The following is a 115,343-nucleotide window of genomic DNA, read 5'->3' as shown; positions in this document are numbered from 1 at the left end:
TATCCGGCTGCACATCGCAGGCGGCCCAGCGCTCCAGCTCGGCGATGCGCTCGACCGGCTGGCCGCGACCGCCGCCCTGATAGGCGTAGCTGGCATCGGTAAAGCGGTCGCACAGCACCCAGCGTCCTTGCGCCAGCGCCGGCTGGATGACTTCGCGCACCAACTGTGCGCGCGAGGCGAACATCAGCAACAATTCCGATTCGGCACACATGCCGCGCAACTCCGGCTTCAGCACCAACTCGCGCACGCCCTCGCCCAACGCCGTGCCACCGGGCTCACGCGTCAGCAGCGGCTCAATGCCCTGCTCGCCCAGGTACCGGCACAGACCGCTGACCAGCGTGCTCTTGCCGGCGCCTTCGCCGCCTTCCAGCGTGATCAGGCGCCCGCTCACCGCTTTTCTCCCGCGCAATGCTTGAGCTGATAACAGGCCACGGCGCGATTATGCTCGGCCAGCGTATCGGAAAACACATGGCTGCCATCGCCTCGCGCGACGAAGTACAGCGCCTTGCCCGCGGCCGGATGCAGCACCGCGTGGATGGCCGGCTTGCCGGGCATAGCGATCGGCGTCGGCGGCAGGCCCGGATGCGTGTAGGTGTTGTACGGCGAGTCGACCTTCAGGTCGCGCTTGTGGATATTGCCGTCGTAAGAGGTGCCCAGCGCATAGATGATGGTGGGATCGGTCTGCAGCGGCATGCCGATATCAAGACGCCGCTCGAACACACCGGCGATGCGCTCACGCTCGTCCGGTCGCGCGGTTTCCTTCTCCACGATGGAAGCCAGGATCAGCGCCTGATAGGGCGATTTGACCGGCAGATCATCGGCGCGCTGCGCCCATTGCTGGTTCAAGTAGCGCTGCATCGAGCCATAGGCGCGCTTGAGGATGGACACATCCGTATCGCCCTTGATGTAGGCGTAGGTCTCGGGCATGAACTGCCCTTCCGGCTTGCTCTGGCCGGCACCGATGCGCTGCATCAGCTGCGCATCGTCCAGTGACGGCAGCTCGTGCTTGATTTTGGGCGCCTTGGCCAGCGCCGCACGCAGCTCGAGGAAATTCCAGCCGTCGACGATGGTGAAGTCGTGCTGCACCACCTGCCCGCGCGCCATGTGCGTGAGCAGCACACGCGGGGTCAGCCCCGGATACAGCGCGTACTCGCCAGCGTGCAGGCGTGCGGTGACATGCATGCGCATGGCCAGCACCCGCCAGTACCAGTCCGGCGCCGAGCTCAAATGCCGCTGGCGCAGAGTATCGACAATGGCATGAAAGCTGGACCCGCGAGGGATATCCACGCTCTGTGCAGTCGGGCTCTGGCGCACAGCCAGCGGTGCCTCGGCAAAACGACTGATGTCGTACCAGAGCGTGCCGGCAGCGGCCAGCAACGCGAACAAAACCAGCCCGAGCAGTAAACGCAGCTTGGCGCCGCCGTGCATCGTTTGCCTCATGCCGCGTGCGCTCCACATGGATGCAGACCGGCCTGGCGCCAGCACTGCTGCCAGCGGCGCGCCACCGGTCCTGCCTCACGCGGCTGTCCGTCCAGCATGCGGATCGGCACGATGCCGCGCACGCTGGAACTGATGAACCACTCACTCGAACCCATCCACTCCTCCAAAGCGATGTCGCGCACCGCGACATCCCCTGCGGCGCGCGCCAGCAACTCGGCACGCGCCACGCCCTCGACCCCGCAGCGCTCAAGCGCCGGCGTGGTCAGCACGCCATCGATCACCGCAAACACATTGGCCGACGTGGCCGAAACCACACGTCCATGCATGTCGCACATCAGGCCTTCGGCCTGCGCCGGGTTGTTCCATTCGGCCCGCGCCAGCACCTGTTCCAAGCGGTTCAGATGCTTGAGCCCGGCCAGCGCCGGCTGTTCGGCAAGCCGGGTTCGGCACAAACCCACCTGTAGCCCTTCACTGTACCAGTCGGCCGGCCAATTGGGAGCCGGCGCCACCTGCACGATGATGCAAGGGGCGGCATGAACCGGCGGCGCATAACCGCGCTCGCCCAGGCCACGGGTCACGCTGATGCGGGCCACCGCCGCGTGGCTGTCGGCCGCCAGTCGCCGCACTTCGGCCAACAGCGCGGTCGCATCCGGGCAAGCTATCGCCAGACGCTGACAGCCGCGCCGCAAGCGCGCCATGTGCCGGGGCCACAACGGCGCATGACCATCGATGACGCGCACGGTTTCAAACAGGCCATCGCCATAGGCCAATCCGCGATCACGCGGCGATACCTGGGCGCCTTCAACGCCATCGACACTGATGCGCATGTTCATCCATCCAACCCCAGGGCGCGCAGCAGGCCGCGCGCCTTGTGCCGGGTTTCGGCCAGCTCCTTGTCGGCGTCGGAATCGACCACGATGCCGGCACCGGCACGCCAGCTGACCTCGCGCCCGTTCACCGCCAGCGTGCGGATCAGGATGTTCAGATCCATGTGCCCGCGCCGATCCAGATAACCCAGCGCACCGGTGTAAGCGCCGCGCCCTTCGCCCTCCAGTTCGGCGATGATCTGCATGCAGCGCACTTTCGGACAGCCGGTGATGGTGCCGCCCGGGAACGTGGCGCGGATGGCATCGATCGGGCTCATGCCCGGCGCCAAGCGGCCGCGCACGTTGGAGACGATGTGATGCACATGCGCGTAGCTTTCCACAATCATCAACTCGTTGACCTCGACGCTGCCCGGCACACAAACACGGCCCAGGTCGTTGCGTTCCAGGTCGATGAGCATGACATGCTCGGCGCGCTCCTTGGGATGGCCGACCAGTTCGCGCATGCGCGCGGCATCGTCATCGTCGGCGGTGCGCGCTCGGGTGCCGGCGATGGGCCGCGTCTGCACGCAATCATCGCGCACTTCCACCAGGCGCTCGGGCGAGGAACTGACCACCGCGCGACCGTCGTACTGCCAGAGCGCGGCAAACGGCGCTGGATTGGCCTGGCGCAGCGCGGCGTACAACGCGGCCGGCTCGGGCGCCTGCGCGTAATGCGCGCTCCAGCGACGCGAGATATTGGCCTGAAAGGTATCGCCACTGCGCAGGTAATCGTGCACGCGAGCCACCGCATCCAGGTAGCGCTGCGGCGCATCTTCATCAACCTGCTCGATCGCCGGCAGGACGACGGACGGCGTCGGCGCCTGGGCCAGATCCTCGGCCATGCGATCGAGCAGGGCTTCATAGCCGGCCTCGGCCACCAGCCAGGTGCAGCAGGTGTCGTGATCGAACAGCACGGCCGCCGGACAACGCAGCGCCACCGCCATCGGCAGACCATCGCGCGCCGCCGGCAAGCGCAGCGCCGGCTCTATCTGGCCGATGGTTTCGTAGCCTAGATAAAGCGCCCAGCCGCCAAGAAACGGCAGCGTCTTTTCGGCATCGGTGAGCGCCCCGGACATCGGCTCGGCGCGCCACCCGGCCTCCAACGTTCCAAGAAAATCGCCATCATCGGGCGAGCGCACCACACGGGCGTGCTGCGGCAACGCCAGCAGCACGTCCCAGCGCGAGGGTGCCGTGCCATGGGCGACGCTTTCAAGCAGGCACGGATAGCGCTGCGGATATGCAGCGGCCGCCGCGAGCAGATCGCGACGGCCGTCGAGGACTCGGCAATGAACGGTCAAACGATCAGACTTTCTTGAAGGCCAGCGTGCCGTTGGTACCACCGAAACCGAACGAGTTGGAAATCACCACCGACAGCTCGGCATCGCGCGCGGTGTTGGCGACGAAATCCAGATCGCAGCCTTCGCCCGGCTCGTCCAGATTGATGGTCGGCGGCAGCTTGCCGTCCTGAAGCGCCTTGATCGAGAAAATGGCCTCGACACCACCGGCCGCACCCAATAGATGACCAGTGCTGGACTTGGTCGAGCTCATCGCCAGCTTGTGCGCGTGATCGCCGAACACGCTCTTGGCGGCCTGCACTTCGGCCAAATCGCCCAGCGGCGTGGAGGTGCCGTGCGCATTGATGTAATCGACCTGCTCGGGATTGAGACGGGCATCATCCAGCGCGTGACGCATGCAGCGCGCCGCGCCCTCGCCACTCTCGCTGGGCGCGGTGATGTGGTAAGCATCGCCACTCATGCCGAAACCGACCACCTCGGCGTAGATGTGCGCTCCACGCGCCTTGGCATGCTCGTACTCTTCCAGCACCAGCACACCGGCACCGTCGGACAGCACGAAGCCATCACGACCGGCATCCCACGGACGGCTGGCCTTTTCCGGCGCATCGTTGCGCGTGGACATGGCGCGCGCCGAGCAGAAGCCGGCCATGGCCACGCCGGTGGTGGCGTATTCGGCACCGCCGGCCACCATCACGTCGGCATCGCCGTACTGGATCATGCGCATGGCCAGGCCAATGTTGTGCGTGGCCGTGGTGCAGGCGGTGACGCAGGCGATATTCGGACCCTTCAGGCCCTTCATGATCGACAGGTGCCCCGACACCATGTTGACGATGGCGCTGGGCACGAAGAATGGCGAGACGCGACGCGGACCACGCGCTTCCATGTCGATGGAGGTGCGCTCAATGGTGTGGATACCACCGATGCCGGCACCAACGGCGGCACCGACGCGATCGGCGTTGGCATCGGTGACTTCCAGTCCGGAATCATCCAGCGCCTGCATGCTGGCGGCGATGCCGTAATGGATGAACGGGTCCATCTTCTTCACTTCCTTGGCCGGGATATAAGCCGAAGGATCGAAGTCACGGATTTCACCCGCGATCTGCGTGGTGATGCCGCTGGCGTCGAAATGGGTGACCGGGCCAATGCCACTCTTGCCGGCGAGGATGTTGCCCCACGCCGTGGCCACATCGTTGCCCACTGGGCTGACGATGCCGAGGCCGGTAACTACCACGCGTCGCTTGCTCATGCTCATCTTCCGTCGTTGGTCCGCCGGCTACCATACGCCGGCGCAGGTTACACTGTGCAGAAACGAAAACTGCGCCATCAAGGCGCAGCTTTCGGTGTCGTGCAGACAGGTGCGGCAAGCCTTACAAACCAGCCGCCCCATCGCGACCGCATCAGGACTTGACGTGCGCCTTGATGTAGTCGACGGCCTGCTGGACCGTGGTGATCTTTTCCGCTTCCTCGTCGGGAATCTCGGTCTCGAACTCTTCTTCGAGAGCCATGACCAGCTCGACCGTGTCCAGCGAATCGGCGCCCAGATCGTCTACGAACGAAGCGTTGGTGGTGACTTCGTCTTCTTTGACGCCAAGCTGTTCGACGACAATCTTCTTGACGCGCTCTTCGATGGTGCTCATGTGTATGTGACCTCCCGAGGGGATAAAACCGGCGCATTGTAGTGGCATTGGCCACCATTCGCTAGCGTCCGGCCGTGGTGGACATCCATTCGGCACAATGCATGCCGAACGTTTCTGTATTGTCGCGCAAAACGACCATCGAGGCGACCTTTTTGCCCTACGCCGCCGTACGCGGCGGGCCGATCGCCCTCTGACGCCCTGCACCTTTGTACAAGTATAAGCCACCACCACCGCGGTGACGATGGCCCGATACCTGTGCAGCCGACGTGACGAAGGTGCCGCGCCGACCGAGGCCCATCAGGGCATGTACATGCCGCCGTTGACGTGCAGCGTCTCACCGGTGATGTAGGCCGCCGACGGCGAGGCCAGAAATGCCACCGCCTTGGCAATGTCGCCCGGCTCGCCCAGACGGCCCAGGGCGATCTGGCCTTCCAGCGCGGCACGCTGATCCTCGCCCAAGGCGCGGGTCATGTCGGTATCGATAAAGCCCGGCGCCACCGTGTTGACGGTGATGCCGCGCGAACCGATCTCGCGCGCCAACGATTTGCCGAAGGCGATCATGCCGGCCTTGGCCGCCGCGTAGTTGGCCTGGCCGGGGTTGCCGGTCACGCCGACCACCGAAGCGATATTGACGATGCGGCCCTTGCGCGCCTTCATCATTCCGCGCAGCACCGCCTTGGAGGTGCGGTACACCGACGACAGATTGGTATCGATAATGTCGTTCCACTCGTCATCGCGCATGCGCAGTAGCAGCTGGTCACGGGTGATGCCGGCGTTGTTGACCAGGATGCTGACAGGACCGAACTCCTTGGCAATGGCGCCAACCAGCGCCTCCACGGAGGCCGCGTCGGTGACGTTCAGCGCACGACCCGCGCCGCCATGGGCGGCCAGACGCTCGCCGATGGCGGCCGCACCCGATTCGCTGGTGGCGGTGCCGATGACGATGGCGCCCTGCGCGGCCAGTTCGTCGGCAATGGCGGCGCCGATGCCACGGCTGGCGCCGGTGACCAGGGCAATTTCGCCTTCAAGCGGCTTGCTCATGATGATGGATCCCGATGAAAGTGAAGATGAGGCCCCGACGCTGCCGCCGGGGCCGAAAACCTTGGGGCTTTAGGCCAACTCGTCAAACGCGGCGTCAAACGCGGCCGGCTCGCCGATGGCGCGGGCAGCCAGGCCACGGTCGATGCGCTTGGCCAGGCCGGTCAGCACCTTGCCCGGGCCGCATTCGACCAGTTCGCTGACACCGGCCGCCGCCAGCGCCTGCACGCATTCGGTCCAGCGCACCGGCATGTACAGCTGGCGCTGCAGCGCGCCGCGGATATCATCGAGCTGCTCGTAGCTGCGCGCCTCGGCATTCTGTATCACCGGCACCTTCGGCTGCGACCAGTCGATCTTCTCCATGCGCTGGGCCAGCGCATCGGCCGCCTCGCGCATCAATGCGCAATGCGAGGGTACCGAGACGGCCAGCTTGACCACCTTCTTGATGCCTTCTTCGGCCAGACGCGCCTGCGCGCGCTCGATGGCCTCGGCGTTGCCGGCGATCACCACCTGTCCCGGCGAATTGAAGTTGGCCGGCGCCAGCACCTGGCCCTGGGCCACCTCTTCGCAGACCTTGGCCACCAGTGCATCGTCGGCGCCCAGTACCGCGGCCATGGCGCCGGTACCCGCTGGCACCGCGGCCTGCATCAGGCGACCACGCTCGGCCACCAGCGCCGCGGCATCGTGCAGCGACAGCGCATCGGCGCAGACCAGCGCGCTGTATTCACCCAGGCTGTGCCCGGCCATGTGCGAGGGCATCGCGCCACCGCGTTCGCGCCAGGCGCGCCACACCGCCACGGAGGCGGCCAGCAGCGCCGGCTGCGTGTTCTCGGTGCGGTTCAGATCCTCGGCCGGACCATCCTGGGACAACGCCCACAGGTCGACGCCTGCGCCTGCGGAAGCTTCGTCGAAAGTGGCCTTGATGGCAGCATGCGAGGCGGCCAGGTCGGCCAGCATGCCCACCGACTGCGAGCCCTGGCCGGGAAACACAAAAGCAAGCGATGCACGAACATCGGTCATGGCAGGAAAACCTTGTGTTGCGTGAAACGGTACATGGTGCCAGCAAACGCGCCGACAGGCAGCAGTCAAGCGTTTGAATCGGCCACTCAACGCCCGTCAATGGCGCTGGCGGGCGCGCCAATGCAAAACGGGCCGACCAAGGGTCAGCCCGTTTCCAGCTTTCGATGGCGCGAATACCGCCGGCGCTTAGTAGCGCAGCAGCGCCGAGGCCCAGGTAAAGCCGCCGCCGAACGCTTCCAGCAGCAGGTTCTGGCCGCGCTCGACCTTGCCCGAGCGCACCGCCTCGTCCAGTGCCAGCGGCACCGAACCGGAGGAGGTATTGGCATGTTTGTCGACGGTAACGATGACCCGGTCCATCGACATGTTCAGGCGCTTGGCGGTGGCCTCGATGATGCGCAGGTTGGCCTGGTGCGGAATCAGCCAGTCGATCTGCGACTCATCCATGCCGGCGATCTTCAGCGTTTCGCCAACCAGCGAATCGAGCGTCTTCACCGCCACCTTGAACACTTCGCGCCCGCTCATGCGGATGCGCACGCCGTGGTTGGGTTCGTCGGAGAAACCAGCCGACACGCCCACCGGGTTGTACAGCAGCTCCTTGTAGCCGCCATCGGCGTGCATGCAGGTGGCCAGGATGCCCGGCTCGTCGGAGGCTTCCAGCACCACCGCGCCGGCGCCGTCGCCGAACAGCACGCAGGTTTCGCGCTCGTTCCAGTCGACCATGCGCGTCAGCGTTTCGGCACCGATCACCAGCGCCTTTTTGGTCTGGCCGGAACGAATGAACTTGTCGGCCACGCCCAGCGCATAGACAAAGCCAGAACAGGCGGCGTTGACGTCGAACGCGGCACAGCCATTGGCGCCCAGGCGATGCTGGATCAGGCAGGCGGTCGAGGGGAACACGATGTCCGGGGTGGTGGTGCCGACCACGATCAGATCCAGATCGCTGGCCTTGACGCCAGCCGCTTCCAGCGCCGCCAGCGCGGCCCGGTAGCCCAGATCACCCGTGGTCTCACCGGCCGCGGCGATGCGTCGCTCGCGAATGCCGGTACGCGTACGAATCCACTCGTCACTGGTATCGACGATCTTTTCCAGATCGGCGTTGGTGACAACCTTTTCCGGCAGGGCACTGCCGGTGGCGATGATGCGTGCGTAAGTCAGGGCCGTTCCCCTCAAATTTTCGTGTTGTTCCAAAAGCGCCAACGCGAAACGTCAATACATTCGGTTTCGGGCTGGCTGGGCACTTTACACCTCATGCGCCGGCATGGGTACGCATGTGCCCGCCCCAACGCAAAGCGGCGCGTCTTAAAAAAAACGCGCCGCCTTAGCTCTGCAAGTTGCGCCGCCACCAATGGACGGCCACTTCCAGCGCTTATCAGTCTTCGTCGGCCACCACGGCCTGGGTCTCGATGACCTTGCGGCCACGGTAGAAGCCATCCTTGGTGATGTGATGACGACGGTGCACTTCACCGCTGGTCGGATCGGTGGACAGCTGCACGGTCTTCAGCGCATCGTGCGAACGACGCATGCCGCGGGTGGACGGGGTCTTGCGGCTCTTCTGAACTGCCATGGGTGGTTCTCCGGAAAATCAGTGTTTCTTCAGTTCGCGCAGCACCGCGAACGGGTTGTCTTCAGGCGCTTCGGGAGGCACATCCTCCAGCCCCACGTCGTGCCCATCTTCGGGCCATTCACTCTGCGGCGACACCGGCACAAGCGGCACCACCAGCAACAATTCATCCTCGATCACCGCCGCCGGGTCGACGCGGTTGTCTTCCACCAACAAAGGCTCGTAGCCCGGCGGCAAGCCGGATTCCTCGCTTTCATCGCTGATAAGACCCAGGCGCGTATCCAGCTTTACCGGCATCTGGAACGGCTCCAGCGTGCGTTGGCAAAGCAGTGTCAGTGACGTCGTGGCGCGCAACGCAAAATACGCAGCACCCAGCTCATCGCGACCAAAATCGATCTCGTAATCGATCTGGCCGTCGGTGCCTTCCAGCACCTGGGCAAGCCGCTTCAAGCGTTCTACGGGCAGTTGGCCGACGAATGAGCGCCGCGCCGTCACCATGCGCCAAGCGTCCACGGACCTTGGCAGTGTCTCGGACATAGCTTTGGAATTGTAATTAGCCGCCATGGCGTGAGTCAAACCTTTTTGCGCCTGCCCTTGTCGCGTGCCCACCGGCTTTATCCGTCCCCGGCCGATCGGGCAGACTAGACCGGCCAGGCGCCAAAGGCGCCGCTCACCCTCCTACACATAAGGAAGTGCGCTTGAATGCGATTGAACTGACCGGCAGCGCCATGATGCTGGCCGCCCTGATCGGGCTGGGCTGGGCGGGTGTGCATTATTACCGGCGCATCCGTCGGCGTACACAGGCATTGATGCAATTGCTCGAACATGCCGACCATCTGGAGCGCGATCTGCGTGAATGCCGCGAGCGCCTGGAGCGCGCCCATTCGATGATGGCCGTGGCGCCGGGCGTGCCGGCCAGTGGCGAACCCGATGCCCGCGCGGCGGTCGATGCCGGCCTGCGTTCGCTGCTGGAGCACCGTCTGTGGATTCGCGACCACGCCGAGGATGCCACTCAGCTGGAGCTGGACCGCGCCGTGGATGCGCTGACCCAGGCCCGCAATCAACTGGAACCCCAATTGAAGGCGCTGGACCAGGCGCAACGCGAACTGGACCAGGCCGTGCTCGACCGACTCGACCGAGGCAACCCCGCATGAATTCCCCCCGCATTATCCTCGCCTCCACCTCGCGCTATCGCGCCGAACTGCTGGGCCGCATCCTGCCCGGCTTCGAGCAGCAAGGCTCGTCGGTGGACGAAACCCCGCTGGAGAACGAAGCACCCTCGCTGCGCGCGCTGCGCCTGTCCGAGGCCAAGGCGCGCGCGATTGCCGCCGAGGCGCCCGATGCGCTGATCATCGGCTCGGATCAGGTCGCCGAATGCGAAGGCGAAGCGCTGGGCAAGCCCGGCGACGCGGCCACGGCCAAACGCCAGCTGCAGCACTGCTCGGGCCGCACGGTGGTGTTCCACACCGGCCTGTGCCTGATCGATACCCGCTCCTCGGAAGCGCCGGCCAGCACCGCCACCGACGTCACCCGCGTGCACTTTCGTACCCTGGACGAGGCCAGCATCGAGCGCTACATCGAGCGCGAAAAGCCGTTCGACTGCGCTGGCAGCTTCAAATGTGAAGGGCTGGGCATCGCGCTGTTCGAACGCATCGAAAGCATCGATCCGACCGGTCTGATCGGGCTGCCGCTGATCACCCTGGCCCGGCTGCTGCGCGAGCGCGGCATCGCCGTGCCCTGATCAGCGCGCGTCGAGTTTTTTCACCGCTTTGAGGTACGCCTGATAGCCGCGCTGCCAGGCCACGCACTGCTCACGCCGCGCCGGTTGCGCCGGCAAGGGTGTCACCGGCACGCGACCGGCATAGAAGGAAAGCCGCGTGCGACCGTCAAACGCCATCACTCGCGCCACCGGGGCAAGGCCATCGATGCGGCTGCACAGCGAGCGCAGCCAATCGGGCTCCTCACGCTCACTCAGCGCCGTTTCGTCCACGGCCAGCCAAACCGGTGCGCCGGCATGCTCACGGCGCAAGGCGGCCTCATTGCGCTGCCAGGTGGCCAACTGCGGCGCGCGGCCGTGTTTGACGTTGAGCGGGTTGTCCAGCACGTAGACCGCATTGGGCCGATCCAGCGCAAAGGCCAGCTCCGCACCCAGCATGAAGTTGTCGGCCACCAGCATTCGCTTCGGATCGCGCGCCCGCAACTGACGCACTTGCGCCGCCGCCTGTCGCCAGCCGACGAAGTTTCCCGGAAATGCCTTGTAGTGCGCCAGCACCGCCGCACCACCATCACTGGCCGCCAGCGCCAGATAGGCCAGCGCCAGCAGTTCACCGAATACCGCCAAACTGAACGCGGCGACGACCCATACGCGCCCGACCCGTGAGCGCCACTCGGCCAGCAGCGCCGGCACCAACACCAGCAGAGGCAGATAGCCGGGCAACGGCCAATGCGCGCGAAAACGCGTGTCGTCGGCAAACAGGCCAAAACCGAAATAGGCGAAGATAAACACCGCCGATGTGACGGCCGCCAGATCCCATGGTCCGCCCTGCCCGCGGCGGCGCCAGCAACGCCATAGCGTCCACAACAGCAAGCCGTACAGCAGCGGCGTGCAGGCACCGGACTGCTCCAGCGGCTGCACCAGCGCGTCGGCGTGAAATTGCCACGGATTGCGCTGCACCAGCTGAAAGGCGATGCCCGCACCGGCATCGCGCAGATTGGATATCAGCAGCGGCACCAGGCCCAGCAGCGCCACGCCCATCGCCACCCAGAAACGCCGATTGCGCCACTGCGCGCGACCCCGCGGCACCAGCACGAAAAACACCAGTCCCGCCAGCACGATCATCGCAGCGCGGTAATGCGTGGCCCAGCAAAGCGCCAGCGCCATGCCCAGGCCCAGCCAGTGGCGCCACGCGTCGTCTTCCAGCGCCCGCCAAAGCGCATAGAAGGCGAGCATGAAACCCAGCGTCAGCGGCACATCGGGCAAGGCCAGCACGCCCAGGGTGCCGGCCAAGGGCAAGGCCATAATGGCAAGCCCGGCCTGCCAGCCGATGCGCGCGCCGAAGCATCGCCGTGCCATCGCCACGGCCAGCCACGGCAGCGCCGCGCCCATTACCAAGAATGGCCAGCGCATGCCGATCAAGCCGTGGCCGGCCAGCGCCTCGCCCAGGCCGATCAACCATGCGGTGAACGGCGGCAGATCGGAATAACCCCAGGCCGGATGGCGGCTTTCCCACCAGTAGAACGCTTCATCACCAAACGGCGAGAGCGTGCAGGCAATCATCACCTTGAACGCACTGAGCACGATGAAGGAACCGAGAAACGCCGCTCGCCAGCCGCGCGCCGGGCTCGTTACACTGGCCTCACCGCGCATCGGAAGCGCTCCGCGCCTTCCGCGCCTGGATATCGAAGGCACTCATGGCCGACTCGCAACACGCCCGCACCGTCCCCCACCTCGACGCCGCATTGGCGCAGGTCAACCACATCGTGCTGGGCAAGGCGCGCCAGGTGAAGCTGGCCTTCGCCTGCCTGATCGCCGGCGGCCATTTGCTGCTCGAGGATGTACCTGGCGTCGGCAAGACCACGCTGGCCCATGCCCTTGCCGCCACCTTCAACCTGTCGTTCAACCGCATCCAGTTCACCAGCGACCTGCTTCCGACCGACATTATCGGCGTGAGTGTGTACGAGCGCGAGGCCGGCAGCTTCCGCTTCCATCCCGGCCCGGTGTTCACGCAATTGCTGTTGGCCGACGAGATCAACCGCGCCACGCCGAAAACCCAAAGCGCCCTGCTCGAGGCCATGGCCGAGGGCCAGGCCACCGTCGACGGCCAGACCCATACCTTGCCGGCGCCTTTTTTCGTGGTCGCCACACAGAACCCGCTGGACCTTGCCGGCACCTATCCGCTGCCCGATTCGCAGCTGGATCGCTTCATGCTGCGCCTGAGCATGGACTACCCGGATGCCCGCGCCGAACGTGAGTTGCTGGCCGGACGCGATCGCCGTGAACTGCTGGAGCAGGCCACGCCGGTGCTCGACGCCGAAGCCATCACCGCGCTGCACCAGCAAGCGCAGGCGGTCACCGTCAGCTCGGCCTTGCTCGATTACGTGCAAGCACTGCTGACCGCCACGCGGCGACATGCCGACATTCGCGTTGGGCTATCGCCACGCGCCGGCCTGTCGCTGCTGGCCGCCGCACGTGCCTGGGCGCTGCTGAGCGGCCGCGGCCACGTGCTGCCGGAAGATGTGCAGGCGCTGTTTGTGCCGGTGGCGGCGCACCGGCTGATTCCTGCCGGCACGCATTCGCGCCAGGCGCTGGCCCGCGGCCTGCTGGCCGAGGTGGCGGTGGAATGAGCACGGCCGCGCGCGCGAGCGGTCGCCTGCGCCAGCTTGCCGAGCGCCGCCTGCCGGCGCTGACCCGCTATCGCCAACCCGAAGCGCTGCCGATCACCCTGCACCGCCGGCGTATTTACATTGTGCCGACCGCCTATGGCATCGGCTTCGCCGCCATTCTGGCGGTGATGCTGGTCGGCGCACTGAACTACACCAACAACGCCGCGCTGCTGCTGACCTGCCTGCTCGGCGGCACCGCCGTCAACAGCATGCTGGTGACCTTCCGCGTGCTTGATGGCGTGCACCTGGATGCCATCGATGTCGACCCGGTCACCGCCGGCGACGACGCCCGGCTGCGCCTGCACCTGGGCGCCGCCCAACGCGGCCGCTACGCCCTGCGCATCGATGGCATCGAGGCGGTCGAGCCGATCGACACGGCATTACCGGCCGACACCGCCCACGTGGTGGCGTTGGACCTTGCCACCACACAACGTGGCTGGCAGGCGATGCCGCGGTTGCGTGTTTCCAGCCGCTGGCCGTTCGGGTTGTTTCGGGCCTGGAGCTGGCTGCATCCCACGCAGCGCTTTCTGGTCTGGCCCATGCCCGAAGCCTACGGCCCCGCGCCGCACGGACACGGCGATGCGGATAACCGCTCACCACCGGAAAGCGGGGATGAGTTTGCCGCGCTGCGCGACTATCGCGTCGGCGACCCGCGCAAGCACATTGCCTGGAAAGCCAGTGCCCGACACCACGACCTGCTGGTGCGCGACATGGAGCAACCACGGGCGCTGCCCGGCTGGACGCTGGACTGGCACACCCTGCACGGCATGGAGCGCGAACAACGCATCGCGCGGCTGGCGCGCTGGGTACACCAGGCCCATCGCGAAGGCCGCGGCTGGAGCCTGCGCCTGCCCGATACGCAGATGCCGTTCGACAACGGCGCCGCGCACTTCCGGCGCTGCATGAATGCGCTGGCCGAACTGCCATGAAACTGCCCGGCCTGCTGCGCACACGCCCCTCGCGCGAGGCGCCGCTGGGGCGCGAAGCCTTCAACCTGCTCAGCCTGACGCTGTTGGCCGTACTGTTGGCGCATATGGGCCACCTGCCCTGGTGGCTGACGGCCTTGTCGGCGGCGACCCTGGCCGCACGCTGGTGGCAGCGCACCTATCGTGGCGGCCGCGTGCCGTTCTGGTTGAAGCTGCCATTGCTGGCGGCGCTGCCGGCCGCCTTGCTGGGTTACTACGGCACTATTTTCGGGCGCGGCCCCGGCAGTGCGCTGGCGGTCGGCCTGCTGATGCTCAAGCTGATGGAAAGCGAGCGCCCGCGCGATGCACGCATGGGCGTGGCCTTTGCCTGTTTCGTGCTGATGAGCGCCCTGCTGTTCAACCAGGGCCTGCTGGCCACCGCGCTGGTCGCGCTGGCACTGGTGCCGGCACTGGCCACGCTCAACGCGGTGCTGCCCACGCCGCAGCGCCCGGCCTGGCGTGCCAGCGCCTGGTCGGTGCTGCGCATCGTCGCGCTGTCGCTGCCGCTGGCGCTGGTGGCGTTTTTGTTCGTACCACGCCTGAGCTCACCGCTGTGGGGTGCGCCGAACGCCGACAAGGCCACCACCGGTATCAGCGACAGCATGTCGCCGGGCAACTTCACCGACTTGCTGATCGACGATAGCCCGGCCTTTCGCGTCACTTTCCAGGGCGCGCCTCCGCCGCCGCAACAGCGCTATTTCCGCGGCCCGGTGATGAGTTATTTCGATGGCCGCACCTGGCATGCCCGACCGCTGCGTGCGCTGCTGGGCGACCGGCGCACGCCCGAGCCGCTGCAGGCGCAAGGCCCGACGCTGAGCTACAACGTCACGCTGGAAGCGACCCACCAGCACTGGCTGTTTGCGCTGGATGTGCCGCAAAGCGCGCCTGCCGGCGCCAGGCTCACCCATGCACGCAGCCTGTTGCGACGCCAGCGCATCGACCAGAGCACACATTATGTGGCGCGCTCGGCCACCGACTATCGTCTGGCGCCGCAGGCCAGTGCCGCCGAGCGCCGTCGCAACCTGGAGCTGCCTGCTGGCTTCGATCCCGAGGCCCGCGCCCTGGCCGCGCAGTGGCGCCAGCGCTACGGCGCCAACGCGCCAGCCATCGCCCGTGCCGCGCTGGACCTGTTCCACGACCACGGCTTTCGCTACAACTTGGCCGCGCCCCCGCTGGGGCGCGACAGCGTGGATGATTTTCTGTTCGATACCCGCGAAGGCTTTTGCGAACACTACGCCTCGGCCTTCACCTTCCTGATGCGCGCGGCAGGCATTCCGGCCCGGGTGGTGACCGGCTATCAGGGCGGCTTCTGGAACACCATGGGCCAGTACCTGCTGGTGCGCCAGTCCGACGCGCATGCCTGGAGCGAAGTGTGGATCGACGGCCGTGGCTGGGTTCGCTACGACCCCACCGCCGCCGTGCGTCCGGACCGGGTCACACTGGGTGCCGGCGCCGCGGCGGGTGATCAGGCGCCCTGGTATCAGCGCGGCTGGCTGCAACACCTGCGCAATCGCTGGGACATCGTCAACCAATGGTGGGGGCAAGCCGTTATCGGTTTTGACAGCTTGCGCCAGCGCGGCCTGTTGACCCCGTTTGGTGTATCGCGCGCCGATACCGGCACGTTGGCGGCGGTGCTTGCCGCACTGACCTGCCTGCTGCTGGCCGCTGGCCTGGCCTTCACGCTGTGGCGCAGGCCCCGTGTTGACCGACTGCGGCAGGCCATGGCAAAGCTGGAACGCAAGCTGGCGCGAGCGGGTGTAGCGCGACGTTTGGGTGAGGGGCCGCATCACTACCTGAGCCGGGCCGCGCGTGCACTTCCACAGTCCCGGGTGCATCTGAAAGCCCTGGAGACTACGTATCTGCAATTGCGCTACGCCCAGGACAACCCGTCGGTATCGGCGATACATGCTTTTTCACGGCAGGTCGGGAATTTTCGACCTCGTGGTGTGGTCAAATAGGGCAATTGGTGTGCCTGGCGCACACCGTGTGAACGACTGGAGAGAGTCTCATGTCAATCTGGAAACCCGTGCTGGTCACCGCTGCCGCGCTCACCCTGGGCGCATGCGCCACGGTACCGCAGCCTCTGAAGGGCAATTTCAACCCGGTGTCGCCCTCGGCCGTGCAACACAGCGGTGCCAGCTCGGCGGCGCAGGTGCGCTGGGGTGGTCAGATCATCGATACCGAACCGGGCCAGAACGAAACCTGCTTCTACATGCTGTCGCGCCCGCTCGACTCGAGCGCGCGACCGTCGGAGAGCAGCAAGGATGACAGCGCCGGTCGCTTCGTCGCCTGCCATGCCGGTTTCTACGATCCGGAAGTATTCACCAAGGGGCGCGAGGTCACCTTCACCGGCACGCTGGACGGCACCGTCACGCGCAAGGTGGGCAGCTACGACTACGTTTATCCGCGCCTCGAGGCGAGCACGGTGTATCTGTGGCCCAAGCGTCAGCCGATCCGTTATCGCGACCCGTACTATGATCCGTTCTACAACCCTTATTTTGGCCCCTGGGGGCCGTGGGGCTGGGGTTATGATCCGTTCTGGGCACCGGCACCGCGCGTGATCTACGTCCGTCCGGTGTATCATCACCACAAGTGACAATCACGGGTGATGGCGTATCCATGCCATCACCCGCCTATGCAAGAAAAACGCCGGCTCTCATGCCGGCGTTTTTCTTGCATATCAGAATACTGATGTCATCAACCTGGTGGCCAGGTCATCTGTCGGCCGGCCAGCAAATGCACGTGCAGGTGATACACGGTCTGGCCACCGGCCTCGTTGCAGTTGATGACGGTGCGGTAACCGGGCTCGGCCAGGCCTTCGGCACGGGCGTATTCGGCCGTGGCCAGCAGCAACTTGCCCAGCAGTTCGGCGTGCTCGGTACCAGCCGCGTCCAGTGACGCAACCGCCTGCTTGGGGATAAACAGCACATGCACCGGTGCCTGCGGATTCAGGTCGCGAAAGGCCAGTACGTCATCGTTCTCGAAAACGATATCGGCCGGCACCTCACGGCGGATGATCTTGCCGAAGATGGTGTCACTCATCTGCGCTCTCCTTGTGAAGCATGAAAGCGCCGGAACATGCCGACCGAGGCCGGCGCGCTGGCGCGAAAACCAAACGATTCGTAAAGCCGCACGCCCGGCGGGTCGGCCAGCAGCGACACGAAGGCACTGTCCGGCGCGCGCGCGACAAGCGCATCAATCAGCCGCTGCATGATGGCGCGGCCCAGCCCCTGGCGCTGCATCGAGGGATGCACGGCAATATCGACGATCTGAAGGAAACAGCCACCATCGCCGACGATGCGACCCATGCCGATCAGGTCCCCATCTCGACGCACGCAGACAGCCGCCCAGCTGTCGGCCAGTCCGACTTCGGCAGCTGGCGGCGAAAACGCACTCAAGCCTGCCGCCGCGCGCAGAGCCAGGTATTCGTGCAACTGCGGCGCCTGATCGTGCCAGCTGAGCGCGTTCATCTACTCCGCTTCCTGACGTGTACCAAAAGCGTGCGCCAGGGTGCCGCGGTCGACATACTCCAGCTCACCGCCCAGCGGCACGCCGTGAGCCAGGCGCGTGGCGCGAATGCCGCCGGCGCGCGCCAGCTGTGAAAGGTAGTGCGCCGTGGCCTCACCTTCGACGGTGGGGTTGGTGGCGATCACCATCTCCTCGACCTCGCCCTCTTCCAGCCGCGCGACCAGCTTGTCCAGGCCCAGCTCCTGTGGTCCCAGCCCATCCAGCGGCGACAAACGTCCCATCAGCACGAAATAGAGCCCGCGATAGCCAGTAGCCTGCTCGATCGCCGCCAGATCCGACGGCGATTCGACCACGCACAGCAGCTGGTGCTCGCGGCTGGAGTTGGCGCAGATGCCGCAGACAGGTTCTTCGCTGAAATTGCGACAGCGCTCGCAGTGGCCGATGCGCTCCATGGCTTCGGCCAGCACCGCCGACAGGCGTCGCCCGCCGGCACGCTCGCGCTCCAGCAGATGCATGGCCATGCGCTGGGCGCTCTTGTTGCCCACGCCAGGCAGGCAGCGCAGCGCGTCGATCAGCTCACCGAGCAGTCGCGATCCGGTACTCAATGTGGTGTGTCCGCGCCGCTTAGAACGGGAACTTCATGCCGGCCGGCAGGTTCATGCCGGCGGTGGCGCCAGACATCATGTCCTTGCTGGCCTCGGCTACCTTGTTGACCGCATCATTGATGGCTGCAGCAACCAGATCCTCGGCCATTTCTGGATCATCGGCGAACAAGGCACGGTCGATGGCCACACGCGACACCTCGTGGTTGCCGCGCATGGTCACGTTGACCATGCCGCCACCGGCACTGCCGGTGACTTCCAGCTGCGCAATCTCTTCCTGCGCACGCTTCATCTTTTCCTGCATCTGCTGAGCCTGCTGCATCAGCTGACCGATCTGACCTCGCATGGGAATGCCCTCTTTGCAATCGTTGATGGATGGTGGCGGCGGCTTTAATGCTCGACCGGGCGCACCGACTGTGGCACGACACGCGCGTCGAAATCGCGCTCCAGCGTCTGTACCAGGGGATCATCCTTGATCGATTGTTCGGCCTCGGCCTGACGCTCGGCGCGCTGGCGCTCGGCGCGCGCCGCCGGGCTGTCGGCCGATGGCTCACTCATCTTGCGAAAGTGCAGGCGCACCTTGCGCCCTAGGGCGTTGGCAAGGCTTTCTTCCATCTGCCCGGTCATCGGCTCGACCGCCAGATTGATGTATTGCGGCTCCAGCGCCAGCGTCATCAGCTCGCCCTCGAACGAGACCAACGTGGCATGCATGGCCAGCATGCGAACCGGGCCACCGAAACCGGCACGCTCGATCAGCATGCCCCAGTCAGGAAGCTCGCCGTCGGCCAGCTTCATGGGCGCGGGAGCGGGCACCGGGGCCGTCGCCGGCTCGGCCACGCGCTGGCCACTCTCAGCGGGGGCTGCCGGCGACGCGGATGATGGCGCCGGGGCGGCCTGACGCGGCGCTGACGCTCGCGCGGCAGGTGCACCACCACCGGACGCGCTGCGCCCCGCGCTCGGCGCCGGGGCGGCACGCGGTGTCGGTGTCGATGGCACCGGCGCGCTTTCCTCGCCGTCGGCGGGGCGAAACGCCAACATGCGCAGCAGGCACATCTCGAAACCCGTGCGCGCATCCGGCGCCAGGGTAAGCTCGCGACGCCCGGCCAGCGCCAGCTGGTAGTAAAGCTGTACGTCCTCGGCCGGCATCGACTGTGCCAGCGCGGCCAGCTCCTGCTCGTCACCGGCTTCGCCGCGATAGCCGGGTACCAGCTGCAGCAGCTGCACGCGATGCAGTACGCCGGCAATTTCATCGAGCACGCCACCGAAATCCGGCGAGAACGAGGCGATCTGGTCGCACTCGGCCATCAGCGCCGCGCCATCACCCGCGGCCAGCGCCGACAGCAGGCCGATCACCTGGCTGCGCGCCACGCTGCCCAGCATCGAGCGCACATCCTCGGCACGCAGCGCGCCGCCGCCATAGGCGATGGCCTGGTCCAGCAGCGACAGGCCGTCACGCAACGAGCCGTCGGCCGCACGCGCCAGCTCGATGATGGCTTCCGGATCGTGTTCGATGCCTTCGGCTTTCAGAATGTGATCCATCTGCCCGCTGATCTGGTCGGGCAACAGGCGCTTCAAATTGAACTTCAGGCAGCGCGAAAGCACCGTCACCGGCAGCTTCTGCGGATCGGTGGTAGCGAGCAAGAACTTCACATGCGGCGGCGGCTCTTCCAGCGTCTTCAACAACGCGTTGAAGGCGTTCTTGGACAGCATGTGCACCTCGTCGACCAGGTACACCTTGAAGCGGCCGCGAGTGGGCGCGTATTGCGCGTTCTCGATCACCTCGCGCACATCGTCCACACCGGTGTTGGACGCGGCATCGATTTCCAGCAGGTCGACAAAGCGCCCGGCGTCGACCGCCGTGCACACCGCGCACTCACCGCACGGATCGGCCGACTGACCGCGCTCGCAGTTGAGCGACTTGGCGAAGATACGCGCGATGGTGGTCTTGCCCACGCCGCGCGTGCCGGTAAACAGATACGCATGATGCATGCGCCCGGTGTCGAGCGCGTTGGACAACGCACGCACGACATGTTCCTGGCCCACCAGCTCGGCAAAACGCCGGGGACGCCACTTTCGGGCAAGCACCTGATACGACATGAAGGATTACCTTGGGGGCGAAAGCAGATTGTGCCAAGTCGGCACCCCCAAGTCAGCTAAAGCATCATGCATCGACCCGGGATAGGCGGCGACGGGCGCGCCGAAAAGCCGCGCAGAACAAGGCGCAGCGCAACTTTCACAGGCTGGAAAGGGTGGCGGCCCTGCCAGCCACACCCCGGCGCCCGAGTCCTCCACTACCGTTGCTTCCTTCCGGACCTGGCGGGATTTGCGGATTATCGTCGCGGGGGGACCAACAGGGCCACCATAGACAGGATGCGGCCATCGGGCCGTGCACCCGGCGCGCCTGGCAGATCAGGCAGCGCGAATACTGGCGGAGAGAGAGGGATTCGAACCCTCGATACGGGTATAAGCCGTATACACACTTTCCAGGCGTGCTCCTTCAACCACTCGGACACCTCTCCGCACCTGGTAAACCTTGTATTTTTTCTCGCCGAAGGCGGTAAGGCCCTCGACAAAGGAGCGAAATGGTAGCTCGCATGGACGCATCGGGCAAGCCCTGTCGAACGCGATCCCGGCTTGAAAGCTCAGCCGGCCTGATGCGGCGCCCACGATGGCGACGCCAGTGCGATGCGCTGCCCGGCACGTGCCACGCGATAACCGGCCTGCTGCATGGCCTGCGCGTCAGATTCGTCACCGTAGTGATAAAGCAGCAGACGCTGGCGCAGGTCAGCCGGATACTCTCGCTCCAGATCATCCATGCCGGTATGCGAGGGATTGCCGACCCGACCACAGTCGTGCGCGATGCAGGCCACGCCCTCGCCCACCTCGGCCAGCGCCTCGGGCACCGGGCGCGTATCGCCGGTCCACACCAGCGCCCCCGGCAGCACCAACCCGAATGAGGTACCCGGCCGGTGATGGCGGGTGGCGAACAGGCCGTACCAGACGCCATCCAGCCAGAACCCCCGCGTGCACGGTACAAGCTGGAAGGCTTCCCAGAAATTGGCCCCGCCCTCGGCCAGCACGTTGGGATAGTCGGCCACGCGCCGCTGCAACATCGGCACCAGATCGGCATGTACAAATACCTTGCAGCGCCCGCGCAGGTCCGGATCGAACCACAGCCGGTAGAACAGCCCTTCCAGACCGCCGACGTGGTCCATGTGCAAGTGGGTGACATACAGCGCGCGCGGCGGCTCGTTGTAGGCCTCCTGGTAGCGATCGAGCGTATCCGGGCCGCAATCGATCAGCAGTTGCGGCGCGCCATCGCGCTCGATCACCGCCGCCGAGCTGCCCAGCCGTCCGGCGGCATGCGCGGCGCCGCTACCCAAAACGTGCAGCTGCCAGTTCATGCCGTCAGCGCCTTCAGATAGGCCTCGTTGAGCGGCGTCCAGATGCGGTCCTCGAAGGCCTCGCGGCCATCTTTCTGCGCACCCAGCTTGATCAGCGAGCGTTGCAGGCGCTGCAGGTTTTCATCCTGCCAGCTGCGTGCGGGCGCGCGGATGCGGCCACGATCGAAATCGATCAGGTAAAGCTGCTCGGGCGCCACCATCACATTGTGTGCATTGAGATCGGCGTGCCAGACGCCCAGCCGGTGAAAGCGCGCCAGCAGCAGGCCCACTTGCACCGCAAGATCGGTGTCCAGCGCGCCGTCGCCCAGGCGCTGCGCCAGCGTCAGCGCGCCCGGGATGCGCCGCGTCAACAGGTCCGCCCGGTAGTAAAGTCCACCGCGCACGTACCGCGCCGCCAACGGCTGCGGCACCGGCAAGCCCTGCCCCTTGAGCGCTGCGGTCAGGCGAAATTCGGCGAATGCGCGGGTGTTGTCGCGCCCCGTCCACAGGTAGCGATCGCCCAGGATCGGTCCGACCGCACCACCACGGTGGTAATGTCTGAGCACGCACTCACCCACCGGTGTATCGATGAAGCAGGCCGACGCCCGGCCGCCGCCGCGATGACTGAGCGAACCCTGTTCTTCCCAGTACTCGGGCGAAAACCACTCCGGCCCGGCTTGTGGCAAGGCACCGGCGTCGAACAGAATCGCGCCGTGTCGATCGGCCTGGATGCGTGCATCGATCATGGCTGCCGCCGCGTGCGGCCGTCCCCTTAATCTTCACCTTTGAGCGTTTTAGTCTAGCAACCGATGAGTGACCGCGACGACCTTCAATCGCTGTGCCTGCTGCGCACCTCCGCTATTGGTGACGTAACGCACGTGGTTCCGCTGGTGCGGACCCTGCAGGCCAAGCGCCCTCATGTGCGCCTGACCTGGATCATCGGCAAGCTGGAGCAGCGCCTGGTCGGCGATCTTGCCGACGTGGAGTTTGTCACCTTCGACAAGGGCAAGGGCCGCCGCGGCCGGCGCGACGTGCGTCATGCACTGGCCGGGCGCCGCTTTGACGCCCTGCTGCACATGCAGGTGGCCGGCCGCGCCAACCTGCTGAGCCTCTCGGTGAAGGCCAGGCGTCGCATCGGCTACGACAAGGCGCGCTCCAAAGACCTGCACGGCCTGTTCATCAACGAACGCATCGCCGCCCGCCACGGCCAACACGTGCTGGATGCACTGGCCAGTTTCCTGGAACCGCTGGGCCTGAAGCAGACCGAGGTGCGCTGGGATATTCCGGTTCCGGAAGTGGCGCAGCTGTGGGCCGAGAAACATATTTCCGACGACACCCCGACGCTGGTGGTCAGTCCCAGCTCCAGCCATACCTTGCGCAACTGGATGCCCGAGCGCTACGCCGCGGTGATGGATCACGCCGCCGCCCGCGGCATGCACGTGCTGCTGGTCGGCGGTCCTTCCGCAGCAGAACGGCAGATGGCCGACGCCGTGCTGGCCGCCTGCCGGCGCGAGCATGAAGACCTGACCGGCAAGGACACGCTCAAGCAGCTGCTGGCGCTGCTGGGCCGGGCCAGCATGCTGCTGACGCCTGACTCGGGACCCATGCACATGGCCAACGCCGCCGGCACCAAGGTGCTAGGCCTGCACGCGGCCAGCAATCCGCACCGCTCAGGCCCGTATTCGGACCGGCGCTGGTGCGTGGACAAGTACGACGCCGCGGCGCGCCAGTTCAAACACCAGCCAGCGGCGGAGCTGCCCTGGGGCAGCAAGATCGAGCAGCCCGGCGTGATGGAGTTGATCGGCGTGGACGACGTGATCGAGCGCTTCGAGGCGCTGGGCCAGCACCTGGGCGTGCTGGCCTGATGCTGCGATGACGGCCGCGCGCGGCCGTCGCTGGCGCGGACGGTCAGGCCGAGCCCGACCCGCTGCCGTAATCCTGGTAGGACTTTTCCTCGACCAGCTGCGAGCCGAGCTTCAGGTTGATCTCGCGCTTGACCTTGGCACGCTCGTCGTTACGGAAATATACCGATCGGGCCAGCTCGATGAACTTGGCATCGAAGGCCTGCGCCTTTTCCTTCAGGCGGATGTCGTCCTCGATCTCCCAAAGCGCCTCGTTGACCGCCTTCAGGCGCGCGCGCTCATCGCTGATATCGGTCTTGGACGCCACGTCATCAGCCCAAATGGCGTTGAGCAGATCCAGCTCCTTGCGCACGTTGGCCACCTTGGCCGCATCGGCGATGCGCTCGGCCTTGATTTCCAGAATGGTGATCTTGTCGATCAGTTCGCCATGCGACACCGGCACTTCAATCAGGCTCATCGGAAAGGCTCCTTCAACAGGCCGGCAAGGATAGCAAGCGCCCACCCCGCCTGACACGCGGACATGAAAAAGCCCGGCACGATGGCCGGGCTTCTTCACTTCATGGCGGGCCGAAGCCTAGGAAACCGAGCGCCACACCTACGCTATAACCCTCCGAAGTGATTGAAGCCCTTTCGTAATGCTGGACTCTTGTAAACGTGGAACGCTACATGGGCCACCGTGACGTAGGCGAAACTCGATTCGTCACACGCCCCGCTCACTCGCAGCATTTTGGGTGTGTAGTGATACCAGAGGTCTCGACCGCATCAAGAATAGTGTTAATTCAAAACCCTTTTCGCTGCTAAACCTATCAAGCCTGAGCCTTACCTTTGTCGCACCAACAATCATTTCAAAAGGTTCGCGCCGCGCGAGCTGCTCTCGAATGACGGCGAGATTTCCTTTCAATGCTTTTTTGCAAAGCTTCCAAGCAAGCCTGCTAAACTCGTCCAGTGCTTCACCGGTGATATAATCATCAACAAAATGCCCGCGAAACCTGAGCTGCTTTACAACGCCATCAACGCCCGAAAACGAGTAGTTACCAATGCTAGGAAGGATGCCTTCATCCAGACCGCGGGCTGCCACCCCTGACCACCACTCATCTCCGTCGCCGCCTGCATGATAGTCGTTTGTTCGAAGACCTTCATCTGCAAGAAATTCTCGCGCGGAAAAAGGACTCCAGCCTTCTAAGTCATCAACTTCGGGGGGATTCTCCTCCTGCCGCTTATAGTGAAGGATATCCTGGATAATTTTATCGACATCAGCAGTAACTCTGGCTGGCATAATGTGGAATTGCCGGGTGGCTCGTCTCAACAACCACGGTCGCGCCATAAATGTCAGAATGAAGCGTTTCTTGGCGTACGCCTTCAACTCATCGGATTGAAAAGTTTTCAGGTCTATCTGGATACGAACGCCCTCAATGTGAGAATAGCAATGAAGTGCATAGAAAAACGGGATGGAAAATATGGTTAGGTAGATTGGAAGGATAAAGCTTCGTGCTGTTTCTATCGTGAAGAACGTCTCCGGCTTTGCCCAGATTTGAGAGACAGAATGCCATAGAGTGGTAAAAGCAGCGATGGCCAGTATCCACGTAAGCAGTTTGTTGACCGCTGCGTGCTCCGGGTTGCGCTCCGAGACGACAGCAAGTAGCGCGATGAATGTAACAATAGGTGTCAGGATCAACTCGATAGACAGACTAAACGTCCTCGCGACATATATGAATTCGATCAAAGCTGTTCCGCTGAGAACGGCTAAGGCATATCCGCGAAAATGCTGCGTTCCCTCTTTGGCGTCAAATGCGCGAAACAGCAACGGCAAGCCGCCGAAAAAATACCAGACAACGGTTGGCACGCCCTGGTTGGACGTCCAAAGCCCGGTCAGGCTCGCAAGCCATGAGAGGAGGCTGATCCATCCAGCAAACGCTCCGAAGACGATCAACAACTTCCCGCCTGCTACCGCTCGGACGACGCCGAACATTGAACTGCGCACATCCTTCTTTATCGAAACAAGGCCAAGGATCAGAACAATCCAGGCGGCTGCCGCGATTTCGCGGTTGTTGAAGTTTTGAGTGACCCATAGCCAGATTTCGTTCATTCCGGCGTTCCAGGGGCTCTGTGATCAGGAAGATAACGGTCCAGCACGGCGAACACGCCTGCGGATTTCCAGAGCTGTCTGTTGCCAATCACATACAAGGAGGCCTTTGCGCGCGTAACGGCGACGTTGACAAGGTTAGGTCTTCCTCCGGCCCAAGCACGCGCACCGTTCTGAGATGACATCTGTGCACCCAGAACAAAGAACACGATCCCGGCTTCCCGCCCTTGTACCGTGTGTACTGTTCCAATGTGCTCCCACACCCAAGCGTTCGGGTTATCCACCCACCCATCCAGTACGCGGCTTCTCAGGATTTCCTGGCGTAGGTTGTCCTGAACGACCACGAATGGTGTTACCACGTATAGGTCTGCATCCACCCCGCCGCTTTTTAATGTGTGCAGCATGTCAATAAGGGCAGCGGCTTCATCGGCACACCATTTATCCGGCCCCGGTTTTCCTTGCACGTCGATCCAGGAGGACGGGCCAAGGATGGGGTTCGCCGGGGTGGGCTTCTTGGCCTGCACCATCAGGTTCGAATAGGCGATCTCGTTTGAAATATCGAACATCGGGCTGTCGCAGCGGCGATGCACAAGAAGGGGCGCGCCCACATCTCTGTGACCGCTACCGATGGGAAAGCGAGCGCAATACAGACTGGCCGCATCGGCGACCGTCTGGACGGAGGCTTCTGGTGCATTGTACTTGAGTGGATCAACCCCGAAAAAGCCGCATATCTCTTCGGTCAGGCTGTTCGGCAGTGTTACCACAGGTTCAATCTGGAGCGGATCACCAACAACAACCGCGCGTTTGGTGCGCAGCATTGCTCCCACGGCAGCCTGCGGGACAGCCTGGCCGGCTTCGTCCACCAGCAACCAGCCGAGAGATTCCGGAGCAAGGCGTGAAAACATTCTGTTGACGGATGCGAAGGTCGTGGAAACCACCGGCACCACCAGGAAGAAGGATGACCAAAGGTCGGCGATCAAGGCGTCTTTTTGCGGTGTGCCGAGCGAGCGCGTCCCGAATGACTCGATGAAGACAGACAGGTTTTGCCGCAGCGGATCAGCAGCGCCGTCAATAAAGGCACGGTGCAGGTGAATGGCCGCTTGGAACACATCATCGCGCAGGATGCTAGCGGCCCGATCGAACCAGACATGGGCCGTCTGCATATTCTCATGCGCGCTGGTGAAAAACGCTGCGTTGGGCACTGGCGCTTTTAACTCTCGGCATGCCTGGACCATCTTTGCTTCCAGTTGCTCTTTCTCAGCCGCCAGCGCCTTGATCTTTTGGGCCGATTTTTGAATCAGGTTTTGCTTTGCAACTAGATCTGTATGGAGCGCATCGAAGTTCCGTTTTGAGGCAGCATATGCCCCGGCAGTTTCTCTCGCCTGGTTCTCCAGGGTGCGGAACTCGGCCAGCCAGCCTTTAGACCGCCGTGTCTGGAACAGGCGCGCCAGAAGACCCGGTCGCAGGGCGAAATGGGCCTCCTTCCGCTGGCAGCTTGAGGCCGCAGCAGATTCCGCGCTCTGAAGGTCCTCTTGGGCTTTTGATAGTCTGAACTGAAACGCAGCCACTTCGTCCTGAAGTTTCGGTTGCCTTGATTGAAGGTCAGTGATTTCGCCAGTGACCGAGGCCAGGCGCACAAGCTGGACGTGAAGCGCTTGCAGCCTCTTCTGGCTCTCCCCGGATGTCTTCAGGGCCTGCAGAAAGTTTGTCCGGGCCTTGTCCCAACGCGCAGCAGCTTCCCTAGCATTCGCCGGGGGGTGTTCCCGATCAACGATTTCCCGGTTGCGTCTGACCGGCAGGCCGTCCTTCTGCGGTTCGGATACCACCTGCGGGATACCGCTGGCATGATTCAGATAGGTGGACAGGCCATTTTCATCGTCACGCCAGAAGTTTTGCGAGAATACATAGCGGTTGCTGGCATTCCCAAGAACCGCCGCAATAGCGCCCCAGGTTTCACGTTCCAGCACGTTATCTGAGATCGTCTTGAAGTAACGCAAATCTGGTGCATCATCGGCAATCGCTTCCAGTACTGGAAGTTCAGCACTGACATTCTCAACTGCTTTGTTGTTGGATGAGGTAACGACCATTTCAAAACCCTTCAGCTTGTCGTCAAGGTTGTGAAGGATGATTTTTGCGCCGCTTCTTTGAAGGCTTTGCGATGTAGGGGAAAACGCATCAGCAGGACGCTTGTATGTACACATGACTTCGGATCGCTCAACGATCCGGGCGGCCAGCACATCCCGCAAAAGGGTCGTTTTACCTGTGCCCGGCGGACCATTCACCGCTAGTATGCCGGTCTTCATTAAGGCGGGTGTCGTCGCGTTCACGGCGGCTTGCTGCAACAAAGCCAGAGGAAAGCGGCCATTGCCCGGCCATCTGCCAAGGGGCGTCAGGGCTGGCTGGAGCAAATGCTGCAAACCCGCATCATCCTGAAGAAGATCGGTTTTGTAAGGCGGCTTCTCGACCTCCAAGTAATGCTTCAGGGCGTGCGGCAGGCTCCCTTTGTGCGCGAGGGTGCGCGCCGCTGCCAGGTCTTCCAGGAAGAACGAGTTGAGCAAGCCGGGTTCGGGCGGGGTCTTGCTCGCAAAGAACTCATAGCGACGCAGCGCAAAGTATGGGGGCCTCACCTCAAGTGCGTCCAAGTTCATCAACTCGACAAGAAACGCGAAAAGCTCATCAATATGTTGCTTCGTCAGCGGGAGAACTTCATCCTGACGGTCGCGCCGGATTAGGATTTTTCGGAATGCCCCCTTGAGGCTCTTTTCATGGTAAGGCCATTCCGCCAGCTCCTCCAGATCGCCCTTCAGTGCAATCGGCACGCCCCAAGAGAAGCTGGAAATGGCGAAACTGTTTTCTTCTTCGAGCGGCTTGCCTTCTTTGTCGAGCAAGATGCTGGCCACCGGGCAGTACCCACTCATGCTCGGCTTTTCAGGGCGTTTGTCGGCATAAACCTTCAGCAGGCTTTCAACCGCCGGGCCGAGTGCAACAGCCCCCAATATCAGTTCGTAGTAAGGCCGCTTTTTCGGACGTGAGCGCTCGCCCTCTTTCCATGGCAGTTCAGCATCTTCAAATCGTGCAATTCGCGACCTGTCGCCTGCCACCAGATCGGTTTCGCGGCGATAGCGTTGTGGCGACAGCACCTCAAGTGCCGTCCAGGTACGCAAAATGTTCTGCGGATCGTTTGTGACAGGCATTTTGGGGCTAGGTTTTTCTATCGGTTGCCCCGGTCCAGAAGAAGCTGCCTGTCCATCATTCTGGTCAGGTTTGTCAACCACTTTTGGTTTCAAGGCGGCCGTTTTACGGGAAAGTGGGGGCGGAGCCGTGCCCAGAGGTTTGCTTTCGTTGGCAGCAAGAACTTTGTCTTTGAGAGCAAAGGCGCGCTGCGTGCTGCGGAATTCCAGCTCATGCAAGAGTTGGAGTAGCGTTTCACTGTTCGCTCGGCTGTTCGCAAACACCGCCTCCAGCTCAGCAATTGACTTCTTGAAGTAAGGTCTTTCCGCCATCAATTCTTTGCCTCGTTCGAGCGCCATTCACTTGAGAATTCAAATTCATATCATTGTTTCTGGTTAGCAGCGGTACGTGGCTATCGCCACACGTTTCTCTCCGCAGATGTCTAAGGGCTTCGCCCCTCGCCAGCAAGAGAAGTGGAACCGTTCGGGGAGGTTTCCCCTGCCTTCCGCGCCCCAAGGGGCTTATGCAAGCCGGGTGATCCCCCCACCCCGGTCACCATTGCCCGTTGCTACCCCGGTCTCGGCGACGGCCAGAAGATTAGGCGCGACGTTCCGCTTCGCTGACCTTCAGACCATAGGATCAGAGACGTGACCAACCAACCCAATACCAGCCCCCGCATCTATGTTGCCTGCCTGGCTGCCTACAATAACGGCTATCTTCATGGCACATGGATCGACGCCCATCAGGATGCAGGTGGGATCAGGGATGAGATTGCCGCGATGCTGGCGCGGTCCCCCATTAAGGATGCGAAAGAATACGCCATTCGCGATTATGAGGGGGTTCGACGTTCCCCAATTTTGAGTAGCACCGAGGTTTGAAGTCCAATTCCTCAACTGAAGGAGATTGGACGTAAGGAAGCACTTTTCCGAAGCACAGATCACCGGCTTCCTGCGTGAGGCGAAAGCGGGCCTGCCGGTGAAGGAGGTGAAGTAGGTAAAGGAGCTATGCCGCAAGCACGGTTTCAGCGAGGCCTCCTATTACCTGTAAAGCAGCAAGTTCGGTGGCATGAGCGTGCCGGACACCAGGCGTCTGAAGGAGCTGGAGACAGAGAACGCGCGGCTGAAAAAGCTGCCGGCCGAGCAGATGCTTGAGAACGTGGTGATCCGGGACGAGCTGGGAAAAAAGCCGTAGGCGCACCGGCGCGTCGCGCTGCCACCCGTGCGGAAAGCCGAGGCGTGAAGAACCCCTTGGGCCTGATTATGGTCTTGCCATCAAGCGGTGGGCTGAGATCGAGCGCGAGGGCATGGAGAAGCCGCAGCAGGTCATCAGCTTCCGCTACGTTGCCGACCGCTATCGCGCCGAAGTCATTCCGACCAAGGCGCCACGAACACAGGTAGACAACGCGGCCGAGCTGGCCAAGCTGATCGAGTTCTTCGACAACCCGCCATGCCCCCTGGACGCCATCACGCCCCAGCATGTGAAGCAGTACATCCGGTGGCGCAGCAAGACCGCCAAGGTGCGCGCCAATCGGGAAAGAGCGCTGCTGTCGCACATCTGGAACTGGTCACGTGGAGAGAGGTATACCGCGCTGCCCAACCCCTGCGCTGGCATCAAGGGCAATTCGGAGACAGGACGGGACATCTACGTCGAGGACGATGCCTACACATCAATGTGGGAAAAAGCCAGCCAGATGCTGCACGACGCCATGGGCCTGGCTTACCTCACCGGCCAGCGCCCGGCGGACACGCTTCGCATGGACGAGGCGCACATCAAGGATGGCTGCCTGGAGGTTCGCCAAGGCAAGACCTCCAAGAAGCTGCGCGTCACCATCGACGCCGAGCTGCGCGCCATCATTGCGCGCGTGAAAGCGCGCAAGCGCGAGAACCCGGTGTATAGCACGCGCCTGGTGGTGCTCGACAACGGCCAGCCGCCATCCATCAAAACGCTGCAGAAGCACTGGCAGGATGCGCGCACGGCGGCTCGACTACCAACGGATATCCAGTTCAGGGATCTGCGCGCGAAGGCCGGCACCGACACCACCGACCAGACCGGTGACATCCGAAAAGCACAGCAACAGCTCGGCCATCAGAACCTGGCCATGACTGAGCATTACGTGCGGCAGCGCCGCGGAGACAAGGTCAATCCGACGGTTCGCCTAAAGCCGAAATCCAAATAACTTGCGGAGCACCGGACTTTTTGCGGAGCGATCGGCAACAAAAAAAGCCCGGCGCATAAGCCGGGCTTTCCTTGATACTGGCGGAGAGGGAGGGATTCGAACCCTCGATACGGGAGACCCGTATACCGGATTTCGAGTCCGGCGCATTCGACCACTCTGCCACCTCTCCGAAGGTGCTGCATCGCGGCGTGGACAGGCCGCTGGAATCGGAAACGATTCGTGATGCGAGGGCGCGCACTATACGTGCTGATGAAGCCCGTGACAATAGCCGGCGCTTGCTTCATGCTGCCGCGACACCCCTGATGCGGCCCCTTCTACCCCTTCCATGATCGAATTCGGACACGCCACCCACGTCGGCCTGCGCCGCAAGCGCAACGAAGACACCTATTATGCCGACCCGGGACTGCGCCTGTTTCTGGTGGCCGATGGCATGGGCGGACATGCCCATGGCGAATTGGCCGCCACATTGGCCCGCGACGGCGTGGTTGCCGACATGCAGCGCGGCCAGCGCCTGGAAGCGGCCATTCGCCAGACCGACGCGCGCATTGTCGCCCAACGCGGCAAGTGCGAAGGGCAGCTGCCGATGGGCACCACGCTGGCGGCCCTGAAACTGGACGGCGAGCAGTTCGAGGTGTGCTGGGTTGGCGATAGCCGCGTGTATTTGTGGCACCAGGGCCTGAAACGCCTCTCGCACGATCACTCGCTGGTGCAGGAGCTGGTCGAACAAGGCGTCATCAACGACACCCAGGCGCGCGAGCACCCCAGGCGCAACGTCGTCACCCAGGCACTGGGCGTGACCGCACCGACCGATCTGCATGTGGCCTGCGTGCAGGGACGGCTGGAGCCGGGCATGCGCTTCATGCTGTGCACGGACGGGCTGACCGAATGCCTGAGCGACAGCCAGATCGCCGCCATCGTCGGGCGCAACGATCTTTCCGCGCAGGAGTGCGTGGATCAGCTGCTGCTGAAGGCGCTGGACGCCGGCGCGCCGGACAATGTCACCGTGGTGCTGTTGAGGCTGGCGACGCACTAGCGGCCACGCCGCGCACCTTGGCGCCGCGCGTCGGCGCTTAAGCCTCGACGCTGGCCTCGCCGGCCGTTTCCAGCTGGCGCCAGAGGCTGCTGCCGGCGGCCTTGTCCAGAGCATCCAGCCGCTTGGCATGGGCACCCAGCTCGGCCTCGCTGGCGCGCAGCACGCGCGGGCGACGACTCAAGTTCACCGCCTGCACGCGCTCGGCCTGCTCACCCTCGCCTTGCGCAAAGCCCAGGTCCAGCGCGACCTGGCCCGAGGTCATGGCGATGTAGACATCCGCCAGCAGCTGCGCATCGAGCAGGCCGCCGTGCAACTCGCGATGGGCGTTGTCCACGCCCAGGCGCTTGCACAGCGCGTCCAGGCTGTTGCGCTGCCCCGGATACATCTCGCGCGCCATGGCCAGCGTGTCGAGCACGGTGCAATGGTCGGCGATGCAGCCATACTGCGCACCGGCACGCTTGAGCTCGGCATCCAGGAAGCCGACGTCGAACGCGGCGTTGTGGATGATCAGCTCGGCACCGCGAATGAACTCGATGAAGCGCTCGACCACCTCGGCGAACTTCGGCTTGTCGAGCAGAAACTCATCCTCTATGCCGGTGACCTGGCGCGCGCCTTCATCGATGGCGCGTTCGGGGTTGAGGTAGGTGTGGAAGTTTTCACCGGTCAGGCGCCGGCCAACCATTTCCACCGCACCGATTTCGATCAGGCGATGGCCCAGATGCACTTCAAGACCGGTGGTTTCGGTATCGAGCACGATGTGACGCACGTGCTGGTTCATGCCGCATCCCTCAAACGTTCTGCCTCGGCGCGGGCCGCTTCGTCCACCCGCTCGTTCTCCACATGGCCGGCGTGGCCCTTGACCCACTCCCAGGTGATGGCGTGATCCTGGCGCGCCGCATCCAGGCGCATCCACAGGTCCTGATTCTTCACCGGCTTCTTGTCGGCCGTCTTCCAGCCATTCTGGCGCCAGCGCGGCACCCATTGCTCGATGCCCTGCATGACATATTTGGAGTCGGTGACCAGACGCACCTGACAGGCGCGCTTGAGCGCCTCAAGGCCGGCAATGGCCGCCATCAGCTCCATGCGATTGTTGGTACTGAGCGCTTCACCGCCCACCAGCAGCCGCTCGTGCTTGCCCGAGCGCAGCAGCGCCGCCCAGCCACCCGGACCGGGATTGCCCAGACAGGCGCCATCGGTGAACAGCTCCACCGCCGTCATTGCCTCACTCATGCACTCTCCCGCTGCAGCCCGGGGGCCCAGCTGACCGCGGTCAACGACGACGGCGGCGCACGCAGGTTGCGCGTCCGTAACGGCGTGACCACGTTGGTTTGCTTGCGTGCCAGCAGCAGGTACCCGCCACCGGCCTGATTCTCGCCCGCGTGCGAACGCGTCAACGGCCAACTGTGACCGAAGCGGCGCACCGCGTACACCCGTACACCGCGTCCGCGCAGGCGCAGCTGCCATCGGGCCGGCATGCTCAACACGGGCATGGCCCCCTGACGCGCCTTCCAGGCCAGCCAGGGCGTCCACAAACTGGCCGGATGAAAGCCGGTAATGGCCAGCAGGCCATCGCCGGCCAGCACCCGCCGCGCCTCGTCCAGCAAGGCCACCGGATGGCTGACCTGCTCCAGCGCATGCGCCAGCACCACCACGCGCATGCTGTCATCGGCAAACGGCAGCGGCTCATCCTGTCGCGCCCGGATGTCACCCTCCCAACGCCGATCAGAACGCGCCGAAAGATGCGTCCAGCAATCGAGCATGGGCGTGCGCGGCGGACGCATGTCGGCACCGCTCAGCAAGAGGCCGTGCGCGCCGGCCAATCCGCCAAGCTCGGGCAGCAACGCGGCCGCCTCGTCGGCGAGCAGCGCCTTGACGGCAGGCTGGGCGTAGATAGCCGGAGTGCAGACGGGCATGGCAGCGAAGGCCGGGCAGCAAACGGGTGATGACATAGGTTAACAGCACCCGAATCCGCTCGCGTAAAGGCGCTGATATAGTGCCCGATTGCCTGTCCATGAATGAACCCCCTGACACGACGAGGTCCCTGACGTGCAACCTGTGCCCCTGCCTGCGCTGTCCGACAATTACATCTGGCTATTGGCCGACGACAACGGCCACGCCCTGGTCGTCGACCCGGGTGAGGCGGCACCGGTGGAACAGGCTCTGAAAGCACGGGGGTTGGCCCTCACGGCGATCTTGCTGACCCACCATCACGATGATCACATCGGCGGCGTGGCCGAACTGGTGCAACGCCATGCGCCGCAGGTCTTCGCGCCGCGCGACGAGCGTATCGGCATCGACGCCAAACGTGTCGGCGAAGGCGATCATGTGCAGTTGTCGCACCCGGCCGCAAGCTTCAGCGTGCTGGAAGTTCCCGGCCACACGCGCAGCCATATTGCCTATGTGGGCGAGGGCTGCCTGTTCTGCGGCGACACGCTTTTCAGCCTGGGCTGCGGGCGCCTGTTCGAGGGCACGCCCGCGCAGATGGTGCAGTCGCTGGCCAAACTGAGCGCGCTGCCCGACGACACGCTGGTCTGCTGCGCGCACGAGTACACACAGGCCAACGCCGCCTTTGCCGCCAGCGTGGAACCGCAACGGCCGCAGCTTGCCCGTTACCGTAAGCAGATCGCACGCTGGCGCGAGGCCGGACAGCCAAGTGTGCCCAGCACGCTGGCCACGGAAAAGGCGCTCAATCCGTTCCTGCGGACCGAGGCGCCCGACGTGCGCCGCTGGGCCGCCGAGCGTGATGCCGACGCCGACACCACGGCGCGCTTTGCCGCGTTGCGCCAAGCTAAGGACACGTTCTCCGCATGAGGTGGCGCACCGTCTACGTGGTCGCGGCCTCCGCCGCACTCAGCGCCTGCGCCAGCCTGCCCGGCACCCACGCCCCGGCCCACAAACCGACAGTGAAGGCGCCGCCGCCCGTGGCACCGGCGCTCACCGGCGCGCCGCCCGCACTGCTCAAGCCACCACCGCTGCCGGAGGACTTCTGGGGCGACCTGCGCTCACGGCTGGCGCTGGATGACTGCGACGGCGATCCGGCCATCCTGCGTCGCGCCCAGCGCATCACGCACAACCGGCGAGGCTTCGAGGCCAAGCTGCGCTGGGCCATGCCCACCCTGGCCTATATCGACGAAGCGGCCGCGCGACACGGCGTCGCCGGCGAGTTCGTGTTGCTGCCATGGATCGAAAGCCACTTCGATGGCGTCAAGCCACGCCGCGGACGCGCCGCCGGCATGTGGCAGATCATGCCGATCACCGGGCGCTCGCTGGGCCTGGCTATGGATCAGGACTACGACGGCCGGCTGGATCGCATCAGTGCCACCGATGCGGTCATGAAAATGCTGCGCAGCTATTACGACCGCTGGCACGACTGGCGCATCGTCGACATGGCCTACAATGCCGGCGAATACCGCCTGCGCGGGCTGATCAAGCAGCACGGCATGCCGCCGCGCCATCCGGTCATCCCGAGCATGGTCAGCCCCGGCGTGCACCGGCACCTGGTCAAGCTGCTGGCAGTGGCCTGCGTGATCCGCCAGCCGGCCAGGTTCGGCATTACCCTGCCCGACCTGCCGCCACCGCAACGCCTTCAGGAAGTGACGCTGAAACAGGCGCTGAGCCTGAAGCTGGTCGCGCGCCTGGCGCAGCTGCCCTTGTCGGAAGTACGTCAGCTCAACCCGGCGTACATCCACGACCGCATGCCGGCACATGCCCCGCGCCACCTGCTGCTACCAGCCGCGGCCAAGACCACGCTGCTGGCGACCCTGGCCAGCCACCCACCGAGCGAGGCCGAGATCGCCAAGGCCAATCGCCCCGACAGCTACACCGTGCACAGCGGCGACAGCCTGTGGATGGTGGCACACAAGTTTCATGTCTCGGTGCACCAGCTCAAGCGCTGGAACCACCTCAAAGGCTCCACGCTGCATCCAGGGCAGACCCTCAGCGTCAGTGCGCCCTGACACTGACCTTACCTGCAGCGCACTGCGTGAGTGTCACGTAGCGTGATGCAATCCAGACGCTGAAAAAAAAGGCCGCCCCGGAGGGCGGCCTTTTTATGGCTTGCGTTAAGGCAAGTGCCCTTACATACGACTGGGTACTTCCTTGACATCGGTACGCTTACGCAGCGCATCGATGAACTCCTGCGTCGCCTCCGTGCCGATGGCGCGCTGCATCTGCGCACGCAGCATGGTGCGCTCGGGCTTGCTGACCTGCGACAGATCACCGGCGTGCACCGCGTCCACCGCGACCAGGGCGTACTTGCCATGGCCAAGATCGGCCAGCGCATAACGGGACTTGCCCTTGGCCGGATGCGGCATGGTGAAGGCCTGCTGCAGCACCGGTGCCGGTACTCCCTGCTGACCGCGCTTGGCACCCTTCACGTCCTGCACCGACTTGGCGTCGGCGACCACCTTGTCCAGATCCGCACCCTTGTCGAGCTTGGCCAACAGCGCATCGGCGTGCTTCTTGGCCTGCGCGTCGACACGATCGCTGATGATGTCCTGACGAATCTGATCGGCCACCTGATCCAGCGGCTTGGGCTTTGAGGCCTGATGCTGGTTCACGTGCACCACGACGATGTGCTTGTCACCCAAGCTGACTGGATCGGAGGTGTTGCTCTGCGCCAGCACGCTGTCGGAGAAGGCAACCTTGACCACCTTGGGGTTGGCCGCGATACCGCTCTTGGCACCGTCGCGGCTGAACAGTCCGGTGTGCTGGATTTTCAGGTCCAACTGCTTGGCGATCGGCTCCAGCGACGAAGGATCCTGGTAAATGCCATCGGTCAGCTTGCTGGCCAGATCATTGTAGGCCTTGTCGCGCGCATCCTTCTGGGCCTGCTGCGCCAGCTGGTCCTTGACCTGGGCGAACGGTTTGGCCTTGCCGGCGCGCACATCCTGCAGATAAATGATGTGATAGCCCTCGGCCGAGAGCACCGGCTTGGAAATCTGTCCCTTGTCCATCGAGAACAGCGTGTCCTCGAAGGCCTTGTTGGTGACACCCTTCTCGATCCAGCCCAGGCTGCCGCCCTCGGACTTGGAGCCCAAGTCGTCCGAGTACTGCTTGGCCAGTTTGGCGAAGTTGGCCGGCGTGACCTCGGCGTCAATCTTCTTGGCTTTGGCCAGGGCCGCCTTCTGCTGCGCCGGGGTGGCATTGGAGGGTACCTTGATCAGGATGTGCGAGACCTCGCGCTGCTCGGGCTGCACATACTTGGCTTTGTTTTCAACGTAGAGCTTGCGCAGGTCATCATCGCTCGGCGCTTTCCCGGCGGGCATGTCCGCTGCGTTCAGCTCGATGTAGTTCAGCGACACCTGCTCGGGCGTCATGAACTGCTTCTGGTGGGCCTTGTAGTAATCGGCCACGGCCTTGTCGCTAACCTTGTCGTCAGCCGGCTGCGGGCGCGCCAGCACTGCGTATCGCACGTCGCGGGTCTGCAGGCGCAGCTTCAGGTACTGGTCGATCTCGGCATCGGTGATGATCTGCGACTGGCTGATGGCGCCGGGCAGCAATTGCGTCTGCAGGTCGCCGCGCACCTCATCCTGGAACTGCTGCGGACTCATGCCCTGTGAGGCCAGCACCGCCCGGTAAGCGTCCGGGCTGAACTTGCCATCGACCTGGAAGGCCTGATAGTTGGCAATCTCGCTGCGCAACTGCGCCGTGGACACCACCAGACCCAGCTTGTCGGTGGCCTGCTGCAGCAGGGCTTGATCGACCAGGCCATCAAGCACGCGCTGTTTGACGGCCGGCTTCTCCAGATAGCTGGGGTCGTATTTGTCACCCTGCTGCTGGGAGAGCTGGCGGCGCAGGTTGTTCAACCGGCTCTGGAAGTCCTGCTGCGAAATCTCGTGCTTGCCGACCTTGGCCACATACGTGTCGGTGTGGCTCTGGAAGTACGACTCGATACCGAAGAACGAGAACACGAAAATCAAAATGACGAAGATGACCTTCGCCGGCCAACCTTGGGTTTTCTCGCGCAGGCTCTGCAGCATGGATCGGTTCCGCGGTCTTGGTGCCGCCAGCTCGGCGACTTGAAACAACAAGGGCGCCGCGCGGGCGCCCTCATCTAAACGTGGCGGAGCGGACGGGACTCGAACCCGCGACCTCCGGCGTGACAGGCCAGCATTCTAACCAGCTGAACTACCGCTCCGCTGCCTGGTGGGTGCTGAGGGGATCGAACCCCCGACCCTCTCCGTGTAAAGGAGACGCTCTACCGCTGAGCTAAGCACCCGGCAAAGCGCTTAGTTTAATGCGTCCTTGAGCGCCTTGCCAGCCTTGAAGGCCGGAACCTTCGAAGCCTTGATCTTGATGGTCTCGTTGGTACGCGGATTACGACCGGTACGGGCGGCGCGCTTGCGCACGTCAAAGGTGCCAAAGCCCACCAGCGACACGGTGTCACCCTTCTTCAGGGTGTTCTTCACCACCTCGGTGAAGGCCTCGACGGCACGGCCGGCGTCGGCCTTGGTCATGTCGGCCGATTCGGCGATGGCGGCGATGAATTCGGATTTGTTCATTGAGTCACTCCCTAAAAACTTTAAGTGTGTGCGGCCGCGTAGTCGATGAGACGAGGCAGAGCCACCGACTGACATGTCTGTCAGCTCCCCCTTGCGATTCCACCCCAGCCCTTCGCAGCGCGACGAACCGTGGCGCGGGGACTGCGGTGCTAGCCTTTATACCAGTGCCCCCAAGGGTCCGCAATACAAGAAATACCAAGGTTTTCCGAAGATCGCGAGGGTTTTGCGAAACACTTTCACCGCCCTTACAAAAAAAGGGCGACCACCGCAAGGTGATCACCCTTTTTTCTTGGCAATCAGCGCACTAACACATCAATGCGTGCGCCGGGCGCCGGGCCGCGAGGATTCGCGCTTGCCCTTGCCCTGCAGTGGGGCCTTGGCTTTTTCGCCGTCCTTGGGTGGCGGACCCAGCGGCCTTTCAAGTGCCACATCCAACACTTCGTCGATCCAACGCACCGCATGAATCTCCAGCGAATCGGTGATGTTGGACGGGATATCGGCCAGATCCTTCTCGTTCTCCTGCGGGATGATCACCGTGGTAATGCCACCGCGATGGGCCGCCAGCAGCTTCTCCTTGAGCCCGCCGATCGGCAGCACGCGCCCACGCAAAGTGATCTCGCCCGTCATCGCCACTTCCGAGCGCACCGGCACCTTGGTCAGCACCGATACCAGTGCCGTGCACATGGCAATACCGGCGCTGGGGCCGTCCTTGGGCGTGGCACCCTCGGGCACGTGGATGTGGATGTCATGCTGGTGATGGAAGTCCGGGTCGATGCCCAGACGGTCGGCACGCGCACGCACCACTGACAACGCCGCCTGGATCGACTCCTTCATCACGTCGCCCAGCTGACCGGTGTGCACCAGCTTGCCCTTTCCCGGCACCACCGAGGCCTCGATGGAGAGCAGGTCACCGCCCACCTGGGTCCAGGCCAGGCCGGTGACCAGGCCGATTTCGTTCTGCTGCTCCTTGCGGCCGAAGTCGAAACGACGCACCCCCAGATACTTGTCCAGGTTGCGCACGTCGACCTTGCGCGTGCTCGGCGCCGCCGGAGCCGCACTCTTGGCCTTTTTCGACGCAGCCTTGCCCTTGGCCTTGGCCGCGGTGGACTTGGTCGGTGCCGGGCCTTCCAGCGCGATCTCCTTGACCACCTTGCGGCAGATGCGGGCCACCTCGCGCTCCAGATTGCGTACACCCGACTCACGCGTGTAGTAGCGCACGATGTCGCGGATGGCGCCCTCGGACACGCTCAGCTCGCCGTCCTTGAGGCCATTGGCCTTGAGCTGCTTGGGCAGCAGGTAGCGTTGGGCAATGGCGATCTTCTCGTCCTCGGTATAGCCGGGGATGCGGATCACCTCCATGCGGTCCAGCAGCGGGCCGGGGATGTTCAGCGAATTGGCCGTGGCAATCCACATCACCTCGGACAGATCCAGGTCGACCTCAAGGTAATGATCGTTGAAGGTGTGGTTTTGCTCCGGATCCAGCACTTCCAGCAACGCCGAGGACGGATCGCCGCGGAAGTCGGTGGACATCTTGTCGATTTCGTCCAGCACGAACAGCGGGTTCTTGGTGCCGACCTTGTTGAGGTTCTGCACGATGCGCCCGGGCATGGAGCCGATATAGGTACGCCGATGACCGCGAATCTCGGCCTCGTCGCGCACGCCGCCAAGGCTCATGCGAACAAACTTGCGGTTGGTAGCCTTGGCAATGGACTGACCCAGTGAGGTCTTGCCCACGCCGGGCGGTCCGACCAGACACAGGATCGGGCCCTTCATGGTATTGACGCGCTGCTGCACGGCCAGATACTCAAGAATGCGTTCCTTGACCTTCTCCAGGCCGAAGTGATCGGCGTCGAGCACGTCCTGCGCCATTTTCAGGTCCTTGCGCACCTTGCCCCGCTTCTTCCATGGCACCCCGACCAGCCAGTCCAGATAGTTGCGCACCACCGTGGCTTCGGCCGACATCGGCGACATCTGCTTGAGCTTGGAAAGCTCCTGACGCGCCTTGGCCAGCACCGGCTTGGGCATGCCGATGGTGTCGATCTTCTTGGTCAGCTCCTCGATCTCGTTGGCGCCTTCCTCACCCTCACCCAGCTCCTTCTGGATGGCCTTCATCTGTTCGTTGAGGTAGTACTCGCGCTGGCTCTTTTCCATCTGCGACTTGATGCGGCCGCGGATGCGCTTTTCGACCTGCTGCAGATCCATCTCGCCGTCGACCAGGCCGATCAGCTGCTCCAGGCGCGCGCCGACATCGGCCGTTTCCAGCACCTTCTGCTTGTCGGCCAGGCGCACCGAAAGGTGCGCGGCAATGGTATCGGCCAGGCGCGAAGGATCGTCGATGCCCGACAGTGTGGACATCACTTCCGGTGGCAGCTTGCGGCTTTGCTTGACCAACTGCTCGAACAGCGACACCAGCGTACGCGAAACCACATCCAGCTCGCGCTCGTCCGAGCTGTAGTCGGACTCGATGACGCGCGTGTCGGCGGTAAACATGCCCTCGGCTTCGGTGTAGTTGGAAATGGACACGCGCGAGGCGCCCTCGACCAGCACCTTGACGGTGCCGTCGGGCAGCTTCAGCAGCTGAAGCACGCTTGCAAGCGTGCCGATGTCGTAAAGGTCGTCCGCCTGGGGATCGTCGACATCCGGGCTCTTTTGCGCAACCAGCACGATCTGGCGCTCGTTTTCCATCGCCGACTCGAGCGCGCGCATGGATTTGTCGCGACCCACAAACAACGGGATCACCATGTGCGGGTAGACGACTACATCGCGCAGCGGCAGGACCGGGAGGCCCTGGTGCAACGTGCCGGCTGAAATGGTGGGGTTCTCTGGCATGATCACTTCCTGAAAGATCGAAGCGTGACCCGAGCCTGCGCTGCGGGTCCGATATAGGTCAAGTGGAGGCTCCCGGCGGCGCCATCAAGGGACGCACAGCACGCCACGACGACCAATGGTCACGGGGAGCCAGATACGACAAGGGCGCCCAAAGGACGCCCTTGCAATGACATGACCGCGAAGACGCGCGGGCAACGGACGCCTTTATGCCGCGCCACTGCTACCGTCACCGATGGCACGCTGCTGCTGCAGGTTGCCACGGTAGATCAGGTACGGCTCGGCCTGACCTTCAATCACGGCATCGTCGACCACCACCTTGCTGACATGCTCCAGCGACGGCAGCTCGTACATGGTGTCAAGCAGCACCTGCTCGAGGATGGTGCGCAGGCCACGGGCACCGGTGCGGCGCTTGAGCGCCTTGGTAGCGATGGCCTTGAGCGCCTCGGGGCGGAACTCCAGCTCCACGCCTTCCATCTCGAACAGCTTCTTGAACTGCTTGGTGACGGCGTTCTTGGGCTCGACCAGGATCTGAACCAGCGCATCCTCGTCCAGCTCGTCCAGTGTGGCGACCACCGGCAGACGGCCGACAAACTCGGGAATCAGGCCGAAACGCACCAGATCGTCCGGCTCGACGTCGGCCAGCAGCGTGCCCAGATTCCGCTTGCGCTCCTTGGAACGCACCTCGGCCGAGAAGCCGATGCCGGTGGTTTCCGAGCGCTGCTGGATCACCTTGTCCAGGCCGGCAAACGCGCCACCACAAATGAACAGCACGTTCTTGGTGTCGACCTGCAGGAACTCCTGCTGCGGATGCTTCCGGCCACCCTGCGGCGGCACCGAGGCCAGTGTGCCCTCGATCAACTTCAGCAGCGCCTGCTGCACACCCTCGCCGGACACATCGCGCGTGATCGACGGATTCTCGCTTTTGCGCGAAATCTTGTCGATTTCGTCGATGTAGACGATGCCTGACTGCGCCTTGTCGACGTCGTAGTCGCACTTTTGCAGCAGCTTCTGGATGATGTTTTCCACATCCTCACCCACGTAACCGGCTTCGGTCAGCGTGGTGGCATCGGCGATGGTGAACGGCACGTTGAGCAGGCGCGCCAGCGTCTCGGCCAGCAGCGTCTTGCCTGAACCGGTCGGGCCGATCAGCAGAATGTTGGACTTGGACAGCTCGACATCGTCGCCCTTCTGGCGCGATTCCAGCCGCTTGTAATGGTTGTAGACCGCCACCGACAGCGCCTTCTTGGCGCGGGTCTGCCCGACCACGTACTGGTCCAGCGTCTCCATGATTTCCTTGGGCTTGGGCAGCTGCGCCCGGCCCGAGGCGGCCTTCTCCTCCAGCTCTTCGCGGATAATATCGTTGCAGAGCTCGACACACTCATCGCAGATGAACACGGACGGGCCCGCAATCAGCTTGCGTACCTCGTGCTGGCTCTTGCCGCAAAAGGAGCAGTAGAGAATTTTGCCGCTGTCGTTGGAACGGCCCTGCCGCTCGTCGCTCATGCTGTGGTCCCGGTAGTGCTTGGCTTACAAGCCGAGGATAGCATAGCCACCCGCGCCTGCCATGCAGGCGCGGGCGGCGTCAATGCCATGCAAAAGCGGCCTGTCAGGCCGACTTGACGCTCTCGCCCGGGCGCTTGTCGAGCACGGCGTCGATCAGGCCGTACTGCTTGGCCTCGTCGGCGCTCATGAAGCGGTCACGCTCGGTATCGCGGGCGATCTGCTCGACCGGCTGACCGGTGTGCTGGGCCAGAATGGCGTTCAGACGCTCACGCATGGCCAGAATCTCACGGGCATGGATCTCGATGTCGGTGGCCTGACCGGAGATGCCACCAGCCCACGGCTGATGGATCATCACGCGCGAGTGCGGCAGCGAATAGCGCTTGCCGGCCGCCCCGGCAGTCAGCAGCAACGCACCCATGCTGGCCGCCTGGCCGATGCACATGGTGCTGACATCGGGCTTGAGGAACTGCATGGTGTCGTAGATCGCCAGCCCCGCGGTCACCGAACCGCCGGGGCTGTTGATGTACAGGCTGATGTCCTTGTCCGGATTCTCAGACTCCAGGAACAACAGCTGCGCGACCACCAGGTTGGCCATGTGGTCGTCCACCGGGCCGACCAGGAACACCACACGCTCCTTGAGCAGGCGCGAATAGATGTCGAAGGAGCGTTCGCCACGAGCGGTCTGCTCGACGACCATCGGCACCAGGTTCAGGTTCTGGATCGGTTCCACGGGTGTTGTCTCCGGTTGATGCTTCTTTAGGGTTGAGAATGCCTCAACCCTGGTTCGGGCGCATCACCTCATCGAAGCTCAGTGACTGGTCGGTGGTGTTGGCGTTGTCGGCCACCCACTCGGCCACCTGATCTTCCATGACGCGATTTTGCAGACCCTGCATCAACTGGGGGTCGGAGTTGTACAGTTCAATGACCTTCTCCGGTTCCTCGTAGGTGGAGGCGATCGCCGCCAGCATGTCCGAAACGCGGGCGCGGTCGATTTCCAGCTCCTGCTTGCGGGCAATCTCGCCCATCAGCAGAGCCGCCATGACGCGCTTTTTGGCCATCGGCTTGGCCGACTCGAACATCTGCTCGGGAATTTCGCGATCCTTGCCGATCATGTTGCGGACCAGACCTTCAGCTTCGGCGCGCACCATCACCTGCGGCACCTCGAAATCTTCCTGCGACTCGGCCAGTTTTTCGGCCACTTCCGACTTCAGGCGGCCCATCAGCGCGGCCTTGAGCTCGCGCTCCAGGTTGGCGCGCACTTCCTTGCGGAACGTCTCGACCGAACCGTCGCTGACACCAAAGATGGCCACGAACTCGGCGTCCACCTCCGGCAGGTTGGGCTCTTGCACCTTGATGATCTTGAACTGCACCTTGGCGGTCTTGCCGGCCAGGTTCTCGTTGCGGAAATCCTCCGGGAAAGTGATTTCCTGCTCGAACTCGTCGCCAGCGCTGTGGCCGGTCAGGGCCTCGTCCAGCGCCTTGAACAGCTGGCCGGAACCGACCACGCTGCCGGCGCGCTCCAGGCCTTCCTCGGGGAAGCGGTAGTCACCGGCTTCGGCGCTGTACTCGAACATCACAAAGTCGTCGGCCTTCGCGGCACGCTCGACCACCTCGAAGCTGCGGCGCTGCTGACGCAGGGTTTCGACCATGGTGTCGATGTCGGCGTCGGTCACCGCGGCCACCGGGCGCTGAATCTCCAGCTTGGCTACGTCCACTTCCGGCAATTCCGGCATCACCTCGAAGGAGGCGGTGTAGGCAATATCGCCGTCCTCGGCTTCGCCGGTGGTATCGATCGAGGGCTGCGCCACCGGGCGCAGGTCTTCCTTGTCGAACGCCTCGCGCAGGGTGCTGCCGATCAGCTCGGACAGCGCTTCGCCACGCACCTGCGCGCCGAAGCGCTGCTTGATGACGTTGGCCGGCACCTTGCCCGGGCGAAAGCCCTTCAGGCGCACCGTGCGGCTCATCTGAGCCAGACGCTCGCTGACCTGCGATTCCAGTCGCTCCGCCGGAAACTTCACCGTCAGCTTGCGCTCGAGCGTACCGACGTTCTCAACCGAAACTTGCATGATCTCTCCTGATACCGCCATATCGATGGCGCCGCGGCGGCATCTTGCGCCACCCGTTTGAATACATCACCCGGATCGCGTCCACAGCGCCATGCGCGGACCATCCGGACCGGTTACCTCAAGGGAGTTGGTGCGAAAGGCGAGACTCGAACTCGCACGGGTTGCCCCGCCAGGACCTAAACCTGGTGCGTCTACCAATTCCGCCACTTTCGCATCCCCGCCGCCCCAGGCTGCGACAAAGGTCGCAGCGTCCGGTGCAAGTGGATGATTCCCTTGAACGGAAGACGACCATTTTACGGTCGCATCGCGCGTATGCACAAGCACCGCAGCAACCGTCAACCCCTGCTGCGCGGTCAGCACCAATCAAGGGGTGCCCCTTCCCGGCAATGCACGGGGGCAAAAAAAAACAACGGCCTGCAGCTATGCAAGCCGTTGTTTTAATTGGTGGGCCGTGTAGGACTCGAACCTACAACCAATTGATTAAGAGTCAACTGCTCTACCAATTGAGCTAACGGCCCTTTTGAAAAGTGGGGTGGACGATGGGACTCGAACCCACGACATCCGGAATCACAATCCGGTACTCTAACCAGCTGAGCTACGCCCACCACAACCGAACGACTACATTGGCGCGCCCGACAGGAATCGAACCTGCAACCCTCGGCTTAGAAGGCCGATGCTCTATCCGGTTGAGCTACAGGCGCAGACACTGTGAAGAGCGCGCTCTGGTCGGGGTAGAGGGATTCGAACCCCCGACGTCCAGCTCCCAAAGCTGGCGCTCTACCAGGCTGAGCTATACCCCGATGCACGCTTGATTTTTGCACGTAGCAAAGCTCTGCGATGTTACGGGCGCGCTACAGCGCAGTCAATCCGTTTTCGAAGTGAACATATGTCCGCGGCTTCGAAACTCCGCCGACCCGGCGTTTCGCCGAATCTGACAGTTGACCCGAAAAACCGATCGACTGTCGCTTCAAAATGGCGCGCCCGGAGAGATTCGAACTCCCGACCGCCTGGTTCGTAGCCAGGTACTCTATCCAGCTGAGCTACGGGCGCATCAATTTGTTTTGCTTATTGCGCCCCACGTTTCGTCAGGGCCGTTAAGCGAGGAGCGAAATTATTCAGATTTGAGACGTCGCCGTCAATACCCGATTTCGCTTTTTTCAAAAATTTTTTCAGACCGCCAAAAACAGCATTCTGAAATGGTCATCCGACATGGATGGACGTCCAAACGCGCCATATACGCACGATGAAAACGACCAGCCTGGAGACCCTGGAACTCATGAGGAGCCGCGCTTGACGGCCCCTCGAAGATCTGGCGGAGAGAGAGGGATTCGAACCCTCGAGAAGGTGATTAACCCTCTACTCCCTTAGCAGGGGAGCCCCTTCAGCCACTCGGGCACCTCTCCGGGACCTTGCAGCTATCAATGCTGCGAGCTGGCTAGTATAGCCACATGAAACATACCGCGCAAACCCTTTTTAAAGGTTTCAGTCGGCGTCATTCTCGGCGCCGGCTTCCGGATCGTCATGCTCGCGCTTGATGCGCTGATAGATTTCCTCGCGGTGCACCGACACATCCTTTGGCGCGCTGATACCAACACGCACCTGATTGCCCTTCACGCCGAGCACAGTGACGGTCACCTCGTCACCGATCATCAGGGTCTCCCCGACACGGCGGGTCAAAATCAACATGGTTCGTACTCCTAGTCCTCAGGTCACTGGGCCACGCCATCATGGGCATTTCACCCCTGAATGCCACATGTCGCAGACCGGCGAATGGTTTTCGCCGAAAGACCCACCGCCATCATCGGCTTGCCTCGGCACGGCCCCAAATGGAGCCGAGACGCTCATATTGCGCGAATGGGCGCCGTAAACGTCCGGCGGATACTACCTAGCCCATCGGACGGGTGCAACGACGTGCCATTTGTGCATCCTGGCCCTTGTCGGGCACACCTCAAGGTTTCGCGATACGGCCTCGCACCCAGTCGGGCACCGCCGAAAGGGCATCATCGAGCTCGGGGGAATCGGTACCGCCACCTTGCGCCATGTCGGGTCGACCTCCGCCTTTTCCGTTGATCTTTCCTGCTACATCGGCCACCAGCTCGCCCGCCTTGAGGCGGCCAAGCGCGGCGCCGTTCACACCTGAGACCAGCGAAACCCTGCCTTCGTTCCCGGCCGCCAACAGCACCACGCAGTCCCCTAGCTGTTGCTTGAGCCGGTCGACGCTGTCACGCAATGACTTGGCATCCAGGCCATCAATGCGCGCGGCCACTACCTTGATGCCATCCACATCGGCCGCCTGCGCGGCCAGATCACCAGAAGCGGCACTGGCAGCCTTGGCCTTGAGCGACTCCAGCTCGCGCTCGAGTTTTTTCTGGCGTTCGAATACCTGGCGCAACTTGTCGACGACATCGGCAGGGCTGGTCGAAAGCAGCTGGCCCAGTTCGGCCAGGCGCGATTCTTCCTGGTCCACGTGCGCCAGCGCCGCCTCGCCGGTGAGCGCCTCGATGCGCCGCACGCCCGAGGCCACGCCCGACTCGCCGATGATCTTGAACAGGCCGATATCACCGGTGCGCGACACATGCGTACCGCCGCACAGTTCGGTGGAAAATTCCCCCATGCGCAGCACGCGCACCTGGTCGCCATACTTTTCGCCGAACAAGGCCATGGCGCCAAAGTCGATGGCCTCCTGATAGCCCATTTCGTGCACATCGGCGGCACTGTTGCGACGCACTTCGGCGTTGACCAGGGTTTCGATCTGACGCAGTTGCTCGGCGCTGACCGCCTGCCCGTGCGCAAAGTCGAAACGCAACCGGTCCGGCGCCACCAGCGAGCCCTTCTGCGTCACATGCTCGCCAAGCACCTTGCGCAGCGCGGCATGCAGCAAATGCGTGGCTGAATGGTTGAGCACGATGGCCTGGCGACGCACGCCATCAACCACCGCGCGCACCAGATCGCCCGCGCGCAACGGTTGCGCGCCCTGCCAGGTGCCAACATGGCCATGGAAGGCACCGGCCAGCTTTTGCGTATCGGTAACGACCAGGCGCCCCTCGCCCAGCTCCAGCAGGCCAGCATCGCCGACCTGGCCGCCGGATTCGGCGTAGAACGGCGTGCGATCGAGCAATACAGTGCCCTTCTCTCCCTCGGCCAACGCATCGACGCTGCGACCATCCACGACGATGGCCGCAACCTTGCACGCATCTTCACTGAGACGGTCGTAACCGAGAAATTCCGTGGCCTCGAGGCGATTGAGCAAGTCGCTGGGCAGCTGCGCCTTGGCCTCGAACTGGCTGGCGGCACGGGCACGCTCGCGCTGGCGGTTCATGGCGGCGTTGAAGCCATCCATATCCACGTCCATGCCGCGCTCGCGCGCGATGTCAGCGGTCAGATCCACCGGGAAGCCGTAGGTGTCGTACAGGCGGAAGGCTTCTTCGCCCGGCACCATCTTGCCCGCACGCGCGGCGACCTCGTCGAACAGTTTCATGCCCTGCTCCAGCGTTTCGCCAAAACGCTGCTCCTCGGCGCGAATGACCTGCTCGACGCGACCTTGCGCCTGCACCAGCTCCGGATAGGCCTCGCCCATTTCGGCCACCAGCGGTGCGACCATCTTCCAGAAGAAGTCGCCGCGCACACCAAGCATCCAGCCGTGACGCAGTGCGCGGCGGATGATGCGCCGCTGCACATAGCCACGGCCTTCGTTGGACGGCAGCACACCATCGACAATCAGGAACGCGCTGGCGCGGATGTGATCGGCAATCACGCGCAGCGACTTGTTCTCGATATCGGCGGTGTCGGTCAGCTCGGCGGCGGCCTTGATCAGCGTCTGGAACAGGTCGATCTCATAGTTCGAGTGCACGCCCTGCAGTACCGCAGCCAGGCGCTCCAAACCCATGCCGGTGTCCACACACGGGGCCGGCAGCGGCGCCATGGTGCCGTCGGGCTGACGGTCGAACTGCATGAACACCAGGTTCCAGATCTCGATGAAGCGGTCGCCATCTTCCTCCGGCGAGCCCGGCGGGCCGCCCGGAATGTGCTCGCCGTGATCGTAGAAGATTTCCGTGCACGGACCGCACGGGCCGGTATCGGCCATCTGCCAGAAATTGTCCGAGGCATAGGGCGCGCCGCCGTTGTCGCCAATACGGATGATGCGCGACTCGGGCACACCAATCTCGTCACGCCAGAGCGCATAGGCCTCGTCATCGGTGTGATAGACGGTAACCGTCAGCTTTTCGGCCGGCAGGCCAAATACTTGGGTCAGCAATTCCCACGACCAGCTGATCGCCTCGCGCTTGAAGTAGTCACCGAACGACCAGTTGCCCAGCATCTCAAAGAAGGTGTGGTGGCGCGCGGTGTAGCCCACCGAGTCCAGATCGTTGTGCTTGCCGCCGGCACGCAGGCAGCGCTGCACATCCACGGCACGCGTATAGCCGGGCTTCTCGCTGCCCAGGAACACGTTCTTGAACTGCACCATGCCGGCAACAGTGAACATGAGCGTGGGGTCGTTGCCCGGCACCAGCGGCGCCGAGGGCACCACGGTGTGGCCCTTGGATTCGAAGAATTCGAGGAAGCGGGAACGGATCTGGGCTGTTTTCATCGAGGCTCGGCGATACGTCAAAAGGCTTGGGATAAATGAACGCACCGAGGGACGGGCGCGTCGCGAGCCTTTAGTCGTCGCAAGCGGCCTCGTCCACATCGGCGTGGGTAACCGCTCTTACTGTGGCGGCGGCAAAGCCGCGACGCAAGAGGAATTGCGCGCGCCGCGCGCGTTCGGCCAGATCATCACCGGCCGGCTCACGGTAGCGTCGGCGCAGTTGCGCGGCCGCCTCGGCGTGCCAGTCCACCTCCAGCGCGTCCAGCTCGGCGCGGATACGCGCATCGGAAAGGCCGTGGCTTTTCAGCTCCGCCCGGATGCGCGCCGGGCCATAGCCCTGGCCGGCACGACTGCGCGCCATGACGCCGGCAAAACGCTCATCATCCTGGTAGCGGTCATCGGCCAGACGGTCGAGCGCCTGCTCCACCTCATCGCGCTCATAGCCGGCGCGGGCCAGCTTCATGCTCAGTTCGCGCCGCGATTGCTCGCGCCGCGCCAACAGGGCCAGCGCCTTGTCATAGGCGCTGACCCTGGGCTTTTCCTTGCGGGGTTTGCGTGCACCGAACACGGGCGTTCACGCAGCCACCGGGGTGTGCAAGCAATCGGGCGGCATCAAGCCTCCTCGACCGCCTCGCTGCCTTCTTCGGCCGCTGCTGCCGGCTTGGCGCTGACCAGCAGGCGCTTGCGCAGCTCGGTGTCGACCTCGTTGGCGATTTCCGGATTGTCCTTCAGGAACTGGCGCACGTTTTCCTTGCCCTGACCGATGCGGTCACCCTTGTAGCTGTACCAGGCGCCGGCCTTGTCGATCAGGTTCTGCGCCACGCCCAGCTCGATGATCTCGCCTTCGCGCGAGGTGCCTTCACCGTAAAGAATCTCGAACTCGGTCTGACGGAACGGCGGCGCCACCTTGTTCTTGACCACTTTGACGCGGGTCTGCGAACCGATGACCTCGTCGCCCTTCTTCACCGCGCCGATGCGGCGAATATCCATGCGCACCGAGGCGTAGAACTTCAGCGCGTTGCCGCCGGTGGTGGTTTCCGGGCTGCCGAACATCACGCCAATCTTCATGCGGATCTGGTTGATGAAGATCACCAGGCAGTTGGTACGCTTGATGTTGCCGGTGAGCTTGCGCAGCGCCTGGCTCATCAGGCGAGCGTGCAGGCCGACGTGCGAATCGCCCATCTCGCCCTCGATTTCGGCCTTCGGCGTCAGCGCGGCGACCGAATCGACCACCACCATGTCCACCGCGCCCGAGCGCACCAGCATGTCGGCGATTTCCAGCGCCTGTTCGCCGGTGTCGGGCTGGCTGACCAGCAGGTCGTCCACGTTCACGCCCAGTTTTTCGGCGTAGGTGGGATCAAGCGCGTGCTCGGCGTCGACGAAGGCGGCGGTGCCGCCCTGCTTCTGGCACTGCGCGATGGCCTGCAGAGTCAGCGTGGTCTTGCCCGACGATTCCGGGCCATAGATCTCGACCACGCGGCCCTTGGGCAGGCCACCCACGCCCAGCGCGATATCCAGACCAAGCGACCCGGTGGAGACGGTTTCCACCGCAGCCTGCGTGCGATCGCCCATACGCATGACCGCGCCCTTGCCGAACTGCTTTTCGATCTGGCCCAGGGCGGAGGTGAGCGCGCGGCGCTTGTTGTCATCCATCGTGATACATCCTCGAAACGGGTCTGGTGATGCGGCCAAGCATGCCTGCCGTCGATCTCATGGGCTGCGACATGTGGCCATTGCCGCTGACCAGTATCCCACACCGTCGCCGCCCAACGTCACAGTCCCAAGGCAACGTCAGCCTGTCAGGGTTTTCTCAAGCCCGGTCAGGGCGGCGAGCACGCTCTGCCGGCGCACCGCTTCACGGTCGCCGGCAAAATGGAAGCATTCGGCACGCGTGGTCAGCCCCGCGGCAGCCCAGGCGATCCACACCGTACCCACGGGCTTGTGCGCCGAGCCACCGCCGGGGCCGGCGATCCCTGACACCGCCACGGTCCTGTCGGCCTGCATGGCCCGGCATGCGCCTTCGGCCATCTGCCGAACCACCACCTCGCTGACCGCGCCGTGTGTCTGCAATGCCTGCGCCTGGACGCCCAATAAACCCCGCTTGGCCTCGTTGCTGTAGCTGACCAGGCCACCGCGGAACCAGGCCGACGAGCCGGCCAGATCGGTCAGACACTTGGCGATCCAGCCACCGGTGCACGATTCGGCCGTGGCCAGCCACACGCCGCTCGCCCCGGCGGCCTCGGCCACACGGCGCGAGGCGAGCAGCAGGGCGGCGTCATCACATGAACAGGCTTGGTGCGGCATGGCTACTCATCGGCAAAGGCCATCGCAGCGGCGACCAGCACTGCGAAACAATAAAAAAGCGTTGGTCCATGATGACATGAGTGCCAGGGCGCACCGAATGCCCAGGGCGATTCGACTTACGTCGAGCCACCCTTTCAAACCGCGTTGCCCTGCCCCCAGCTCTGGGGAACCGCGCGCGGCGACAGGCGCCGCCTCATCCCCATCGCTCAAGGAGCTCCCATGCAGATTGATCTTTCCGGCAAGCGCGCCCTGGTGACTGCCTCTACCGGCGGCATCGGCCTGGCAATCGCCATCGGCCTGGCCCGAGCCGGCGCCCACGTCACGCTCAATGGCCGCAGTGAGGACTCCGTGCAACGCGGCCTTGAAGCGGTACGCGAGCACGTGCCCGATGCCGGACTGGATGGCATCGCCGCCGACCTGTCCGACGCCGCAGGCGCGCGGGCCATCATGAAGGCCTGCGCCGAGGTCGACATCCTGGTCAACAACGCCGGCATTTATGGTCCAAAGCCGTTTTTTGAAGTGGACGACGAGCTCTGGGAGAGCTACCTGCAGACCAACGTGATGTCCGGCGTGCGCCTCTCCCGGGCCTATCTACAAGGCATGATGGCCCGCGGCTGGGGCCGCATTGTGTTCATCAGCTCCGAATCGGCGCTCAACATTCCGCCGGACATGCTGCACTACGGTGTGACCAAGACCGCCCAGCTGTCGCTGGCGCGTGGGCTGGCCAAGTTGGCTCGCCACAGCGGCGTCACCGTCAACAGCGTGCTGCCCGGCCCCACCGCCTCGGACGGTTTTGTCGCCATGCTCAAGGAACAGGCCGAGAAAGAAGGCAAGAGCATCGAACAGGCCGGCATCGACTTTGTGCGCAGTGCGCGGCCCAGCTCGATCATCGGCCGCCCGGCCAGCGTCGAGGAAGTGGCCAACATGGTGGTCTACGCCTGTTCCGAACAAGCCTCTGCCACCTCTGGCGCCGCGCTGCGTGTGGACGGCGGCGTGGTCGACACCATCGCCTGACCTGAGAAGTTAGCGCGCGGCCGCTGCCGGGCTGGCGATGCGGCACCGGTGGTCGAGCAGGGCCTCGCCACTGCCGCGTTGACCTGTCGCCAGGTCGGCCGGCCCGTCCAGCACGATAAAGCCGGGCCGGCCATCGGCGAAAGTGGTGCCGACCACCACCAGCGTATGCGCGCCCATGCCGGCACCAGGCGTCAGGTCGCGCGCCAGCAGTCGGAACGGATCGACATCAAGCGGCTGGCCGCGCACCACCAGGGCTCGATACCGCTGACGCTTGAGCGGCGCCGGCAACCAGCGCCAGTGCGATGACAGCTTGCCCTGCCAGGCATCGAGCTGCTGGCGCACGCCCGCGTCCACGCAATCGATATGGATGTGCAGCTGGTTCTGCGAGCGTGCAAATTTGGAGTTGACCGCCAGCGCTATCTCATTCCGGCTAAGCGCCGTACCCAGCGCCCCGGATACCAGACCACGCCAAGACCAGGCTTGGGCAAGATAGTTTGTAGCGCCCGGCGCCAGCAGTGCCGGGCTCTCAATGCCGATCATGCGCGCCGTCGGCATCAACAGATACTGCGCCCTGCCGCGACGGTCCTTGAGCAGCGCGTAGCCGTGGATGCCTGGCTTCAGATACGCGCATGGCATGGCCTTCCCGCCGCGCTTCAGCGCTGGCAGGCACTGGTGATGCACGATGTTCCACAGCGCCCCCGGGTGATGTTCATGGTGGTGATGAGGAACGGGCGCGCTGGGCGCAGCCGACGCCACCGAGAGTCCGGCCAGCCACAAAAGCCCTGAAAACCAAACGTGCTGCATCAACGGGAAAAGCCTTGCGTGTTGCCAGAATAAGGAGGCGACCAGGCGCGGATATGACGCACTTGGGGTGCTTGCCGGTGTCCACGGACCGACACCGGCGGTAGACTTTGCGCCCGTTCGCCGGGCGCGTCCGCCTCCGGCCATTGTGCCCCACCTAAGCTGCGTACAGGTGTCGCCATCAATACCGCTACACATACCCCGCTCATGCGTCAGTACCTGGCCGCCAAGGCCGAGCACCCCGACGTGCTGCTGTTCTTCCGCATGGGTGATTTCTACGAGCTGTTCTACGACGATGCACGTAAGGCCGCGCGCCTGCTGGACATCACCCTGACCCAGCGCGGCCAGTCCGCTGGCCAGCCGATCCCCATGGCGGGTGTGCCTTATCACGCCGCGGAAAACTACCTGGCCCGGCTGGTACGGCTGGGTGAATCGGTGGCCATCTGCGAGCAGATTGGCGATCCGGCCACCAGCAAGGGACCGGTCGAGCGCAAGGTGGTGCGCATCGTCACCCCGGGCACCGTTACCGACGAAGCGTTGCTGGACGAGCGCCGCGACAACCTGCTGCTGGCTATCAGCGCCGGCAAGCGCGGCTACGGTCTGGCCTGGGCCGATCTTGCCGGTGGCCGCTTCCTGCTGACCGAAGTGGCCGATGCCGAAGCACTGGCTGCCGAGTTGGCGCGCCTGGCGCCGGCCGAAACCCTGGTCGACGAGAACGTCGCCTGGCCAAAACTGGTCAGTGCCCTGCCCGGCCTGCGCCGCCGCCCGCCCTGGCATTTTGATATAGACGCCGCACGTCGCGAACTGACGCGCTTTTTTGAAACGCGTGATCTATCCGGTTTCGGTATCGACCACCTGGAACTGGCCATCGGCGCGGCTGGCTGTCTGCTGGCCTATGTCGAGGAAACGCAGAAAAGCGCGCTGCCGCACCTGACCGGCCTGGCGGTGGAAAACGCCAGCGAAACCATCGCCATGGACGCGGCCACGCGCCGCAACCTGGAACTGGACACGCATCCCAGCGGGCGTCATGAGCACACCCTGCTCGGCGTGCTGGATGAAACGGTGACACCGATGGGTGCGCGCCTGATGCGCCGCTGGCTGCACCGACCGCTGCGTGACCAGAACCGGTTGCGCCTGCGTCACCAGGCCCTGGGCGCGTTGATCGATGGCCGTGCCCACGAGCCCTTGCGCGAAACCCTGCGCGGCGTGGGTGACTTGGAACGCATCTTAAGCCGCGTTGCATTGCGTTCGGCCCGTCCGCGCGACCTTTCCACGCTGCGCGACGGCCTGGCCGCCGCCCCGGTGCTGCGCCAAACCATCGCCCCGCTGGACAGCCCGCACCTTTCGGCACTGGTCGACGACATTGGCGATCATGCCGATACCGCCACCTTGCTGGCCCGCGCCATCGTCGAACGCCCGCCGGTGCTCGCGCGCGACGGCGGCGTGCTGGCCGAAGGTTTCGACGAAGAACTGGATGAACTGCGCCGTCTTTCCACGCATGCCGACCAGTACCTGGTGGAACTGGAGGAGCGCGAGCGCGGCGTTACCGGCATTGCCACCCTAAAGGTAGGCTACAACCGCGTCCACGGCTATTACATCGAAATCGGCAAAAGCCACTCGGCCAAGGTGCCCACGCACTACACGCGCCGCCAGACCACCAAGAATGCCGAGCGCTACATCACCGAAGAGCTGAAAACCTTCGAGGACAAGGTGCTTTCGGCACGCGAGCGTTCGCTGATGCGCGAGCGCGCGCTGTACGAGCAGCTGCTGGAAACCCTGGCGGGCCAGCTCGAGCCGCTGAAAAACGCAGCGGCGGCCATGGCCGAGCTGGACGTGTTGTGCAGCCTGGCCGAACGCGCCGAGACACTGGACTGGACCGCCCCCACGCTGGTCGCCGAGCCCGGCATCGCCATCGAGCGCGGCCGCCACCCGGTGGTGGAAAAGGTGCGCGACGATCCGTTCGAACCCAACGACATCGAGCTTGCCGATACCCGTCGTATGCTGGTGATCACCGGCCCGAACATGGGCGGCAAGTCCACCTACATGCGCCAGAACGCGTTGATCGTGCTGCTGGCGCACATTGGCAGTTACGTGCCCGCTGCGGCGGCCGCCATCGGGCCGATCGATCGCATCTTTACCCGTATCGGCGCCGGCGATGACCTTTCGCGCGGGCAATCGACGTTCATGGTGGAAATGAGCGAGACGGCCAACATTTTGCACAACGCCACGGCACACAGCCTGGTACTGATGGACGAGGTTGGCCGCGGCACGTCCACCTACGATGGCCTGGCGCTGGCACGCGCCTGCGCGGTGCATCTGGCCGCGCAGTGCAAGGCCTTCACGTTGTTTGCCACGCACTATTTCGAGCTGACCGAACTGGCCGCCGAGCTTCCCGGCATCGCCAATGTGCACCTGGACGCGGTGGAATACGGCGAGCAACTGGTGTTCATGCACGCGGTGAAGGAAGGCCCGGCCAACCGCAGCTTCGGCTTGCAGGTGGCCGCGCTGGCGGGCCTCCCCAAGTCGGTGATCGCCGATGCACGCACCACGCTGGCCGAACTGGAGCGCGGCATGCACGGCGACGTGGCCGCACCGGTCAAACGCGTCAGCCCACCGCCGGAAGCCTCGCCCCAGCTCGGGCTGTTTGGTGGCGCCCCGGCACCTTCCCGGCTGGAAAAAGCCATGGAAGCGATCGATCCGGACGAGCTGACGCCGCGTCAGGCCTTAGATGCGCTCTATCGACTCAAGCAGCTGGATTAATCCAGAACATCCTTCAATAGATGCAGCCTATCGACTGAATCAAAACAATCAAATTCTCCGAAACGGCGCGCGTGCCTATATTCATAGTCGCCATGGCGCTTATGTGCGTCCTGCGCCCTGATACAAGGCCGGCCCGAACGGGCTGCCGGCAACCAGGCCCGCGGTACGCCACAGCGCTTGCGATCAGCCACTTTCGACACGCACGCACTTTCGGAGACGCACATGAACGCCAAGCCCAAGCACGGCGCCGGCACCTGCCCGGTGATGCACGGCGCCAATACGGAGGCCAGCGCCTCGGCCACCCGTTGGTGGCCCAACGCCCTGAATCTGGACATCCTGCACCAGCACGACAGCAAGACCCGGCCGCTGGGCAAGGATTTTTGCTATCGCGATGAGCTGAAAAAGCTCGATGTCGCCGCGCTGAAACAGGATCTGCATGCCCTGCTGACCGACAGCCAGAGCTGGTGGCCAGCCGACTGGGGCCACTACGGCGGCCTGTTCATCCGCATGGCCTGGCATTCGGCCGGCTCTTACCGCCTGGCCGACGGCCGCGGCGGTGGCGGCACCGGCAACCTGCGCTTCGCGCCGCTCAACTCCTGGCCGGACAACGCCAGCCTGGACAAGGCCCGGCGCCTGCTGTGGCCGATCAAGAAGAAGTACGGCAACAAGATCAGCTGGGCCGATCTGATCATCCTGGCCGGCACCATCGCCTATGAATCGTTTGGCCTGAAGACCTTCGGCTTCGCCTTCGGTCGCGAAGATATCTGGCACCCGGAGAAAGACACTTACTGGGGCGCCGAGAAAGAATGGCTGGCACCGTCGGATCAGCGCTACACCCAGGTCGACAAGCCCGAAACCATGGAAAACCCGCTGGCCGCCGTGCAGATGGGGCTGATCTACGTGAACCCGGAAGGCGTCAACGGCGTGCCCGACCCGGCCAAAACGGCCGCACAGGTGCGTGAAACCTTCAAACGCATGGCCATGAACGATGAGGAAACCGTCGCCCTCACCGCCGGCGGCCACACCGTCGGCAAGTGCCACGGCAATGGCGATGCCGCCGCCCTGGGCGCCGAGCCGGAAGCGGCCGATGTCGAGCAACAGGGTCTGGGCTGGTTCAACCCCAACCAGAAAGGCTCGGCCGGCAATGCGATTACCGGTGGCCCGGAAGGCGCCTGGACCAGCAAGCCGCTGGAATTCGACATGGGCTACTTCGACATGCTGTTCGGCCACGAATGGGAAGTGACGCAAAGCCGGGCCGGCGCCAAGCAGTGGAAGCCGGTCGACATCGACGAAGCCGATATGCCCGTCGACACCGGCGACGCCAGCAAACGTGCCATGCCGATGATGACCGACGCCGACATGGCGATGAAGGTGGACCCGACCTACAACGCCATCTGCCACAAATTCATGGCCGATCCGGCGTACTTCCGCGACTGCTTTGCGCGCGCCTGGTTCAAGCTGACCCACCGCGACATGGGCCCCAAGAGCCGCTACCTCGGCCCGGATGTGCCGGCCGAAGACCTGATCTGGCAGGACCCGATTCCCGCCGGGCCGGCCCACTACGACATCGGTCATGCCAAGACGCTGATTGCCGCCAGCGGCCTGAGCGTCGGTGAGTTGGTCGCCACCGCCTGGGACAGCGCGCGCACGTTCCGTGGTTCGGACATGCGTGGCGGTGCCAATGGCGCACGCATCCGCCTGGCGCCGCAAAACACCTGGGAGGGCAACGAACCCGAGCGGCTGGCCAAGGTGCTGGCAGTACTGGAACCCATCGCCGCGCAAGTGGGCGCCAGCGTCGCCGATATCATCGTGCTGGCCGGCAACGTCGGCGTGGAGAAAGCGGCCAAGGCCGCCGGCTACGAGGTCAGCGTGCCGTTCGCGCCGGGTCGCGGCGATGCCACTGACGCCATGACCGACGCCGAATCGTTCGAGCCGCTGGAGCCCATCCACGACGGCTATCGCAACTGGGTGAAGAAAGACTACGTGGTCAGCCCGGAGGAATTGATGCTCGACCGCACCCAGCTGATGGGTTTGACGGCACCGGAGATGACCGTGCTGGTCGGCGGCATGCGCGTGCTGGGTACCAATCACGGCGGCAGCAAGCACGGCGTGTTCACCGACCGCGAAGGCGCGCTGACCACCGACTTCTTCGTCAACCTCACCGACATGGGCAACGCCTGGAAGCCGACCGGCAAGAACCTTTACGACATCCGTGATCGCGCCACCGACCAGCTCAAATGGACGGCCACGCGCATGGATCTGGTGTTCGGCTCCAACGCTGTCTTGCGCGCCTATGCCGAGGTCTACGCCCAGGACGACAGCCACGAGAGGTTCGTGCACGACTTTGTCGCGGCCTGGACCAAGGTGATGAACGCGGACCGCTTCGACCTGCTCCGAGCCTAGGCGCGAACCGGCGCGATGGCAGCTGCCATCGCGCCACCGTCACTCACCAGCAGACCAGCCCCTCCTTTGCCAGAACGGCCCGCAGGCACTATCGCCGGGCCGTCTTTTTTTAAGACGCGCAGCTACTCTTCGCCGCCGTGCTTGAAGCGTCGAAGTTCACGACGGGCCTGCTTGTCCGGGCGCGTATCCGGCGCCACCGGGCGCGACAGGCGCGCCATTTCGCGTGCGGCCTCGCGTGCCTTTACACTCCCCTCGCTCTCGGCATACAGCGTTTGCGCCACCGCCGCTGGCCCACGCTTGTCCGAGAGCGCGGTCACGGCGATTTCGTAACGCTCGTTGGCCCGGGTGATGCGCAGCGTGTCGCCCACCTGCACGCCCTTCGAAGGCTTGCAGTGCGCGCCATTGAGCTCCACCTTGCCGCCCTCGATCGCCTGCCTGCACAGGCTGCGTGTCTTGAAAAAACGCGCTGCCCACAACCAGACATCGGCGCGAATGCTCTGCTTCTGCGATTCACTCATGCGTCCATTATGGTGCAGGCATTGGCCATGCGGCGAGACAGGGAAGGCATGCGCCGATGGACGATTCAATAACGCTGATCGCCACGGCGCTGGTGGCACTGGCCGCTGGCTACTTCTTGCACCGTATCAGCGCGCGGCAAGACCACGCGGCGCATCGCTCATCGCTTCCGGGCATTCACAATGCCGACATCGAAACTTGGGTGCAGCACAAACGCACTATCGACGCCATGCGACGTCTACGCCAACGTGACGGACTCGGTCTGAAAAATGCCAAGGATCAGGTCGATACCATGGCGATTGGCCTGCACCCAACTGCCAAGGTAGCTGACGACACCGCCCGCGCACGTTAAGGTGCCCGCACCGCTTTTCCCAACCTACCTGCATGAGCGCGACACCCCACCGCGTACACGGACTGGCCGCCGATGAAACAGCGCCGGACTGGCCGCCGATCACCGGCGCCGAACTGGCCACATTGTTTGCACGCTTTGCCGACATGGCGCCGTGGCGCGCACCGCACTGGCACAGCCCCCGCCCGCTTTCGGCCGCCTGCCTGGTGCACACCGAACAAGGCGAGTTGTTCATCAAACGCCATCACCAAAGCGTACGCAGCGCGCCGACACTGGCCGAAGAACACACGTTCATGGCTCATCTTCGCCAGCACGGCGCCGGCGTGCCGCAAGTCGTGGCCGACGCCGAAGGGCAAACCGCCATCGCCCTCGGCGAGTGGACCTACGAGGTGCATACACCCGTCGATGGCGTCGACCTTTATCGCGAGCTGGTGTCGTGGGAGCCGCTGACCTGCCTGGCGCACGCCCACGCCGCCGGTCTGGCCTTGGCGCAACTTCACGACGCTGCCGAAGGTTTCATAGCCCCCAAGCGCAGCACGCATATCCTGGTCGCGCGCAGCGAACTGATTACCTGCGCCGACGCCGTCGCCACACTGCAAGCGCAACTACCCGGGCGCCCGGCGCTGGCCAACTACCTGGCCGGCCGCGACTGGCAGCAGGAACTGCGCACTGCGCTTGGGCCGGATGCCGCCGAGCGCGCCGCGAAACTTGCCGCCGAGCCTCGGCTCTGGACGCACAGCGACTGGCATGCATCGAACCTTGCCTGGTCCGGCGATGATGAACGCGCCACGGTCAGCGCCGCCTTCGACTTTGGCCTGGCTGCACCCAATTTCGCCCTGTTCGATCTGGCCACCGCCATCGAGCGCAACGCCATCGAGTGGCTGCAACTGGACAAGGGCATGGCTGCGGCGCACATCGATACCGCGCTCGCGCTGATCGACGGCTATACGTCCAAACGTCCTTTGACGGATGCACAACGAAAACTTCTGGCCGATACACTGCGCTGTGTACACGTGGATTTCGCCATCTCGGAAACCGAATACTTTCATGGCATTACCGGCTCCACCGCCGATGCCGATGTGGCCTGGGCCACCTTTCTTCTGGGGCACGCCGCCTGGTTTGACAGCGCCCCCGGCCAGGCGCTTTTGCACGCCATCGCCGGCTGAGTGGCATCAAGGGGCTGGGCGAAGCACACCAAACGTGCTTACAATGCCGCCCATCAAGAAGCGGGGGTGCCTGGCTGCGGCCGGGCTGAGAGAGTCCCTTGGAACCTGATCCGGTTTGCACCGGCGTAGGGAGCTTTGACTTCAAGCCTGGCGGAGGTCCGTGCATCAAATTCATGCACGAGTGCCCTTCCGCGTGGCTGGCCGTCGCTTCGTGACCTATACACACGACACGAATCGAACGAGACCCGCCATGCCCCATCGCACTTCTCTGTATCTGGCCCTGAGCCTGGCCGCCGTCGGCACCACAGCGCATGCCCAGGACACGGCCTCCGATGCCGATGCGCAGCACGCCACGCATCTTTCCACCGTGCGCGTCACCGGCCACCACGCCGACGGCTACGATGCCGACCGCAGCCAGTTGGGCAGCTTCGGCGGCGGCGCGCTGCATGACACGCCGGCTTCGGTGGTGGTGTTCACTCGTGACCAGATCGATGACCGCCAGCCGCGCTCGCTGAGTGAACTGGCCAAGGGTGATGCCGCGCTGGGCGACAACTACGCGGCGGTCGGCTATTACCAGGACATCAGCGTGCGCGGCTTTCCGCTGGACTACGCCACCAGTTTCCGCCAGAACAACCTGACCATCGCCGGCGCGCAGATGCTGCCGCTGGAGGACAAGCAGCAGGTGGAAATTCTCAAGGGTCTGGCAGGCATCGAGGCAGGCGTGGTGGCTCCCGGCGGCCTGATCAACTTCGTCAGCAAGCGTCCGGCCAACGTGCACACGGTGACGCTGGGCACCGATTCGCATGGCTCGCGCTATGGCACCGCGGACCTGGGCGGCTGGCTGACGCCGACGTTTGGCCTGCGTTTCAATGCCGCCTATGAGGATACGCACAGCTTTGTGCAGCATGCCGACGGGCGGCGCAATTTCTATGCGCTGGCCGCCGACTGGAAAATCAGCCCGTCCAGCCTGCTTGAGCTGGATGGCAACTACCAGACCAGTGCGCAACGCGATGCTTCCGGCTACCAGCTGCTGGGCGGCACCAAGATTCCCGCTCATGCCAGTCGTACCAAGATGCTCGGCTTCGAGCCGTGGCAACAACCGGTATCGATTGCCGCCACCAACCTGAGCGCGCGCTACACCTACACGGTCAATCAGGACTGGAGCGTCAAGCTGGCTGCTGGCCACAACCGCAGCGTCATCGATGACAATGTCGCCTACCCGTATGGCTGCTTCTACGCCGCATCCTGCGCCAGCGGCGACACCCCGGGATACTTCTTTGGCCCCGATGGTGCCTACGATGTCTACGATTTCCGCAGCCCCGACGACACCCGCAACAACGACGAGGCGCGCGCCACCGTGCGCGGTCACATCGACGCCGGCAGCATCAGCCACGACCTGACCTTGGGCGTGCAGGCGTTCCGGCGCACCGTCGATCAGCGCCAGGAGGTCTACGACTATGTGGGCACCGCCAATATCGACCAGGCCGATCCGCCGTATTTCGCGCCGTCTCCGAATCAGCCCGGCCCCTCGGCGCGGCGCCTGACCAGCTGGCAGCGCAGCGCCTTTGCGCTGGACCGCGTGCACCTGGGCGATACCTGGCAGGTACTGGCGGGTGCGCGTTTCGTGCGTTTGAACGAGCGCGCCTATGACGACAGCGGCGTGCTTGAGCGCACCACGCGCCTTTCCAAGACGCTGCCGCAGGCGGCCGTGCTGTGGCAGCCAAACGCCGCCATCACCGGGTACCTCAGTTACGGCGAAGGCTTGTCGCTGGGCAAGGAAGCACCGTACTGGACTGCCAACCCGAATGTCATCATGCCGCCGATTCATTCGCGCCAGGTTGAAGCCGGGGTGAAGTATGCGGTGGGTGACCACCTGGATCTGACCGCCGCGTTGTACCGCATTCGCCAGCCGTACCAGTTCGCGCAGCCGGACGACAGCGCCGAAGGCTTCAGCTTCGTGCAGTCAGGGCAGGAAGTGCACACGGGCCTGGAGCTGGGTACGCACGGCCAGCTGACCTCGCACTTGCGTGTGGCGGCCAGCGCCAGCTACATACGCGCCCGCGCCGAAGACACCGGCACGCCATCATATGAAGGCCATCAGGTGGCCAATGTGCCGACGCTGCGTACCTCGGTCAATGCCGATTACACACTGCCATTCGCACCGCAGCTGGCCGTGCTCGGCGCCTGGCGCTACAGCGCGCCCAAGGCTGCGCTACCCGACGGTAGCGTACGCGTGGGCGCCTACAACGTGTTCGATGCCGGGCTGCGCCTGTCCTCGCATATTGCCGGCCATGCCGCAGCGTGGCGGCTGATGGTCAGCAACCTGTTCAATCGCTTCTACTGGCGTGATACCGGCAGCGCCTACGGCGATCGCTTCCTGTTCCCGAGCGAGCCGCGCCTGGCCCGCCTGTCCGTGAAGTTCGACCTGTAATGACCGGCATCGAACTGCTTGGCGCCATCCTCAGCGTATGGGGCGTGTGGCTGGCCGCACAGCGTCGCATGCTCAGCTGGCCGGTGGGATTTGCCGCGTGCCTGGTTTACGGCTGGGTGTTCATCGACGCCCGGCTGTATTCCGACACCTTGCTGCAGATCGCCTTCGCCCTGTTCATCGCCTACGGTTGGTATCGCTGGAAGCAGAACCTGGGCGATGACGGCCGCGTGCGTGTGGCCCCACTTCCACGCGCACGCGCACTGGTCAACGTGGCTGTAGGTATCGTCGGCGCGCTGTGTCTTGGCTACACCATGCACACATGGACCGATGCGGCCCTGCCCTGGCTGGACTCGGCGCTGACCGCTTTCAGCCTGGTCGCGCAGTGGTGGCAGGACCGACGCCACACCGCCGCCTGGTGGCTGTGGATTGTGCTCGACACGCTTTACGTCGGCGAATACATCTACAAACAGCTCATGATCACTGCCGCGCTCTACGCCGGTTTCGTGGTGCTGGCCGTGATCGGGCTGCGCGCCTGGCAGAAGGCGGTGCAAAAGGAAGTGGCGAGCGCATGACAAATACCGACCTGTGTCGGCACCCTGGGGCACTGGTGTCATGCCATTGGAAGACAACAAAAAGCCCGCCATGTGGCGGGCTTTTTGTTGCGACAGTTCGCTACTCCAACTAGCCGGCAAGCAGCCGATTCATGCGCTGCACGAAGGCGGCCGGGTCGTCCAGTGTGGCGCCGGCGGCCACTTCGGCCTGCTCCAGCAGCAGCACCGCCAGGTCGGCTGCTTGTGCTTCATCGCTCACGCCTTCCAGGCGTTTGAGCAAGGCGTGCTGCGGGTTGATCTCCAGCGTCGGCTTGGACTCGGGCATGTCGTGGCCGGCCTCGCGCAGCAGGCGCGCCAGGTGCGGCGCCATGTCGAAATCGGCCAAGGCCAGACACGAAGGTGAATCGACCAGACGCGCCGACACGCGCACGTCGGCCACGCGGTCACCCAGCAATGTCCTGATGCGTTCGAGCAGCGGCTTGGCGGCCTCACTGGCCTCCTCCTGCTTCTTCTTGTCGGCCTCGTCCAGCGGCAACTCGCCCTTGGCGGCGTTGCGCAACTTCTTGCCTTCGTACTCGCTCAGGCTGCCCAGCATCCATTCGTCGATGCGGTCGAACAGCAGCAGCACCTCGATGCCCTTGGCCTTCAGCGCTTCCAGCTGCGGGCTGCCGGCGGCGGCGGCGTAGGTTTCGCCGGTGATCAGCCAGATGTCCTCCTGACCGGCCTTCATGCGACCGATGTAGTCATCCAGCGATACGTTCTGCTTGGCGCCCTCGCCGGCGGTGCTGGCAAAACGCAGCAGCTTGGCGATCCGCTCGCGGTTGGACGGGTCCTCGACAATGCCTTCCTTGAGCACGTTGCCGAACGCCGAGTAGAAGGTGGCGAACTTCTCCGGCTCGTCGCGCGCCATCTTTTCCAGCAGGTCCAGCACGCGCTTGACGATGGAGGCGCGGATGCGATCGACTTGGCGATTCTGCTGCAGAATCTCGCGACTGACATTGAGCGGCAGATCATCGGCATCGACCACACCGCGCACGAAACGCAGATACGGCGGCAGCAGCTCCTGCGCCGCATCCATGATGAAGACGCGCTTGATGTACAGCTTCAGGCCCTTGCGCTCATCGCGGTTGGCGCCCATCAGGTCGAACGGCGCCTGCGCCGGGATGTACAGCAGCGTGGTGAAGGCCTGGCTGCCCTCGACGCGGTTGTGCGCCCAGGCCAGCGGATTGTTGAAGTCCGAACCCAGGCCCTTGTAGAAGTCCTGGTATTCCTCGTCGCTGATCTCGCTCTTGGCGCGCGTCCACATCGCCGAGGCGGCGTTGATGGTCTCGACCTCATCACCGGGCTTGCCGTCATCATCCTTGGGCAGGCGAATCGGGAACGCCACATGCTCGGAGTACTTGCGGATCAGGCTGCGCAGCTGCCAGTTCTTGAGGAACTCATCCTCATCGGCCTTCATGTGCAACACCACGGTGGTACCGCGTGCCTCGCGCTCGATCTGTTCGAGCAGGTATTCGCCCTTGCCGTCGCTTTCCCACTTCACCGCCTCGGCGGTGGGCGCGTCAGCGCGGCGGGTCAGCACGGTGACCTTGTCGGCGACCACGAAGGCGGCATAGAAGCCGACGCCGAACTGGCCGATCAGGCGCGCGTCGGCCTGCTGGTCGCCACTCATGGCCTCCAGGAAACGGCGCGTGCCGGAACTGGCAATAGTGCCGATGTTGGCGATGACCTCATCGCGGCTCATGCCGATGCCGTTGTCGGACACGCTGATGGTGCGCGCCTCCGGGTCCCAGCTGACGTCAATGTGCAGTTCGGCATCGCCGGACAGCAGTTCGGGCTTGGCGATGGCCTCGAAGCGCAGCTTGTCGCAGGCGTCCGATGCGTTGGAAATCAACTCGCGCAGGAAGATTTCCTTGTGCGAGTACAGCGAATGGGTCACCAGGTGCAGCACCTGCGCGACTTCGGCTTCGAATTTACGGGTTTCAGTCGTGGACATGGCTCGTCGTGTGCGTATGTCGTTGGAAAAGGGATTAAAAAGCGATAACCCTTTATGGCTATCGCTCGATGTAATCTCAAGCCCCGGCGCGCTCCAGGCGCGCGATGCGCTCTTCCAGCGGCGGATGGCTCATGAAAAGACGCTTGGCGCCATGCGCCAGGTGGCCGGAAATGCCAAAGGCCTGAATCTGCTTGGGCAGGGTCGACTCGCCGTAACTGGCCGACAGCCGGCGCAGCGCCGAGATCATCTTGTCGCGCCCGGCCAGACGCGCCCCGGCGGCGTCGGCACGAAACTCGCGATAGCGCGAAAAGCCCATCACCACGATCGACGCCAGCAGGCCGAAGATCACCTCCAGCACCATGACGATGATGAAGTAACCCAAGCCAGTGCCGCCCTCGCGGTCGTCGCGGCTGCCGCTGATCCAGCTGTCGACCATACGCCCGACGATGCGCGCCAGGAAGATCACGAAGGTATTCAAAACGCCCTGCAGGAGCGCCATGGTGACCATGTCGCCATTGGCCACATGACCCACCTCGTGACCCAGCACCGCAGAGACCTGATCGCGATCCATGTTGTGCAGCAAACCGGTGCTGACGGCCACCAGCGCCTTGTTGCGGCTGGCACCGGTGGCAAAGGCGTTCATCTCCGGACCATCGTAGATGGCCACCTCCGGCATGCCGATGCCGGCCTGCGTGGCGTGCTCGCGCACCGTCGCCAGCAGCCAGCGCTCGGCCTCATTGGACGGTTGCTCGATCACGCGCGCGCCGGTGGACATCTTGGCCATCCACTTGCTCATCGCCAGCGAAATCAGCGAGCCACCGAAACCGATCACCGCGGCGAACACCAGCAACGGACCCAGGCCGCCATAGCCACGGCTGGCCGCCCAGGCATCAATCCCGAACAGACGACAGACGATGCTCAGCAGCACCAGAACGGCAAGATTGGTCAGAACAAACAGCACGATGCGGCGCATGAGTTTTTATTTCCTGTAAATCGATTGGCAAACCCGGCACGGGCACAACCCACCGGTAGCGCGAAGATCGCACATTCTTACGACCACGCCGGCGCAGCGGAGTTTTCGGGACGCCGGCGCGCACTTTCAAGTGCCGCTTTGGCACTATAGGAAACGATGAGTTACCGCGGACGCTTCGCCCCTTCGCCTACCGGTCACCTGCACGCCGGCTCGCTGCTGGCCGCGCTGGCCAGTTATCTGGACGCGCGCCATGCGGGCGGCGCCTGGCTGCTGCGCGTGGAGGACATCGACCCACCTCGCGAAGCGCCCGGTTCGGCGGCAGCCATCCTGCAAGCGCTCGGCGCGCTTGGCCTGCACGCCGATGCCCCGGTGCTGTACCAGTCGCAACGACACGCCGCCTACCAGGCCGCGCTGGATACGTTGATCGCCAAGGATCTAGCCTTCCCGTGCTGGTGCAGCCGCAGCGATCTCGCTCCTCACGGCGGCATTCACAGAGACGGCCACTGCGTGCGGCAGCGTGATGGCTCGCGCCAACCGGCCTGGCGACTGCGCGTACCGGATGTCACGGTGGAATTTGTCGATCGCCTGCAAGGGCCTCAGCGCGAAGACCTGCGTCAGACCGTGGGCGATTTCGTGCTCAAGCGCGCCGATGGCTTCTGGGCCTACCAGCTGGCCTGCGTGGTCGACGACGCGGCGCAGGGCATCACCGATGTAGTGCGTGGCCGCGACTTGCTGGACTCGACGGCGCGACAGATCTTCCTGCAACGCTGCCTGGCGTTGCCCACGCCGCGCTACCTGCATCTGCCGCTGCTGACCGATACGACCGGACGAAAGCTCTCCAAATCCCAGGGCGACGCGCTGGGACAGGCACCGCCGCACACGCAGTTGGTTACCGCGTTGCACCTGCTTGGCCAGACCGTACCGGAGCCTGCCGCCTGCGTCGATACGCTGCTGGCCCAAGCCGTGGCGAACTTTGACGCCAGCGCCCTGCCCACTAACGACCGGCGTCTTGCCGCCACGCTGGCACCGGTCCCGCGCCATGCGTCTTCGTCATGACAAGGGTCAAACATGATGCGGCATGATGTGGCGTAGACTCGCATCGTGCGGCCATTGAAGCCGTCACGACGTTGACCGCCCTGACCAGGAGTTCGCAGCTCATGACCCAGCGCATCGCACTCGTCACCGGTGGCACCGGGGGCATCGGTACCGCCATCGTCCGCCGTCTTCATGCCGCCGGCCATCGCGTGGTCAGCAACTACCGCAGCGAGGATCGTGCCCGCGCCTGGCAGGAGCGCCTGGCCTCGGAGGGGGTGCCGGCCGAGCTGGTGCACGGTGACGTGGCCGATCCCAAGTCCTGCCAGGCGATGATCGACGAGATCGAGAAACGCGTCGGCAGTGTCGACATTCTCATCAACAACGCCGGCATCACCCGCGACACCACCTTCCACCGCATGACCTACGAGCAGTGGAACGAGGTCATCAACACCAACCTGAGTGCCTGCTTCAACGTGACCCGCCCGGTGATCGAAGGCATGCGCAAGCGCAAGTGGGGCCGTATCGTGCAGATCAGCTCCATCAACGGGCAGAAGGGTCAGTACGGCCAGGCCAACTACGCGGCGGCCAAGGCCGGCATGCACGGCTTCACCATTTCGCTGGCGCAGGAAAATGCCCGCCACGGCATCACCGTGAACACCATCTCGCCCGGCTACGTGGCCACCGACATGGTGATGGCGGTGCCCGAAGAAGTGCGCGAGAAGATCGTCGCGCAAATTCCGATCGGACGCCTGGGTAAGCCGGAGGAAATTGCGCATGCGGTGGACTTCTTCGTTGGCGAACAAGCCTGCTGGATCACCGGCGCCAACCTGTCGGTCAACGGTGGCCATTACATGGGCTGGTAGCCGCCAGGCCACCGTTACCGCCCGAAGCGCCATGCCGCGCACGGGTTTCACCGTGCTGACCGTCAAAGGGGCGAAAAGCGGCTTTTCGCCCCTTTGAATATCGCGCCGTTATGCGCTTTGTGGCATGCATGCCAAATTCGACTGGCAATCATTGCTGCGCCGCATATTTTGCTGGTGCGGCGCAATATGTTCTGGTAGCTTTTGCGCATGGCACAAGCAACCCGAATCATCAAAAAGTATCCGAACCGCCGGTTGTACGACACCGAGATTTCCAGCTACATCACCCTGGAAGAGGTCCGTCAGCTTGTATTGGACGGCGAAAACTTCGAGGTTCGTGATGCCAAGTCCGGTGACGATCTGACCCGGTCGGTCCTTCTGCAGATCATCGCCGAGCACGAGGAGCACGGACAGCCCATGCTCTCGCCGCAGCTGCTGGCGCAGATCATCCGTTTCTACGGCGATTCGCTGCAGGGCCTGATGGCGCCGTACCTGGAAAAGAGCATGCAGGTGTTCATGGATCAGCAGCAGCAGTTCCGCACCCAGCTCAACTCCATGCTGGGCCAGGGGCCGTGGGGCATGCTCAACGAGCTGACCGAGCGCAACCTGGACATGTGGAAGTCGATGCAGCGCGGCTTCCTGGACGCAGCGTCCAGCCAGCAGGGTGCGCCGGCGGCCGACAAGGGCCCGGCAAAAAAGACACGCTGACACACGCTCGGCCCTTCCCCGGCGGGCACCGCTGGCGCTCGCTGCGAACCTGTCGCCTTCCTTCCACATGCTGTAGCGCAGCACACGTTGCTGCGCCGCATGTGCCTGATCAGGAGCCGCAAGCTCTATGAATGCATCCAACGCGCCTCGCGTGGCCATCGTCACCGGTGGCCTGGGCGGCCTGGGCCGTGCCATCTGCCAGCAACTGCTCGATGCCGGCCACCAGGTGGTGGCCGCCGACCTTCCCTGCGACGAAGAGCGGCGCCGCCGCTTCACCGATGCCCTTGAAAGCGAACGCGGTGAGATCTCGGTGGAAGCGGTGGATGTATCCGACGCGGCCAGCTGTCGCCAGCTGGCGCAGCGCGTACACCAACGCCTGGGCCGGGTCGACATCCTGGTCAATGGCGCCGGCATCACGCGCGATGGCACGCTGCGCAAGATGGATGACGAGCAATGGTCGTCACTGATGCGGGTCAACCTGGACGGGCTCTATCACATGAGCCGTCCGCTGATCGACGGCATGTGCGAGCGCGGTTTCGGCCGCATCGTCAACATCAGCTCGGTGAACGGGCAAACCGGGCGGTTTGGGCAAACCAACTACTCGGCGGCCAAGGCCGGCGTGCACGGCTTTACCATGGCCCTGGCGCGTGAAAGCGCACGCAAGGGCGTAACGGTCAATACAGTGTCACCCGGCTACTGCGCCACCGACATGGTGATGGCGGTGCCGGAAAAGGTGCGCGAGCAGATTGTGGCGCAGATTCCGGTAGGGCGCCTGGGTGACCCGAAAGACGTGGCGCGCGCGGTGGGCTTTCTCGCCGCCGACGATGCCGGTTACCTGACCGGCATCAACCTGCCGGTCAACGGCGGCTACTTCATGAGTTTCTAGCCATCGCCCGGTCCATTTTTCCGAACCCATCATTTACAAAACGCCCGTCTGACGACGGGCGTTTTGTTATCCCTCAACGCGAGTGCGAATGCGGTTTGAAGTGCAGCGGCTGCACATGCGGATCGGCATTGCCCTGATAAGGCGCGGAGCCACAACCCCCGCAGCTACCGCAGCCGTCACCGTCACCACAACTGCCGCGCTTGGCATCAGCCGGCTGCAGACGCCGGGCCATCCAACGCAACGCGCGACCACGAGACGGCCGGTCCAGTGCCGCCGCCAAGCGGCCGAACAGACGCTTGGAGGTCTGCGGCATCAGCTTGCGCGCGGCCGATACCAGGCAGAACACCAGCAGTGCGCCCAGAACCAGGTCCTGAACAAGGGCAAAGGCACTCATGTGAACAACCTCGCAATCTGGAAGGTCAGCAACGAGGCCACGTAGGCCAGTGCGAACAGATAGCCCGCGGCGATGACCACGTTGCGCCAGGAGTTGGTTTCACGGCGGATAACCGCCAGCGTCGACATGCACTGCGGCGCGAACACGTACCAGGCCAGCAACGACAGCGCCGTGGCCAGCGACCACTGGTGCGCGATCATCGGCCCCAGGTGCGAGGCGACCACATCATCGGTGCCCGACAGCGCGTACACCGTGCCCAGCGCCGAGACTGCCACCTCGCGCGCCGCCATGCCGGGAATCAGCGCCACGCTGATCTGCCAGTTGAAGCCGATCGGCGCAAACACGTAGTGCAGCCAGTGCCCGATGCGGCCGGCCAGGCTGTAGTCGATGGCAGGCCCCGTGGCGCCGGCCGGCGGCCCCGGGAACGAGGACAGGAACCACAGCAGCACGGTCAGGGTAAGGATGATGCCGCCAACGCGCTTCATGAAGATTTTCACGCGCAGCCACAGGCCGTACAGCACATCGCGCGGATTGGGCAGGCGATAGGCCGGCAGCTCCATCAGCAGCGCGTGCTCGCTCTTGTCGCGGCGCAGACGCTTCATCACGAAGGCGACCGCCAGCGCACTCAGGATGCCGGCGAAATACAGCACGAACAGCACGATGCCCTGCAGGTTGAAAATGCCCCACACGTCACGCCGCGGAATGAACGCGGCGATCAGCAGCGTGTAGACCGGCAGGCGCGCCGAGCAGGTCATCAGCGGCGCCACCAGGATGGTGGTCAGGCGATCGCGCGGATCGGAGATCGAACGCGTGGCCATGATGCCGGGAATGGCGCAGGCAAAACTGGACAGCAGCGGGATGAACGCGCGCCCGGTCAAGCCCGCCTTGAACATCATGCGGTCCAGCAAAAACGCGGCGCGTGGCAGATAGCCCGATTCCTCCAGCACCAGAATGAACAGGAACAGGATCAGGATCTGCGGCAGGAACGTCAGCACCGTGCCCAGGCCGGCAAAGATGCCGTCGTTGATCAGACTTCGCAGCGCACTGCCCGCCGGCAGCGCCTGCGTGGTCCAGTGCCCGGCCCAGGCCACGCCCGCGCCGATGCTGTCCATGATCGGCTCGGCCCAGGAAAACACCGCCTGGAAGATCAGGAACATCAGCGCGGCCAGAATGCCAAGGCCGATCACCGGATGCAGCGCCCAACGGTCGATCACATCATCCAGCCGCAAGCGCTTGGCCGGCATCTGCACCGTGGCCGCCAGCAGCTCGCGTACCTGGGCGTGGATGTCGGCACCGGGGTCCACATCCACCTGCGGTGCCTCGGCCGGCGCGTAGTCATCCAGATGCGCCACCAGAGCCGCCGCGCCACCGCGACGTACGGCGATGGTCTGGACCACCGGCATGCCCAGACGCTGCGACAAGGCCTCGACATCGATCTTGATGCCGTGCCGGCGCGCCGCGTCCATCATGTTCAGCGCCAGCACCACCGGCCTTCCCAGCCGCGCCACTTCCAGCACGAAGCGCAGGTGCAGGCGCAGATTGGTGGCGTCGGCCACGCACACGATCAGATCCGGCGCGGCCTCGCCCGGGTAGCGCCCCTGGCAGACATCGCGAGTGATCATCTCATCCGGACTGGTGGCATCGAAGCTGTAGGTGCCCGGCAGGTCCAGCAAGTGAAACTGGCGACCGGATGGCGCATGCACGCGCCCTTCCTTGCGCTCGACGGTGACGCCGGCGTAATTGGCCACTTTCTGATGAGAGCCGGTCAACAGATTGAACAGCGCTGTCTTGCCGCAGTTGGGGTTTCCCACCAGGGCAATGCGAAGAGCCTCGGTACTCATGCGGCGGCCTCCTGCTCCACGCTCACACGCTGCGCCTCGTTGCGACGCAACGCAAAGCGGGTGAAGCCCACCTGCACCAGCAGCGGATCGCCGCCAAACGGGCCGCGCGCCACCAGGCGCACGGTTTCACCCGGCACAAACCCCAAGTCGCGCAGGCGACGGGCTATGGCATCTTCGGGATGGGCGTCCTGAACTTGCTGGACCACGGCTGAGGCACCTTTCGGTAAGTCGGAAAGCTGCACGAATAGACCAGATTAAATAGGAATGGTTCGCATTATAGCTCGCCTTTGCGCTCTCTGGCGATGCCTGCGACACCCTGACCGCCTCCGTCGCTGCGCTGCGTCAAGGGCCACAGCCCCTTCGCGGGCTATGATGAAGCGCTGACACCATGCCCCGCCAAGGAGTCCCCCATGTACGAAACCGAGACCCTGAAAGCCACCCGCCACGGTCATCTGGCCGAAATCATCCTCAATCGCCCCGATGTCCATAACGCATTCAATGATGTGCTGGTGGCCGAGCTGACCCAGGTACTGGAAATGGCCGATCAGAAGCCGGACATCCACGCCGTGATGATCACCGGCGAGGGCAAAAGTTTCTGCGCCGGCGCCGACACCCACTGGATGCGTGGCATGGCCCAGGCCAGCAAGCTGGAGAACAAGGAAGACTCGCTGCGCCTGGCGCGCCTGATGCGCGTGCTCAACTACCTGTCCAAGCCGACCATTGCCCGCGTCAACGGCGCCGCCTACGGCGGAGGCATCGGTCTGATCGCCTGCTGCGACGTGGCGATCGGAGTACAAAGCGCCAAGTTCTCGCTGTCGGAAGTCAAACTCGGGCTGGTGCCGGCGGTCATCTCGCCATACGTGGTCGATGCCATCGGCCTGCGCCGCGCGCGCCGCCTGTTTGTCACCGGCGAGGTGTTCAACGCCGAACACGCGGCCATGATCGGCCTGCTGCACGAGGCCGTGCCTGACGACGAACTGGATGACGCCATCGCCAAGCTGGTCGCCACCATGGAAAAAGGCGGCCCGCAGGCGCGGCGCGAATCCAAGCGCCTGGCGTTGCGCGTGGCCGGCAAGGACGAGCGTGCCCAGGCCAAACTGGATGCCGACAACGCCGAGCTGATCGCCCGCGTACGCGTGGATGAGGAAGGCCAGGAAGGGCTCTCCGCGTTCCTGGAAAAACGCAAGCCATCGTGGATCACCGAGGCCGAAAGCGCCGAGGCAGGCTGAACAAAACGCTGCAGCATGACGGTTTCATGCTGCACCTGCCGCAAGCCGCGCACCGGTTGCCAATGCTAAGTTGAGGGCCTTTGCCGCCGCGGCGGCGAGCCCTTACACACGTACGAGTGCGCGCATGTTCAAACGCATCCTAATTGCCAACCGCGGTGAAATCGCCTGCCGCGTCATTCGCACCTGCCGCCGACTTGGCGTGGAAACGGTTGCCGTGTATTCGCAGGCCGACGCCAACGCGCAGCACGTGCGCCTGGCCGATCGCGCCTGGCCGATCGGCGGCCCGCGTCCGGCCGATTCCTACCTTCGCGGTGACGCCATCCTCGAGGTGGCGCGCGAAACCGGCGCCGAGGCCATCCATCCCGGCTACGGTTTTCTTTCCGAGAATGCCGCCTTCGCCCGCGCCTGCGGCGAGGCCGGCATCGTCTTCATTGGTCCCAAGCCGGAAAGCATCGAGGCGATGGGTTCCAAGGCCGAAGCCAAGGCGCTGATGGAACGCCACGAGGTGCCGCTGGTGCCCGGCTATCACGGCGACAATCAGGACACCGAGCACCTGGCCGAGCAGGCCCGAGCCACGGGCTTTCCGCTGATGATCAAGGCCGCCGCCGGCGGTGGCGGCAAGGGCATGCGCATCGTGCGCGAGGAAGCGGACTTTGCCGATGCTCTGGGCGCGGCGCAGCGCGAGGCCCAAAGCGGCTTTGGCGATGCACGCGTGATTTTGGAGCGCTACGTCGAGCAGCCACGGCATATCGAGTTTCAGGTGTTTGGCGACAGCCACGGCCACGTGATTCATCTCAACGAACGCGAGTGCTCGGCACAGCGCCGCTACCAGAAGGTGCTGGAGGAAACGCCCTCGCCGTTCCTGGACGCAACGCGCCGCGCGGCGATGGGCCAGGCGGCGGTCAACGCCGCACGTGCCGTCGATTACGTCGGCGCCGGCACGGTGGAGTTCATCGTCGGCGCGGACGGCGATTTCTACTTCATGGAAATGAACACGCGTCTGCAGGTCGAGCACCCGGTCACCGAGCTGACGCTGGGTCTGGATCTGGTCGAGTGGCAGCTGCGTGTAGCCGCCGGCGAGGCGCTACCGGCCACGCAGGACGATATCCACGCGCAAGGCCACGCCATCGAAGTGCGCCTGTATGCCGAGGATCCCGAACAGAACTTCCTGCCCGGCTCGGGTCGGTTGACGCGACTGGCACTGCCCTCGCCTTCGGCGCATGTGCGCCTGGACGGCGGCGTGATCGAAGGCGACACGGTGACGATTTTCTACGACCCGATGATCGCCAAGCTGATCGTGCACGATGCCGACCGCCCGCGTGCGCTGCAACGCCTGCGCCAGGCACTGGCCGAGTGCGACATCGTCGGCCCCAAGTCCAATATCTCGTTTCTGGAGCGCCTGGCGCGCCACCCGGCCATTGTCGAGGCCACCATCAACACCGGCTATCTGGATGCGCATCTGGATGAGTTCCTGCCAACTCCCGACGCCGAACTTCCCGCCACGGCGCTGGTACTGGCCGCCGCCGCGCTGCTGCAGGCGGACGAATCCAACGCGCGCCAGCTTGGCGCCGCGACCGACCCGCATTCACCGTGGTCGCGTGCCGACGGCTGGCGCATCGGCCATGCCGGCAAGCGGGTGCTGGCGCTGGTCTATCGCGGTCAGCGACACGAGATTGAAGCGCATGGGCATGACGGGCACTACCGCGTGATCAGCGGTGCATGCGAGTGCGTCATCGACGATCTTTCCGTGCAGTGCGGCCTGCTGCGCGCGCGCATCGACGGTATTGGCCATCGCCTGCCGCTGGTGATCGACGGCGACCGCGTGCGCCTGCAATACCAAGACCAGCGCTACGTCTTCGAACGCGCCCCGGCCTTTGCCTGGGGCGGTGCCGAGGATGCCGCCGACGAGCGCATCAGCGCCCCCATGCCCGGCCGCATCGTGCTGGTACGTGCCAAACCCGGCGACCAGGTCAAGGAAGGCGACGAGCTGCTGGTGATGGAAGCGATGAAAATGGAGCTGTCGCTGAAGGCACCGCGCGATGGCGAGGTGGCCGAAATCCAGGCCAGCGAAGGCGATTTCGTCGAAGCCGACGCGGTATTGGTGCGTCTGGCCGACGCCGAAACGGAGGCCGCATGAGCACGTTCCCGGCACAGGTGCGCATGGTCGAAGTCGGCGCCCGCGATGGCCTGCAGAACGAGAAAACCATCGTGCCGGCGGCGACCAAGATCGAGCTGATCGACCGGCTCTCGGCCACCGGCCTCAAGACCATCGAAGCGACCAGTTTCGTCAGCCCCAAATGGGTGCCACAGCTGGCCGATGCGGCCGAGGTCTACACCGGCATCAGCCAGCGCGAAGGCGTTTCCTACCCGGTGCTGGTACCGAACGAAAAAGGCTACGAGCGTGCGCGCGAGGTCGGCGTGCGCGAGATCGCCGTATTCACCGCCGCCAGCGAAGCCTTCAACCGCAAGAACATCAACGCCGGCATCGACGAATCACTGGATCGCTTCGCGCCCTTGTTCGAGCGCGCCCGCGCCGACGGCGTAAAGGTGCGCGGCTACGTGTCTACCGTGCTCGGTTGCCCCTACCAGGGCGAGGTGCCGATAGCCGATGTGGTGCACGTGGCCGAGCGCCTGCACCAGGCCGGCTGTTATGAGGTGTCGCTGGGCGACACCATCGGCGTCGGCACGCCGGCCAAGGCGCGCGCCATGCTGCGCGCAGTAGCGCAATCGGTGCCGATGCACGCGCTGGCCGTGCACTTTCACGATACCTACGGCCAGGCGCTGGCGAACATTCTGGCCTGCCTGGAAGAAGGCGTCGCCGTGGTCGATTCCTCCGTCGGCGGCACCGGCGGCTGCCCCTACGCCAAGGGCGCCACCGGCAATGTGGCCAGCGAAGATGTTGCCTACATGCTTGAGGGCCTGGGTGTGGACACCGGCGTCGATCTGGACGCGCTCATCGACACCGGCATGTGGCTTTCCGAGCAGCTGGGCCGACCCACCGCCAGCCGCGTCGCCCGCGCGCGGCGCAGCTGAGCGCGGCGGTCATCAGTCCCATCGTCGACGTGCAAGGCGGCTTTAGTGCGTCAGGCCCCGACTGGCTGGCACCTTCGCCCGCCAGTCGAGTTCGCTTCCGGGCCCCGCAGATAAGCCGTCAGCGCTTCCTGCACTGACGGCGTATGGGCTGACATCCATGCCGAGCACCCTGCGAATCTGGTCGCTCCCGGATGCAACCAGCGAACGGGAAAACCGCCCACAAAGCGTGACCGCGATCAGCCTGATTACAGGTCGAAGCTGACCGACATCATCACGCTGCGCGGTTCGCCCTGGCTCAGGTAGCCACCCAGCGCCGAGGCCCAGTAGCTTTCGCCGGTGAGGTTGCGCACGTTGAGGCGCAGCGTGGTCGGCGTGCGGCCACTGTGGAAGCTGTAGCTGGCGCCAACGTCATAGGTGGTCCAGCTGGGAATGCGCAGCTGGTTGGCCGCGTCGACGTACTGATCGCCGGTGTAGACCGCACGGGCGTTCAGGCGCAGACCGTGCGTGTTCGGCACGGTCCATTCGACACCGGCATTGGCCTGGAAGCGCGGCGCGCCGACGGCATCGTTGCCGTCGTTGGCGCCACCCTGGGTCTTGGTCAGTTCCGGTTTCAGCCAGGTGGCACCACCGAGCAGGCGCAGGCCCTTCACCGGCTCACCGAACAGGCTCCACTCCACACCGCTGTTGCGCTGCTGGCCGGCGATGGTGAACACGTTGTCGGCGTTGACGATACCGACCGGCTGCTTGATGCGGAACAGCGCCAGGCTGCTGCCCAGGCGACCGTTTTCGTACTTCACGCCGATCTCGTTCTGACGCGCGTGATACGGCGCGAACACCTGGCCCACGTTGACCGCGGTGGCCGGCGCGGTCGGGCCCTGGCTCAGGCCTTCCATGTGATTGGCGTACAGCGAGACATGCTCGCTGGGCTTGTAGACGATGCCGTACACCGGGCTGGTGGCCAGCGCCTGATACTCGGCATTCTTGGCGCCGGTGTTGTAGTCGTAACCCAGCACGTGCAGTTTCTGGCGGCGCGCGCCGACGGTGAGCAGCAGGTTGTCATCCACGAAGCCCAGCGTGTCCGACACGGCCAGACCGCGCAGCTGGGTGCGACCGGTCACGCCCGGATCGGACAGCGAGCCGCCGGTGAAGAAGTTGTCCGGCATCGGCACCTGCACCGGGTGGTAGATGTTGGTGTCGAAGTTGCCGGAAAGGCCGTAGGCGGCGCGCTTGGCCAGATACAAGCCGGAGAAGCCAACCGTGACGTGATGGCTCACCGCGCCGGTATCAAAGTAGGCGTTGAAGCCGGCCTCACCGGTCTGCGTGTTGGCCTTGTAAGGCACGCTAAAGCGGTACTCGGTGGCATCGCCATTGGCGGCGATCACCGTCGGCGAGGTGTACTCGCCGTACTCATTCGCGTGATGGCTGCCAAAAGCCACATAACCGGTCAGCCAGGAGGTGAAGTCGTACTCGGCGCGGACCACGCCGTAGGTGTCTTCCAACATGGAGCTGGCCCAGCGTTGCGCGTAGTTGGTGTCGGCATCGGGCACCTTGGGCACGAAATCGGTCACGTAGACCGTGGAGCGACCGCCGCGAATGGTTTCCTGCTGATAGCCAAGGTCGGTGGTCACACGAAGGTGCTGGCCCTGGTAATCAAAGCCCAGCGCGAAGGCGTTGGTGCGGTGATGCTCGCCCTTCACCGCCGTCTTGCCCTCCCGATGAACCGCATTGACGCGCAGACCGAAGGCATCGCCAGCACCGAAACGACGGCCGAAATCCACGCTCTCGCCCACCTGGCCATCGCTGGCGTAATCCACGCCCACCCGCGTGATCGGCTTGGCCGTGGCACGCTTGGGCGCGATGTTGATGGAGCCGCCAATACCGGAACTGCCGGGCGAGACGCCATTGACGAAGGCGCTGGCGCCCTTGAACACCTCCACACGGCTGACCACTTCCGGCGCCAGCAACTGACGCGGCAGCACGCCGTAAAGGCCATCAAAGGCGATGTCATCGCTATAGAGCGGAAAGCCGCGGATGACGAAGGTCTGCGAGTAGTTGCCGTAACCAAAGCCCGAGCGCACCGCCGGATCGTTGTCCAGCACCTGGCCCAGGTTGTGCGCCTGCTGGTCGCGGATCAGCTGGTCGGTGTAGCTGGTCACGTTGAACGGCACGTCCATCAGGTCTTCGTTGCCCAGCACGCCGATGCGTGCACCGCGCGCCACCTGGCCACCGGCGAACGGCGCGATCAGGTCACCGGCCGTGGCGCTGACCTGCACGCCCGATAGCGTGGTGCTGCGCTCGGTGTGTTTGTCGGTTTGCACGTCGTTCTCGCTGGACGTTTGCGCCGCGGCAGCACCGGCCGCCGCGAGCAGACCGCCCGCCAACAGCAGGCGCAGCGCCACGCTCAGCGGGTGTGGAGACAGGGACGAAACACGGTGGCCACGTAGGGACGGCTGGGCACGGTACGACATGGGAGTCCTTGATGAAGGGGCCGGCGCTGGCACTCAACGCGAGGCGTAGAACAAATGCGAATCATTGTCATTTTAATCCAAATATAACGTTCGACAAGCCCTACGCCTGTGGCCGCATGCCGCACGAATGGCCATCGTCGCCGGCAACCACGCCACAGCGCGTGCCACAATACGTGTTTCCCGCCACGCGCCTGCCTTCCGTGATTACGCTAACCGGCCTGCTGCGCTACCCCATCAAGTCCACCGCCGCCGAAACGTTGCAACAGGTGCAGGCCGATACCGAAGGCCTGAGGCATGACCGGCGCTTCATGCTGGCAAAGCCGGACGGGCGCTTTCTTACGGCGCGCACGCGTCCGCATCTGCAGGCCATCTGCGCGCGAATTCATGAGGGCGAGTTGCGGCTGTCGCATCCGCAACTGGAGCCGCTCACGATTGCTTTTGACGCGTTCGGCCACACCGAAGTCGCCACCGCGGTATGGAAAGACGCCTTCCCTGCGCTGTCGACCACGCCCCAAGCCGACGCCTGGGTCAGCAAAGCGGCGGGCGAGCCGGCGCAGCTGCTATGGCTGGGCGAAACCTCGCCGCGCTGGCGCAGCAAGCTTGGCCAGGCCGTCAGCTTTGCCGATGCCTATCCGCTGCTGGTGATCGGCGAGGCCTCGCTGGGCGATCTGAACGCGCGCAGCAATGGCGATCACGTGATGGGCCAGTTCCGCCCCAATCTGGTGATCGGCGGCGCCGGTGCCTTTGCCGAGGATGGCTGGCGGCGCATTCGTATCGGCGAGGTGGTGATCCGGCTGGACGCGGGCTGTGCGCGCTGCGGCATGATCGGCGTGGATCCGGCCACCGCGAAGCCGCGCGGTGACAAGGAACCGCTACGGACACTGGCGCGCTACCGCCGTGGCGAAGACGGTCAGGTCTATTTCGGCCGCAACGCCTGCGTGGAAGTGCCGGGCCTGCTGCGTGTCGGTGATGTGATCGAGGTGCTGGAAACCTGCGAACCGGTACTAGCCTGAGCTCTGACTACGCGCAAAAGCCACGCTTGAGCGGAATTAATCGGCGACCGGGTTGGATACGCCGTGCGGCACGTGGCCGGTGGCCACATGACGGCGCGCGGACTCCACATTGACCGGCGAATCGTCAAAGAAGATATCGGCGCCGAAGGCATCCAGGAACGCGCCCTTGTCGCGCCCGCCCAGGAACAGCGCTTCATCGATACGCACGCCCCAGTGGCGCAGGGTCAAGATTACCCGCTTGTGCGCCGGCGCCGAACGGGCCGTCACCAAGGCCGTGCGGATGGGTGAATCCTCGGCCGGAAACGCTGCCTGCAAGCGATGCATGGCCTGCAGAAAGCCTCGAAACGGCCCCACCGTCAGCGGCTCGTCGGCGTGTTCGTGCTCGCTCTTGTGGAATGCCTCCAGGCCTTCTTCCTTGGAGACCCGCTCGCCTTCGTCGCCAAAGATCACCGCATCGCCGTCGAAGGCGATGCGCAGCTGCTCGGCTTCGCGGGTGGGCGCGGTGGACGGCAGAATGGTGGCCGAGGCCACACCGGCCTTGAGCGCGCGACCGACATCCTCGGCATTGGCCGACAGGAACACGTCGGCACCGAACGGACGGATGTAGTCCGACGTCGGCGCGCCACTGGTGAAGGCAGCGCGCACGATATCCAGGCCGTAATGCTGGATGGAGTTGAAAATACGCAGGCCCGTGTCGCCGGAATTGCGCGACAGCAAAATCACTTCCACCGGTGGTACATCACCATGCAGGCGGTTCAGCCCCAGCAGTTTTTTCACCAGTGGAAAGGCCACACCCGGCGTCAGCACGTCGTTTTCGTGTTCGATCTGATAACGGATATAGGCATCCAGCCCCTCGCGCTCGAACAGGGCATGGCTGTCACCCATGTCGAACAGTGCGCGCGAGGATATGGCCACTACCAGGCGGCCATCGTGCGCCGAACGCTCCGAATGCGCGTTGAGTGCGGCGGTATCGCTCATGCCGGCCATGGGCTTGCATTCCCTGTGATCGAACCAAGGGCCATTGTAGCGGCCCGGCCGTGCATCAGGGCGTGAACTGCTCGTCCAGGATGCGCTCTTCCAGATTGTGCTCTGGATCGAACAGCAGACGCACGGCATGTTCGCGCGACTGGCTGACTTCCACCTTCAACACATCGCGTACTTCGCGAAAGTCCGCCGTGGCGCTGATCGGACGCTTGCGCGGATCAAGCGCGTGAAAACCCACCCTGGTGGTGTGCGGAAGAATCGCACCACGCCAGCGCCGCGGTCGGAACGGGCTGATCGGCGTCAGCGCCAGCACGTTGGCATCCAGCGGCAAAATCGGCCCGTGCGCGGACAGGTTGTAGGCCGTGGATCCGGCCGGTGTGGACACCAGAATGCCGTCGCAGACCAACTCTTCGAGTTTCACTTCGCTGTTGAGCGTGACCTGCACATGCGCGGCCTGATTGGTCTGGCGCAGCAGCGCCACCTCGTTGAAGGCCAGTGCCTGGGTTTCCTCGCCGTTGGAGGTGGTCACGCGCATTTCCAGCGGATGCAGAGTGGCCGGGTGCGTACGCTTGATGCGCGCCAGCAAGTCGTTGTCGCGGAACTGGTTCATCAGGAACCCGACCCGCCCCAGTTTCAGGCCGTAGAACGATTTCCCCAGATCCAGGTACTGATGCAGCGTGCGCAGCATGAAGCCGTCACCACCCAGGGCGACAATGACATCGGCCTCGCGTGGGGCGACGGCGTCATAGCGTTCGGCCAGCGCCTTGGCCGCAGTCTGTGCGGCGTCGGTCTCGCTGGCAACGATGGCAATCTGCATGCAGAGGCGTCCGTTCAGAGTGCCCCGAGCTTATCGGCTCGGCCGCCACTTGCCCACCGCCGCGATCACTTCCCCGCCAAGCCACTTGGCATAAGGCCGAGATGGAAAGCTGCCGGCTTCCGATAAAAAGCGAGCAGGGCGGCATCGGTCGTGGGACGCCACCCTGCTCAAGGACACACAACTTCCAGCTACATCTGGTAGCCGGGCTTCTTGTAGAGACTTTCCCAGCGCCCGCGGATATCGGGCCGATAGACCTTTTCGCGCCAGTCGCTGGCGCTTATCTCCTCGAAACCGACCGAGACCGACGCCTCGCCGTAGCCGAGTTTCTGCATCACCTCGCGACTGATCGCCTCGGCCAGCTCAGTCTTCTGTTGCTCGGACTTGCCGGGCCATAACTTGACGATGACATGGGGCATGCGGGTCTCCTTGACGTCGTCCGTATCGTGCCGGGTTAGACCGGCTGAGCCGTCGGACGGAACAGGATCTCGTTGACGTCCACGTCCTCCGGCTGGCTGATGGCGAAGGCCACCATGCGCGCGAAGGTGTCGGCAGGCACCGCAATCTGGCTGACATGCTCGCGCACGTTGTCGGCGATGTCCTTCTCGCTGATGTGGTCCAGCAACTCGGTGTCCACGGCGCCCGGCGAGATCACGGTGGTGCGTATGTTGTAGGGCTTGACCTCCTGGCGCAGGCCCTCGGACAGCGCACGCACAGCGAACTTGGTGGCGCAGTACACCGCCGCGCCTGGGGCGACCTTGTGGCCGTAGACCGAGGACACGTTGATGATCTGACCCGACTTGCGCTCCTTCATGTGCGGCAAGGCGGCGGCGATGCCATAGAGCGTGCCCTTCAGGTTCACGTCCAGCATCTGCTCCCACTCTTCCACCTTCAATCGCTCCATGGGCGCCAGCGGCATCAGGCCCGCGTTGTTGAGCAGCACGTCGACCTGGCCGTAGGTTTCCACGGCAGTGTCGATGAGCTTCTGCACCTGCTCGCGATCGGTGACGTCGGTGGCTAAGGCCAGCGCCTTGCCGCCATTGGCCTCCAGCTCCTTGACCAGCGACTGCAGACGCTCGGCGCGGCGCGCTGCCAGCACCACGGTAGCGCCCTGTTCGCTCAGGCGGCGCGCCGCCGCAGCGCCCAGGCCGCTGCTGGCGCCGGTGATGACGATGACTTTGTTTTCGATGTTGTTGTTCATGCGCTTTCCTCCAATGAATCGACCGCCGCCTGATATTCGGCGTCGGTCACCTTGTCCAGCCAGTCGACGACCTTGCCGTCGAGCGCTTCCTGTATCGCGATATGGGTCATGGCGGTATCCGGCGCGGCGCCGTGCCAGTGTTTCTCGCCCGGCGGACACTGGATCACGTCACCGGGGTAGATCAGCCGGGCCGGCTCGCCTTCGCACTGCACCATGCCGCAACCGGCGGTGACGATCAGCGTCTGGCCCAACGGGTGGGTATGCCACGCCGAGCGCGCACCCGGCTCGAAGGTCACCTGGCCACCACTGGTACGGCCGGACTCGAGCGGCGCAAACAGCGGGTCAATGCGCACTGTGCCGGTAAAATATTCGGAGGGCCCCCTCTGCGAAGGGCGGGAGCCGTTTTTGGAATAATGCTGCATGGGAATCTCCTGCTGGTAACGGGGATGCCTACCGCGTCGGCGACGCGGGCATGGGAGGGGAAAGGTCGTGCACCGATCAGATACTGGCCTCAGGAAACACACGCCAAGTGATCGGCAAGCAGCGTTGGCCGAATGGAAGGCCAGCCTGCAGATCATCTCGACCAGCTCACACGAGACATACGTTGTCCGAAGCCTGCACCGGGGAAGCCATCGTTCATGTCCACGGTAGCGGGCCGCCGGTGGGGCTTGCGTGATCAGGCCACATGCCCCTCGCATCCGATGGCGGTCGACAGTGACCTCATCACATACGCGGCGCGCGTCGGCACCATCTCGCCAAACGCCACTCCGGCAATGGGCTGTACATCAGCCCTGAGCGGTTTCCAGTGAGGCCATCAGACACCGGGCCGAGCCCCCGCAAACGGGCATCTTGCGAGGTCTTAACCCACCCATGGGGAGATAGCTTAGGGCGTCACGTCCCATCGATTAAGACCAATAAACCGATAGCACTCATTAGTCAAAATTATTAATCGCAAGCCATGATCGGAACGGCGAGATGCGGTTCAAGAGCAGTTGTATTGGCCCCGTGATCGTGACGCGCGCCAGGGCGAGGGCGAGGGCGAGAACGTCGATCATGCCGGCAACGGCATCCATCACAACGTGGATGCCCAGCACAAGAGCAGCGGCGGCCGGAATCTGCGTGTGCACCTGTTGCCGGCGCCGCTGAGACGCCCTTCTCCCGGCATCCTCATTCAGGCAAGGGCCTTAGCCTGCCAACACACCACCCACGGCCGGTCGCCCGCGCTCCCCACGAGTCATAACGCTGCGCAAGTACCGGGATCAGGAGCGGGCGCCTGAAAGCGGGGACCGGACCGGCGGCACCACCGATGGACCTCCGGGGCCAGCCCGCGCGAGTCTGGACAGCACGAAGGCCGAACGCATCACTGCGTCGGCCTTCGTGTTTCACGCGCCGGATCGAGCCGCGGTCATGCTGGCTCGCCGGTCTCAGGCAGGTGTGTGCGCCAACTGGGCCAGGCGACGCACCGCCACCGAGGCGATCGGGTAATCGCAGTTCTGCTGCAGGATCTCGGCCAGCATGCTGCGCGTGTAGGCCAGCGCCGGGCTGTCGCGATCCAGCCAGGCCTCGACCGGGCTGACGTCTTCACGCGAGCCAGCGTAATGCAGCACCTGCACCACCAGCGCACGCTGCTGCGTGCTCAACTCGTCCAGCAGCGAGCCACGGGCTTGGGCGTGCCAGCGCCCATCCACCGGCAGCGCCTCGATCTGACCGCGCAGCCATTCCAGATCCAGCGTCTCGGCCAGCTCGAAGAACACCGCCGCCACGCGATCGATGGGATGATCGGTTTCGCGGGCGACGTCGACCATGTCCAGCACCTCGCGCAGCACCGGCATGCGCGCCAGGCGCTGTGCCAGGTCGGCATCCAACCCCAGGCCTTCCCACTTTTCGGCGGTCAGGTCGAAGTCGGCGCCGCTGGTCGGTGTCAGCACCCCCGGCAGCGCCTCGCGCAGACGCGACACGCCCGGCGCATAGCGCTCGACATTGGCGGCGATATCCAGCGTGCCGCCCGGACGTGACAGCAGCCAGCGCGTCATGTGCCGCAGCAGCGTCCAGATCTGCAGCATGGCATCGATCTGCGTGTCCTCGGCGACCTTGCCGTCCAGCGCCTCGATCTGCGCCCACAGCGCACGCGCATCGAGAATCTCGCGTGCGGCGGTGAATGCCTTGGCGATGGCGGCCGGCCCCTGCCCGGTGTCCTCCTGCATGCGCATCATGAAAGTGGCGCCCATGCGGTTGAGGGTGGAGTTGGTCACCGCCGTGGCGATGATCTCGCGGCGCAGGCGATGGCGCTGCATGTGCTCGGCATAAGGCTCGCGCAACGGCTCGGGGAAATAACGGGCCAGCTCCTTGGACAGGTACGGATCTTCGGGCACGTCCGATTCCAGCAACTGCTGGAACAGCTTGATCTTGTCGTAGGACAGCAGCACCGACAGTTCCGGCCGGGTCAGGCCCTGGCCGCGCGTCTTGCGCTCGGAAAGCTCGGCATCGCTGGGCAGGAACTCCACCTGGCGATCGAGCAGACCTTCGGCCTCCAGCGTGCTGATGAAGTGCGCCATCGACCCAAGGCGCTTCACCGACTGGTGCTCCATCAGCGTGATGGCGTAGTTCTGGCGGTAGTTGTCCCACAGCACCAGGCGCTCGACCTCGTCGGTCATCGCCGCCAGCTGCTCGTTGCGCTTGTCCATCGACAGCTCGCCGCGCTGCACCGCATCGCCGAGCAGGATCTTGATGTTGACCTCATGGTCGGAGGTGTCCACGCCGGCCGAGTTGTCGATGAAGTCGGTGTTGAGCAGCACGCCTTGCTGCGCCGCCTCGATGCGACCGCGCTGGGTCAGGCCCAGGTTGCCGCCCTCGCCCACCACCTTGCAGCGCAGGTCGCGGCCGTCCACACGCAACACGTTGTTGGTGCGGTCGCCGGCATCCTCGTGGGTTTCGCTGCTGGCCTTCACATAGGTGCCGATGCCGCCGTTCCACAGCAAGTCGACCGGCGCCTTCAAAATGGCGCTGATCAGCTCCGGCGGCGACAGCTGCGAGACATCGGACTTCAGCCCCAGTGCCTTGCGCACTTGTTCGCTGACCGGAATAGCCTTCAGCGAACGGGCATAGACGCCACCCCCTTCGGAAATCAGGCTCTTGTCGTAGTCTTCCCAGGTCGAGCGTGGCAGCGCGAACATGCGCTCGCGCTCGGCGAACGAGGCGGCCGCATCCGGGTTCGGGTCGAGGAAGATGTGGCGGTGATCGAAGGCCGCCAGCAGGCGGATGTGCCGCGACAACAACATGCCGTTGCCGAACACATCCCCGGACATGTCGCCCACGCCGACGCAGGTGAAATCCTCGGCCTGGCTGTCGCGCCCAAGTGCGCGGAAGTGGCGCTTGACCGACTCCCAGGCGCCCTTGGCGGTGATGCCCATCTTCTTGTGGTCATAACCATTGGAGCCGCCCGAGGCAAAGGCGTCAGCCAGCCAGTAGCCATGCTCGATGGCGATGGAATTGGCGATGTCGGAGAAGGTGGCCGTGCCCTTGTCGGCCGCGACCACCAGGTACGGATCGTCGGCATCGTGGCGCACCACATCGCGCGGCGGCACCACCTTGCCCTCGACCAGGTTGTCGGTGATGTCCAGCAGACCATTGATGAACATCGAATAGCAGGCGATGCCCTCGGCCTGGACGGCCTCGCGCTCGCCGCTTTCGGGCGGACGCTTGACGAAGAAGCCGCCCTTGGAGCCGACCGGCACGATCACCGTGTTCTTGACCATCTGCGCCTTGACCAGGCCCAGCACCTCGGTGCGGAAATCCTCGCGGCGATCGGACCAGCGCAGGCCGCCACGGGCGACCGGACCAAAGCGCAGATGCACGCCTTCCACGCGCGGGCCGTAGACGAAAATCTCGCGATACGGCACCGGCTTGGGCGCGCCGGGCACCTTGTGCGAGTCGAACTTGTAGGCGGTGTAGGCGCGCGGCTCGGTCAGATACTGGAAGTAACTGGTGCGCAGCGTGGCATCCATGACGTCGATGTAGCTGCGCAGGATGCGCTCGTCGTCCAGGCTGGCCACGGTGTCGAGCATCAGCGCAATGGCCTCCAGGAACACCTTTTCCTGGTCCTGGCGCGGCTTGTCCAGCGCCGCCACCATGTCGTCGATAAGCGCGGCGTGATGGCTGCGCACGGTGTCGGGCACCAGCACTTCCATCTCGCGGCGCAGCAGCGTGCGCGCCTGCTCCAGTTCTTCGGCGGCCAGCGACTCGCGGCGCGGATCGAACTTGGCGTAGAACAGCTCCACCAGCAGTCCGGCGATGCCCGGATAGCGATGCAGCGTCTCTTCCATGTAGGCCTGCGAGAAGGCGATGCCGACCTGCTGCAGGTATTTGCAGTAGGCGCGCAGCATCGCCACTTGGCGCCAGTCGAGCATGGCCCCCAGCACCAGCCGGTTGAAGCCGTCATTCTCGGCATGGCCACGCCAGACGTGCTCGAAGGCACGCTCGAAGCGATCGCCGACCTGATCCACATCGAACGACAGGTGCCCCACCGGGCAGACCTCGAAATCCTGCACGAACAGGCGCACGCCATCCACGCGCGCCTCGTAGACATGCTCGGCGAGCACGCGCAGGCCAAGGTTTTCCAGCTGCGGCAGCACTTCGGACAGCGCGATGTCGCCACCGCGACGGTAGATCTTGAAGCGCAGCTGGTCGTTATCGCCGGCGCTGCGATAGAACGACATGCGCACCGCATCATCGTCGTCCAGCGAGGCCAACGCACGCACGTCCTCGGCCGCCACTTCCGGCGTCACTTCCTCGATGTAGCCGGCCGGCAGCGCACGCCCGTAGTGCTGCGCCAGCGCCAGGCCCTGCCGCTCACCCAGCGCATCGACCAGCGCCGTGCCGAGCTCGTCGTGCCAGTTGCGCACCAGGTGCACCAGCTTGCCTTCCAGCTCGACCGGATCGTATTCGGGCTGATCGCCCGGCGCCGGACGCACCGTGACGTGCAGGCGCACCAGCGCCGACTCGCCCATCAGCACGGTCGAGTCCAGATGCTCGCCACGCAGCGACTGGCCAAGCATCGCCTCGATGCTCTCGCGCACATGGGTGTTGAAGCGGTCGCGTGGCACGAAGGCCAGGCACGAGAAGAAACGCCCATACTTGTCCCGGCGCACGAACAGGCGCGCACGGGCGCGCTCGCGCAAGTCCAGGATGCCGGTGGCGATGGCGTACAGCTCATCCTCGGTGCCCTGGAACAGTTCGTCGCGAGGCAGCACCTCGAGAATATGGCGCAGCGTCTTGCCCGAATACGCATCGCGCTTTAAGCCCGAGCGCTTGAGTACTTCCTCGCACTTGTCGCGAATCAGCGGTACTTCCTGCGGCCGGCACATGTAGGCGCTGGAGGTGAAAAGGCCCAGAAAGCGCTGCTCGGCGACCGGCCGGCCCGATTCGTCGAAACGCAACACACCGATATAGTCCATGTGTCCAGGGCGATGCACGGTGGATCGGGCGTTGGTCTTGGTCAGGATGATGGCGTCCATGGCACCCGATTGCGGCAACTCCGAGGCCGCCAGCGTGCGCAGTGAGCGCGGCGCCACCGAGCGCTCCGAATCGTGCAGGATTCCCATGCCCGAGCCCTTCAAAGCCCGCAGCACCTCGTCGCCCTCGTCCTCGCCGATTTCGTATTCGCGGTAACCCAGGAAGGTGAAGTGGTCATCGGCCACCCAGCGCAGGAACGCGCTGGCCTCGGTGATGTCCTCATCCTTCAGCGGCAGGCGGCGGTTGTGCAGGTCGTCGGCCACATCGAGCATGGTCTGGCGCATCGCGCCCCACTCGCCGACCGCGGCGCGCACGTCCATCAGTGCGTGCTCGACCGCTTCGGCAAGCGCCTTGAGGTCTTCATCGCGCGCCAGCCGGTCGATCTCCAGATGCATCACCGACTCGGCATTGGCGCCATGCTCGTCCAGTGCCTGCAGCGTGCCGTCGCTGTCGCGGCGCACACCCAGCACCGGGTGAATGATGGCGTGCAGTTGGGCTCCGGCTTCGTCCACCGCCATGGAGATCGAATCGACCAGGAACGGCATGTCGTCGGTGACCACCTGCAGCACGGTGTACTTGCCCTCCCATCCGCGGTGCTCATCCTCGGGATTGAACACGCGCACACGCGGACGCCCACCCGGTCGCCGCTGCATGAAGGCAACCAGATCCATGCTCAGCGCCGCCCATGCCTGCGGGGTATGCAGGGCCAGGTCACCCGGCGCCGTGCGTGACAGGAATCGACCGATGAAGGCATGCGCAGCCTCGCGGCTGACCGCCTGCCATTCGGCGCGGGAATCGAGTTGGTCAAGTTTTTCGCGAACGAGGCCGAAGAACTGGTCGTCGCCCGTAGCAAGAATGGAGTTCATGATTGAATATAGGGGCAGTGAAGTTGGCTCAGGCCTGCACGACATCTCGCGCACACACGCTGGCGCGGCGCACGTTCGAGGCGTCCGGGGCAGTGGGAGGAAACATGGTCAAGGCACGCACGACCGCGAGGGTCACGTCATCGAGTCGCCTGGGCATGGGCCGGATTGGGCTACCGGGCATCGGCGCGGGGGCCGCTCGCATAAGGACGTTCACTCGTTCGGGCGTGGAAACATCGCAGATGAACCATCCGCGGCGTGATGTACCGGCGGAAGCCGGCCAAGCGTGAAAAGGATAGCGCCCAACACCCGCAGCAATCCATCTGCACCGCAGCAACCTGCGGCTCAGGGAAAGACTGTGCGCAGCTTTCGCGCGCGCCTGCTGCTGATCGCCACCGCGGCCACTGCACTGATTCTGGCGCTGTCTGCCACCATCTACATCAATGCGCGCGCCTACCGCCAGTTCAGCCATCGTGTGCAGCACTCCTTTCGTGTCGAGCAACAGGTGCTCAGCCTGGTCGCCACCGTCAATAGCGCCGAGGCATTGCAGCACGCCTTCCTGCTGACCGACGATGAGCGCCTGCTGGCCAGCTACTATGCCTTGCTTCCGCACCTGCAGGATGAATCCCGGCTGCTTGAGCGGATGGTGCGCACCGACACCGAACAGAGGCATCGCGCGCATGCCCTGCGTACGCTGGTCGAGCAGCGCCGCAATGCGCTGGAAAACGTCATGCGCGAGTACCGGCAGCACGGCCGAAACGGCATTCGCAAATCACTGGACCATCTGGCACAGAACTATTTTCCGGACGAGCTGGAACAGGGCGCGCGCCTCATGCGCAATGAAGAGTCGATCCTGCTTCAGCAATACCAGCAGCGCCGCGATGCACTGGCCACGCGCACCATCACCCTGACGCTGATCTGCCTCAGCGCCTGTCTGCTGTTGTTGTGGCGCGCATTTGTGCTGGCCATCCGCGAACAGCAGATCCGTGTGCGTTCCGAAGCACACATCGTCGACGCCTACCGCGACCTGGCCGAAAGTCTGGAGCAGTCACGGCGCCTGGCCGGACAACTGGCGCGCCTTTCCCTGCTGGGTGAAATGCTGCAAAGCTGCCGCAAGCTGGAGGAGGCGTTCGAGGTCATCTGCAGTTCGATGCCCGAGCTGCTACCGGGCTCATTCGGCCAGATCCTGATGCTCGATACCGACACCGGCCAGCTCACGCAAAGCGCGCACTGGGGAACGTCCAAGTTCATCTGCCAGGACACCTTTTCACCGGACGATTGCCTGGCACTTCGCCGCGGCCACCCCTACCCGCCGCCCAATCAGGACGCCACCTTTCACTGCGCGCACCTGGATGTGCCTCCCGGTGCCGCCGAACAGATACTCAACTACCTTTGCATGCCGCTGGTGACCCAAGGCGAGACCCTGGGCGTGCTGCATATCCAGCCCGGCGGGGAGCTGGACGAGGAGCTGCGTCGGCTGACCCTGACCATCGCCGAGCAACTGGCGCTGTCGTTGGGCAACCTGCGCCTGCAGGAAAGCCTGCGCAGCCAGTCGATCCGTGATGCGCTGACCGGCCTGTTCAACCGCCGCTACCTGGAAAGCTCGCTGGGCCGCGAACTGCTGCGTTGCGCGCGCGACCAGGCGCCCCTGACCGTGCTGATGCTGGACATGGACCACTTCAAGCAATTCAACGACAGCCACGGCCATCAGGCTGGCGACCGGCGCCTGGTGGAATTTGCCGAGGTGCTTCGCAGCGGCGTGCGCGGCTCGGACCTGGCCTGTCGCTACGGTGGCGAGGAATTCACCCTGGTGCTGCCTGGCGTCGGTCTGGAGGCAGCCATGGCGCGCGCCAACCAGATCCGTGAAGCCACCGCGTCGCTACCGGATGGCGAATTCGGCGACCAGCCCCCTACCTGTTCAATTGGCGTGGCGCTGTACCCCAATCACGGCCAGACCCCCTACACACTGATCCAGGCCGCCGATCGCGCCCTGTACCAGGCCAAGCGAGGCGGCCGTGACCGGGTCGAGGTCGCACGCAGCGACTGATATGAAACAGGCTGTGGCGCGTTGACGTTCACGCCAAGCAAAAAGTAAACTGGACAGTACAGTCCACCATGTCCGAAACCATGTACGCGCCCGACCTGTCCGCCATGCCCAGCACCTACCAGCGCGTCCTGGACGCGGCCTGCACGCTGTTCCTGCGTGAAGGTTATCGGGTATCCATGGAGTCGGTAGCCCGCCTGGCTGGCGTCGCCAAACAGACCGTGTACGCACATTTCGAGAGCAAGGACGCCCTGTTCCGTGCAGCCGCGCGGGCCCTTCTGGAACCGCTGCACGAAGCGCTGGCACCACAACCTTCGGACCTGCCCGGCTTCCTTTTCGAAGTGGCGCGCCAGTACATGCGCTACGTCAACACCTCCGAAGCGGCGGCGCTATGTCGCATGCTCAGCGCGCAGGTACCGCGCTTTCCCCGCCTGGCCGCCGACATGTACCGGCACGGCCTGGGTCAGGTGCAAAGCCGTCTGGCCGAGCGTCTGAGCCAGGCCATGACCAGCGGCGACCTGCGCCGGGATGATCCGAACGTAGCCGCCGAGCTGTTCCTGTCGATGATCGCCGGGCTGGAACCGCAGCGCACCTGGTGCGGCGTGGACACGCGCGGACAAAAGGCACAGGACAGCTGGACCCGTCATGCCGTAAATATGTTCATTCAGCTTTATGCCCCTACTCCCCTTTCTTCCGATCATCATTTAAGGACGTCCTCATGAAGTCCCTGTCCCTGCGCACTCTCGTGCTCGGCTCCAGCGTGGCCCTGCTGGCCGCCTGTGGCGGCAAGCCCCAGCAGCAGCACCAGATGCCGCCGCCCCAGGTCGGGGTGATCACGGCCAAGCCAACCCGTGTGCCGCTGACGCGCGACCTGGTCGGCCGTTTGTCGGCGTTCCGCTCGGCCGACGTGCGCGCCCGGGTGGCTGGCGTGTTGCTCAAACGCACCTATGACGAAGGTACCGACGTCAAGAAGGGCCAAGTACTGTTCCAGATTGATCCTGCACCGCTGCGCGCCACGTTGAATTCGGCCGAGGCACAGCTGGCGCAGGCCCAGGCGACCTACGCCAATAATCACACCATCGCCGAGCGCGACCGCCGCCTGATCGACAAGCACTACATCTCGCAGTCGGATCTGGACAACGCGCTGGCCGCCGAGCGTTCATCGGCCGCCGCGGTGAAGCAGGCCAAGGCCAATGTCCAGAGCGCACGCATCAACCTGGGCTATGCCACCGTGCGTGCGCCCATCTCCGGTCGCGCCGACAAGCAGCAGGTCACCGAGGGTGCGCTGGTCGGCCAGGGCAGCGACACCCTGCTGACCACGGTCGACCAGATCGACCCGCTGTATGTGAACTTCACCATGGGCGTGGATGAGCTCAACACGCTGCGCGAGGAGCAGGCCAAGGGCAACGCCACCCTGCTCGGTGACGGCAAAGGCAAGGTGCAGTTGACCCTGCCCAACGGCAGCACCTACGGCCAGACCGGCGAGCTGGATTTCTCAGGCTCCACGGTCGATCCGAACACCGGCGCCGTGCAGTTGCGCGCTACCGTGCCCAACCCCGAACACACCCTGTTGCCGGGCATGTTCGCCAACGTCCGCGTCACGCTGGGCTCGATCAGCCACGCCTTCCTGATCCCGGAGGCCGCTGTACAGCAGAGCACCAATGGTCCCTACGTGCTGACCGTGGGCACCGACAACAAGGTGCAGCAGACCCAGGTGGAAACCAGCGACTCGCGCAATGGCAACTGGATTGTCACCGGCGGTCTGAAGCAGGGCGACAAGGTGATCGTCAGTGGCCTGGCCAAGGCCCGTCCCGGCCAGCCGGCCAAGGTCACCGCCTACCAGCCCAAGCCGGCCGGACAGCCCTCACAGGCACCCAAGGGTGCCCCGGCGGCCGCCAAGAGCAGTGCCCCGGCCTCTTCCAAGCACTAAGGAACGGTCATGCCAAGTTTCTTTATCGACCGCCCGATCTTCGCCTGGGTGGTGGCGATCCTGATCACGCTCGGTGGCGTGATTTCGATCGCCAACCTCGGCGTTGAATCCTACCCGTCCATCGCCCCCCCACAGGTGACGGTGTCGGCCACCTATCCCGGCGCCAGCGCCGACACGCTGGAAAAGACCGTTACCCAGGTCATCGAGCAGCAGATGACCGGTATCGACCACCTGCTGTACTTCTCCTCCGAGTCCAGCTCCACCGGCCGCGCATCGATCACGCTGACCTTCCAGAGCGGCACTGATCCGGACATCGCCCAGGTGCAGGTACAGAACAAGGTGGCGTTGGCCGAACCGCGTCTGCCATCGGAAGTGACCCAGCAAGGCGTGGTGGTGGCCAAGGCCAACGCCGGCTTCCTGATGGTGGTCGGCCTGAAATCGTCGAACCCGGACATTGATCGCGACCGCCTCAACGATATTGTCGCCTCGCGCGTCCTTGATCAGATCTCGCGCCTGCCGGGCGTGGGCAGCACGCGCCAGTTCGGTGCCGAATATGCCATGCGCATCTGGCTCAATCCGGACAAGCTGCACGCCTATGGCCTTTCCGCCACGCAGGTACTGGATGCGGTGAAGGCGCAGAACGTGCAGTTCGCTGCCGGCTCGCTCGGCGCCGACCCGGCACCGAAGGACCAGGGCTACACCGCCACGGTGTCGGCCGAGAGCCGCTTCACCTCGCCCGACCAGTTCCGCAACATCATTTTGCGCGCCAATCAGGACGGCACCACGGTGCGTCTGAGGGATGTCGCCAAGATCGGCTTTGGTGCGCAGAACTACGGCTTTGATACCGAATACAACGGCCAGCCGACCGGCGCCTTCGCCATTCAGCTGCTGCCGGGCGCCAACGCGCTGACGGTATCGGAAGAAGTGCACAGCAAGATGGAGGAACTGGCGCCCAGCTTCCCGCAGGGTGTGAGCTGGTACATCCCGTACGATTCGACCACCTTCGTCAATATTTCCATCGACGAGGTGGTGCACACGCTGATCGAGGCCATCATCCTGGTGTTCCTGGTGATGCTGCTGTTCCTGCAGAACCTGCGCGCCACGATCATTCCGACACTGGTCATTCCGGTGGCCCTGCTGGGCACCTTCCTGGGCATGCTGGTGCTGGGCTTCACCATCAACCAGCTGACCCTGTTCGGCATGGTGCTGGCCATCGGTATCGTGGTCGACGATGCGATCGTGGTGATCGAGAACGTCGAACGCATCATGACCGAGGAACAGCTGCCGCCGAAGGAAGCCACGCGCAAGGCCATGGGCCAGATCACCGGCGCCATCGTGGCCATTTCGGTGGTACTGGCGGCGGTGTTCATCCCCTCGGCGCTGCAGGCCGGCGCCACCGGTGCCATCTATCGCCAGTTCGCGCTGACCATTGCGCTGTCGATGGGCTTCTCGGCGTTCCTGGCGCTGTCTTTCACGCCGGCGCTGTGCGCGACCATCATCAAGCCCACGCACGGCAAGTCCAACGTGGTGTTCCGCAAGTTCAACCAGTTCTTCGACTGGATGACGGCGCGCTACACCCGCCGCGTCGGCAGCGCCACGCGACACACGCCGCGCTGGATGATTGCCTTCGTGCTGCTGACGCTGCTGTGCGGCTTCCTGTTCACTCGCCTGCCAGGTGGCTTCCTGCCCGACGAGGACCAGGGCTATGCGCTGGCCATCGTGCAGCTGCCGCCGGGTGCCACGCTCGATCGCACCAAGCACGTGATGGACGAGATGCGCCAGGTGCTGAAGAAGAACCCGGCGTTTGCCTCAGTGCTGCAGGTGTCCGGCTTCAGCTTCGTCGGCCAGGGCGAGAACGTGGGCATGTCCTTCATTCGCCTGAAACCGTGGAGCAAGCGCAGCATCACCGCCGAGCAGTACATCGCGCAGACCAACGGCGCGCTGGCGATGAACATCCACGATGCCAACATCTTCGTGGTCAACATCCCCACCGTGCAGGGCCTGGGCCAGTTCGGCGGCTTCGACATGTACCTGGAGGACCGCACCGGCAAGGGCCATGCCGCGCTGGCCGCGGCCATGGGCAAGGTGCTGGGCGCCGCATCGCAGAACAAGGTGCTGACCGGCGTGCGTCCGAACACGCTGCAGGATGGCCCGCAGCTGCACCTGAAGGTGGACCGCACGCAGGCGCAGTCGATGGGCCTGTCGGTCAGTGACGTCTACAACGCCATCCAGCTGATGCTGGCACCGGTGTACGTGGACGACTTCTTCTACCAGGGCCGCGTCAAGCGCGTGTACATGCAGGCCGACGCCAAGTACCGCATGGGTCCGGATGCGCTGTCGCACTTCTATACGCCCAGCTCACTGGCCTCTGCCACCGCCGACACCAACAGCGCCAGCGGCACCGACAGCACCGCGTCGATGATTCCGCTGAACAACGTGGTGAAGGCCAAGTGGAGTGTCGGTCCGCCCTCTCTGCAGCGCTACAACGGCTACTCGGCGATCAATATCGTCGGTCAGCAGGCGCCGGGCTACAGCTCGGGCCAGGCCATGGCAGCCATGCAGCAGATCGTGCAGCAGAACCTGCCGCAGGGGTTCGGCATCGACTGGGCCGGCCAGTCCTACCAGGAAATGCTCTCGGGCAATCAGGCGGCGTTGCTGTTCGGCCTGTCCATCGTGGTGGTGTTCCTGTGTCTGGCCGCGCTGTATGAAAGCTGGTCGATCCCGATCTCGGTGCTGCTGGTGGTGCCGCTGGGCGTGTTGGGTGCGATCGCTGCCACCATGCTGCGCGGGCTGTCCAACGACGTGTACTTCAAGATCGGCCTGATCACCATCATCGGCCTGGCTGCGAAGAACGCGATCCTGATCGTGGAGTTCGCCGTCGAGCAGCAGGCCGCCGGCCACTCGCTGCACAAATCGGTGGTAGAAGCGGCCCGACTGCGCTTCCGTCCGATCCTGATGACGTCGCTGGCCTTCATCCTGGGCGTGGTGCCGCTGGCGCTGTCCACCGGCGCTGGCGCCAACGCCCGCCACGCCATCGGTACCGGCGTCATCGGCGGCATGTTGTTCGCCACCATCCTGGGTGTGCTGCTGATTCCGGTGTTCTACGTGGTGGTGCGTCGCCTGCTGGGCGACAAGTTGGACGCCACGCCAGGACACGCCAAGGAAGGCCAGATGCAGCCATTCGATTCCGAATCGCGCGACTGACATTCGGGCATCGGCAACACCCTTGCGACCCCGGCCTCTGCGCCGGGGTCTTTTTTTGCCGATGCCGCGCTGCGACTCGGCTTGCCGTGCGCATCGGCCTACAATGCCCCGTTCTGCCTGACCTTGTAAGGAAGCCGCCTGATGTCCGTTTACCAAGCCAGCGCCGAATGGGCCGCGCAGCGTGATGCCGCCGACCCGCTGCGCAGCTATCGCGACCAGTTTCTGATTCCGCCGCATGGCGATGGACAGTGCCTGTATTTCTGCGGCAACTCGCTGGGCCTGCAACCGCGCGGCGTGCGCCAGGCTATCGAGACCGAACTGGAGCGCTGGAGCACGCTGGCGGTGGAAGGCCACTTCAAGGGCGAGCAGCCGTGGATGACCTACCACGAGGCGGTGCGCGACCACCTGGCCGAACTGGTCGGCGCCGAGCCGTCGGAAGTGGTCGCCATGAACACGCTGAGCGTGAACCTGCACCTGATGATGGTCAGCTTCTACCGGCCCACGGCGCAGCGACCGGCCATTCTTATCGAGGAAGGCGCCTTTCCCACCGACCGTTACGCGGTGGCCTCGCAGATCCGTTTCCACGGCTTTGACCCGGAGCGCGACCTGATCGAACTCAAGGCCGACGAGCCAAACGGCACGCTGTCGATGAGCGCGATCGAGCAGGCACTGACCGAGCATGGTTCACGCGTGGCGCTGGTGCTGCTGCCCGGCGTGCAGTACCGCACCGGTCAGGTGTTCGACCTGCCGGCGATCACCCGCCTGGCACACGCGCAGGGCTGCACGGTCGGCTTCGACCTGGCGCACAGCGTCGGCAACGTGAAGCTGGCCCTGCATGACGCCCAGGCCGACTTTGCCGTGTGGTGCAACTACAAGTACCTCAACGGCGGCCCGGGCGCGGTCGGCGGCGCCTTCGTGCACAGCCGTCACGCGCACAGCGAACTGCCGCGCTTTGCCGGCTGGTGGGGCCACGACAAAACCACCCGCTTCAAGATGGGTCCGCAGTTCGATGCCACACCTGGCGCGGAAGGCTGGCAGCTGTCGAATCCGCCGATTCTGGCCCTGGCTCCGTTACGCGCCTCGCTGGAACTGTTCCACCGCGCCGGCATGGATGCGCTGCGCGCCAAGTCCGAAGACCTGACCGGCTACCTGGAATGGCTGGTCGATGATCAGCTCTCGCATGTGCTGGAGTCGCTGACTCCGCGCGAGCCAGAACGCCGCGGCGTGCAGCTGTCGCTGCGCGTGCATGGCGGACGTGAGCGCGGCCGTGCGTTGTTCGATCACCTGGTCGAGCAAGGCATCATCGGCGACTGGCGCGAACCGGATGTGATCCGCATCTCCCCCACCCCGCTCTACAACCGCTACAGCGACTGCTTCGGTTTCGCGCAGGCCGTGCGCGCCTGGGCCGAGCAGCACCCCGCCTGACGAGATTTGCCATGACCACTTCCCCGCAACGCCTGATCCTGCGCCGTCCCGACGACTGGCACGTGCACCTGCGCGACGATGCCATGCTCGATGCGGTGGCCCATTACACCTCGCGCCAGTTTGGCCGTGCCATCGTCATGCCAAACCTGGCGCCGCCGGTGACCACGGTCGAGGCCGCCCGCGCCTATCGCCAGCGCATTCTGGCCGCGGTGCCGCCCGAGCACGACTTCACGCCGTTGATGACGCTGTATCTGACCGACGACATGGACCCGGCCGAGGTCGAGCACGGTTACAGCAGCGGCGAGGTCACCGCCTGCAAGCTGTACCCGGCCAATGCCACCACCAATTCGGCGCACGGCGTCACCGATGTGAAGAACATCTACGGCGTGCTGGCGACCATGCAGAAGATCGGCATGCCGCTGCTGGTGCACGGCGAGGTCACCAATCCCGAGATCGACATCTTCGATCGCGAGGCCGTGTTCATCGAACGCGTGATGACGCCGGTGCTGGCTGATTTTCCCGAGCTGAAAGTGGTGTTCGAGCACATCACCACCGCCGATGCCGCCGACTTCGTACTGGCGGCCGAAGCCAACGTCGGCGCCACGGTCACACCGCATCACCTTGAGATCAACCGCAACGCCATTTTCGCCGGTGGCATCCGCCCGCATTTTTACTGCCTGCCGGTGGCCAAGCGCGAGAAACACCGTCTGGCACTGCGCCGCGCGGTGACCTCCGGCAGCGAGAAGTTTTTCCTCGGCACCGACTCGGCGCCGCACGCTCGCCATGCCAAGGAATCGGCCTGCGGCTGCGCCGGCATCTTCAACGCGCCGATGGCGCTGGAAGCCTACGCCAAGGTGTTCGAAGAGGAGGGCGCGCTGGACAAGCTGGAAGCCTTCGCCTCGGAAAACGGTCCGCGCTTTTACGGCCTGCCACTCAACAACTCGAAGGTCGTACTGGAGCGCGTTGAACACGCCGTGCCGGCCAAGCTGCACGACATCGAAGACGGATTGGTGCCGTTCCATGCCGAGGCCAAGCTGGCCTGGCGCTTCGCCGATCACGCCCAGCTCGACTCAGCGTAAGTGCCGCTGACGGCACCTCGCCGTCAGCGCGCACGATTCGATATGGGATAACGCCTCTAGGCACGCATGCTGCCGGTATCAAGGAAGCGCTGGTGCCAGGACAGCGCCTCGGGCAACAGGTGCGGCGTTTGCAGACCATAGCTGTGACGACAGGCGCGCTGGAAATAATCCTCCAGCTGGGGCTTGAAGTCCGGATGCGCGCAACGCTCGATAATCACGCGGGCACGCTGCTTCGGCGATAGCCCGCGCAGATCGGCCAGACCCTGCTCGGTAACCACCACCGCCACGTCGTGCTCGGTATGGTCGACATGGCTGACCATTGGCACCAGTGCCGAGACCTGGCCATGCTTGGCCGTGCTCGGTGTCAGAAAACAGGACAGGAAGCCGTTGCGGGCGAAATCGCCTGAGCCGCCGATGCCATTGATGATGCGCGAACCGGCTACATGCGTGGAATTGACGTTGCCGTACAGGTCCGCTTCGACCATGCCGTTCAGGGCGATACAACCCAGCCGCCGCACCAGTTCGGCGTGGTTGGATATCTCCTGCGGCCGCAGCACGATGCGGCGCCGGTAGGTATCGATATGTTCGACGAAGTCGGCCACGCCATCCGGGCTCAACGACAGCGCGGTGGCCGACGCTGTGGTGATGGTGCCGCTGCGAATCAGGTCGAGCATGCCGTCCTGGATCACCTCGGTATAGGCGCTCAGCTGCTCGAAACCGCCCTCGCGCAACCCCAGCAGTACCGCATTGGCGATGTTGCCGACGCCCGACTGCAGCGGCAGCAGGTTCCCGGGCATGCGCCCACGGGCAATCTCGTGGCGGAAGAACTCCACCAGGTGCCCGGCGATACGCGCGCTGGTATCGTCCGGCGCAGCGAATGGCGTCAAGCGGTCATGTCCACCGGTTTCGACCACCGCGACCACCTTGTCCGGATCCACGCGCAGATACGGTTCGCCGATGCGATCACCCGGCGCCAGCAGCGGAATCGGCTTGCGGTGCGGCGGCAGGGCCGTGCCATAGTAGATGTCGTGCATACCCTCCAGGCCTGCCGGCTGGTCACGATTGACTTCAAGGACCACCTTCGCGGCCAGATCCAGCCAGGTCTTGTTGTTGCCAACCGAGGTCGACGGGATCAGTCGTCCATCCGGCAGGACGCCGGCCACTTCGATCACGGCCACGTCGATATCACCGAAGAAACCGGACCAGGCATATTGCGCGACATGTCCCAGATGAATGTCCATGTATTCGATCTGGCCATGATTGATGCGCGCGCGCAGTTCCGGATCGGACTGATAGGGCAAGCGGAAATCGATGCCGCCGGTGCGCGCCAGCACACCATCGAGCTCCGGCGCGGTGGAGGCACCGGTCAATACGCGTATGCCGAAAGCTTCACCGCGATCGTGTGCCGACTGGATCTGTGCGGCCAGCGCCTGCGGCACCGCCTTCGGATAGCCTGCTCCAGTGAATCCACTCATGCCCACGGTCATGCCTGGGCCGATCAGTTGGGCCGCCTGTTGAGCGGGCATCAATTTGGCCGCCAACCTCGGGCAGCGTATACGCGTTTGCATCGATATCGCTTCTGGAACTCAACTGGTCGATGATAGCGCCCACTCGGCCCCACAAAGCACGGGCGCGACGATGGTCGAGCCATCCGGGCCGATACTGTCGTGCGCCCTGGGCCTGCTGTGTACATTCGCAACCGACAGGGACCGGGGTATGCGCTTTAGATGTAAAGCGGCATGACCTGCGCTTGCTGCAATGACGCCATGTGGTGGTAGTGTCGAGTATTGCTTTTGTTTCTTCCCGGTGACACCCATGAGCCGACTGTCCATGCCCGGCGCGCGCACCGCGCTTGCCGCCCTGTCCCTGATGCTGAGCGTACCGGTGGTGCAAGCGGCCCCTCCGCCTGATTCCGCCGCTATATCCTCGCGTGCACTCGACGCGACGGCCCCGCCCACCACGCTGGCGGCCCTGGCCAAGGCCAGGCCGGTCACGGCCAAGCATGCGATGGTGGTGACCGCGCAGCACCTGGCCACCAAGGTCGGAGTGAACATCCTCAAGCAGGGCGGCAACGCCATCGATGCGGCGGTGGCGGTGGGTTACGCGCTGGCAGTGGTGCATCCGTGCTGCGGCAACATCGGCGGCGGCGGTTTCATGGTGGTGCATCTGGCCGCCACCAAGACGCACAAGGCGCGCACGGTGTTCCTGGACTTCCGTGAAAAGGCGCCGATCAAGGCCTCGCCCACACTGTTCCAGGACGCACAAGGCAACGTGGTCAAGGGCCGCAGCACCGACACCTACCTGGGCGTGGGCGTGCCGGGCACTGTGATGGGTCTGGAAGAGGCGCGCCGCAAGTACGGCACCATGAGCCGCAAGCAGCTGATGCAGCCGGCCATCGCGCTGGCCAGGAACGGCTATGTACTTGAGCAGGGCGACATCAACATCATGCACACCCGGGCCAAGGACTTTGCCAAGTACCCGAACGTCGCCAAGATTTTCCTGAAAGACGGCAAGCCCTATCAGGTTGGCGACCGCCTCAAGCAGCCCCAGTTGGCGCACACGCTGTCGCTGATCGAGCATGATGGCACCCGCGCGTTCTACCACGGTGCCATCGCCAAGGCAGTGGTCAAGGCCAGCCAGGCCCACGGCGGCATCCTGACCATGAAGGATTTTGCCGACTACACCGCGCCATGGACGCGCCCGATCACCTGTGACTATCGCGGTTACGAGGTGATTTCCTCGCCGCCGCCGAGTTCGGGCGGTACCACCATTTGCGAAATCCTGGGCCTGATCAAACCCTATCCGTTCGCCAAGTGGGGTTATGGTTCGGCCAACTCGGTGCACTATCTGATCGAAGCCGAGCGCCGCGCGTTTGCTGATCGCAACACCTATCTGGGTGACCCGGCATTCGTGAAGAACCCAATCGACAAGCTGCTCTCGCCCGCGCATCTGGCCGAGATGCGCAGCACCATTCAGGCCGACAAGGCCACGCCGTCCAGCCAGATCCACGGCAGCCTGGGTGCCGCCGAAGGCATGCACACGACGCACTTCTCGGTGGTCGATGCCAAGGGCAACGCGGTCAGCTGCACCTATACCATCAACTATCTGTTCGGCATCGCGCAGATGGCCGGCGACACCGGCTTCTTCCTCAACAACGAGATGGACGACTTCACCTCCAAGCCCGGCGTGCCCAACACGTTTGGCCTGGTACAGGGCAAGATCAACCAGATCGAACCGGGCAAGCGTCCGTTGAGCTCGATGTCGCCGTCGATGGTGCTCAAAAACGGCAAGTTGTTCATGGTTACCGGTAGCCCCGGCGGCTCGACCATCATCTCCACCACGCTGGAGAGCATGCTCAACGTCATCGACTTCGGCATGAACATGCAGCAGGCGGTCAACGCACCACGCATGCACAATCAATGGCTGCCGGACGTCACCGCGGTGGAGCCCGGCCTGCTCTCGCCGGGCGTGAAGTCCCAGCTGGAAGCGATGGGCCATCACTTCAAGGACGTGCAGTCCTGGGGTGCCGACGAGGCCATTCTGCGCAGCTCGAAAACCGGACTGCTGGAAGGCGCCAACGATCGCCGTCGCCCGGCGGGTCTGGCCGCCGGCTACTAAAGTTAGTCGCCGCTCGCCCACTGAGCGTTGAGCACCAAGTATAAGGCCCCGCGGCTCACGGCGCGGGGCCTCTTTGGTGTCGCCACTTCGGTTCGCCAGGGGAAAAGGCGTAGCATGGCAGGCATCGACCTTAATGACCGCAAGGAATCGGGAGGGGTACGATGACACCGAGTATTCGCCTGGGCACCGCACTGCTGGCCCTTGGCCTGAGCTGCCTGGCCAGTGCCGGTCCGACCGTGCACCGCGATGCGCACGGCCAGGATCAGACCGACCTGCCCAACATCAACGTGATCGCTCCGCCCTACCAGAAGCACTACGGCGGCTACGTGATTTCCGGCGACTTCAAGGTGCTGGCCAAGCTGCCTTACATGGTCTACCCGGCGCAGCCGCTGGGCCATGGCGATGTGATCAGCGTCAGGCCGGTGAACCTGCAGGATGATGAATATCTGGTGCTGCAGCGCTGCCTGACGGTACGCTGCGACAAGGCGTCGATCGTGCGCCTGTGGAGCGCGCACGGCAGCACCAATCACAGCGCGCACGATGCCACGCGCATGCGCATTCCGCGCAATGGCAAATACTTCCTCTACCTGAAAAAGCTGCCGACGGTGCCTTTCCCGCCGTGCGAGCAGTGCACCGATTTCTTTGCCCGCTTCCGCCAGGTTGGACCTCCACTGACGCTCACGCCCACCGGGATCACCACGGCCTACTACACCAAGGCACTGCGCCGGGCCGCCAAGGCACCGCCGGAGAAGATCGTCGCCAAGACCCATGAAGGCGCCACCTTCATCGCCACCTTTGCCAGCGGCACCAAGATACGCCTGCAACGCATGCGACCGGCGGACCTTGCCGACAGTCGCTGATGCGGCCACGATCCGGTTGGCTCTGCCGATTTTTCAGGTTCGCACACGTCCGGCGATTGGCAGGCGCGTGCGAATCGGCCAAGATGAAGACGCGCAACGCACCAGGCTCCAAGCATGACCATGAATATTCGCACCCACCTGATGTTCGAGGGCTCCGCCGAGGAAGCGATGAACCTCTACGTGAGCCTGTTTCCCGACTCCAAGGTGGTCCAAACACGTCGTTACAGCGAAGGCAGCCACAAGGGCAAGCTGCAGATCGGCAGCTTCTCGCTGGCCGGGCGCGAGTTTCTTTGCATCGACTCGCCGGTCAAGCACGACTTCAACTTCACCCCAGCGATGTCCATCTTCGTCGACTTCGACGACGAGCACGCGCTGGAGAAGGTGTTCGCGGAGTTGTCAGTCGATGGCGAGGCGCTGATGCCGCTGGGTGACTACGGTTTCAGTCGTCGCTTCGGCTGGCTGACCGATCGTTTCGGTGTCTCCTGGCAGCTCAACCTGCCGTGAGTCACGTCGTCATGCTGGAAGCCGCAGCGCTGGCGCGGCTGGAAGATGGCGCCCTGTGGCAGCTGGGCGAGTCGCTGATGGATCCGCTGATGGATGCTTCCAACCGTCGCGACTATGCCGGACATATCCGCGATTTCTCCGCCCGCGCGCGCGATGTGATGTCGGCCGACTACTTCCACTCGGTAGTGGAACTGAGCCAGACCGAGCGTGGCCGCTTCGCCGACCGGGAACGACTGAATCTGCTGCGCCGCCCAGGCGCCGTGGTATTCACCTGGCGCCAACGTTTTACCGGCACACCGGGCGAGTATCTGGCCGAGATGGTGCTGATCAGCGAAAACGGTCGCGCCCGCGTCGACCACGTGATGGTGATCTGAGGCATTCAACGGCCTCAATTGAGTTGCCACAAGGCGATATTCAGCACACCAGCAAAACTCACCCAGGCCAGATAGGGCAACATCAGCGCGCCAGCCACCCGGTCGCGCCGGAAGAACGCTGCCGTGGTCGCGGCAATGGTCAACCAGAGCACACCAATCTCCAGCGCACCGGCGCCCAGCCAGTGACGACCGAATACCAGCCAAGACCACAATGCATTGAGCGCCAGCTGGATCAGCCAGAGCCACTGCGCACCATCAAACCCACGCTGTAGCCAGGCGCGCCAGGCTGCCACGGCCATGGTGATATAAAGCGCCGTCCAGGCGATCGGAAAGGCAATGTTCGGCGGTGTGAAACCCGGCTTGGTCAAGCCCTGATACCAGGCACCGGGCTGGAAGAAGACGCCGCTGCAGGCAGTCAACGCCACCAGCAACAGGAAAACGATCAGGGCCGGCCATCGGCGCATGGGCGCATCGCTCCACAAAAAAGGCCGGAGCAGAATGCCCTGCTCCGACCCTTGTCGGCAAATGTCGCAGCCTGCTTCGTTCAGGCCGCCTTGGTGCCGTGACGCACCTGGCCCGAACCGCGCAGCACGAAGCGCTCGATGGTCAGCGCTTCGGCACCCATCGGCCCGTACGAGTGCAAGCGCGTGGTGGAAATGCCGATCTCGGCGCCCAGGCCCAGTTCGCCACCATCGGAGAAGCGCGAAGAGGCGTTGATCATCACCACCGCCGAGCGCAGCGCATGCACGAAGCGGTTGGCCACGACCATGTCCTCGGTGCAGATCACCTCGGTGTGGTCGGAGCCGAAGCTGCGGATGTGTTCGATGGCCTGCTCGGCATCATCGACCACGCGCACGGCGATTTTCAGGGACAGGAACTCGGCGGCGAAGTCTTCCTCGCTGGCCGGCTCCATGTCGCTGACAATGGCGCGCGAGGCATCATCGCCGCGCAGCTCCACGCCCTTCTCGCGCAGCGCCTTGGCCGCTCGCGGCAGAAAGTCGGCGGCAATGTCCTTGTGCACCAGCAGCGTTTCCAGCGAATTGCAGGCCGCCGGGCGCGTGGTCTTGCCATCGACCAGGATATCCAGCGCCTTGTCCAGATCGGCCTTGTTGTCCACGTAAAGGTGGCATACGCCCTTGTAATGCTTGATCACCGGCACGCGCGCGTTTTCGGTGACGAAGCGGATCAGGCCTTCGCCGCCGCGCGGGATGATCAGGTCGACGATCTCCGACAGCTGCATCAACTCGAGCATCGCCTCGCGCGACAGGTCGTCCAGCAGCATCAGCGCATGCTCGTCGATACCCGCATCGCGCATGGCACCACGCAACACCTTGGCAATGGCCTGGTTGGAGCGCACCGCTTCCTTGCCGCCACGCAGGATCACCCCGTTGCCGGCCTTGATGCACAGCGCGGCGGCATCGGCGGTGACGTTGGGCCGCGCCTCGTAGATCATCGCGACCACGCCCAGCGGCACGCGCACACGCTCGATGGTGAAGCCCTTGGACGACTCCTCGGTGTGCGTGACCTGGCCCACCGGATCAGGCAATTCGGCTACTTCACGCAGCGCCTTGGCAATGCCGGCGACACGCTCCTCATTGAGTGCCAGGCGATCGAGCATGGCCTCACCGATGCCTTTCTCACGCGCGGCGCGCATATCCTCGGCGTTGGCCTTGAGCACCTCGTCGCTGGCCTTTTCCAGCGCGCTGGCCATGGCGTTGAGCAACTTGTTCTTGTCGTCGGTGGAAAGTTCGGCCACCTGCACGGCGGCCTTCTGGCATTTGAGCGCGTTGTCGCGCACGGATGCGTTGGTCATGTTTTCAAGCTCCTTCGAGTCGAACCAGATCGTCGCGGTGCACTACAGTTTCGCCGTAGCTGTAGCCGAGACGCTTCTCGATATCGCGGGTATGGCTGCCGGCAATCTGGCGGATTTCCGCGGCGCCGTACTGGGTGATGCCGCGCGCCACGCAGTGGTGGCCGTCGGCGTCGCCCTCGGCATCAACGTGGATTTCCACCATGTCGCCGCGCTGAAAATGGCCCACCGCGGTGACGATGCCCTTGGGCAGCAGGGAGGCGCCCTCCTCGACCACCGCATTGGCCGCACCTGGATCGACCAGGATGTGACCGGGCACGTTGGGAACATGGCGCAGCCAATACTTGCGTGCCTGCAGGCGGTCGGCGTTGGTGCGCAGGCGGGTGCCGCGCAGCAGGTCGCGTGAGAGCAGGCCGACCACGTCGGCGTCGCGACCGTTGAACAGGATGGTTTCAATGCCGGCGGCAGCGGCCTTTTCAGCCGCCTCCAGCTTGGTACGCATGCCGCCAGTACCGACGCTGGAACCGGGGTCGCCGGCCATGGCCATGATCTGCGGCGTCAGTTCCTCCACCACGTCGATGGGTTTGGCGTCGGGGCCGCTGCGCGGGTCGGCGGTGTACAGGCCGTCGATGTCGGTGGCGATCAACAGCAGGTCGGCGTCAACCAGCGCCGCGACAATGGCGGCCAGGTTGTCGTTGTCACCCAGGGTCAGCTCGTCGATGGCCACGGTGTCGTTTTCATTGACCACCGGGATCACCTTGTGCGTGAGCAGCTCCTGCAGCGTGGCACGCGCATTGAGATAGCGGCGACGGTCACGCAGGTCGTCATGTGTCAGCAGCACCTGCGCTAGCGGCGCATCAAGCAGACGCTGCCACAGCGCCACCGTCTGAGTCTGGCCCAGCGCCGCCATGGCCTGGCGGGCAGCGTTGTTGCTGCTGTCTTCGTCGGCATGGTTGGCCAGAAGCATGCGGCCGGCGGCCACCGCGCCGGAAGAGACCAGCACAATCTCGCGACCGGCTGCCTGGCAGGCCGCGATGAACTGCGCCAGTCCCAGCGCATAGCGCGTGCTCAGGCCCCCCTCGTCGGCGGCCAGAAGGCTGCTTCCGACTTTCAACACCGCCCGGTTCCAGGGCGGCACGCTTTGTTCCTTGAACTTCTTGAGTGTGGTCATCGTCTCCGTGCTGGACTTTCTCTCGGCGCGTTTAGTGCGTATCCGTTAAGACCTTTAGGCGCGCACGCAGCAATTCAACCCCACAATCGCCATCACCGCCCGGGGAGACGCGTGCAGCCAGACTCGATTCAGGTGAGCGGCCCTCGCCGGCTTCGGTGGCCGTCGCCGCTGCCGCGCGATAGGCATCGCGGAACGGCACGCCGGCGGCAGCCTGCTCGATGGCCACGTCGGTGGCATACATCGCCGGCTCGATCGCCGCACGCATCACCGGCCCATTCCATTGCATGCGGGCCAACAGGTCCGGCAACAAGGCCAGTGCCTTCAGCCCCAGGGTGAAGCCGTGCACCAGCGAGCCCTTGCTGTATTGCAGGTCGCGCTGATAACCGGACGGCAGCGACAGCAGCTGTTCGATCTCGGTGCGCGCCGCGGCCACCGGCGCGTAGGTACCACGCAGCAGCTCGACCACATCCGGATTGCGCTTGTTCGGCATGATCGAGGAGCCGGTGGTGTACTGGTCCGGCAGGCTGACAAAACCAAATTCGGCGGTGGTGAACAGGCTCAGATCCCAGGCCAGGCGACGCGTGTCGAGCATGGTGCCGGCCAAGGCATCCAGCGCCGCCAGTTCGAACTTGCCACGTGACAGCTGGGCGTAGATGGGCGACACCTGCATGCGCGCAAACCCCAGCGCCTGCGTGGTGTGGGCGCGATCCAGCGGCAGGTTGACGCCGTAGCCGGCGGCCGTACCCAGCGGATTGGCGTCGATCAGCTCCAGCGTGGCGCGGGCGCGCATAGCGTTGTCGATAAAGCCTTCGGCGAAACCGGAAAACCACATGCGTGTGGACGACACCACCGCGCGCTGCAAATGCGTGTAGCCGGGCAACGGCAGCGAATCGACCTCGGCACGATCCAGGCACACGCCGGCAATGGCCAGCGACAGCCGCGCCAGGTCGGCCAGCCTGTCCTTGAGCCACAGGCGCGTGGCGACCAGCACCTGATCGTTGCGGCTGCGCCCAGTGTGCACGCGGCGGCCGGCATCGCCCAGGCGCTCGGTCAGGCGCGCTTCGATCGCCGAGTGACCGTCTTCGTAGGTGGCATCGAGCACAAAGCGCCCGGCGGAAAAATCCTCGGCCAGCACGGTCAGCTCGCGCTTCAGCGCGTCGGCCTCGTCGGCGCTGACCACACCGATGTGCGCCAGCCCTTCGACATGCGCCTGGCTGGCGCGAATGTCATGCAGGAAGAATTCGCGGTCCAGCACCACATCGTTGCCGGCCATGAAATCCATGATGGCCTCGTCGACCTTCACGCCATCCTTCTGCCACAAAAGCTCGCTCATCGTCTGCTGATCTCGTCGTGTCTTTCAGTTGCATCGCGGCGCGCAAAGCGCGACCAATGTCGCTCAGGCGGAAACGGGAATCCCGGTCAATTCCGGCAGGCTGAGCGCCATGTTGATGTTCTGCATGGCCTGCGTGGCCGCACCCTTGAGCAGGTTGTCCAGCGTGGCCACCACCACCACGCGGCGCCCGCCGGTGGCGACATCAAAACCACCGATCTCGGCGTGGTGCTTGCCGGCAACGGCGCTGACCCAGGGCGCTTCATCGAGCACCTTGACCAACGCCTCGCCCTCGTAACGCCCCTGATAGCGGCGCATCACTTGCTCGCGCTGCATGGGGCGTTGCAGGTAAAGATTGGTGGTGATGGTCAAACCGCGAAAATGCGGCGCCACGTGCGGCATGAATTCCACCGGCAGTCCCAACTGACGGCTGACTTCACGCTCGTGGGTGTGCCCGGTCAGGCTGTACGGCATCAGGTTGTCGGCCAGTTTTTCCGGGTTGTTCTTGTCCGACGGCGTGGTGCCGGCGCCGGAGTAACCGGACACGCCAAAGCACACCGGCGGCGCGGCCAGTTCGTCCTTCAGCGGACGGATGGCCAGCTGCATGGCGGTGGCATAACAACCGGGATTGGCGATGCGCTTGCTGCCGCGGTAGTACTCGCGGGTCAGTTCCGGCAGGCCGTAGTACCAGTCATCGTCGAACCGGTAATCGGCCGACAGGTCCACGATCACCGTCTGCGGCCGGGCCTCATCGATGGTCTCGACGTACGGCGCGGCCTTGCCGTTGGGCAATGCCAGCACCACCACGTCAGCGCCTTGCGCGGCCACGTCGGCCGGCTCCATGCGCTGGTAGCACAGCGCGCCCTGGTAAGCGGGATGATGCGCATCCACGCGCTGGCCATCCAGCTCACGCGAGGAGACAAAGGCCAGCTCAAGGCCGGGGTGGGCGGCGATCAGGGCAATCAGCTCGGCGCCGGTATGGCCGCGCGCGCCGACAATGCCGATTCGCTTGCTCATGACGAAAAATCCTGTTGCAGCTTGAAGGTCAGGTGCTGGCGCACCGCCGGCCATTCGCCGGCAATAATCGAATACACCACCGTGTCGCGCAGGCTGCCGTCGGGTGTACGACGGTGATTGCGCAGCACGCCATCGCACTTGGCGCCCAGGCGCTCGATGGCCGCGCGCGAACGGTGATTGAGCCAGTGCGTGCGAAGCTCCACGGCAATGGCCTCAAGCGTCTCGAACGCGTGCTGGAGCAGCAGGTATTTGCACTCGGTGTTCACCGCGGTGCGCTGGGCACGCTTGGCATACCAAGTGTAGCCGATCTCCAACCGCCGATTTTCCGCATCGGCATGGCAAAAGCGCGTGCTGCCAAGCACCTGGCCGTCCGCCACGCGGCGCACGGCGAAGGCCTGCGCCGTGCCCGCCTCGGCCTGTGCCTGCGCCTTGGCGATGTACCCAACCACCTCTTCCGGCGCCGGGGCGCCGGTAAACCACAGGCGATGAATATCACCATCGGTCACGGCCTCGGCCAGGCCCGCGGCGTGCACCATGCCCAGGGGCTCGAGCACCACGTGCTCACCGCGCAAAGTGACGGCAGAGAGAAAGCCGCTCATGGACGATCGATCAGGGTGGCCGGACGCTCGGCGCAGTGGTGCACGCAGCGCTCGATGTCACCGAAGTCGCTCAAGCCGTACCAGAACACCTTCCAGCGCGCCTGGCGATAGCTGCCATCGGACTCGGCGTAATAGAACGGATTGACCAGGTTGCCGTGACGCGAGCGCCAGAACAGGTTCGGATTTTCCTCGCGCATCACCTGCCACACGGCGCGACCGATGCCCTCGCCCTGGGCGTCGTCGAGCACGGCAAACTTGTCCAGATAGGTGAAGCCACCCTCGTCGGTCAGCACCATCGCGGCGCGGTAGTTCTCGCTGATATACACGCGGTACGGCGTGATGCGCTCGAAGTAGTCCTCGGCCAGACCGCGCCGGAAACTTGATTCGATCAACTGACGCAGGCGCGGCTGGTCCACGCCTTCCCAGCTGTCAAAACGCAGCACGCGCTCGCCGCGACGCACCAGTGTGCCCGAGCCCTTGTGCGTGAACAGCTCCTTGGCCAACTCCGCCGGACGGGTAATCGACACCGACGAGGTCAGCGGCAACCCGTCGAGCAACTGCTTGATCTGCTCGATCTTCAAGCGCATGCCCGAATGCAGCCACGGTTGCGCCATCAGGTGCTCGTACTCGGTGCTCAAGTTGATCGAGTCGATGATCTTGTTGTTGCCGTCCAACAAGCCACCCGTCCCGGTCAGGAAGATGATCTTGTACGGCTCCAGCGCGTGCACCAACTCGTTGGCGGCAAAATCGGCGTTGATGTTGAGGATCTGCCCATCCGGGGTTTCGCCCATCGAGGCGATCACCGGGATCGAACCGACGCGCAAGCTGGCGTCGATCGGGGCCAGGTTCACGCGCTTGACCTGTCCGACCAAACCAAGCTGCTCACGGTCCAGATATTGCGACTCGAACACGCCGCCGATCACCGAGGTGGCGCGCGCATCCATCTCCTGCAAGGCCTCGACCAGGCGCAGGTTCTGCTCCTGGAACACGCGGCGCACGATGGTCATCGCTTCCGGCGAGGTCACGCGCAGGCCATTGACGGTGTGCTTTTCGATGCCCGCCGCCGACAGCTCGGCGTCCAGTTGCGGGCCGGCGCCGTGCAGCACGATCGGCGTCAGGCCGACCTGCTGCAGGAAGGTGAGCGACGAGGCCAGCGCGTCCAGATCGTCGCGCAACACGGCACCGCCCACCTTGACCACGGCAAAGCGCTTGGCGTCGAGCTGCGAGAAACGTTTCAGGTACTGCTGGATTTCCTTGGTGCTGCCCATGCTCGAGAGCAGGCGCACGATGGTCTGCCTTAACTGCTTATGCGAGTCCATGATCGATGATGTGATGTAGGTGATCGGCGTAGGCGGACAGCTGATCCAGCGCCACCCATTCGTCGGCGGTGTGCGCCTGGGCAATGTCGCCCGGGCCGAACACCATGGTCGTGAAGCCGCCTGCGGAGAACAGCGCGGCCTCGGTCCAGAAGTCCACGGCATTGCCGATGGCAAGACCCAGCTCGTCGGCCAGATCGCGCGTGGCAAGGCGCCGATTCTCGGCCTCGGCGGTGTCGCCGGCCGGGCACGACGGGCCACGGAAGGTTTCCTCAAACTCGGCCGCGGCCGGCTCGGCCAGCGCGGCAAAATCGGCCAGCAGCGCGTCCGGGTCCATCGACGGCAGCGGGCGGAAGCCAAACTTGAGCTCGGCTTCCGGCGCAATCACGTTGGCCTTGATGCCGCCCTCGATGCGGCCGATGTTGAAGCGCAATCCGGTCAACCCACCAAAGCGCTGATGCGCCTGCGACTCGACCAGATCAAGCGCCTTGTCGCCCCAGCGCACGGCCTGATGCAGCGCGCTGTCGGACAGGCTCTGCTTGCCCGAGGCATGCCCGGCACGCCCGGTGAAACGCATGCGCACCGAGTTGATGCCGCGATGGGCCAGCACCGCTTCCACCTGCGTGGGTTCGGAGACGATCACCGCTTCGAACGCATGCTCGCCGCGCACGAAGGCCGGCACGCAACGCGCGTCATTGGCCTCCTCGTCGGTGGAAAACAAAAACGCACAATCGCCGTCGCTGACGTTGGCTACGGCCAGCATGGCCGCTGCCGCGCCCTTGATGTCGCAGGCGCCCAGTCCTACCGCCTTCTCTTCATCCACGCGCAGCTCGAAGGGGCTGGCGCTCCAGTGCGGCGAATCGGGCACGGTATCCAGATGCACGTTGAACAACAGGCGCGGCTTGCCACGCACGGCCAGCAGGCTGACCGCTCCGGCACCATGATCGGTCAGCGTGAAAGCAAACCCCGGCAACTGCGACTTCAAATAATCGAAGATGCCGCCGGTGCCGATCTGGCGCGGCGGATTGCGGGTGTCGTGACTGACCAGGGCTTTCAGGTGCGTGAGCGTGGCTTTCAGCAGCGCCCCGCTCATCGGTTCACCTCGGCCCACAATGTCGAGCTCATGCCGAACAGCTTGATGAAACCTTCCGCCTCTTCCACGCCCCAGTCGGCCGACTGCGCGTAGGTGGCGCCCTTGGCGTTGAGGATATGCGGCGAGTTAACCGCTACCGCATCAACACGGCCGCCCCGGGTGGACAGCGTCACGCTGCCGTTGACGCAGCGCTGGCTGGAGGCCAGATAGGCCTCCAGATCAGCCTTGACCGGATCGTGGAAGAAGCCTTCGTACACCACCTCGACCCACTGGCGGGCGACAGTGGGCTTGAAGCGGTTCTGCGATTTGGACAACACCGCCTCTTCCAGCGCGCGGTGCGCGGTCAGCAGCGAAACCAGGCCCGGCGCCTCATACACGATGCGGCCCTTGAGGCCGATGGTGGTGTCGCCGGTATACATGCCGCGGCCCACGCCATAAGGCGCGAACAACTGGTTGAGGTGAGCCAGAATCTCGTGGCCGGGCATGGCCTCGCCATCCAGCGACACGGCCTCACCCTGCTTGAACTCCAGCGTGACGCTCAGCGCGTCGGACGGCCATTGGTCGGCCGGCGCACACCAGCCGCGCGCGCCCTCGCCTGGGGTCTGCCACTGGTCGATCTCGCCACCGGACAGCGTCACGCCAAGCAGGTTTTCGTTGATGGTGTAGCTTTGCTGCTTGGCGCGCACACCAAAGCCGCGCTCTTCCAGATAGGCCTGCTCGTAGGCGCGGGTCTGCGTGTGCTCTTTCTGGATTTCGCGGATCGGCGCGATGATCTGGTAATCGCCCAGCGCCTTCACGGTCAGGTCAAAACGCACCTGGTCGTTGCCCATGCCGGTGCAGCCGTGAGCAATGATGTGGGTGCCCAGCTCGGCGGCACGCTTGAGCGCGGCTTCCACAATCAGGTAGCGATCGGAGACCAGCAGCGGGTACTGGCCCTGGTAGCCTTCCCCCGCCCACACGAACGGTTTGACAAAGCCTTCCCAGATGGCCGGACCACCATCGACGGTCCGGTGGCTGGCCACGCCCAGTTCGGCGGCGCGCTGCTCGATGAAAGCGCGCTCCTCGGCATCCACACCACCGGTGTCGGCAAATACCGTGTGCACGGCGTAACCGCGCTCTTTCAGGTAGGGAATGCAGAAGCTGGTATCCAGGCCACCGGAGAAAGCGAGGACGACGTCTTTGGAAGCGGTTGCATTGGTCATGGGCGTATAGATGTCTTCAGATAGAAGGTGAAGGGCGAAGATGTCAGATCGGTGAAACGGGGCGTGCGTCTGTATCGACGCGCACGATGCGCGGTTCGCAGCGCACCGGGAAATTCACGGAATTGGCGATAAAGCAGGCGTGGTGCGCATCGTCATGCAAGGCCACGGCCTTGTCGGCATCGCTGGCCGCGTCGATGCTGACCTCGGGTTTGAGCACCACCTCGACAAAGCGGCCGCTGCTGCCTTGCGTCACCATGCGGCCGCGCGCCAGGTCGCGATAGGCCAGCACCACCACGCCGCCAACCGCCGCCATGTGCAGGTACGACAGCATGTGGCAGGCCGACAGCGCGGCCATCAGCATGTCTTCCGGGTTGTGGCGCGCTGCGTCACCGTGGAAGGTGGCATCGGACGAACCGGCCAGGTCCGGCTTGCCGTCGATACGCAGCACGTAGTCGCGGCGATAGCTGCGGTAGGTTCGGGTGCCTTCGCCGCGGTTGCCGGTCCATTCCAGCTCGGTGCGATAGTGATGCGGATGCGGCGCGCTCATGCCTGCGTTCCCTGCATCGCCGCCTGCATCAGGCCGGCCAGAGCCACATCATCGCCCTGCCCGCGCTGGCGCAGCCCGTCGATCACCCCCTGGCGGTTGGCCGCCGGGTGGTTCTGGCTGAGCTTGAACTTGGCGCTAACGTGGTCCACCTCAATCTCCAGCCCTGCGATGGCGCCAAGCAGCCGCTCGACGTAATCGGCAGGCGCATCGTCCACGTGCCAGGGCTGCGCCTGGCCGGCTTCAAACGTATCGGTGAGCTCGCTCAACAAGGCACGCAGCCACGCGTGCTCGCGACGCACTCGCAGCCGGCCCTGTAGATGCACCACGGCGTAGTTCCAGGTCGGCACGGCGCGCCCGTTCTCATGCTTGCTCGGATACCAGTTGGGGCTGACATAAGCTTGCGGGCCGTGGAAGATCGCCACGACCTCAGCACCGTCGGCGGCAGCCAGCGCATTGCCCGCCGCCACATGGCCGCGCAAGCGACCCTCGGCATCGCGCAGCAAAGGCACGTGCTCGACGCATGGCGCCTCTTTCCCGCCGACGATCAGCGTGGCGAACGGATGGGCGCGGATCAGCGCGTCGATCGCTTCGACACGCGTTTCCTCGAAGGCGGCCGGCAGATACATCGGCGGCGTCAGCCCTGGCCG

Annotated in this window: 100 protein-coding genes, 11 tRNA genes, 1 other RNA gene, 2 pseudogenes and 1 riboswitch (2 of these 115 cut by a window edge); of the genes and pseudogenes, 38 read left to right on the top strand and 76 right to left on the bottom strand. The window is 64.4% G+C overall.

Going from position 1 to position 115,343, the window contains the following annotated elements; genetic code table 11:
• The 11 genes from tmk to HBF24_RS06455 all read right to left on the bottom strand — a co-directional run.
• A protein-coding gene (tmk, locus tag HBF24_RS06505; RefSeq protein ID WP_167170687.1) for a dTMP kinase crosses the window boundary here: on the bottom strand, positions 1-391 show its 5' portion. 242 nt of this gene lie to the left of the window's left edge; 391 of the gene's 633 nt are visible here — the first part of the coding sequence; the start codon lies at positions 389-391; the stop codon falls past the left edge of the window.
• Positions 388-1,440 carry an endolytic transglycosylase MltG gene (gene mltG / locus HBF24_RS06500; protein WP_240922267.1) on the bottom strand — a complete coding sequence of 351 codons (1,053 nt, stop codon included), beginning with the start codon at positions 1,438-1,440 and terminating at the stop codon, positions 388-390. Before mltG ends, tmk begins: the two co-directional genes overlap by 4 nt.
• A complete protein-coding gene (pabC, locus tag HBF24_RS06495; RefSeq protein ID WP_167170684.1) occupies positions 1,437-2,273 on the bottom strand; it encodes an aminodeoxychorismate lyase in 837 nt (278 codons plus the stop codon). Before pabC ends, mltG begins: the two co-directional genes overlap by 4 nt.
• Positions 2,270-3,604 (bottom strand): aminodeoxychorismate synthase component I, encoded by a 1,335-nt coding sequence (locus tag HBF24_RS06490; protein WP_167170681.1) that lies wholly within the window; start codon positions 3,602-3,604, stop codon positions 2,270-2,272. Before HBF24_RS06490 ends, pabC begins: the two co-directional genes overlap by 4 nt.
• 4 nt (positions 3,605-3,608) lie before the next feature.
• Positions 3,609-4,847, bottom strand: coding sequence for a beta-ketoacyl-ACP synthase II (gene fabF / locus HBF24_RS06485; protein WP_167170678.1), 1,239 nt, complete (start codon positions 4,845-4,847; stop codon positions 3,609-3,611).
• Positions 4,848-4,998: 151 nt separating this feature from the next.
• Positions 4,999-5,238 carry an acyl carrier protein gene (gene acpP / locus HBF24_RS06480; protein ID WP_167170675.1) on the bottom strand — a complete coding sequence of 80 codons (240 nt, stop codon included), beginning with the start codon at positions 5,236-5,238 and terminating at the stop codon, positions 4,999-5,001.
• 297 nt (positions 5,239-5,535) lie between these two features.
• Complete coding sequence (fabG, locus tag HBF24_RS06475) at positions 5,536-6,279, bottom strand: 3-oxoacyl-ACP reductase FabG (RefSeq protein ID WP_167170673.1); 744 nt, start codon at positions 6,277-6,279, stop codon at positions 5,536-5,538.
• A 69-nt stretch (positions 6,280-6,348) separates the two neighbouring features.
• Positions 6,349-7,296, bottom strand: coding sequence for an ACP S-malonyltransferase (gene fabD, locus HBF24_RS06470; protein WP_167170670.1), 948 nt, complete (start codon positions 7,294-7,296; stop codon positions 6,349-6,351).
• A 186-nt stretch (positions 7,297-7,482) separates the two neighbouring features.
• Positions 7,483-8,466 (bottom strand): beta-ketoacyl-ACP synthase III, encoded by a 984-nt coding sequence (locus HBF24_RS06465; RefSeq protein WP_277344511.1) that lies wholly within the window; start codon positions 8,464-8,466, stop codon positions 7,483-7,485.
• Between the two features lie 199 nt (positions 8,467-8,665).
• On the bottom strand, positions 8,666-8,860 hold the full coding sequence (gene rpmF / locus HBF24_RS06460; RefSeq protein WP_167170667.1) for a 50S ribosomal protein L32: 195 nt from the start codon (positions 8,858-8,860) through the stop codon (positions 8,666-8,668).
• 18 nt (positions 8,861-8,878) lie between these two features.
• Positions 8,879-9,394, bottom strand: coding sequence for a YceD family protein (locus HBF24_RS06455; RefSeq protein ID WP_240922266.1), 516 nt, complete (start codon positions 9,392-9,394; stop codon positions 8,879-8,881).
• Positions 9,395-9,555: 161 nt separating this feature from the next.
• Between HBF24_RS06455 and HBF24_RS06450 the strand changes: the two genes are divergently transcribed.
• Together HBF24_RS06450 and HBF24_RS06445 are read left to right on the top strand one after the other, a co-directional pair.
• Entirely contained in the window at positions 9,556-10,011 is a 456-nt protein-coding gene (locus HBF24_RS06450; RefSeq protein WP_240922264.1) for a hypothetical protein, read from the top strand.
• Complete coding sequence (locus tag HBF24_RS06445) at positions 10,008-10,598, top strand: Maf family protein (RefSeq protein WP_167170665.1); 591 nt, start codon at positions 10,008-10,010, stop codon at positions 10,596-10,598. Before HBF24_RS06450 ends, HBF24_RS06445 begins: the two co-directional genes overlap by 4 nt.
• On the opposite strand, the gene HBF24_RS06440 is transcribed toward HBF24_RS06445, so the two are convergent.
• Positions 10,599-12,224, bottom strand: coding sequence for a glycosyltransferase family 39 protein (locus tag HBF24_RS06440; RefSeq protein ID WP_167170662.1), 1,626 nt, complete (start codon positions 12,222-12,224; stop codon positions 10,599-10,601).
• A gap of 44 nt (positions 12,225-12,268) precedes the next feature.
• Here HBF24_RS06440 and HBF24_RS06435 point away from each other — a divergent pair, with 44 nt between their 5' ends.
• From HBF24_RS06435 to HBF24_RS06420, 4 genes are read left to right on the top strand one after another with little or no spacing between them, the layout of a single operon-like run.
• Positions 12,269-13,201: an AAA family ATPase gene (locus HBF24_RS06435; RefSeq protein WP_167170659.1), complete on the top strand. Its 933-nt coding sequence runs from the start codon at positions 12,269-12,271 to the stop codon at positions 13,199-13,201.
• Positions 13,198-14,169, top strand: a complete 972-nt coding sequence (locus tag HBF24_RS06430) for a DUF58 domain-containing protein (RefSeq protein ID WP_167170656.1) — start codon at positions 13,198-13,200, stop codon at positions 14,167-14,169. Before HBF24_RS06435 ends, HBF24_RS06430 begins: the two co-directional genes overlap by 4 nt.
• Positions 14,166-16,163 (top strand): DUF3488 and transglutaminase-like domain-containing protein, encoded by a 1,998-nt coding sequence (locus HBF24_RS06425; RefSeq protein ID WP_167170653.1) that lies wholly within the window; start codon positions 14,166-14,168, stop codon positions 16,161-16,163. The genes HBF24_RS06430 and HBF24_RS06425 overlap by 4 nt, the downstream gene beginning before the upstream one ends.
• Positions 16,164-16,213: 50 nt before the next feature.
• Positions 16,214-16,801, top strand: a complete 588-nt coding sequence (locus tag HBF24_RS06420; RefSeq protein WP_167170651.1) for a Slp family lipoprotein — start codon at positions 16,214-16,216, stop codon at positions 16,799-16,801.
• 101 nt (positions 16,802-16,902) lie between these two features.
• Here HBF24_RS06420 and HBF24_RS06415 read toward each other — a convergent pair whose 3' ends face one another.
• From HBF24_RS06415 to HBF24_RS06375, 9 genes are all read right to left on the bottom strand, one after another.
• On the bottom strand, positions 16,903-17,247 hold the full coding sequence (locus tag HBF24_RS06415; protein ID WP_167170648.1) for a histidine triad nucleotide-binding protein: 345 nt from the start codon (positions 17,245-17,247) through the stop codon (positions 16,903-16,905).
• Entirely contained in the window at positions 17,244-17,675 is a 432-nt protein-coding gene (locus HBF24_RS06410; protein ID WP_167170645.1) for a GNAT family N-acetyltransferase, read from the bottom strand. The genes HBF24_RS06415 and HBF24_RS06410 overlap by 4 nt, the downstream gene beginning before the upstream one ends.
• Entirely contained in the window at positions 17,676-18,278 is a 603-nt protein-coding gene (gene recR, locus HBF24_RS06405; RefSeq protein ID WP_167170643.1) for a recombination mediator RecR, read from the bottom strand. It lies immediately after the preceding gene.
• 19 nt (positions 18,279-18,297) lie between these two features.
• The gene (locus HBF24_RS06400) at positions 18,298-18,621 is read right to left on the bottom strand and encodes a YbaB/EbfC family nucleoid-associated protein (protein ID WP_167170640.1); all 324 of its coding nucleotides are present in this window, start codon (positions 18,619-18,621) and stop codon (positions 18,298-18,300) included.
• 44 nt (positions 18,622-18,665) lie between these two features.
• Positions 18,666-20,372: a DNA polymerase III subunit gamma/tau gene (dnaX, locus tag HBF24_RS06395; RefSeq protein ID WP_167170637.1), complete on the bottom strand. Its 1,707-nt coding sequence runs from the start codon at positions 20,370-20,372 to the stop codon at positions 18,666-18,668.
• A gap of 159 nt (positions 20,373-20,531) precedes the next feature.
• An RNA gene (gene ffs, locus HBF24_RS06390) (signal recognition particle sRNA small type) lies at positions 20,532-20,628 on the bottom strand.
• Between the two features lie 73 nt (positions 20,629-20,701).
• A tRNA-Ser gene (locus HBF24_RS06385) sits at positions 20,702-20,794 on the bottom strand.
• A 123-nt stretch (positions 20,795-20,917) separates the two neighbouring features.
• The gene (locus HBF24_RS06380) at positions 20,918-21,679 is read right to left on the bottom strand and encodes an MBL fold metallo-hydrolase (RefSeq protein ID WP_167170635.1); all 762 of its coding nucleotides are present in this window, start codon (positions 21,677-21,679) and stop codon (positions 20,918-20,920) included.
• Positions 21,676-22,404, bottom strand: a complete 729-nt coding sequence (locus tag HBF24_RS06375) for a 3-deoxy-D-manno-octulosonic acid kinase (protein ID WP_167170632.1) — start codon at positions 22,402-22,404, stop codon at positions 21,676-21,678. Before HBF24_RS06375 ends, HBF24_RS06380 begins: the two co-directional genes overlap by 4 nt.
• Before the next feature lie 63 nt (positions 22,405-22,467).
• Here HBF24_RS06375 and HBF24_RS06370 point away from each other — a divergent pair, with 63 nt between their 5' ends.
• Positions 22,468-23,523, top strand: coding sequence for a glycosyltransferase family 9 protein (locus HBF24_RS06370; protein ID WP_167170629.1), 1,056 nt, complete (start codon positions 22,468-22,470; stop codon positions 23,521-23,523).
• A gap of 43 nt (positions 23,524-23,566) precedes the next feature.
• Here HBF24_RS06370 and HBF24_RS06365 read toward each other — a convergent pair whose 3' ends face one another.
• The 3 genes from HBF24_RS06365 to HBF24_RS06355 form a co-directional block, all read right to left on the bottom strand.
• A complete protein-coding gene (locus HBF24_RS06365; protein ID WP_167170627.1) occupies positions 23,567-23,977 on the bottom strand; it encodes a DUF6165 family protein in 411 nt (136 codons plus the stop codon).
• A gap of 243 nt (positions 23,978-24,220) precedes the next feature.
• A complete protein-coding gene (locus tag HBF24_RS06360; protein ID WP_167170624.1) occupies positions 24,221-25,606 on the bottom strand; it encodes a hypothetical protein in 1,386 nt (461 codons plus the stop codon).
• The gene (locus tag HBF24_RS06355; protein ID WP_206064218.1) at positions 25,603-29,133 is read right to left on the bottom strand and encodes an AAA domain-containing protein; all 3,531 of its coding nucleotides are present in this window, start codon (positions 29,131-29,133) and stop codon (positions 25,603-25,605) included. The genes HBF24_RS06360 and HBF24_RS06355 overlap by 4 nt, the downstream gene beginning before the upstream one ends.
• Before the next feature lie 288 nt (positions 29,134-29,421).
• On the opposite strand from HBF24_RS06355, the gene HBF24_RS06350 reads away from it, so the two are divergent.
• The 3 genes and pseudogenes from HBF24_RS06350 (at position 29,422) to HBF24_RS06345 (ending at position 30,950) form a co-directional block, all read left to right on the top strand.
• Positions 29,422-29,652: an antirestriction protein ArdA gene (locus tag HBF24_RS06350; RefSeq protein ID WP_167170621.1), complete on the top strand. Its 231-nt coding sequence runs from the start codon at positions 29,422-29,424 to the stop codon at positions 29,650-29,652.
• Between the two features lie 25 nt (positions 29,653-29,677).
• Positions 29,678-29,982, top strand: a pseudogene (locus tag HBF24_RS17175) (transposase); the annotation flags it as partial.
• A gap of 95 nt (positions 29,983-30,077) precedes the next feature.
• Positions 30,078-30,950: a tyrosine-type recombinase/integrase gene (locus HBF24_RS06345; RefSeq protein ID WP_167170618.1), complete on the top strand. Its 873-nt coding sequence runs from the start codon at positions 30,078-30,080 to the stop codon at positions 30,948-30,950.
• Between the two features lie 78 nt (positions 30,951-31,028).
• On the opposite strand, the gene HBF24_RS06340 is transcribed toward HBF24_RS06345, so the two are convergent.
• Positions 31,029-31,119 (bottom strand) — tRNA-Ser (locus tag HBF24_RS06340).
• 156 nt (positions 31,120-31,275) lie between these two features.
• Here HBF24_RS06340 and HBF24_RS06335 point away from each other — a divergent pair.
• Complete coding sequence (locus HBF24_RS06335; RefSeq protein WP_167170615.1) at positions 31,276-31,983, top strand: protein phosphatase 2C domain-containing protein; 708 nt, start codon at positions 31,276-31,278, stop codon at positions 31,981-31,983.
• 37 nt (positions 31,984-32,020) lie between these two features.
• On the opposite strand, the gene dnaQ is transcribed toward HBF24_RS06335, so the two are convergent.
• The 3 genes from dnaQ to HBF24_RS06320 are packed head-to-tail and all read right to left on the bottom strand — an operon-like array spanning position 32,021 to position 33,896.
• A complete protein-coding gene (dnaQ, locus tag HBF24_RS06330) occupies positions 32,021-32,749 on the bottom strand; it encodes a DNA polymerase III subunit epsilon (RefSeq protein ID WP_167171402.1) in 729 nt (242 codons plus the stop codon).
• An 8-nt stretch (positions 32,750-32,757) separates the two neighbouring features.
• The gene (gene rnhA / locus HBF24_RS06325; protein ID WP_167171400.1) at positions 32,758-33,201 is read right to left on the bottom strand and encodes a ribonuclease HI; all 444 of its coding nucleotides are present in this window, start codon (positions 33,199-33,201) and stop codon (positions 32,758-32,760) included.
• An 8-nt stretch (positions 33,202-33,209) separates the two neighbouring features.
• Entirely contained in the window at positions 33,210-33,896 is a 687-nt protein-coding gene (locus tag HBF24_RS06320) for a methyltransferase domain-containing protein (RefSeq protein ID WP_167170612.1), read from the bottom strand.
• A gap of 133 nt (positions 33,897-34,029) precedes the next feature.
• Between HBF24_RS06320 and gloB the strand changes: the two genes are divergently transcribed.
• Together gloB and HBF24_RS06310 are read left to right on the top strand one after the other, a co-directional pair.
• On the top strand, positions 34,030-34,794 hold the full coding sequence (gloB, locus tag HBF24_RS06315) for a hydroxyacylglutathione hydrolase (protein ID WP_167170609.1): 765 nt from the start codon (positions 34,030-34,032) through the stop codon (positions 34,792-34,794).
• A complete protein-coding gene (locus tag HBF24_RS06310) occupies positions 34,791-35,939 on the top strand; it encodes a LysM peptidoglycan-binding domain-containing protein (RefSeq protein ID WP_167170607.1) in 1,149 nt (382 codons plus the stop codon). The genes gloB and HBF24_RS06310 overlap by 4 nt, the downstream gene beginning before the upstream one ends.
• A 120-nt stretch (positions 35,940-36,059) precedes the next feature.
• On the opposite strand, the gene HBF24_RS06305 is transcribed toward HBF24_RS06310, so the two are convergent.
• From HBF24_RS06305 to HBF24_RS06210, 20 genes and pseudogenes are all read right to left on the bottom strand, one after another.
• Entirely contained in the window at positions 36,060-37,964 is a 1,905-nt protein-coding gene (locus HBF24_RS06305) for a SurA N-terminal domain-containing protein (RefSeq protein WP_167170604.1), read from the bottom strand.
• An 81-nt stretch (positions 37,965-38,045) separates the two neighbouring features.
• Positions 38,046-38,122, bottom strand: a tRNA-Asp gene (locus HBF24_RS06300).
• 6 nt (positions 38,123-38,128) lie between these two features.
• Positions 38,129-38,203: transfer RNA gene (locus tag HBF24_RS06295), tRNA-Val, on the bottom strand.
• Positions 38,204-38,213: 10 nt separating this feature from the next.
• Positions 38,214-38,561: an HU family DNA-binding protein gene (locus tag HBF24_RS06290; RefSeq protein ID WP_167170601.1), complete on the bottom strand. Its 348-nt coding sequence runs from the start codon at positions 38,559-38,561 to the stop codon at positions 38,214-38,216.
• A gap of 327 nt (positions 38,562-38,888) precedes the next feature.
• A pseudogene (gene lon / locus HBF24_RS06285) lies at positions 38,889-41,315 on the bottom strand (endopeptidase La); the annotation flags it as partial.
• Between the two features lie 204 nt (positions 41,316-41,519).
• Positions 41,520-42,818, bottom strand: a complete 1,299-nt coding sequence (clpX, locus tag HBF24_RS06280; RefSeq protein WP_167170597.1) for an ATP-dependent Clp protease ATP-binding subunit ClpX — start codon at positions 42,816-42,818, stop codon at positions 41,520-41,522.
• Positions 42,819-42,921: 103 nt separating this feature from the next.
• On the bottom strand, positions 42,922-43,548 hold the full coding sequence (gene clpP / locus HBF24_RS06275; protein WP_343162722.1) for an ATP-dependent Clp endopeptidase proteolytic subunit ClpP: 627 nt from the start codon (positions 43,546-43,548) through the stop codon (positions 42,922-42,924).
• Positions 43,549-43,591: 43 nt separating this feature from the next.
• Complete coding sequence (tig, locus tag HBF24_RS06270; RefSeq protein ID WP_167170595.1) at positions 43,592-44,884, bottom strand: trigger factor; 1,293 nt, start codon at positions 44,882-44,884, stop codon at positions 43,592-43,594.
• Positions 44,885-45,012: 128 nt separating this feature from the next.
• Positions 45,013-45,097: transfer RNA gene (locus HBF24_RS06265), tRNA-Leu, on the bottom strand.
• Positions 45,098-45,326: 229 nt separating this feature from the next.
• Positions 45,327-45,402, bottom strand: a tRNA-Lys gene (locus HBF24_RS06260).
• A gap of 10 nt (positions 45,403-45,412) precedes the next feature.
• Positions 45,413-45,489: transfer RNA gene (locus HBF24_RS06255), tRNA-His, on the bottom strand.
• A 19-nt stretch (positions 45,490-45,508) separates the two neighbouring features.
• Positions 45,509-45,585, bottom strand: a tRNA-Arg gene (locus HBF24_RS06250).
• Between the two features lie 22 nt (positions 45,586-45,607).
• A tRNA-Pro gene (locus HBF24_RS06245) sits at positions 45,608-45,684 on the bottom strand.
• A 173-nt stretch (positions 45,685-45,857) separates the two neighbouring features.
• Positions 45,858-45,934 (bottom strand) — tRNA-Arg (locus HBF24_RS06240).
• 260 nt (positions 45,935-46,194) lie between these two features.
• Positions 46,195-46,287, bottom strand: a tRNA-Ser gene (locus HBF24_RS06235).
• Positions 46,288-46,366: 79 nt separating this feature from the next.
• Positions 46,367-46,570 carry a carbon storage regulator CsrA gene (gene csrA / locus HBF24_RS06230; RefSeq protein WP_167170592.1) on the bottom strand — a complete coding sequence of 68 codons (204 nt, stop codon included), beginning with the start codon at positions 46,568-46,570 and terminating at the stop codon, positions 46,367-46,369.
• A 262-nt stretch (positions 46,571-46,832) separates the two neighbouring features.
• Positions 46,833-49,472 (bottom strand): alanine--tRNA ligase, encoded by a 2,640-nt coding sequence (alaS, locus tag HBF24_RS06225; protein WP_167170589.1) that lies wholly within the window; start codon positions 49,470-49,472, stop codon positions 46,833-46,835.
• A 70-nt stretch (positions 49,473-49,542) separates the two neighbouring features.
• A complete protein-coding gene (locus HBF24_RS06220) occupies positions 49,543-50,037 on the bottom strand; it encodes a regulatory protein RecX (RefSeq protein ID WP_343162721.1) in 495 nt (164 codons plus the stop codon).
• A gap of 44 nt (positions 50,038-50,081) precedes the next feature.
• The gene (recA, locus tag HBF24_RS06215; protein ID WP_167170586.1) at positions 50,082-51,122 is read right to left on the bottom strand and encodes a recombinase RecA; all 1,041 of its coding nucleotides are present in this window, start codon (positions 51,120-51,122) and stop codon (positions 50,082-50,084) included.
• Positions 51,123-51,260: 138 nt separating this feature from the next.
• On the bottom strand, positions 51,261-51,773 hold the full coding sequence (locus tag HBF24_RS06210) for a nicotinamide-nucleotide amidohydrolase family protein (RefSeq protein WP_167170583.1): 513 nt from the start codon (positions 51,771-51,773) through the stop codon (positions 51,261-51,263).
• 219 nt (positions 51,774-51,992) lie between these two features.
• Between HBF24_RS06210 and HBF24_RS06205 the strand changes: the two genes are divergently transcribed.
• Positions 51,993-52,787, top strand: coding sequence for an SDR family oxidoreductase (locus tag HBF24_RS06205; protein ID WP_167170581.1), 795 nt, complete (start codon positions 51,993-51,995; stop codon positions 52,785-52,787).
• Positions 52,788-52,796: 9 nt separating this feature from the next.
• Here HBF24_RS06205 and HBF24_RS06200 read toward each other — a convergent pair whose 3' ends face one another.
• Positions 52,797-53,591, bottom strand: a complete 795-nt coding sequence (locus HBF24_RS06200; protein WP_167170578.1) for a CDP-diacylglycerol diphosphatase — start codon at positions 53,589-53,591, stop codon at positions 52,797-52,799.
• Between the two features lie 204 nt (positions 53,592-53,795).
• Here HBF24_RS06200 and mutS point away from each other — a divergent pair, with 204 nt between their 5' ends.
• Positions 53,796-56,348, top strand: coding sequence for a DNA mismatch repair protein MutS (gene mutS / locus HBF24_RS06195; RefSeq protein WP_167170575.1), 2,553 nt, complete (start codon positions 53,796-53,798; stop codon positions 56,346-56,348).
• Between the two features lie 222 nt (positions 56,349-56,570).
• Positions 56,571-58,751: a catalase/peroxidase HPI gene (katG, locus tag HBF24_RS06190; RefSeq protein WP_167170573.1), complete on the top strand. Its 2,181-nt coding sequence runs from the start codon at positions 56,571-56,573 to the stop codon at positions 58,749-58,751.
• Positions 58,752-58,873: 122 nt separating this feature from the next.
• On the opposite strand, the gene HBF24_RS06185 is transcribed toward katG, so the two are convergent.
• Positions 58,874-59,269 (bottom strand): S4 domain-containing protein, encoded by a 396-nt coding sequence (locus HBF24_RS06185; RefSeq protein WP_167170570.1) that lies wholly within the window; start codon positions 59,267-59,269, stop codon positions 58,874-58,876.
• A gap of 56 nt (positions 59,270-59,325) precedes the next feature.
• Here HBF24_RS06185 and HBF24_RS06180 point away from each other — a divergent pair, with 56 nt between their 5' ends.
• The 4 genes from HBF24_RS06180 to pnuC all read left to right on the top strand — a co-directional run bounded on the left by HBF24_RS06180 (position 59,326) and on the right by pnuC (position 63,785).
• A complete protein-coding gene (locus HBF24_RS06180) occupies positions 59,326-59,619 on the top strand; it encodes a hypothetical protein (protein ID WP_167170566.1) in 294 nt (97 codons plus the stop codon).
• A 32-nt stretch (positions 59,620-59,651) separates the two neighbouring features.
• Complete coding sequence (locus tag HBF24_RS06175; protein WP_167170564.1) at positions 59,652-60,782, top strand: phosphotransferase; 1,131 nt, start codon at positions 59,652-59,654, stop codon at positions 60,780-60,782.
• Positions 60,783-60,834: 52 nt separating this feature from the next.
• Positions 60,835-60,931, top strand: a riboswitch (TPP riboswitch).
• 101 nt (positions 60,932-61,032) lie between these two features.
• A complete protein-coding gene (locus HBF24_RS06170) occupies positions 61,033-63,213 on the top strand; it encodes a TonB-dependent siderophore receptor (RefSeq protein WP_167170561.1) in 2,181 nt (726 codons plus the stop codon).
• Positions 63,213-63,785, top strand: coding sequence for a nicotinamide riboside transporter PnuC (gene pnuC / locus HBF24_RS06165; RefSeq protein WP_167170558.1), 573 nt, complete (start codon positions 63,213-63,215; stop codon positions 63,783-63,785). Before HBF24_RS06170 ends, pnuC begins: the two co-directional genes overlap by 1 nt.
• 109 nt (positions 63,786-63,894) lie before the next feature.
• On the opposite strand, the gene htpG is transcribed toward pnuC, so the two are convergent.
• Together htpG and htpX are read right to left on the bottom strand one after the other, a co-directional pair.
• Positions 63,895-65,760, bottom strand: a complete 1,866-nt coding sequence (gene htpG / locus HBF24_RS06160; RefSeq protein WP_167170555.1) for a molecular chaperone HtpG — start codon at positions 65,758-65,760, stop codon at positions 63,895-63,897.
• A gap of 76 nt (positions 65,761-65,836) precedes the next feature.
• Positions 65,837-66,733: a protease HtpX gene (gene htpX, locus HBF24_RS06155; RefSeq protein ID WP_167170552.1), complete on the bottom strand. Its 897-nt coding sequence runs from the start codon at positions 66,731-66,733 to the stop codon at positions 65,837-65,839.
• Between the two features lie 156 nt (positions 66,734-66,889).
• Here htpX and gluQRS point away from each other — a divergent pair, with 156 nt between their 5' ends.
• From gluQRS to phbB (HBF24_RS06135), 4 genes are all read left to right on the top strand, one after another.
• Positions 66,890-67,789 (top strand): tRNA glutamyl-Q(34) synthetase GluQRS, encoded by a 900-nt coding sequence (gluQRS, locus tag HBF24_RS06150; RefSeq protein WP_167170549.1) that lies wholly within the window; start codon positions 66,890-66,892, stop codon positions 67,787-67,789.
• A gap of 101 nt (positions 67,790-67,890) precedes the next feature.
• Positions 67,891-68,631, top strand: a complete 741-nt coding sequence (phbB, locus tag HBF24_RS06145; RefSeq protein ID WP_167170547.1) for an acetoacetyl-CoA reductase — start codon at positions 67,891-67,893, stop codon at positions 68,629-68,631.
• A 207-nt stretch (positions 68,632-68,838) separates the two neighbouring features.
• Positions 68,839-69,336, top strand: coding sequence for a polyhydroxyalkanoate synthesis repressor PhaR (phaR, locus tag HBF24_RS06140; protein WP_167170543.1), 498 nt, complete (start codon positions 68,839-68,841; stop codon positions 69,334-69,336).
• A 127-nt stretch (positions 69,337-69,463) separates the two neighbouring features.
• Positions 69,464-70,222 (top strand): acetoacetyl-CoA reductase, encoded by a 759-nt coding sequence (phbB, locus tag HBF24_RS06135; RefSeq protein ID WP_167170541.1) that lies wholly within the window; start codon positions 69,464-69,466, stop codon positions 70,220-70,222.
• Between the two features lie 73 nt (positions 70,223-70,295).
• Here the strand turns inward: phbB (HBF24_RS06135) and HBF24_RS06130 are convergent, their stop codons facing one another.
• Genes HBF24_RS06130 through HBF24_RS06120 form a run of 3 tightly spaced genes read right to left on the bottom strand, consistent with a single transcriptional unit; the run spans position 70,296 to position 72,699 of the window.
• Positions 70,296-70,616, bottom strand: a complete 321-nt coding sequence (locus HBF24_RS06130; protein WP_167170538.1) for a DUF6587 family protein — start codon at positions 70,614-70,616, stop codon at positions 70,296-70,298.
• Positions 70,613-72,457 (bottom strand): ferrous iron transporter B, encoded by a 1,845-nt coding sequence (locus HBF24_RS06125; RefSeq protein ID WP_167170535.1) that lies wholly within the window; start codon positions 72,455-72,457, stop codon positions 70,613-70,615. The genes HBF24_RS06130 and HBF24_RS06125 overlap by 4 nt, the downstream gene beginning before the upstream one ends.
• Positions 72,454-72,699: a FeoA family protein gene (locus HBF24_RS06120; RefSeq protein WP_167170532.1), complete on the bottom strand. Its 246-nt coding sequence runs from the start codon at positions 72,697-72,699 to the stop codon at positions 72,454-72,456. Before HBF24_RS06120 ends, HBF24_RS06125 begins: the two co-directional genes overlap by 4 nt.
• Positions 72,700-72,867: 168 nt before the next feature.
• On the opposite strand from HBF24_RS06120, the gene HBF24_RS06115 reads away from it, so the two are divergent.
• The 3 genes from HBF24_RS06115 (at position 72,868) to HBF24_RS06105 (ending at position 76,719) form a co-directional block, all read left to right on the top strand.
• Complete coding sequence (locus HBF24_RS06115; RefSeq protein WP_167170528.1) at positions 72,868-73,686, top strand: enoyl-CoA hydratase-related protein; 819 nt, start codon at positions 72,868-72,870, stop codon at positions 73,684-73,686.
• Between the two features lie 124 nt (positions 73,687-73,810).
• The gene (locus tag HBF24_RS06110) at positions 73,811-75,823 is read left to right on the top strand and encodes an acetyl/propionyl/methylcrotonyl-CoA carboxylase subunit alpha (protein ID WP_167170525.1); all 2,013 of its coding nucleotides are present in this window, start codon (positions 73,811-73,813) and stop codon (positions 75,821-75,823) included.
• Entirely contained in the window at positions 75,820-76,719 is a 900-nt protein-coding gene (locus HBF24_RS06105; protein WP_167170523.1) for a hydroxymethylglutaryl-CoA lyase, read from the top strand. Before HBF24_RS06110 ends, HBF24_RS06105 begins: the two co-directional genes overlap by 4 nt.
• A gap of 245 nt (positions 76,720-76,964) precedes the next feature.
• Here HBF24_RS06105 and HBF24_RS06100 read toward each other — a convergent pair whose 3' ends face one another.
• Complete coding sequence (locus HBF24_RS06100) at positions 76,965-79,187, bottom strand: TonB-dependent siderophore receptor (protein WP_206064216.1); 2,223 nt, start codon at positions 79,185-79,187, stop codon at positions 76,965-76,967.
• Positions 79,188-79,303: 116 nt separating this feature from the next.
• On the opposite strand from HBF24_RS06100, the gene HBF24_RS06095 reads away from it, so the two are divergent.
• The gene (locus tag HBF24_RS06095; RefSeq protein ID WP_206064215.1) at positions 79,304-80,200 is read left to right on the top strand and encodes an MOSC N-terminal beta barrel domain-containing protein; all 897 of its coding nucleotides are present in this window, start codon (positions 79,304-79,306) and stop codon (positions 80,198-80,200) included.
• Positions 80,201-80,236: 36 nt separating this feature from the next.
• On the opposite strand, the gene HBF24_RS06090 is transcribed toward HBF24_RS06095, so the two are convergent.
• The 7 genes from HBF24_RS06090 to HBF24_RS06060 all read right to left on the bottom strand — a co-directional run bounded on the left by HBF24_RS06090 (position 80,237) and on the right by HBF24_RS06060 (position 89,576).
• Positions 80,237-81,178: a 5'-nucleotidase gene (locus tag HBF24_RS06090; protein ID WP_240922295.1), complete on the bottom strand. Its 942-nt coding sequence runs from the start codon at positions 81,176-81,178 to the stop codon at positions 80,237-80,239.
• Between the two features lie 64 nt (positions 81,179-81,242).
• Entirely contained in the window at positions 81,243-82,001 is a 759-nt protein-coding gene (locus HBF24_RS06085; protein ID WP_167170517.1) for an NAD kinase, read from the bottom strand.
• A 188-nt stretch (positions 82,002-82,189) separates the two neighbouring features.
• Positions 82,190-82,417 (bottom strand): tautomerase family protein, encoded by a 228-nt coding sequence (locus HBF24_RS06080; protein WP_167170514.1) that lies wholly within the window; start codon positions 82,415-82,417, stop codon positions 82,190-82,192.
• A gap of 35 nt (positions 82,418-82,452) precedes the next feature.
• Positions 82,453-83,199, bottom strand: a complete 747-nt coding sequence (locus HBF24_RS06075) for an SDR family oxidoreductase (protein WP_167170511.1) — start codon at positions 83,197-83,199, stop codon at positions 82,453-82,455.
• Positions 83,196-83,621, bottom strand: a complete 426-nt coding sequence (locus HBF24_RS06070; protein WP_167170509.1) for a cupin domain-containing protein — start codon at positions 83,619-83,621, stop codon at positions 83,196-83,198. The genes HBF24_RS06075 and HBF24_RS06070 overlap by 4 nt, the downstream gene beginning before the upstream one ends.
• Before the next feature lie 510 nt (positions 83,622-84,131).
• Complete coding sequence (locus tag HBF24_RS06065; RefSeq protein ID WP_167170506.1) at positions 84,132-84,326, bottom strand: hypothetical protein; 195 nt, start codon at positions 84,324-84,326, stop codon at positions 84,132-84,134.
• Between the two features lie 297 nt (positions 84,327-84,623).
• A complete protein-coding gene (locus HBF24_RS06060) occupies positions 84,624-89,576 on the bottom strand; it encodes an NAD-glutamate dehydrogenase (protein WP_167170503.1) in 4,953 nt (1,650 codons plus the stop codon).
• A 355-nt stretch (positions 89,577-89,931) separates the two neighbouring features.
• Between HBF24_RS06060 and HBF24_RS06055 the strand changes: the two genes are divergently transcribed.
• The 6 genes from HBF24_RS06055 to pyrC all read left to right on the top strand — a co-directional run bounded on the left by HBF24_RS06055 (position 89,932) and on the right by pyrC (position 99,255).
• Positions 89,932-91,620: a GGDEF domain-containing protein gene (locus HBF24_RS06055; protein WP_167170500.1), complete on the top strand. Its 1,689-nt coding sequence runs from the start codon at positions 89,932-89,934 to the stop codon at positions 91,618-91,620.
• A 68-nt stretch (positions 91,621-91,688) separates the two neighbouring features.
• Entirely contained in the window at positions 91,689-92,339 is a 651-nt protein-coding gene (locus HBF24_RS06050) for a TetR/AcrR family transcriptional regulator (RefSeq protein ID WP_167170497.1), read from the top strand.
• Complete coding sequence (locus HBF24_RS06045; RefSeq protein WP_167170494.1) at positions 92,336-93,547, top strand: efflux RND transporter periplasmic adaptor subunit; 1,212 nt, start codon at positions 92,336-92,338, stop codon at positions 93,545-93,547. Before HBF24_RS06050 ends, HBF24_RS06045 begins: the two co-directional genes overlap by 4 nt.
• Positions 93,548-93,556: 9 nt before the next feature.
• Positions 93,557-96,751 (top strand): efflux RND transporter permease subunit, encoded by a 3,195-nt coding sequence (locus HBF24_RS06040; protein WP_167170492.1) that lies wholly within the window; start codon positions 93,557-93,559, stop codon positions 96,749-96,751.
• A gap of 141 nt (positions 96,752-96,892) precedes the next feature.
• Positions 96,893-98,176, top strand: coding sequence for a kynureninase (gene kynU, locus HBF24_RS06035; protein WP_206064214.1), 1,284 nt, complete (start codon positions 96,893-96,895; stop codon positions 98,174-98,176).
• Between the two features lie 11 nt (positions 98,177-98,187).
• Positions 98,188-99,255 (top strand): dihydroorotase, encoded by a 1,068-nt coding sequence (pyrC, locus tag HBF24_RS06030; RefSeq protein ID WP_167170489.1) that lies wholly within the window; start codon positions 98,188-98,190, stop codon positions 99,253-99,255.
• Between the two features lie 56 nt (positions 99,256-99,311).
• Here the strand turns inward: pyrC and HBF24_RS06025 are convergent, their stop codons facing one another.
• Positions 99,312-100,823 (bottom strand): acetyl-CoA hydrolase/transferase family protein, encoded by a 1,512-nt coding sequence (locus HBF24_RS06025; protein WP_167170486.1) that lies wholly within the window; start codon positions 100,821-100,823, stop codon positions 99,312-99,314.
• A 247-nt stretch (positions 100,824-101,070) separates the two neighbouring features.
• On the opposite strand from HBF24_RS06025, the gene ggt reads away from it, so the two are divergent.
• The 4 genes from ggt (at position 101,071) to HBF24_RS06005 (ending at position 104,611) form a co-directional block, all read left to right on the top strand.
• The gene (ggt, locus tag HBF24_RS06020; RefSeq protein ID WP_240922262.1) at positions 101,071-102,873 is read left to right on the top strand and encodes a gamma-glutamyltransferase; all 1,803 of its coding nucleotides are present in this window, start codon (positions 101,071-101,073) and stop codon (positions 102,871-102,873) included.
• Between the two features lie 161 nt (positions 102,874-103,034).
• Positions 103,035-103,733: a hypothetical protein gene (locus HBF24_RS06015; RefSeq protein WP_167170482.1), complete on the top strand. Its 699-nt coding sequence runs from the start codon at positions 103,035-103,037 to the stop codon at positions 103,731-103,733.
• Between the two features lie 120 nt (positions 103,734-103,853).
• Positions 103,854-104,237: a VOC family protein gene (locus HBF24_RS06010; protein ID WP_206064213.1), complete on the top strand. Its 384-nt coding sequence runs from the start codon at positions 103,854-103,856 to the stop codon at positions 104,235-104,237.
• A complete protein-coding gene (locus HBF24_RS06005; protein ID WP_167170476.1) occupies positions 104,234-104,611 on the top strand; it encodes a hypothetical protein in 378 nt (125 codons plus the stop codon). The genes HBF24_RS06010 and HBF24_RS06005 overlap by 4 nt, the downstream gene beginning before the upstream one ends.
• A 14-nt stretch (positions 104,612-104,625) precedes the next feature.
• On the opposite strand, the gene HBF24_RS06000 is transcribed toward HBF24_RS06005, so the two are convergent.
• The 12 genes from HBF24_RS06000 to HBF24_RS05945 form a co-directional block, all read right to left on the bottom strand.
• Positions 104,626-105,075: a TspO/MBR family protein gene (locus HBF24_RS06000; protein WP_167170473.1), complete on the bottom strand. Its 450-nt coding sequence runs from the start codon at positions 105,073-105,075 to the stop codon at positions 104,626-104,628.
• A gap of 80 nt (positions 105,076-105,155) precedes the next feature.
• The gene (locus tag HBF24_RS05995) at positions 105,156-106,424 is read right to left on the bottom strand and encodes a glutamate-5-semialdehyde dehydrogenase (protein WP_167170471.1); all 1,269 of its coding nucleotides are present in this window, start codon (positions 106,422-106,424) and stop codon (positions 105,156-105,158) included.
• Between the two features lie 4 nt (positions 106,425-106,428).
• Positions 106,429-107,592 (bottom strand): glutamate 5-kinase, encoded by a 1,164-nt coding sequence (gene proB / locus HBF24_RS05990; protein ID WP_167170469.1) that lies wholly within the window; start codon positions 107,590-107,592, stop codon positions 106,429-106,431.
• A gap of 31 nt (positions 107,593-107,623) precedes the next feature.
• Positions 107,624-108,925: an argininosuccinate lyase gene (locus HBF24_RS05985; protein WP_167170467.1), complete on the bottom strand. Its 1,302-nt coding sequence runs from the start codon at positions 108,923-108,925 to the stop codon at positions 107,624-107,626.
• A 63-nt stretch (positions 108,926-108,988) separates the two neighbouring features.
• Positions 108,989-109,939, bottom strand: coding sequence for an N-acetyl-gamma-glutamyl-phosphate reductase (gene argC, locus HBF24_RS05980; RefSeq protein WP_167170466.1), 951 nt, complete (start codon positions 109,937-109,939; stop codon positions 108,989-108,991).
• The gene (locus HBF24_RS05975) at positions 109,936-110,538 is read right to left on the bottom strand and encodes a GNAT family protein (RefSeq protein WP_167170464.1); all 603 of its coding nucleotides are present in this window, start codon (positions 110,536-110,538) and stop codon (positions 109,936-109,938) included. Before HBF24_RS05975 ends, argC begins: the two co-directional genes overlap by 4 nt.
• Positions 110,535-111,857: an acetylglutamate kinase gene (locus HBF24_RS05970; RefSeq protein ID WP_167170462.1), complete on the bottom strand. Its 1,323-nt coding sequence runs from the start codon at positions 111,855-111,857 to the stop codon at positions 110,535-110,537. Before HBF24_RS05970 ends, HBF24_RS05975 begins: the two co-directional genes overlap by 4 nt.
• On the bottom strand, positions 111,844-112,935 hold the full coding sequence (locus HBF24_RS05965; RefSeq protein ID WP_167171378.1) for an acetylornithine deacetylase: 1,092 nt from the start codon (positions 112,933-112,935) through the stop codon (positions 111,844-111,846). Before HBF24_RS05965 ends, HBF24_RS05970 begins: the two co-directional genes overlap by 14 nt.
• Positions 112,936-112,943: 8 nt before the next feature.
• Positions 112,944-114,149 (bottom strand): argininosuccinate synthase, encoded by a 1,206-nt coding sequence (locus HBF24_RS05960; protein WP_167170459.1) that lies wholly within the window; start codon positions 114,147-114,149, stop codon positions 112,944-112,946.
• A gap of 43 nt (positions 114,150-114,192) precedes the next feature.
• On the bottom strand, positions 114,193-114,696 hold the full coding sequence (locus HBF24_RS05955; RefSeq protein ID WP_167170456.1) for an OsmC family protein: 504 nt from the start codon (positions 114,694-114,696) through the stop codon (positions 114,193-114,195).
• A complete protein-coding gene (locus HBF24_RS05950) occupies positions 114,693-115,322 on the bottom strand; it encodes an FMN-binding negative transcriptional regulator (protein WP_167170453.1) in 630 nt (209 codons plus the stop codon). Before HBF24_RS05950 ends, HBF24_RS05955 begins: the two co-directional genes overlap by 4 nt.
• Positions 115,323-115,330: 8 nt before the next feature.
• Positions 115,331-115,343, bottom strand: partial view of an N-acetylornithine carbamoyltransferase gene (locus tag HBF24_RS05945; protein ID WP_167170450.1) — the 3' end only. The gene runs 1,001 nt beyond the window's last position; 13 of the gene's 1,014 nt are visible here — the last part of the coding sequence; its start codon lies beyond the right edge, outside the window; the stop codon is at positions 115,331-115,333.

The organism is Oleiagrimonas sp. C23AA (assembly GCF_011759385.1).
Taxonomy (GTDB): domain Bacteria; phylum Pseudomonadota; class Gammaproteobacteria; order Xanthomonadales; family Rhodanobacteraceae; genus Oleiagrimonas.
The sequence above is the reverse complement of the archived record's forward strand: the minus strand, read 5'-3'. Positions and strand labels throughout refer to the sequence as shown.

Bases quoted from the DNA above. Each gene is read 5' to 3' on its own strand.
- mltG (WP_240922267.1), bottom strand. From the start codon at position 1,440: ATGAGGCAAACGATGCACGGCGGCGCCAAGCTGCGTTTACTGCTCGGG.
- pabC (WP_167170684.1), bottom strand. From the start codon at position 2,273: ATGAACATGCGCATCAGTGTCGATGGCGTTGAAGGCGCCCAGGTATCG.
- fabF (WP_167170678.1), bottom strand. From the start codon at position 4,847: ATGAGCAAGCGACGCGTGGTAGTTACCGGCCTCGGCATCGTCAGCCCA.
- acpP (WP_167170675.1), bottom strand. From the start codon at position 5,238: ATGAGCACCATCGAAGAGCGCGTCAAGAAGATTGTCGTCGAACAGCTT.
- fabG (WP_167170673.1), bottom strand. From the start codon at position 6,279: ATGAGCAAGCCGCTTGAAGGCGAAATTGCCCTGGTCACCGGCGCCAGC.
- fabD (WP_167170670.1), bottom strand. From the start codon at position 7,296: ATGACCGATGTTCGTGCATCGCTTGCTTTTGTGTTTCCCGGCCAGGGC.
- rpmF (WP_167170667.1), bottom strand. From the start codon at position 8,860: ATGGCAGTTCAGAAGAGCCGCAAGACCCCGTCCACCCGCGGCATGCGT.
- HBF24_RS06455 (WP_240922266.1), bottom strand. From the start codon at position 9,394: ATGTCCGAGACACTGCCAAGGTCCGTGGACGCTTGGCGCATGGTGACG.
- HBF24_RS06445 (WP_167170665.1), top strand. From the start codon at position 10,008: ATGAATTCCCCCCGCATTATCCTCGCCTCCACCTCGCGCTATCGCGCC.
- HBF24_RS06440 (WP_167170662.1), bottom strand. From the start codon at position 12,224: ATGCGCGGTGAGGCCAGTGTAACGAGCCCGGCGCGCGGCTGGCGAGCG.
- HBF24_RS06435 (WP_167170659.1), top strand. From the start codon at position 12,269: ATGGCCGACTCGCAACACGCCCGCACCGTCCCCCACCTCGACGCCGCA.
- HBF24_RS06430 (WP_167170656.1), top strand. From the start codon at position 13,198: ATGAGCACGGCCGCGCGCGCGAGCGGTCGCCTGCGCCAGCTTGCCGAG.
- HBF24_RS06425 (WP_167170653.1), top strand. From the start codon at position 14,166: ATGAAACTGCCCGGCCTGCTGCGCACACGCCCCTCGCGCGAGGCGCCG.
- HBF24_RS06420 (WP_167170651.1), top strand. From the start codon at position 16,214: ATGTCAATCTGGAAACCCGTGCTGGTCACCGCTGCCGCGCTCACCCTG.
- HBF24_RS06415 (WP_167170648.1), bottom strand. From the start codon at position 17,247: ATGAGTGACACCATCTTCGGCAAGATCATCCGCCGTGAGGTGCCGGCC.
- HBF24_RS06410 (WP_167170645.1), bottom strand. From the start codon at position 17,675: ATGAACGCGCTCAGCTGGCACGATCAGGCGCCGCAGTTGCACGAATAC.
- HBF24_RS06400 (WP_167170640.1), bottom strand. From the start codon at position 18,621: ATGCGAGGTCAGATCGGTCAGCTGATGCAGCAGGCTCAGCAGATGCAG.
- dnaX (WP_167170637.1), bottom strand. From the start codon at position 20,372: ATGTCGTATCAGGTGCTTGCCCGAAAGTGGCGTCCCCGGCGTTTTGCC.
- HBF24_RS06380 (WP_167170635.1), bottom strand. From the start codon at position 21,679: ATGAACTGGCAGCTGCACGTTTTGGGTAGCGGCGCCGCGCATGCCGCC.
- HBF24_RS06375 (WP_167170632.1), bottom strand. From the start codon at position 22,404: ATGATCGATGCACGCATCCAGGCCGATCGACACGGCGCGATTCTGTTC.
- HBF24_RS06370 (WP_167170629.1), top strand. From the start codon at position 22,468: ATGAGTGACCGCGACGACCTTCAATCGCTGTGCCTGCTGCGCACCTCC.
- HBF24_RS06365 (WP_167170627.1), bottom strand. From the start codon at position 23,977: ATGAGCCTGATTGAAGTGCCGGTGTCGCATGGCGAACTGATCGACAAG.
- HBF24_RS06360 (WP_167170624.1), bottom strand. From the start codon at position 25,606: ATGAACGAAATCTGGCTATGGGTCACTCAAAACTTCAACAACCGCGAA.
- HBF24_RS06355 (WP_206064218.1), bottom strand. From the start codon at position 29,133: ATGGCGCTCGAACGAGGCAAAGAATTGATGGCGGAAAGACCTTACTTC.
- HBF24_RS06345 (WP_167170618.1), top strand. From the start codon at position 30,078: ATGGAGAAGCCGCAGCAGGTCATCAGCTTCCGCTACGTTGCCGACCGC.
- HBF24_RS06335 (WP_167170615.1), top strand. From the start codon at position 31,276: ATGATCGAATTCGGACACGCCACCCACGTCGGCCTGCGCCGCAAGCGC.
- rnhA (WP_167171400.1), bottom strand. From the start codon at position 33,201: ATGACGGCGGTGGAGCTGTTCACCGATGGCGCCTGTCTGGGCAATCCC.
- HBF24_RS06320 (WP_167170612.1), bottom strand. From the start codon at position 33,896: ATGCCCGTCTGCACTCCGGCTATCTACGCCCAGCCTGCCGTCAAGGCG.
- HBF24_RS06310 (WP_167170607.1), top strand. From the start codon at position 34,791: ATGAGGTGGCGCACCGTCTACGTGGTCGCGGCCTCCGCCGCACTCAGC.
- HBF24_RS06305 (WP_167170604.1), bottom strand. From the start codon at position 37,964: ATGCTGCAGAGCCTGCGCGAGAAAACCCAAGGTTGGCCGGCGAAGGTC.
- HBF24_RS06290 (WP_167170601.1), bottom strand. From the start codon at position 38,561: ATGTCAGTCGGTGGCTCTGCCTCGTCTCATCGACTACGCGGCCGCACA.
- clpX (WP_167170597.1), bottom strand. From the start codon at position 42,818: ATGAGCGACGAGCGGCAGGGCCGTTCCAACGACAGCGGCAAAATTCTC.
- tig (WP_167170595.1), bottom strand. From the start codon at position 44,884: ATGCAAGTTTCGGTTGAGAACGTCGGTACGCTCGAGCGCAAGCTGACG.
- csrA (WP_167170592.1), bottom strand. From the start codon at position 46,570: ATGTTGATTTTGACCCGCCGTGTCGGGGAGACCCTGATGATCGGTGAC.
- alaS (WP_167170589.1), bottom strand. From the start codon at position 49,472: ATGAAAACAGCCCAGATCCGTTCCCGCTTCCTCGAATTCTTCGAATCC.
- recA (WP_167170586.1), bottom strand. From the start codon at position 51,122: ATGGATGACAACAAGCGCCGCGCGCTCACCTCCGCCCTGGGCCAGATC.
- HBF24_RS06210 (WP_167170583.1), bottom strand. From the start codon at position 51,773: ATGCCGCACCAAGCCTGTTCATGTGATGACGCCGCCCTGCTGCTCGCC.
- HBF24_RS06205 (WP_167170581.1), top strand. From the start codon at position 51,993: ATGCAGATTGATCTTTCCGGCAAGCGCGCCCTGGTGACTGCCTCTACC.
- HBF24_RS06200 (WP_167170578.1), bottom strand. From the start codon at position 53,591: ATGCAGCACGTTTGGTTTTCAGGGCTTTTGTGGCTGGCCGGACTCTCG.
- mutS (WP_167170575.1), top strand. From the start codon at position 53,796: ATGCGTCAGTACCTGGCCGCCAAGGCCGAGCACCCCGACGTGCTGCTG.
- katG (WP_167170573.1), top strand. From the start codon at position 56,571: ATGAACGCCAAGCCCAAGCACGGCGCCGGCACCTGCCCGGTGATGCAC.
- HBF24_RS06185 (WP_167170570.1), bottom strand. From the start codon at position 59,269: ATGAGTGAATCGCAGAAGCAGAGCATTCGCGCCGATGTCTGGTTGTGG.
- HBF24_RS06180 (WP_167170566.1), top strand. From the start codon at position 59,326: ATGGACGATTCAATAACGCTGATCGCCACGGCGCTGGTGGCACTGGCC.
- HBF24_RS06175 (WP_167170564.1), top strand. From the start codon at position 59,652: ATGAGCGCGACACCCCACCGCGTACACGGACTGGCCGCCGATGAAACA.
- HBF24_RS06170 (WP_167170561.1), top strand. From the start codon at position 61,033: ATGCCCCATCGCACTTCTCTGTATCTGGCCCTGAGCCTGGCCGCCGTC.
- pnuC (WP_167170558.1), top strand. From the start codon at position 63,213: ATGACCGGCATCGAACTGCTTGGCGCCATCCTCAGCGTATGGGGCGTG.
- htpG (WP_167170555.1), bottom strand. From the start codon at position 65,760: ATGTCCACGACTGAAACCCGTAAATTCGAAGCCGAAGTCGCGCAGGTG.
- htpX (WP_167170552.1), bottom strand. From the start codon at position 66,733: ATGCGCCGCATCGTGCTGTTTGTTCTGACCAATCTTGCCGTTCTGGTG.
- gluQRS (WP_167170549.1), top strand. From the start codon at position 66,890: ATGAGTTACCGCGGACGCTTCGCCCCTTCGCCTACCGGTCACCTGCAC.
- phbB (WP_167170547.1), top strand. From the start codon at position 67,891: ATGACCCAGCGCATCGCACTCGTCACCGGTGGCACCGGGGGCATCGGT.
- phaR (WP_167170543.1), top strand. From the start codon at position 68,839: ATGGCACAAGCAACCCGAATCATCAAAAAGTATCCGAACCGCCGGTTG.
- phbB (WP_167170541.1), top strand. From the start codon at position 69,464: ATGAATGCATCCAACGCGCCTCGCGTGGCCATCGTCACCGGTGGCCTG.
- HBF24_RS06130 (WP_167170538.1), bottom strand. From the start codon at position 70,616: ATGAGTGCCTTTGCCCTTGTTCAGGACCTGGTTCTGGGCGCACTGCTG.
- HBF24_RS06125 (WP_167170535.1), bottom strand. From the start codon at position 72,457: ATGAGTACCGAGGCTCTTCGCATTGCCCTGGTGGGAAACCCCAACTGC.
- HBF24_RS06115 (WP_167170528.1), top strand. From the start codon at position 72,868: ATGTACGAAACCGAGACCCTGAAAGCCACCCGCCACGGTCATCTGGCC.
- HBF24_RS06110 (WP_167170525.1), top strand. From the start codon at position 73,811: ATGTTCAAACGCATCCTAATTGCCAACCGCGGTGAAATCGCCTGCCGC.
- HBF24_RS06105 (WP_167170523.1), top strand. From the start codon at position 75,820: ATGAGCACGTTCCCGGCACAGGTGCGCATGGTCGAAGTCGGCGCCCGC.
- HBF24_RS06100 (WP_206064216.1), bottom strand. From the start codon at position 79,187: ATGTCGTACCGTGCCCAGCCGTCCCTACGTGGCCACCGTGTTTCGTCC.
- HBF24_RS06095 (WP_206064215.1), top strand. From the start codon at position 79,304: ATGCCGCACGAATGGCCATCGTCGCCGGCAACCACGCCACAGCGCGTG.
- HBF24_RS06090 (WP_240922295.1), bottom strand. From the start codon at position 81,178: ATGAGCGATACCGCCGCACTCAACGCGCATTCGGAGCGTTCGGCGCAC.
- HBF24_RS06085 (WP_167170517.1), bottom strand. From the start codon at position 82,001: ATGCAGATTGCCATCGTTGCCAGCGAGACCGACGCCGCACAGACTGCG.
- HBF24_RS06080 (WP_167170514.1), bottom strand. From the start codon at position 82,417: ATGCCCCATGTCATCGTCAAGTTATGGCCCGGCAAGTCCGAGCAACAG.
- HBF24_RS06075 (WP_167170511.1), bottom strand. From the start codon at position 83,199: ATGAACAACAACATCGAAAACAAAGTCATCGTCATCACCGGCGCCAGC.
- HBF24_RS06070 (WP_167170509.1), bottom strand. From the start codon at position 83,621: ATGCAGCATTATTCCAAAAACGGCTCCCGCCCTTCGCAGAGGGGGCCC.
- HBF24_RS06060 (WP_167170503.1), bottom strand. From the start codon at position 89,576: ATGAACTCCATTCTTGCTACGGGCGACGACCAGTTCTTCGGCCTCGTT.
- HBF24_RS06050 (WP_167170497.1), top strand. From the start codon at position 91,689: ATGTCCGAAACCATGTACGCGCCCGACCTGTCCGCCATGCCCAGCACC.
- HBF24_RS06045 (WP_167170494.1), top strand. From the start codon at position 92,336: ATGAAGTCCCTGTCCCTGCGCACTCTCGTGCTCGGCTCCAGCGTGGCC.
- HBF24_RS06040 (WP_167170492.1), top strand. From the start codon at position 93,557: ATGCCAAGTTTCTTTATCGACCGCCCGATCTTCGCCTGGGTGGTGGCG.
- kynU (WP_206064214.1), top strand. From the start codon at position 96,893: ATGTCCGTTTACCAAGCCAGCGCCGAATGGGCCGCGCAGCGTGATGCC.
- pyrC (WP_167170489.1), top strand. From the start codon at position 98,188: ATGACCACTTCCCCGCAACGCCTGATCCTGCGCCGTCCCGACGACTGG.
- HBF24_RS06025 (WP_167170486.1), bottom strand. From the start codon at position 100,823: ATGCAAACGCGTATACGCTGCCCGAGGTTGGCGGCCAAATTGATGCCC.
- ggt (WP_240922262.1), top strand. From the start codon at position 101,071: ATGAGCCGACTGTCCATGCCCGGCGCGCGCACCGCGCTTGCCGCCCTG.
- HBF24_RS06015 (WP_167170482.1), top strand. From the start codon at position 103,035: ATGACACCGAGTATTCGCCTGGGCACCGCACTGCTGGCCCTTGGCCTG.
- HBF24_RS06010 (WP_206064213.1), top strand. From the start codon at position 103,854: ATGAATATTCGCACCCACCTGATGTTCGAGGGCTCCGCCGAGGAAGCG.
- HBF24_RS06000 (WP_167170473.1), bottom strand. From the start codon at position 105,075: ATGCGCCGATGGCCGGCCCTGATCGTTTTCCTGTTGCTGGTGGCGTTG.
- HBF24_RS05995 (WP_167170471.1), bottom strand. From the start codon at position 106,424: ATGACCAACGCATCCGTGCGCGACAACGCGCTCAAATGCCAGAAGGCC.
- proB (WP_167170469.1), bottom strand. From the start codon at position 107,592: ATGACCACACTCAAGAAGTTCAAGGAACAAAGCGTGCCGCCCTGGAAC.
- HBF24_RS05985 (WP_167170467.1), bottom strand. From the start codon at position 108,925: ATGAGCGAGCTTTTGTGGCAGAAGGATGGCGTGAAGGTCGACGAGGCC.
- argC (WP_167170466.1), bottom strand. From the start codon at position 109,939: ATGAGCAAGCGAATCGGCATTGTCGGCGCGCGCGGCCATACCGGCGCC.
- HBF24_RS05975 (WP_167170464.1), bottom strand. From the start codon at position 110,538: ATGAGCGGCTTTCTCTCTGCCGTCACTTTGCGCGGTGAGCACGTGGTG.
- HBF24_RS05970 (WP_167170462.1), bottom strand. From the start codon at position 111,857: ATGGACTCGCATAAGCAGTTAAGGCAGACCATCGTGCGCCTGCTCTCG.
- HBF24_RS05960 (WP_167170459.1), bottom strand. From the start codon at position 114,149: ATGACCAATGCAACCGCTTCCAAAGACGTCGTCCTCGCTTTCTCCGGT.
- HBF24_RS05955 (WP_167170456.1), bottom strand. From the start codon at position 114,696: ATGAGCGCGCCGCATCCGCATCACTATCGCACCGAGCTGGAATGGACC.
- HBF24_RS05950 (WP_167170453.1), bottom strand. From the start codon at position 115,322: ATGTATCTGCCGGCCGCCTTCGAGGAAACGCGTGTCGAAGCGATCGAC.